We start from the raw sequence: 112212 nt of genomic DNA, 5'->3' as shown, positions 1-112212 counted from the left end.
GTTGCCAAGACGGCTGAAATGGGCCAAAAAAGGCCCCGCCGGGCGCGAAACGACGGCAGGAGGAGATTTCCGGCATGACCCATGAGGTGAAAAAGACCGTCGCCGAAATCAATCGGCGCATTGAGCAAGGCAAGGCCGTGGTGCTGACCGCCGCCGAAATGGTCGAGACCGTGCGGCGTCTCGGCAAGGTCAAGGCGGCCAAGGAAGTGGATGTGGTGACCACGGGCACCTTCTCGCCCATGTGCTCCTCGGGAATGCTTTTTAATTTCGGCCAGGAGCCGCCCACCCTCAAGGCCCAGAAGGTGCGGCTCAACAACGTCCCGGCCCACGCCGGCCTGGCCGCCGTGGACGCCTATATCGGGGCGACCGAACTGCCCAAGGAAGATCCCCTCAACAAGATCCACCCCGGCCGCTTCAAGTACGGCGGGGCCCATGTCATCGAGGATCTGCTGCGGGGCAAGGCCGTGCGTCTTTTCTGCGAATCCTACGGCACGGACTGCTATCCGCGCCGGGAACTGGAAAAGGACGTGACCCTGGCCGACCTCAAGTACGCCCAGCTTTTAAATCCCCGCAACTGCTACCAGAACTACAATGTGGCCGTGAACCTCACCAGCCGCATCATCTATACCTACATGGGGCCGCTTAAGCCCAACGCCCGAAACGCCAATTTCGCCACCGCCGGCGAGTTGTCGCCGCTTTTCAACGACCCGTATTTGAAGACCATAGGCCTTGGCACGCGTATCTTCATGGGCGGCGGGGTCGGCTACGTCATCGGGGCCGGCACCCAGCACGATCCCAAGCCCAAGCGCAACGAGCGCGGCATCCCCATTTCCGCCTCGGGCACGCTCATGGTCAAGGGCGACCTCAAGGGCATGAGCCCCCGCTACGTGCGGGCCGTGTCCATCCTCGGGTACGGCGTGTCCCTGGCCATGGGCATCGGCATTCCCATTCCCATTCTCAATGAAGACATGGCCTTTTTCACGGGCGTGTCCGACGCGGACATCGAAATGCCGGTGAAGGACTATGGCCACGACTATCCCAACGGCGTGGGCCGGTCGCTGGGGCTTGTGACCTACGCCGAGTGCCGCACGGGCGAGATTATGGTCAACGGCAAAAAGACCCAGGCCGTGCCCCTGACCAGCCTGTCCATGTCATTGGAAGTGGCCGAAAAATTGAAAGAAAAAATCGAGCAGGGCAAGTTCCTGCTGACCGAGCCGGTGGAGCCGATTCCCTCGGAATAGCGCTCTGGCCCTGCCGCCGACCGCCACGGGCCTGAGGGTTGGCCAGGCTCTTGGCGGCCGGCGACCCTCTGGTCCGGCCCATCGGCCGCGGCATGGGTCGGGCCGGGATTTTCGCAGCTCCGGCCCGGCAACCGGACGAAGGCGTCTTTACAAACGCCCGGCCTTGATATACCGCATCGGGTTCTTTCACCCGATAGGAGGAATTCCCATGTCCAAGCATAAGAAGCATGAGCGCCACAAGGAACTGGATCGTCGCCGCAAGCGCCGCAAGGAACGCCTCAAGGAGCGCGTCCGTCAGGCCATTGCCGCCAAAAAGGCCTAGTTCCGGCCGGCCGATTCTTTCGATTACCGGGTGTCGCCGGCTGCCTGCTTGGTTGGCCCGCCGGCCGACGCCATCCGCGACTGCCGCCGCCCTGCGCCATGGCCGTCAGGCCTTTCAGGCCCTGGCCTGATGTTTTCTGATAATCGCGCGTATTATTGGAAATGATGGAAACGCCGGGCGGCCTTGCGGCGTCGCGGCCTGTTTGCGCGACGTAACGACGCAGCAAAGCGCGCAAAAACCGGGTCGGGCCAATCCCTGCCCGGCTTTTTGCACGACTTCCGGAGGGGCACATGCCCTTGTATGAGTTCGAGTGTCCCGCCTGCGGCCGGGTGTTCGAGGAACTGTGCCGCACCGTGGACACGGGACAGGCTCCCTGCCCCGCCTGCGGCCGCAGCGCGCCGCGCATCGTCTCCCTGTCCGCCTTCGCCCTCAAGGGCAGCGGCTTTCACGCCACCGACTACGTCCAAAGACGCCCCGGCACGTTCAAGCGTGACGGCAACGACACCGTCAAGGGAACGCCCGTGGACGTGCCCCAGCTCGCCCGGGACCCGTCCGTGCCGCTGTCCGCCGAAGAACACCCCGAGGATGATGACCAGGCCCAAACGCCCAAGGAGCACGCATGATCGAGCGCTATACCCGCAAAGCCATGGGCGACCTGTGGTCCCTGGAAAACCGTTTCGCCGCCTGGCTCGAAGTCGAGCTGGCCGTGTGCGAGGCCTGGACCAGGCTTGGCCGCGTTCCCGAGGCCGACATGGCCGTCATCCGGGAAAAAGCCGGCTTCGACGTGGCCCGCATCCTCGAAATCGAGGAAACCACCCGCCACGACGTCATCGCCTTTTTGACCGCCGTGGAAGAGCGCGTCGGCCCTTCGGCCCGGTTCATTCACCTGGGCTGCACCTCCTCGGACATCGTGGACACGGCCAACGCCTTGCTGCTTGGCCGGGCCGGCGACCTGATCCTGGCCGACCTCGACGGGTTGCTTACCGCCATCAAGGACCTGGCCATGCGCTTCAAGGGCCAGCTGATGATCGGCCGTACCCACGGCATCCATGCCGAACCCTTGAGCTTCGGCATGAAGATGGCGTCTTTCTACGCCGAATTTTCCCGTCACCGCGAGCGCTTCGTCGCGGCGCTAACCGGCGTGCGCGTGGGCAAGATTTCCGGGGCCGTGGGCGGCTACGCCCACCTCGATCCCCGGGTTGAAGCCATCGCCATGGACATCATGGGGCTGGCGGTCGATCCCATCTCCACCCAGATCATCCAGCGCGACCGGCACGCCGCCTTTTTCACCGCCCTGGCGCTCATTGCCGGCGGCGTGGAGCGCCTGTCCACCGAACTGCGCCACCTCCAGCGCACCGAAGTCCTCGAAGCCGAGGAAGGCTTTGCCAAGGGCCAGAAAGGCTCCTCGGCCATGCCCCACAAGAAGAACCCGATTTCCGCCGAAAACCTCTGCGGCCTCTCGCGCCTGATTCGCACCAACGCCCTGGCCTCGCTGGAAAACATGCCGCTGTGGCACGAGCGCGACATCTCGCATTCCTCGGTGGAGCGCGTCATCATGCCCGATTCCACCATCCTGGCCGACTACACCCTGGCCCGGTTGACCAATATCCTGAAGAACCTCAAGGTCAACCCGGACAACATGGCCCGCAACCTCATGGGTTCCTTTGGCCTGTTCTACTCCCAGCGGGTGCTGTTGGCGCTCATCGAGGCCGGCATGGACCGCCAGGAAGCCTACGTGCTGGTGCAGCGGGTGGCCATGGCCTGCTGGGAAGGCCGCAAGTCCTTCCCCGACGCCGTCCGGGCCGATCCGGCCATCACCGCCAAGCTCGCGCCGGCCGTCCTCGACGCCCTGTTCGACCCGACCTACTACCTCGCCCACGAAGACCTTATTTATTCCAGGGTTTTCGGGTAGGATCGAGAAGAAGAGAAGATGCCTCCGGCGGCCGGGGGCCTTAGGCCCCCGGACCCCCAACATGGGGGAAGCGCGCGATGGCCGTTTACGATGAACCGCTTTTCAAAAAGGCCGGGCTTTTGTATGCCAAAAGCAAAGGGCCGCAATGAGGATAACCATGTCCTGTCCGCAAAATCTTGACGCCGCCGCCATGCGGGGCCGCCTGGCCGCCCTGCTCATGGAAAAATCCTACCGCGCCGGGGAAATCACCCTGACCTCCGGGCGCAAGAGCGACTACTATTTCGACTGCAAACAGACCGCCCTGCACCCCGAAGGGGCCTGGCTCATCGGCAATCTGCTTTTCGACCTGCTGCCGGCCGACATCGTCGGCGTCGGCGGCATGACCCTGGGGGCTGATCCCCTCGTCACGGCCGTGTCCGTGGCCTCGTTTCTGCGCCATCGCCCCATGCCGGCCTTTATCGTGCGCAAGGCCTCCAAGGGCCACGGCACAAATCAGTTTTTGGAAGGGCTGTCCAATTTCCAGCCCGGCGACAAGGTCGCGCTGCTGGAAGACGTGGTGACCACCGGCGGTACGCTTGTCACCGTCATCGACCGGGTCCAGGACGCCGGACTGACCATCGGCGCCGTGGTGACCGTGCTGGACCGCAACGAAGGCGGCAGCCAGCGTCTGGCCGAGCGGGGCTTTCCGCTTTTGTCCATCTTCACCCGTGAGGCCCTGGTCGCCGCCGCCAAAGAGCAACCGGCCTCCTGACGCGAGCACGCATGAAACGATTCGGCCACGCCCTTGTCCTCGCCGTCCTGCTGCTGCTGCCGTACCGTCCGGCGGCGGCGGAATGGACGGCGGACGTGGTGGACACGCAGTGGTTTCCCAAGCTGTCCGTGGCCGTGGACAAGAAGTCCCAGGCCTTTTTCCTGCTCTCGCGCCAAAGCCCGGTGCGGGTGGCCGAGTTTTTGCCCTGCGCCACCGGCCAGCTCCTTGGCGACAAGTTCAAGGAAGGCGACCTGCGCACCCCCGAGGGCGTCTACTTCATCGTCCGGCGCAAGGCTTCGGGACTCAATTACGAACTCTACGGCGACTTGGCCTTTCCGCTCAATTTCCCCAATCCGGCCGACGTGGTGCGCAAAAAGACCGGCCATGGCATCTGGATCCACGGCCGGGGCAATTCCATCGTCCCCTACGTGACCCAGGGCTGCGTGGCGCTGAATACCCCGGATCTCCATCGCCTGGATAACGATCTGGCCCTGGGCACGCCGGTCATCATCGCCGACGAGGTGCGCCTTGCCGCCGACGCCCCGCGCCTTAGGGCCGAGGCCAAGGAAGTGGTGGAAGCCACCCAAGCCTGGGGCAAGGCCTGGGCTGAGCGCTCCGAAGCCTTTTTCGGCTTCCACGACGCCGAAAAATTCGCCATCTCCGAAGGCCAGCCCTTCGCCGCTTTCCGGTCCCAAAAGGAACGGTTGTTCAAATCCCTGCCCTGGATTCAGGTCACACTGTCCGACATCCGGGCGCTTCCCGGACCGGATTACTGGGTGACCTACTTCGTCCAGGTCTACCGCTCGCCGACCCTGGTTTCCCAGGGCGTCAAACGCCTGTACTGGCAGCGCGGCACTGACGACCGTTTCCGCATCATCGGCATGGAGTACGAGGAATCGCCCACGCTGCTGGCCGCCAACGCCAAGACCGGCAAGGCCCTGGCCAACGAAGCCGAAACCGTCACCACGCCGCCCGACGCCCCCAGCGAAGAGGAAACGCAAGCCAAGCAACTCATGGACAGCCATCAGGCGGCCATGGAGAAGGTGGCCCAGAAAGCCTTCCATTCCCTGCCGCTCAAGGTTCCGCCCACCCCCGAGGACCATGCCATCCTCGACGTGGCCCAGACCGGACCGGTCAAGCCCGGGGTGTCGCCTTTCGCCACCGACGCCGCCAAGGTCGTGCCGCCGCCGCCGGCCGCTCCTGCCGTTCCCGCTGCCCCGGCAGCGCCGATTCAGGTGGCCCAGGCTCCGGAAAAATCGGCTGTTCCGCCGGCCCCCGTGGCCCAGCCCGTCGAGACACCAGCTCCGGCGGCCAAGGCCCCGGAACCGGCCGCGCCGCCGGTTCCCGCCGCCAAGGCGGTCGCGCCCGAACAGGCCGCCGCCATCCGCGCCGCCGTGGAAAGCTGGCGCGCCGCCTGGGAACGCGGCCGCATCGAGGACTATCTGGCCCATTACGCCGACAACGCCGTCCAGGGGAGCCTCAAGGGCAAGGAGGCCATCCGCCGCCAGAAGGCCGGGCTGTGGCAGGGCCATCCGCCAAGCCGCGTGACCATGGAAGTGCTGTCTGCCGCGTCCGAAGGCGACGGTTTCACCGTGGTCTGCGCCATGGACTACCAGGGCAAGGCCGGCGGCCGTGAAAGCGCCGGGTTCAAAACCCTGTCCCTGGTCCCTGCCGGCGGCAAACTGGTCATCGCCAAGGAACGCTGGTCCAAGCAGCGCCCCGCCGTCGGCCTGGCCCTGGGGCCCGCGCCGTCTGCGGTGGCCGTGGCCACCGCCACGCCCAAGGCCGAATCGGCCAAGCCGGCCCCAGCCGTCGAAATTCCTGCGCCGGCCGTTTCCACGGCGGCCGCCGGCCAGCCCGTTGCGCCTGTAGCTGCCCAGGCCCCGGCCAAGCCCGACAAGGCCGATAAGGCCGGCAAGGAAGCCGCCGCCGCAGCCATGGTGGAAGCCTGGCGGGCCGCCTGGGAACGCGGCCGGGTGGGCGAATACGCCTCTTTCTACGCCGACAGCGCCGTCCAGGGCGACAGCAAGGGCCGTGAGGCCATCCGCTCCCGCAAGGCCGACCTCTGGAAGGACAAGGCCCCGAAGAAAGTCACGTTTTCCGACGTGAAGATCACTCCGCGCCGAGACGGCTACGTGGTGACCTTCGTCCAGGACTACGAAAGCCGCGACGGCGGGTCGGACCGGGGCAAAAAGACACTCTATCTGGCTCCCTCGGGCAACGGATTCGCCATCGTCGAAGAAAAATGGAGCAGGATGTAAATGGCGGGCAGCGGCCGGATCGACATTCTCATTTTGCGCGATGCGGCCGGGGTAGGGCGTTACCGCCTGCCGGTCTGGCTTGTCAGAACCCTTGTGCTCACGCCCCTGGCCTTGCTGCTGGTTCTGGGCGCGGCCGTGGCCGTGGCCTACCATCTCTACCAGGCCAACCGCGACGACGCGGCCCGGACCGCCGTCCTGCGCCAGGAGATCGACGCGGCCGGCGAAAGCCTTATGCGCCTGGAGAATATTGAGCGCACCCTGCGCTCCAAGGACGCCACCGAACTCGAAACCTTGCTCGGTTCCTACAATCCTGACAAGCCCGACTGGTTCAAGGTCCGGCCCGAGGACCGCAAGGAACCGGCCCAGCCGGCCGCCGAAGCCGCCAAGGACCGGGTCGATCTGTCGAAGATTTTGGCCCGCGTCGATGCCAGCCAGGCCGGCGTGGACAATCTCAAGCTCAAGATCGACAACAAACGCCTGAACCTCGGTTTCGACCTCAGCAACGTCACGCCCCAGACCGGGCTGGTGGGCAAGGCCGAGGCGTTTGTTGTCACCAACGACGGCACGCTGTGGCCGCTGAAACCCGAAAAGGACGAGCTGTCGTTTCAGATCCAGCGCTTCAAGCAGATAGCCGCCAGCCTGCCGCTGCCGGCCAAGCTTGAGGCTCGCGACATCTACGGCCTGCGCCTGGTCATCCTCGATCCCTCGGGCAAGCCCATTTTCGCCCAGGTCTACCCCCTGCCCAAGGAATGAGCGGATCCATGTCGCGCTATTTCGTGAACTGCAATCTGCGGGTGGCCCGGCGCGAGCCCAGGCTCCTGCACCGTCATCTGCTCGATGGCGTGCCGGCCGAGTTGGGCCTGGACCCCCTGCTTCTCGACGCCACCGACGCCGCCTTTCACCGCGAACTGGCCCGGCTTTTCGCCGACGCCGGCGTGCCCGTCACCGTGCATCTGCCGTTTTTCGATCTCCAGCCCGGCAGCGCCGACGCCCGTATCCGGGCCGCCAGCCGCGATCGGCTGCTGGGGGCCATGGAAACGGCCGCCATCTACGGCCCGCGCCGCATGGTCGGCCACGCCGCCTACGACCGGTTCCTCTACATCCGCTCGTTCCCCGACTGGGCCCAGCGCAGCGCCGACACCTGGGCGGCCGTGCTGGCCGCCTGGCCCGGCCATCCGCCCCTTTGCCTGGAAAACACCCACGAGACCGATCCCCAGACCGTTTCCGGGACCATCGTCGCCCTGCGTGAGCGCCTGCCGGCCGAGGAAGCCGAAACCGTCGGGGCCTGTTTTGACGTCGGCCACTGGTACAGCTTCGCCGAAGGCAAAAAACGCGGCAATTTAGACGCCTGGCTCGACGCCCTGGCTCCCTTCCTCCTGCATCTGCACCTCCACGACAACGACGGCTCCTTCGACCAGCACCTCGGCCCCGGCCAGGGCGAAATCCCCTTCGAAGCGATTTTCGCCGGCCTGAGCGCCCGCCAGCTGACCCCCACCGCCACCTTCGAACCCCACACCCCCGAAGCCTTCGAGGCCGCCTTGACGTTTGTGAAAGCGAAGGGGGAGTTTTTCGGCAAGTAGGGTGGACGAGGAGAAGAGGGAATGCCTCCGGCGGCCGGGGGCCTGAGGCCCCCGGACCCCCCGACTGAAGAAAGGGGTAAAGGGGGTGAGGGCCGCGGGCGTGGATTTAGCGGATGGATGCGGGGCACATCCCGGAAAAGCAAAAGAAAAAGGCCGCAAGGAACCGAGAGGCGTCCATTTCTTTCTGGAGTGGATAACATCTCCACATGCGGCCATTTCGGGGATTACGGCGTAGACGGGGGACAGTCAATCGCGCCGGACAGCGCGACGCCCTGAAGAAAACCCGCGTCAGCGCAAATACGTCGGGATATTCATGAAAAGCTCCCGCGTGAAATTGAGCATCTTGTCCATCATCCAGGGGAAGGCCAAGAGCAGCGCGATGAACATGGACAGGATCTTCGGCACGAAAGTAAGCGTCATTTCCTGAATCTGGGTGGCCGCCTGGAGCACCGAGACGAACACGCCGACGACAAGACTCACCGCCAGCATGGGCATGGCCAGGAACAGCGCCAGCTCGATGGCCTGGCGCGACAGGGCGACAACCATATCCGTGGTCATGGCGTATGCTCCTTATGGCTTGCGCGGCGTGTTTGAGCGCGCCGCACTATCTCGTTTCAAGTAATGCCGCCAAACGCGGCGGCAATGGCCTTTCTTCACGTGGGGTTTCCAAAGGGGCTCAGCCCCTTTGGCCGCCGGAGGCCTCTTCTCTTATCGTCTCTTCACGCTCTTCGCTTCCCTGCTCACGTCGTCGTAAACGAGTTGACCAGCGAGGCGACGATGAGCCCCCAACCATCCACGAGCACGAACAACAGCAGTTTGAACGGCATGGCGATGGTGGCCGGCGGCAGCATCATCATGCCCATGGCCAGCAGGATGGACGAGATGACCATGTCGAGGATGAGAAACGGGATGTAGATCAAAAAGCCGATGGTAAACGCGGTTTTGAGTTCGCTGATCATGAACCCGGCGGCCAGCATGATGGTCGGCACTTCGCCCTTGTCCTTGGGGCGTTCCATCTTGGTGATGGTGTAGAAGACGGACAGGTCTTTTTCGCGGGTGTGTTTGAAGAGAAATTCGCGAAGAGGGGCTTCGGCTTTTTTCAGGGCTTCGGTGAAGCCGATTTCCTCGTTCAGGTAGGGTTGCAGGGCGTTGTCGTTTATGGCCTTGCCGGTGGGGTACATGATGACGGCCGTCAGAAAAATGGCGAGGCTGGCCAGGATTTGCGTCGGCGGCACCTGCTGCACGCCCATGGCCTGGCGCAGGAAGGAAAACACCACGATGATGCGGGTAAACGAGGTGACGGTCAGCACGAACGACGGGGCCAGGGACAGGATGGTCAGGGCGAACAGGATTTCGAGCAAGGTGGAGACGCGTTCGGGCGAGGTCTGTCCGGCGGCCAGGGAGAGGGTCAGCGACGGCGCGTCCTGGGCCAGGGCCAAGGCCGGGACGGCCAGCAGCGCCGTGAAGAAAGCCAGGGCCAAAAGGCGGCTAGGGCGCGTCATCGGGCTGGACCGTCTTGGCGGCCAGGGCGTCGGCGAAATCGGCGTTTGCGGCATGATCGACCTCGGCAAGGCGGGTGATGGTATGGTCGGTGACTCCGAGCACCAGATCTTTATTCAAGAACCGCACCACTACTACGGATTTCTTGGGTCCGACCGGCAGATGGTCCATGAGGCGCAGGCTTCCGCCCCGACCGCCCGGTCCCAGGCCGATCTTGGGGCCGTAGCGTTTCAGCAGCCAGAAGGCGGCGAAGATGACCCCGAGCAGCACGGCCAGGGTCAGGCCCATCTTGAGGGCCACGCCGGTGAGGCCGTACTCGACGGCGGGCAGGGGGGCGGCGGCTGGATCAGGCAAGCTGTTTCACCCGTTCGATGGGGCTGATGATGTCGGTGAGGCGCACACCGAATTTTTCGTTGATGACCACGGCTTCGCCCCGGGCCACGAGTTTGCCGTTGACGTAGATTTCCAGCGGTTCGCCGGCCAGCTTGTTGAGTTCGATGACCGAGCCCTGGCCGAGTTGCAGGAGTTCGTTGATTAAAAGTTTGGTGCGCCCCAGTTCGGCCGAGACGTCCAGCGGAATGTCCAGGATGAAGTCGAGGTCGCGGCGGATGTTTTCCGGCCGCTGGGCCTTGGCTTCGGGGGTCATGTCCTTGAACTTGGCCTTGGCGCTTTGGCGCGACATGGCTTCCTGGTCGCGTTCGCGCTTGATGGAGGTTTCCTCCTCGTCGGCCAGGGCGGCGGCCCATTCGGCGGCCAGGGCGTCATCGCCGCCGCCGCCGCCGCCGCCGGAAGGCTGGTCAAAAAGCGCGTCGATGTCGTTTTGGGAGGCCGGTTTGTCGTCCTGGTCATCCAGGGCGGCGGCCCATTCGGCGGCGAGTTTATCCTGGTCGATGTCGTCGGGAGTCATGGTGCTACCTCGCGGCGGCGCGGCGTTTATTGGATGACGAAATCCGTGAAATAGACCCGGGAGACCTTGGGCTGGCCGATGGCCTGGTTGAGGCGGTCCACGATTTCCTTGCGCAGCAGGATCTTGCCTTCCAGGGTGCTCAAGTCCTGGGAGGTCTTGGAGGACAGGAGCATGAGCAGGGCGTCGCGGATCTTGGCCTTGTTGTCTTCGAGCAGTTCCGGGTTGCTGGTCACTTCCACTTCGAGCACCACCTTGAGGTAGCGCCGGGCGTTGGGGTCGGCCAGATTGACCACGAAGGGGGGCAGGGCCACGTTGTTGGAGGCGGCCTTGTCCTTGCCGCCGCCGTGTCCGCCGCCCTTGGCGTCGCTTTTGGCTTCGCCGTGTCCGCCCTCGGCCTTTTTCTCGGCGGGTTTGGCCTCGGCGTGGGCGTCGGCCTTGGGCGCTTCGGCTGGGGCGGCCCCGTCGGCCGGCGGCGCGGCCGCCGGCGGCTTGGCGGCGAAAAACGTCAGATAGGCGAAGTAGCCGCCGCCGCCCAGGACCAGCAGCAACACCACCAGGATGATATACTTGATGAGGCCGGATTTTTTCTTTTTCGGTTGTTCTTCGGGCGCTGGATCAGCCATGGCTCCCTCCGCTTATCAGATTCTCGGGCCGAACAGGTCGGTGCCCACCCGCACGTGGGTGGCGCCTTCCGTGATGGCCGCTTCCAGGTCGCCGCTCATACCCATGGAAAGCACCGGCAGCGGCTGGCCAAGGCGGGACGCCAACGCGTCGCGCAGCGCCCGCAGCCGGGCAAAGGCCGGCCGCGCCCCTTCGGGGTCGTCGAAGACCGGCGCAATGACCATGAGGCCGTCGAGGCGCAGGTTCGGGCACGCGGCCACGGCCTCGGCCAGGGCGTCCAGGCCGCCCGGCGCCACGCCGGACTTTTGCGCCTCCCCGGCCACGTTGACCTGCAGGCACACGGCCTGGATCAGATGCTGGGCTGCCGCTCTTTTTTGCAATATATGCGCCAGCTCGACGTTGTCCACCGTGTGGATCAGATCGAAGCGCCCCACGGCCAGCTTGGCCTTGTTGCGCTGGAGATGGCCGATGAAATGCCAGCACAGCCCGGCCGGCGCGGCCTCGATCTTGGGCAGGGCCTCCTGGATGTAGGATTCCCCGAAAATGGTCTGACCGCAGGCGGCCAACTCGGCCACGGCCGAGGCGTCGTGGAATTTCGACACCGCCACCAGCGTCACCGCCGACGGGTCGCGGCCGCAAGCCCGGCAGGCCGCGCCTATACGCTCCAAAACGCCCGTCAGGCGCGTTTTCGCCGTTTGCCCGCCCACAAGTCCCGCTCCTGGCAAAAAGCTACTGGCCAAGGCCCAGGTCGCGCAAAAAGGCCCGGTCGTCGGTCCAGTCCGGCCGCACCTTGACCCACAGTTCCAAAAAGACTTGCCCGCCCAGCATCTCCTCGATGTCGGCCCGGGCTTTCTGGCCAACGTCCTTTAAGCGTTCGCCGCCCTTGCCGATGACCATGGGCTTGTGGCTTTCCCTCGCCACATGGATGGCGGCGCGGATTTTCGTCAGCCCGGGCTTGGACTGCTCGTCCCAATCCTCGATGGTGACGGCGGTGGAATAGGGCAGTTCCTCGCCAAGGGCCAAAAAGAGCTTCTCGCGCACGATTTCGGCGGCCAGAAACCGCACCGGGGCCGTGGACACCTCGTCCGGGTCGAACTGGTGCGCGCCCTGGGGCAGCCGGGACAGCAGCGCGGTCAGGAGGTCGTCCACGCCAAGGCCGGTGAGCGCGCTTATGGGAAAGATCTCGGCCGCCGGCAAGGCTTCGGACACGGCGGCCAACACCGGCAGCAGCCGGGCCTTTTCGCGCACCACGTCGGCCTTGTTGAGGGCAATGAGCACCGGCAGCCGGCCGTCGCCCACGGCCTTGACGATGGGGCGCAGGTCCGGGGCCAGGCCGTCCAGGCGGCGGGCGTACTGGGCCGCGTCGAGAATGAGCAGCACCACGTCGGCCTGGCCCAGGGCAGCGTAGGCCGAACGCAACAACAACGGGGCGATGCCGCGCTTTTGGCGGTGCAGGCCCGGGGTGTCCAGGAACACGGCCTGAAGGTCGCCCTGGGTGATGATGCCGCTAATCGAGTTGCGGGTGGTCTGCGGCTTGGGCGAGACGATGGAAATTTTCTGGCCGATGAGGCGGTTAAGCAAGGTGGATTTGCCGGCGTTGGTGGGGCCGAGCATGACCACATGGCCGAAGCGGGAAACGTTTTCCAAGGAAGGCTCCGAGGCGGACGTGCATTTCGTCGCCGTGCATCATTATTAAAAAGTCATACGCGAAAACCTCATAGGCAAGTATCGCGGCCCGAGGCAAACGGCAACCCTTGCCTTGCCCCCTCGGGCTGGCTATAGCACGCCTGCCATGGGAAAGGACCTTATCATCGTCGAGTCGCCGGCCAAGGTAAAGACCATCAAGAAGTTTCTCGGCAACGCCTATGCCGTGGAAGCTTCCGTCGGTCATGTGCGTGATCTTCCCTCCAAGAAACTGGGTGTGGATGAAAAAGACGATTTCGCGCCGCAATATCAAATCATTCCGGGCAAGCAGAAGGTGGTTTCCAAACTCAAGGAAGCCGCCGCCTCGGCTTCGACCATCTATCTCGCCCCCGACCCCGACCGCGAAGGCGAAGCCATTGCCTGGCACGTGGCCCAGATCGTCCAGGACGCCGGCGTGCCCGTGCACCGCATCCAGTTCAACGAGATCACGGCCAAAGCCGTGCGCGAGGCGCTTTCCCATCCCCGCGACATCAACGAAAAGCTGTTTCTCTCCCAGCAGGCCCGGCGCATCCTGGACCGGCTGGTGGGCTACAAGGTTTCGCCCATCCTGTGGCAGAAGGTCAAAAGCGGCATCTCGGCCGGCCGCGTCCAGTCCGTGGCCTTGCGCCTGGTCGTGGACCGCGAAAAGGAACGCCGGGCCTTCGTGCCGGTGGAGTACTGGAATTTCAAGGCCCGGCTCGCCGCCGGCACGCCCCCGGAGTTCGAGGCCGAGCTGGCCAAGTACCAGGGCAAGAAGCTCGAAATCGGCAGCGCCGAGGCGGCATTGGCCGCCGAGGCGGCCATCACGGGCCAGCCCTTCGTGGTCACGGCCGTGACGGAAAAGGAACGCAAGAAGTCCCCGCCGCCGCCCTTTATCACCTCGACCCTGCAGCAGGCCGCCAACCAGCGCCTGGGCTATTCGGCCAAGCGCACCATGGGCGCGGCCCAGAAGCTCTACGAGGGCCTGGAACTCGGCGACAGCGGCACGGTGGCCCTGATCACCTACATGCGTACCGACTCCACGCGCATCGCCGACGAGGCCCGCGACGCCGCCCGGGAATACATCACCGAGGCCCTGGGGCCGGACTACTACCCGGAAAAGGCCCGCCATTTCCGCTCCAAGGCCGGCGCTCAGGACGCCCACGAAGCCATCCGGCCCATCGATGTCCGCATCACCCCGGCCGACGTCAAAACGCTTCTGCCCAAGGACCTCTTTTCCCTGTACAAGCTCATCTGGGAACGCTTCGTCGCCTCCCAGATGGCCGAGGCGAGGTTCTGGGACACGGCCGTGGACGTCACGGCCGGGCCGGGACTGTTCAAGGCCAAGGGCCAGCGCCTGATTTTCCCCGGCTACCTCAAGGTCTACGGCCAGGAGGCCGGCGACGAGGCCAAGTCCTTGCCCAAGCTCGACACGGGCCAGGAACTCACGCTGCTCGAACTCAAGAAGGAACAGAAGTTCACCCAGCCGCCGCCGCGCTACACCGAAGCGTCGCTGGTGCGCGAGCTGGAAGAAAAAGGCATCGGCCGGCCCTCCACCTACGCCGCCATCATTTCCACGCTCATCGACCGCGACTACGCCCGGCTGGAGGAAAAGCACTTCGTGCCCTCCGAACTCGGCGAAACCGTCTCGGATCTGCTCGCCGAACACTTCGTCAAGATCATGGACGTCGGGTTCACCGCCGGCATGGAAGAGGCCCTCGACGCCGTGGCCGACGGCCGCACCGACTGGGTCCATCTGCTCCGGGACTTCACCGAGGACTTCAATCCGACCCTGGCCAAGGCGGCCAAGGACATGGCCAAGGTCAAGGCCGGCAAGGAGACCGACGTCAAGTGCGAGCTGTGCGGCAAGCCCATGGTCATCCGCTTCGGCAAGGCCGGCGAATTCCTGGGCTGCTCGGGCTACCCCGACTGCAAGAACACCAAGGAATTCGACCGCGCCGCCGATGGCGCGGTGATCCCCCGCGAGCGCAAGGCCGAGGAAGTCGCCTCGGTGGGGGCCTGCCCCACCTGCGGCAAGGATCTGGTGGTCAAGAAATCCCGCACCGGCAGCCGGTTCATCGCCTGCACCGGCTGGCCCGACTGCAAATACACCAAGCCGCTGTCCACCGGCGTCCCCTGCCCCAAGGAGGGCTGTTCCGGCACGCTGGTCGAAAAAAGCTCCAAGCGCGGCAAGGTGTTCTACGCCTGCGACGCCTACCCCCAGTGCGATTTCGCCGTCTGGGACTGGCCCATGAACGAACCCTGCCCCCAATGCGACTCCAAGATCCTCGTGCGCAAAAAGACCCGCGACGGCGAACTCATCACCTGCCCCAGCAAAAGCTGCCGCTACAAACGCGCCGTGGGCGGCAAGAAAGACGAGGGAGAGGGCGAGGAATAGCGGGTGGAGTGAGAGGGAAACGAAGAGAGTAAGAGGGTAAGATGCCTCCGGCGGCCGGGGGCCTGAGGCCCCCGGACCCCCCGAAAGGGGGTTAACTGGGGACGCTGGTGACGAACGTAGGCGACGAAGCGAATGTTCGTTCGGCAGAAAAGGGCTATGCGCCGTTCTTCCGACGGCTTTTCTGTCGAGTGGAAAGAAAAAAGTTGGTTCTGGATTTTTAAGAGGTTATGTCCGGCGTCCGGGGTCGTTGTCGGCAAAGCAAACACCGACCACGGCAACGCCCGGCTTCAGCAATGAGGCCGCCGGCCGCTCTTCCGACTCCCTCTTCTGGCTGGCGATATAATAAAATTTGGTTCTGGTTTTTTCAGGGGTTGCCTCGGCAACCCCTTTTTGCGTCCAACGCCATCGCGCTGCAACTTACGGCTTTCCCGCGTCCGCCGCCGTGGCCCCGATCACCAGCGGGTTGTCGGCGTCCAGCCACAGTTGGCCCCCCCCGGTGGCCGTAAACCGCACGGAAAACCCCTCGCCGCCGACCGGGAACGTCAGCCGCGTCCGGTTGTCGAAGCCTTCCCCGCGCTCGGGGAAATCGCCTTGCTTATGCACGGCCCGGCCAAGCTCACGGCCGTCGGCCGCCACCGCCGTCACCGTCAGCGTCTGGTCCGGCCCGGTCAGGCGCGGACAATACGACACCGATCCGTCCACCGCCGCCGGACCGGTCACGCCGTAAGTCAGGGTCATGCCCAGGGCCGGGTCCTCGGCCTGGATGTAGCTCCCCCATTGTCGCACGCCCCGGGCTTCGGTCACGGCCGCCGTGTAGCCGCCGTCGGTCCGCTCCACCCGGTCGGCCGCCGGCATGGCGATAAGCCCGGTTTCGGGCCGGGGGCGGTAGAACGTGTACAGCCCGGCGGACTCGGCCGGTTCGTAATACAGCGCGACGAGACCCAGCAGCTTGCGGCTGACAAAGGCCCGGGAATCCACGAACCGGGCGGCCAGCCGGCCGCGCACCGCCGCCGCCATGGGCGAATCGGCCATGGGCGCAAGCCCCAGCCTGTCATACATATCGGTTTCGAAAGCGTCATACAGCCACAACTTGCCGTAGGCCGGCGTCCCGGCAAAAAGGAACGCCCCTTCGGCGTCGGCCAGCAGCGGGCCCTGGATGTCGGAGACGATGGTCCGGGCTGCGGCGGCTTCGGCCACGGCCTGCTGGCGCGGGACGAGCGGGAGGGCGGATGGGGCGTGCAGGGTGATGAGGGACGGCACGCAGCCGGCCAGGGCTAGGGCGGCCAGTCCTCGGGCCACCGGGCCGCGCCCGGCCAGATAGCCGGCCAGCCGGGCCGCGCCCAGGGCGCACAGGGTCGCGGGCAGCAGCAGGTGGTTGGTGTCTGCCCCGCCCCACATGAGCGTGCGCCACAAAAAAGGGACAAAGGCCAGCAGCAGGGCGTCGGGCAGCGGCAGGCGACGCCGCACGGCGCACAGGGCCAGCCAGCCGGCGTAGGCGGCCAGCAGCGGTCCGTGGCCGGCGGCGAAGTCGCGCAGACGGGTCAAGGCCACGCCGTGGCTGTTGTCGGCGGCCAGGCCGGTCATGGCCTTGGGGAACAGCACGGTCTGCGCCCATATCCCCGGGCCGAACCAGGCCAGGCAGGCCAGTCCCAGGACCGCGCCGCCGCCGGCCAGCCCGGCCAGGGCGGAGAGCCGCTCCCGGCGTGAAAGGCGAAAGACGAACAGCAAGGCGGCGTATGCCCCGGCGAGAGGCCACATTTGCTGCTTGCCCAGGCAGGCCAGGGCCATGAGCAGGCCGCTTGCCGCGAAAAGCCGCGTGTTGCCGCGCCGACGGGCGGCCTCGAACACGGCTACGGCGGCCAGCAGGCTGCCCACGGCCAGGGTGTCGGGCTTGCAGACAAAGGCGTTGCCCATTTCCGGCTGGGCAAAGGCGGCAAGGGCCGCCAAAAGGCCGGTCAACGCGCCGCCAAGGGGGCCCAAGGTCTTGCCGTCCAGCCGGCGGCCCAGGAAAAAGAGCGCGAGCAGGATGGCCGCTCCGCCGGCCAGGGCGGCCAGTTTGCCGGCCAAAAGCGGCGCTGCGGCAAAAGGGGCCATCGCCGCCGCCGCGAGGTAGAAAAGCGGCGGGTAGAGCGTGACGAGGCGCGGCCAGGGCGGGCTGGCCCCGGGGTAGATGTCGGCTCCCCGGGCCACAAGCCAGCCCTTGAGGGCTTCGCGGCCTTCCAGGGCGTTGGCGGCAAGCGGTGAGAGAAGTTCGGGCAGCCGCGTCTGGATGAGCACATCCCAACCGGCCAGGGCGGCGGCCAGTACGGCGTAGACGAGGCAGCCCCGGATAAATGGCGCGTCCGGGCCGGGGCTCGGGGCCGGGCGGCGACGGAAGAGCAGCATGGTCAGCATGGGCAGGGCGGCGGCCGCCACAAGCGGTTCACGCCAGTGGCCCAGAGCCACGGCAGCGGCCAGCAGACAGCCGGCCACGGCCAGGGAGACGAGAGTGTTTCGGGTCATGTTGGGCGCAGTATCGCCCTGCCGCTGCCGTCTGGCAAGGGCGGACAAAGGCGGCGTTACATATAGCCCAGGGCGCGCAGCTGCTCCATGGCGTCTTCCTTGTCCTGGTCGCGCCCGGCCCGTTCGCCGCTGCGGTCGTCCAGGTCCTGTTCCCAGGCCGGCAGATCGCTTTTGCGGACGGTTCCGCTAAGGGTCCCGAGGCTGCGGTAGCCCTTGGCGTAGAGGGAGCAGTGGGGCAGGCCCTGGCCGCGCGTAATGGCCCAGACGTCGGCCTCGCGCATGTGCAGGATGGGGTGGACGCGCAGATGCGGCGGCTCTTCGCGCGGGCTTTCGTAGAGTTCGCCTTCCCGGGCCGGATGCTCGTCCCAGCGGATGGCCGTGGCCAGGGCGGCCACGCCGTTTTCGCGCAAAAAGGTGTTCATGGGCAGCACCTTCATGAGTTGGTTGCCGAGCGGCGATTCCGGGTCAAAGGGGAACCCGGGGCCGGTGAATCCGGTGCGGGCCGCTTCGTCGCGCACGGCCTGGGACAGGCCGGACAGGTCGATGTAGTCGCCGATGGCCGGCTTGCGGTCAAGAATCTCGTGGTTGGCGGCCAGATGGACGTCCAGGCCCCATTCGGCGGTCAGGCGCTTTTGGAAATCGAGGATTTCCGGGAACGGGTCGCCTTCGTCGATGGTGAGCACCCGCGGCATGGTCCGGCCGGTCTCGCGGCACAGTTCCCGGGCCAGCCACAGGGTCAGCGTGCTGTCCTTGGCCCCGGTCCAGGCGATCCAGAAGGCGTGGCCGAAGCGGTCCATGGCACCGGCCAGCACGCGCTTGGACAGGGCGATTTTGTCATCAAGGGGCAGATCGAGCAGGGCGTGGTCCATGGGTGTCGGTCCTTGGCGGTGGGATGGGCCGCCGGAGGTTGTCCGGCGGCAAGGCCGTCATAACCCGGCTCCGGCGTTTTATTCCAGGAAAAAAGGCTCGTGCCCGGCTGCGGCCATGTGTTGGCGAAAGGCCAGGAAGTAGAGGTAATGGCTGGGCTGGGCGATAACGGCGGCGCTTAAGCGAGCGGCAAAGGCGGCGGTGTTGGCCCGGGCCGCGTCCTCGGCCAACGCGCCGTTATCGCCGGGGGCGACCAGTGGGAGCGCGTCCTCGATGCGCAGGGTGAGGCTGCCGGACGGGGCGCGCTCCATGAAGCAGGGCAGCACGGCGCAGCCGGTCTTGGCGGCGAGCAGCATCGGCCCCAGGGAAAAAAGAGCCTGGCGGCCCAGAAACGGCACGGCTGCGCGTTTCTCGCCGCCGCCGCCGTCCATGGCCACGCCCAGGACATGGCCGCCGCGCAGGCAGGTGAACGCGCCCTTGAGGCTGCCGAACACGTCGATATGGGTCACGGGCAGGGTCTGTTCGTGGGCCCAGCGCAGTTCCCGGGTGCGGCGCACGGCGGCGCTTCGGGCCTCGGGCAGTTTTTCATTGAGCTTCGTGGCCGGGGCCGAGAGCTGGCACATGCGGTAGCCGGCGTGGCCCACGGCGGGCATGACCATCTGATTGGCCCCGTAGTGGCCAAAGGCGAGCATGACGCCGCGTCCCTGGGTCAAGGCGGCGTCCAGGCGCTGGCGGCCTTCTATGCGCACGTGGGCGGCCGTTATGGCCGGGGTGAGTCTGGGGAAGTAGAGCACTTCGAGGTCGGTCTGGCAGAACTGGCGCAAGGCCTCCCGGGCCAGGGCCAGGCGGGCGGCCGGATCGGCCGGAACGCCGGGAACGAGACGGGCCGCCTCGGCCATGCCGTGCAGCCGGGCGTTGGGCACGCGGCCAAGCAGGCTCCCCAGCCCCCGGGCCAGGGCCAGGGCGCGCGGCAGGGGCAGGGCCTGGATCAGTCGCTTGAAGGGATGCCAGTAGCACCACACCAGGGCGTCGCGGACGGCTCGCATGGGACCTCGAAGGGGGGTCGATTTCGCCGTGTTGGCTATCATGGCCGGACCCGGGGCGCAAACGCCATGGCTGGTCCTGGAGCGCAGCGTCCTGGCCTTGCCTGGGCCTTATTCCAAGTCCATTTCTTAAGCAAAAGGACATGGCAAACAACATATTGAGTAAATTGTATATGTTAAAATATTCCAGTGGTTTGTCTTGTCATAGGTCCTAGGCGTCGGCCGATGGCCTTTTCGTCAGCTTTGAAGCGTTTGGCCGCCCCGTCCGAGGCCTGTCCGAGAGCCTTTCCAGCTGTCCATAAGCCGGCTACTCTCCGAGCCGGAAAGCGGGCCCTCTCTTTCGACTAAAGGATTTGTCCACATTCCAGAGAGCGGGCGGCTCTCGCCGCCTCGCCGCGCGCTTCCTTCTCGAACTCCCCAGAAAAACCGTGTTTGGCGAAAGCTATCACGAAGCAGGCTGCGCCATGAAAAGCGAATGTTCCAAAATCGTGCCGGCGGGATACGCCATCATCCCGGCCGAGTCGCGGCATCTGCCCTTGTTGAACGCCATCGAGCTCGCGGCGGCGAAGCTTTTTCCTGACGATTACCTGCCGGAACATATTCTTTCGGACAAGGTGCCCATGGACGTTTTGCTAGATGCGCAAGCGCAGGACATGCTGTGGGTGGCTGTCGATGCTGGCGGATCGCCTGTTGGGTATATCCTTGTGCAAGCGGTCGACGGCCTGGCCCTGCTAGCCCAGGTGGACGTGCATCCTGACCACGGCCGGCAAGGCCTGGGAACGGCGTTGATCCGCCACGCCATGCAGGCAATGCACGAGCGCGGATTTGCGGAATGCTATCTGACGACCTTCTCGGATATTGCCTGGAATGCCCCGTTCTACGCCAAACTGGGTTTTGGCGTTGTCGGCGAGGCGGACATGCCGCAGGCGATTGCGGAGATACTGCGCGAAGAGCAGGAGCGGGGGTTGCGAAATCGGGTGGCGATGCGGCTGAAGATTTCGGAATAGGGGAAATGAGGCGCGTTGAGCGGCAGCGCAGCGGACGCGGGGAGGCGGGCCGACAGGGCACGGAGCTGTCCCGGCGCGGGGGGTGTTACGGCGCGGCGATGGCGCGCAGGATTTCGGGATGGGGATGGGGGATGGACTGCCCGGGCGTGACGATGTCCTCGGCCAGGACGCTGCCGTCGCCGGCCAGGACGCGGCGCAGGAAAGAGCCGTCCTCGCGGGGCGTCAAGGTCGTGCACCGGATGGGTTTCGGTGCGATGCCGGCGTCGAGGTCGGCGATGAGTTGGGAGAGGGCTTGTTGGGCTTTACTCATGGTCGAAAGCCTCCTTGATGCGGCGCAACGCATCTTAATAAGTATTCGATGTAATGTACTGATATTTGAGCAATATATGACTGGGTATAAATGATCTTGATTTTTGATGTTTGAAGATATAGACTGTAGTTATGCGAGATTGCATTCATCTTGTTGAAAATCCTTTGCCAACAAACTGGCGAGATCTGCAACTAGGTGTTAGAAATATATTCCGAGAAATCGGCTATTTTGCAGAACAAGAGTATACCATAGAGACCCCCCGTGGGAAAGTGTGCGTTGATGTATTTGCTGTTGATAAAGTTGGTGACCATCCCATAAAAATTATTTCGGAATGCAAAAATTGGAGCGAAAGGGTCGATCAGAGTGTAGTCCATTCGTTTATGACGGTTATGTCTGAAACAGGTGCTAATATTGGGTTTATAATTTCAAAGAATGGATTTCAAGCTGGAGCTTTAGAGTATACAAAAAATACAAATATTGTGTGTTTGACGTTTGAAGATTTACAGGAAAAGTACATCGACATTTGGTTTGAGCGGTATTTTTGCAAAGAAATTGGAATACAAGCTTACTATTTGCATAAATACACAGATTATATGTCTAGCGTTGTCAAGTTCATGGATGAAGAACATTGGAAATTAGTTCCATATGAAAGCAAATGCATCAATCGCTTGTGGACTGTATGGAATGCGAGAAAAGGCTTTGATGAGCATGGATTTGTCAATCAAGACACTGTTATAGAAAGTCTGTATCAATTTAGCCCTGAAATATTTGGAGATAATAATTTATACCTTCGCGAAGTTTTGAAAAATGCGCTTCTTTTGATTCAGCCTATAGTAGATAACCTAAATCAACAGTTCGGAGATAATATGGTTGTAAAGATGTACGGGAAAGAACTTGTTGGACTGAAATAACGATCTAAAAAACGGGCCGCCTCTTCCGAGGCGGCCCGTCCATTTTCCAATTACTTCGCCCCTCCCGGGGCCGGGGGCATTCCCCCGCACCGCTACGTCGTCAGCGGCGTATTCTCCACGATGCTCCAGACGCCGCAGGGGCAGGCGTTGGCGCAGAAACCGCAGCCGATGCACTTGTCCGGGTCCGAAACCATGGCGAATTCCTTGCCTTCCTTCTGCTGGCGGGTAATCGCCCCCACCGGGCACAAGGTCTCGCACAGGCCGCAGTCGCGGCAAGCGCCGCAGGACGAACACTGGCTGGCGCAGGAGTCGAGATCGTTGAACTCCAGCACGCGCGGATCGAAGTACTCAAGCTTGGCCCGCTTGTAGTCGATCATCTTGCGCGTGTCCTCGCAGGGACGCTTGCCGGTTAATATCTCGTCGATGGCCCGGGCCGCGTCGCGGCCCATGCCGATGGCCTGGGTTAAAAGGCCCGGCTTCACGATGTCGCCGATGGCGAACACCTTGGGGTTGGTCGTCTGGAAGATGCTGTTGACCTTCACATGGCCGCGTTCCGTGGCGATGGTGTCGCCCAGGAACTCGATGTCCGGCACGTCGCCCACGGACAGCAGCACCGTGTCGGCCGGGATCAGCTCGCCCGACTGCAGCAGCACGCCCTCGGGCGTGATCTCCTTGGTGAAGCAGGGCCACTTGAAGACCGCGCCGACTTCTTCGGCGTCGTGCTTTTCCTTGCCAAAGGCGGCGGGCTTTTGGATGTCGATGAGCGTAATGGACTCGGCCCCCAGGCGTGCGGCTTCGGTGGCCACGTCGCAGCCCACGTTGCCCGCGCCGATAATGACCACGCGCTTGCCGACCTTGCCTTCGCTCTTCTTGGCGGCCTTTAAGAAGGTCAGCGCCGGGGTGGCCAGTTCCTTGCCCGGAACCGGCAACATGCGGGGCTTGTTCGCGCCAACGGCCAGCACCACGTAGTCGTAGTCCGTGACGATCTGGGCGAACTCGTCGGCCGAAAGGGCCTTTTGGGTCTGGATGTGGGGCAGGATTTCCCGGGCCCGGGCGATCTCGGCGTCGAGCACGTCGGCCGGGATGCGGCTGGAGGGAATCGACGAGCTGATCTTGCCGCCGAGCTTCTCGGCCGGATCGTAGATCACGGCCTCATGGCCGGCCAGCCGCAGCTGCCAGGCCACGGACATGCCGGCCGGACCGCCGCCGATGACGGCCACGCGCTTGCCGGACAGCTCCGGGAGCTTGGGCATCTTGCCGGCCTTGACGTTGGCCTTGCCGAGCATGGCCGTGTCCAGGGGCTTTAAGGTGCCGACGTTGCGGGTGCAGCCCTGCATGCACAGGTTGGGGCACAGGTAGCCGCAGACCGTGGCCGGGAAGGGCGTGTAGGCGAGCGCCAGGTCCATGGCTTCGTCCATGAGCCCGTCGCGCACGAGCTGCCAGCGCTCCTGCACCGGGATGCCGGTGGGGCAGCTGGCCTGACAGGGGGCGAGGTATTTCTTGTTTTCCCAGACCGGCACGAACCGGCGCAGCTCGCCGGTGACGATAAGGCCGATGGTGCTGCGGTCGGAGTCGTCGAGGTCGCCGATAAGGCCGCCCCGGCCGAGTTCCGCGTCCCAGACCTGGGCGCGGAATTCGCCCATGGGACGGCGGCTCTTGCCGGTCTTTTCGTAGGGCGACCGGGCGGCGATGAGCTGCCAGTCGTCGCGGTTGGCCAGGGCGTCGAACAGTTCCGGCCGACCGATGGCGTCGAGGAACTTCCCCAGGTTCTCGGTCAGCCAGCCAAACGTGGCGTCGTCGATGGCCACGAGCTTGGCGTCGGCCAGGGAAAAGCCTTTGTGGGGGCCGCGGAAGAAGATGCGCCCGCCCACCATGCCGACGCAGGGGCGGTAGCCGAGCACGTTGTCCGGGTTTTGCGGCTCGAAGCCGCAGACCACGGCCGTGCCGCCGGCCATGAATTCGGCGAAGTAGTCGCCGACGCTGCCCAGGACAAAGAGTTCCGGCGCGGCGTACTTGGGGTTCTGCTTGGTCATGGTCATGCCGCGCGAACCGATGTTGCCGGCGATCATGACCTTGCCCTGGGCCATGGCGTTGCAGGCGCCGTTGCCGGCGTTGCCGCGCACGACAATGTCGGCTCCGGCGTTGAGCCAGCCGATGTCGTCGGAGACCGAGCCGTCGATGTCGATGCGGGTGCCGGGGAAGCCCATGGAGCCGGTGCGCTGGCCGGGCGAGCCGGTGATGCGCACGCGAATTGGTTCCTCGCGGGAGACCCACAGCCGGCCGCCGATGCCGTGCTGGCCGAAGGCTTCAACGATAAGGTCGCGCGCGCCCTGGGTGACGGCGCGCTGGATGCGCTCCTCCAGGATGCGGGACTGGACGCGTTGTCCGTTTTCTATGCCGTGTATGGTGACGGTTTGCTGTGCCATGTTCGTGCCGCCTTGGTGCGTGTAAAAGGACGCCCGGGTTAAACCACGTACTTGATCTTCAGGCGCTCGGCCACGTGGTAGTCGCTGATGCCCAGGCCGTCGGACATGCCGATGGGCAGGGACGTGGACCGGCCAAGGGGCGCGACGATCTTGCGCAGTTCGGTGTCGAAGGACAGGAAGACGTCGACCAGCCGTTCGGCCACTTTTTCGGGATCAAGCCGGCGGTACACGCGCGGGTCCTGGGAGGTGATGCCCTTGGGGCACACGCCGATGTTGCAGACGTTGCAGCGGTCGGCTTCGGAGCCGACGCAGCCGGCGGCGGCCTGCATGATGTATTTGCCGGACTGCACGGCGCTGGCTCCGAGCATGATCAGCGCGGCGGCGTTGGCGGCCAGATTGCCGTTCTTGCCGATGCCGCCGCCGGCGATGAGCGGAATCTCGTTTTGTTTGCCGGAGATGACCAGGTTGTCGTAGCAGTCGCGCAGGTTGGTGGCGATGGGGTGGCCCATGTGGTTCATGGACACGTTGTAGGCCGCGCCGGTGCCGCCGTCCTCGCCGTCGATGGCCAGCCCGGCGGCGTAGGGGTTGCGCACGAGGTTATTAAGCACCGCCGTGGAGGTCGTGGTGCCGGAGATCTTGGGATAGACCGGCACGCGGAAGCCCCAGGCCATGGACATGGACTGGATCATCTTGGCCACGGACTCTTCGATGGAGTACTGGGTCTGGTGGGTCGGGGGGCTTGGCAGGGACACGCCCTGGGGCACGCCGCGAATGGCGGCGATGAGCTTGTTGACCTTGTACCACATGAGCAGGCCGCCGTCGCCGGGCTTGGCTCCCTGGCCATACTTGATCTCAATGGCGCAGGGGTCTTCCTTCATGTCCGGCAGGGCTTTTATGATCTCGTCCCAGCCGAAGTAGCCCGAGGCGATCTGCAGGACCATGTACTTGAGGAACCGCGAGCGCAAAAGGCGCGGCGGGCAGCCGCCCTCGCCGGTGCACATGCGCACCGGCATGTTGAGCTCCTCGTTCAAGTAGGTCACGCCCATGACCAGGCCTTCCCACATGTTGGGGGAGAGCGCGCCAAAGGACATGGAGCCGATCATGAGCGGGTAGATTTCCCGCACGGCCGGCACCCAGCCGTTACCCGCCAGGGCGGCGAGGCCCTCTTCGGGCGGCTGGATGCGCCCTAAAAGCGTGCGCAGTTCGAACTCGTGGCGGCCGGCGTCCAGGGCCGGGTCGGTGAGCATGGAGATGCGGATGAATTTGATCTGATCGAGCAGGCTGCCGCCGTCGTTGCGCCGTCCGCCACGGGTGCGGGCCGCGCCGCCCCGGTTGTTGTGGAACTTCAGCGTCGTGGCTTCGGGACGCAGGCGCGGGGCGATGGCGTTATTGGGACAGACCATGTTGCACATGGCGCAGCCGATGCAGCGATAAGCCGGATCGGTGCGCTGGCGGATGCCATGGTAGATGGAATAGCTGTTGGTGGGCTTTTTGGGCAGGCCCGGCAAAGCCTCGACGGTGCGTTTGCGGTGGACGCCAAGCTCAATGGCGTTGACCGGGCAAACGGACGTGCAGCGCCCGCACAGGGTGCAGGTGTTCTTGTCCCACTCGATCTGCCAGGGCAGGTCGTTGACGCTTAGTGTGGACGGGGTAATGACTGCAGTTGATTGCATATGGTGACCTCTTGGCATTCGGGGCGCACGATGGCCGTATCCAGGTGCATGGGTTGAAAATCGGCGTGCTGGTCGCGGTCGGGGATGGCCGCGTCGAGGCCGCAGATTTCCGAGGAGAAGGCGAAGATGCCGGGCTTGCCGCCGACCACGCCGGGCCGCAGCTTCTTGCGGTCCTGGACCATGAACATGGTCTTGTCGGGCAGGCAGCCGATGACGCAGTTGGGGCCGTCGATGATGAGCTTGCGGCAGGTCTGCTTGATGCGGGCCAGAAGGGCCTGGTCGGGGTGCTCGGCCATCTCGGCGTCGGACAGTGGCGTGATGACGTGCTTGTAGTATTCGATGCCAAACTGGAGGCGGTTGAGCGTAAAGTGCATGATGTGGGCAAAGACTTCCGAATCGGACTGGTAGCCCATGTAGCCGGGGAAGCCGCGCGAGAGCAGGTATTCGCGGATGGGCACGAAGGCCGTGTTCTCGCCGTTGGTCATGGTGCACACGCCCTGCAGGAAAAACGGATGGCAGGCGTAGAGATTGATGGCGTAGTTGGTGTTCTGGCGGCCCTGGGCCAGGATGCGGCGGCAGGCCAGTTCGGGGCGGTCCAGGCCCAGGTATTCGCCGACCTCCATGGGGTCGCCGACTTCCTTGACCATGATGGTGTCGGGCCAGAACGAGAAGACGCGGATGTCTTCCTTTTCCTCGCCCATGTGGCGCAGTTCCACGCGCATGAGCATGTAGGCCAGCTCGCGTTCGGCCTGGCTTTTGGCCTTGAGGTCGGCCGGGGCCTCGTAGGCCCGGGCGATATAGGAGCCTCGCACCGGGGTGCCCAGCGGCGGTTTGGTGCGCGGATCGAGTTCGAGAGTCTTGCGGGTGACGAACCCGCGTTCTCCCATGTAGGCGTCGAGGCGTTTTAAGCCTTCGTCGGTAAAGATTCCGGAGAGGATGGGCGCATCCTTCATTTCACCGAAGGGGCCGCCGAGGTCGGAGAGGAAAAGACCGACGCCCGAGCCGTCGTGCCCTTCCTTCATGACGTTGAGCGCCTCGATGGCGCGCATGGGGGACACGGGGTCCCGGCTGCTGAGGGCGAATAAGCGGCACATGGTCTACTCCGAATAATCGAATTCTCATTAAGGGGGGTTTTTTCATAGTGACAAAATGGGCTATCGTAAAGTGAAAAATAAAATTCGGTGCTTAGGAGACATAATAATCAGCAAATACGGGCGGTAGCGCCATTGTGGAGACGGCCTTTTCAGAAGGCTTTTCGCCGGTTTTGGCAACTCGGCCGGGTAGGGTCCGGCCGGGCGTTCGGAATTGGGGCGTTTGGACGTCGTTTCGTCGGCGGTTCTTTCCAGGAAGCCGACGAACAATGTTCGTTTGGCCGGGCCGTAGCTGTGGAAAACGTCTTGCGGCCACGGATTTACCGGGCTGGATGGCGGCGTTGTAAGAGGGGAAAGCGGCGAAGAATATTCGGGTCACTGGCGCGGAGGGAAGCGTGACGACGCAGCATCGACGCCCCGGGCGCGGGCCGTGGGCCGCGTCCGGGGCGTCTGACGACAAGGGGCTGGCTGCCGACGAGGCGGCGCGAAGCGTGCGGCCTACTGGGCCGGCGCGTCCAGGATCTCGGCCGCCGGGAAGGGCTTGGCCAGAAGCCCGAACCGGGCCGACACGTCGATGACGCCGGAAAGCGCCTTGGGGTCAAGGCGCTGGGGAAAGCGCGGCAGCACGATTTTGGCGGCCAGCTCCGGGGCGAGCTTGGTGCGCTGACTTAAAATCTGCCGGGCCTTTTCCGGGTTGGCGTCGATAAAGGCCGCCGCCTTGGCCACGGCCCGGGCAAAGGCCGTCGCCTGGGCCGGATGGTCCTTGATCCAGGCCTTTTTGGCGAACCAGCCGCCGATGAGATAGGGGCTGCCGAAGGCGGCATGGGGCGAGGGATCGAGGACCTTGGCCGCGCCGCGCGAAACGGCGTCGGTGACAAAAGGCTCCAGGGTCAGCGCCGCCTGGACCGAGCCCTTGGCCATGGCTCCGGCCATGTCCGGGAAGGGGACCTCCACCAGCCGGATGGCGTCCGGGGCGATGCCGGCCTTCTGGGCCAGGGCGCGCATGGCCGCCTCGTTGATGTTGCCCAGGGTGTTTATGGCCACGGTCTTGCCGGCCAGCCCGGCCACGGACGTGAGGGGGGAGTCCGCCGGCACGAGCAGGGCATGGACGTCGTTGGCGCCGGCCACGCCCTCGGCTCCGGGGGCCAGGAAGGCGAAGTCGAAGCCCTTGGCGTGGGCCAGGATGATGGACACGGTGTTGGACCAGCCGATGGCCAGCTCGCCGCCCTCCACGGCCGGGGCGATGACCGCGCCGCCCTTCATGGCCGCGCCGGCCACGGCCAGCCCTTCGGCCGCGAAATAGCCTTCTTCCTCGGCCACGTAGTATTGCAGGCAGTCGCCGACAGGGATGTAGCCGACCTTAAGGGGGGTAGGATCGGCGGCCAGGGCCGGGACGGCGAGGAAAAGCGACAGGACGAAGGCGGCAAGGGCAGCGATGGGCATGGCGTCCTCCTGGGGTTGCTCAACGCCCCATACCATTTTTCCAGCCCTCGTGCCAGCCCAGCAAGCGCGAAAGCCCCCGCTCCACGGCCAAGTTGCAGCCCAGGCCCAAAATGCCCAGCCAAGCCACGCCGGCGTACATCTCCGGGATGGCGAAGGTGCGCTGCATCCGCAGGATGTAATGCCCGATGCCGCTGGACGCGCCCACCATCTCGGACAGCACGGCCACAATAAGCGCCATGGGCACGGCCGTGCGAAACCCGGCCGCCAGACTCGGCCCGGCCGCCGGCAAGATGACGCCGAAAAGCAGTTGCCACCGGCGCAGGCCATAGGCCGCCGCCGTCAGGCGAAAGCCCGGCTCCACATGGCGCGCGCCGTCCACCGCGCCAACCAGGATGGGGAAAAAGCAGGCAAAGACGATGACCGAAAGCTTCATGCCCGTGCCGATGCCCAAAAGCAGCATGGCCGCCGGAATGACGGCCGGCGGCGGCACGGGGCGCACCAGCTCCACGGCCGGGGTCAGCAGCGCCGACAACCGGCGCGACGTGCCCATGGCCAGCCCCAACGGCCCGGCCAGGACCAGGGCGGCCAAGAGCCCGGCCACGGCCCGGGCAAACGTCTCCCCGGCCTGGGCCGGCAGCGTCCCCGAAACCGTCAGCTCCCAAAACACGGCGGCAATGGTCGAGACCGGCGGAAAATAGAGCTTCGAGACCAGTCCGGCCCGGGACACGCACTCCCAGACGCCGGCCAGGGCGCACAACACGACGATGCCCGACAACCGCTTCATGGCCGCCCCGTCCCCGGCAGCCAGACAAGCGCCCGCCGCCGCAAGGCCAGAAACAGGGCGTTAAGCGCCGCGCCAAGCGCACCCACGGCCACGATGCCGGCGTACATCCGCTCCGGCCGGCCGGCCATGGAAGCCTCCAGGATAAACGAGCCCAGGCCGTTTGGCGCGGCCGCCATCTCCGTGGTCACGGCCACGGCCACGGCCACGGCCAACCCCGTGCGCAGCCCGGCGAAAATCTGCGGCAACGCGGCCGGAGCCAGGACGAACACAATGCTCTCGGCGCGCCCCAGGCCGTAAGCCCGGGCCGTGTCGCGCAACTCCGGTCCGGCCGCGCCAGCCCCGGCCCGGGCCGCCACATAAGCCGGCCAACAGCAGGCAAAGGCGGCCACGGCCACGCACAGCCCAAACCCCAGCCCGAGAAACAAAATGCCGATGGGAATAAGCGCCACCGACGGCATGGGGCGCAAAAATTCCGCCGTGGTCCCCACCGCCCGGCCAAAGCCCGGAAACACGCCGCAGCCAAAGCCCAACACCACGCCCGCCAATCCGCCCAAGGCGAACCCGGCCAAGGCCCGGCCGGCCGTGCGGCCGATCTCGGCGAAAATCTCGCCGCTTGCCCCCAGCTCCCACAACGCCGCCGCCACCCGCGAAGCCGGTGGCACGGCCCCGGCCGGCAACACCTCCGCCCGGGCCAGGCACTCCCAAAGCACGAGGAGAAACAGGACGAACAAGAGGCCGGAGAGTTCATAAGCAGGGCTCCGCCCTGCACCCGCCGGGGGGGATGATCCCCCCCGGACCCCCTCAATAGGGGGGGTGGGGTTAGGCGCGGCCATGGATATGGACGCCGCAAGGGCTTGCGGTCTTGTTGGAGACTTGCGGATGCCGCCGCCCCCCATTTCGGGGGTCCGGGGGGATGATCCCCCCGGCGAGGAGGGTTCGGGAGGGGCAGCGCCCCTCCTGACTCTTTTCCCTATTCACGTCGCAGCAACGCATGGATGGCCTTGCGGGCGTCGAGGAAGTCGCGGCGTTCACGGCTGGCGATCTGGTCGCGGGGCCGGGGCAGGTCGATGGGCAGCACGGCCGCGACCCGGGCCGGCGGCGGGGTCAGGGCCACCACGGCGTCGGAGAGATACACGGCCTCGTCGATGTCGTGGGTGACGAACAACACGGTCTTGCCCTGGGCCAGGGCCACGCCGGCCAGCAGGTCTTCCAGCTCTTCCCGGGTCTGGGCGTCCACCGAGGCAAAGGGTTCGTCGAGGAGCAAAATTTCGGCCCCGTAGGCCAGCCCCCGGGCCAGGGCGGCGCGCTGCTGCATGCCGCCGGAAAGCTGCCAGGGATAGTGGCCGGCGAAATCGGCCAGCCCCACCGAGCGCAGGGCTTCCATGGCCTTGTCGGTTTTTTCGGCCTTGGTCCCGGCCGCCCGGCGCAGGATGAAGCGGATGTTGCCGCAGATGGTGAACCACGGAAAGAGCGACGCGGCGGCGTTCTGGAAAATAAGGGCCATCTCCGGCGGCGGCGAAACGATCTCCCGGCCGTCCAGGGTCACCCGGCCGCTCGTCGGGCGCATAAGCCCGCACACGCACTGCAACAGCGTGGATTTGCCGCAGCCAGACGGCCCGACCAGCGACACGAACGACCCCCTGGGCACGTCAAAGCTCACGCCGCCCAGGGCGCACATCCCCGGCGTCCCGTTCACGCCGTACGTCTTGGTCAAGCCTTCAATACGCAGCATCATTTTCTCGGAATACGTCATAATATCGAGAAGAGGGAAGAGGGGGAATGCCTCCGGCGGCCGGGAGGGGGTTACCCCCTCCCGGCCCCTCCCAGTCTGGGGAGCGCTTTTTCCCGGGGATTTTCAGGCGGAGCCTGAAAATCCCCGGGAAAAAGCGCTCCCCAAACAGGAAGGCTTCGCGAAGAGAAAGCAAGCCACGTCCATGCGGCGAAGCCGCCCCCTTTTCTTCATTCGGGGGGTCCGGGGGCCTCAGGCCCCCGGCCGCCGGAGGCATCTTCCTCCTCTCTTCTTCTATGCCCACTCTACGGGCAATCTCACGATCTTCCCCGCCTTATTGCTGAATAGCAAGTAGCCGTTGTCGCGGCCGAAGGTGTAGAGGTCGCGGGTGACGAGCACGTCCTTTTTGCAGTAGGCGGCGATTTCGTCGATGCGGCCTTCCTTCCACCAGGCCAGGGCTTCCAGACCGCTGGCCGATTTTTGCGTGCCGAGCGTCGCCTTGGCCAGGCCGTCCAGGGACAGGCGGTAGCCCAGTCGGGCGTGGACGCGCTCCAGGATGTCCAGGGTGGGCAGCTTGCGGTGGTCGAAGGGCGACGCGCCGGCCAGCACCTTGTAGTCGAAGCGCAGGATATTGAAGCCCACGACGAGGTCGAGACGGGCCAGGGCTTCGTAGAGCGCCGGCAGTTCCTCCTGGGCGTAGGTGATGCAGTCGTCCAGGCCCGAGTCGTAGAGCACGGCCACGGACACGCCCATCTTGTGGGCGTTGCCCCAGCCGCCGACGTCGGCGGCGGCCCGGCGGGTTTCGACGTCCAGCACGCCGTAGCGGCCCGGGGATTTTTTCGTCATGGCGGCCTTGGGATTGGCGGCGGTCTGGAGTTCGCCGGGTTGCGGCGGTTCGTTGGAGATCAGGCCTTCGGGGCGGCAGGGATCGGTTTCAGGGAGTTTGCCGGACATGAGCAGCTCCAGGAGATAGCGGGCGGCCACCTTGTCGATGGGACGGTTGCCGGAGCCGCATTTGGGGGAGTGGACGCAGGACGGACAGCCGGTTTCGCAGGGACAGCCGGCCACGGCGGCCAGCGTTCGGGACAGGGCCTCATCGGCCTTGGCAAAGGCCAGGCGGGTCAGCCCCACGCCGCCGGGCGCGCCGTCGTAGACAAACACGCAGGCCCGGCCGACTTGGGGATGCAGGGGCGTGGAGATGCCGCCGAGGTCGTTGCGGTCGGTGAGGACCAGAAGCGGCAGGATGCCGATCATGGCGTGTTCCATGGCGTGGATGGCCCCCATGAAGTGGAACAGCCGCTTGTCGAGTTCGGCCTGGACGTCCTGGGGGATGACCCACCACAGGCCCTCGGTCTCGAAGACCATGGGCGGCAGGTCCAGGGGCACGATGGACAGGAGCTGGCCGCCCCTGGCCCGGCGGCGTTCGTAGCCGGTGACGGTCTCGGTGACCTTGAGCCGGCCGAGGAAGACCGGCACGCCGTTGACCGTTTTTTCGCCCAGCACGTCGAGAATTTCGGTGGTCTTTTGGCCGCGCGCCCGGGTGTAGTAGTCCACTGTTCCGGGCGAAACCACCACCCGGCGTTCGGGGATGTCCAGGGATTCCACGAGATAGGAGACGCCCCGGTGGATGTAGACCGCGCCGGGATGGGTTTCGCGGTAGGCGCGCATCTCGTCGATCTGGCCGATGACCGCGCCGCCGGCCTCGATGGTGAACTGGCCGCCCGAGCCGCGCAGGTTGACGTCGCGGTGGGGGCGTTTGCGGGCGGCGAAGTAGCGCGTGCCTTCGCGGTCGCGCAGCAGCAGGCCCTTGTCTTCCAGGCGTTCGGCCTCGGCCCGGACGGCGGGGTCGGCCAGCAGCGGATCGGTCAGTTCGATGGGCAGCTCGGCGGCGGCGCATTCCAGGTGTTTGGCGGCGATGGCCGGATTGGCCGGATTGATGACGGCCGATTCCGGCGGGCGGTCGAAGAATTCGGCCGGATGGCGCATGAAATACTGGTCCAGGGCGTCCTCGCCGGCGATGAGCACCACGGCGGATTCGCGCCCGGCCCGGCCCACCCGGCCGCCGCGCTGCCAGGCCGACATGACCGAGCCCGGGTAGCCGCACAGGATGCACAGGTCCAGGCCGCCAATGTCGATGCCCAGTTCCAGGGCCGAGGTGGAGACCACGCCAAGGAGCCGGCCCGAGGCCATGGCCGCCTCGATGTCGCGGCGCTCCTCGGGCAGAAATCCCGAGCGGTAGGCCGACACCCGGGAGGCGTAGGGGCCGGCTTTCTCCTTGATCCATAAGCTGATCAGTTCCGTCATCTTGCGCGACTGGGTGTAGACGATGGTGCGCAGGCCGCGTTTGAGGGCGGCGGCCAGGAGCATGACGGCGGTGGTGGCGGCGGACTGTTCGGGATTGAGAAACAGGAAATGGCGGGCGGCGGTGGGCGCGCCGGATTCGGTGACCGTGGTCACGGGCAGGCCCGTCAGGTCCTCGGCCAGCTGCCCGGGATTGCCGATGGTGGCCGAGGAGAAGACGTAGGCCGGGTCGGTCCCGAAGCGGCGGCACACGCGGGTCAGCCGGCGGAACACGTGGGCCATGTGCGACCCCATCACGCCCCGGTAGGTGTGCATTTCGTCCACCACGACATGGGACAGGCCGGCGAAAAGGGCGCCCCAGTTCTCGTGGTTGGGCAGAAGCGACAGGTGGAGCATTTCCGGGTTGGTGATGAGGATGTGCGGCGGATTGTCGCGGATCTTGCGGCGGAAATGCGGGCTGGTGTCGCCATCGTAGATGGCCGTGGTCGGCCGGGCCGAGTCGGGCAGGCTGGCGGCCAGTTCGCGGATGGCCTTTTGCTGGTCCTGGGCCAGGGCTTTTAAGGGATAGAGGAAAATGGCCCGGGAATCGGGGTTGCGGATGACTTCCTCCAGCACGGGCAGCAGGTAGGTCATGGTCTTGCCGCTGGCCGTGGGGGTGGCCACGGCCACGTGGCGGCCGGCCCGGGCCAGATCGGTGGCCTTGGCCTGGTGGCTGTAGAGGGCGGGGATGGCCTTGGCGGCCAGAAGGCCGGCGACGGCCCGGGAAAAGGGCCGGGCCGGTTCGGCGAAAACGGCCGGTGTGGCCGGCAGCACGCGGTGGTGGACGACCAGATGCCCCAGACGCTCGGAAGCGATAAGCGCGGCCACGTAGGCGGCCACGTCGCGGCCGTCTTGGTCGTCGTCGGGTATCGGGGGGGGAGGGGTCTCGGACTGCATGGCCTTGCCTGCAACGGTCATGGTCGAAAATCCGGGTTTGCGCAAGGCGGGCGCATTGCCGGACCGGCCGGTTTGGGCTAGACTAGCCGGATTGATTCACTTCATTGGGCCACGACGCTCCTTGTGGGATACAGCGTCGTCCGGCAGGAGTCATGCGACTGAAACGTTGGCTTGGTCTCGACACCCTTCGCGGACTGCTGCGTTTTTATACGCTGCTGTGCGTTTCGTTGCCGCTGCTTTTGGCGGCCGGTTTCTTTTATTTCTTTCAGCGCGGTCAAATCATTGACGATACGCTGTCCGGCATGGCCGAGACGTTGGCCACGGAGCGCAGCGTCTTGCGCTCCTGGATCGACGAGCGGTTCGACGATGCGCGGTTTCTGGCCCTGCTCGACGGGACGCGCACGGGCAACACGGACCTGATGCGCCAGGCTTTCGCCAAGTACGTGCGGACCCATCCCTCGGTTTCGGCCGTGGTTGCCGTGAACCAGGACGGGCACACCCAGGTCGATTCGTCTGGATCGCCCAGCGTCTATGTCGGCGACCGATCCTATTTTCTGGAAGCGCGTCAAGGTCGCGACTCCTTGGTGGCCGGCATCATCGGCCGCGCTTCGGGCAAGCCGATCTGCCTGTTCGCCACGCCTGTGGCGCGCCTGGACGGCACGTTCGGCGGTCTTGTCTTTGCTTCGGTGCAGCTCGACGCCTTGGACGTCTGGCTGCGGCAAACCACGATCCTGGGCCAGGGCAAGGCCGTGCTGTGCGACGCCGAGGGGCGCATCCTGGCCCCCAGCGCGGCGGTGCGCGTCGCCAGCGGCCAGTTGACCGGCCGGATCGCGCCCCAGGCCCTGGGGGCCGGGGAGCGGGGGGCGGTCTACCGCGATGCGGACGGCCGGGAAATGCTGGCCGTGTCGGTGGCCGTGGACCGTGGGGGCCTCAAGCTTGTGCGCCAGGAACCGGCCGCCGTCGCCCTGGTCGGCTACCGCAGCCAGGCCTTATGGGTCGCGGCCGGCGCCCTGGCCGCCATCATCCTCATTTCCCCGCTGGTGCTGCGGTTTTGCCGTAAGCTGGAACAGCCCCTGGAAGCCCTGTCGCGCCATGCCCGGGAGCTGCGTTCCAAGGAGTACGACGAGACATGCCCTCTGGCCGCGCCGCCGGATCTGCCCCGGGAGGTGGAGGAACTGTTCGTCGCCTTTTCGGCAATGGCCTGCGACGTGCGCGGCCACATCGACGCCATCGAACAGTTAAGCGTCCAGGACGAGCTGACCGGCCTGTACAACCGACGATTCTTGTTCTCCAGCGGCCTCAAGCTCGTGGCCGCCGCCCTGCGGGCCGGCCAGCCCTGCTGCTGCCTCATGTTCGACGTGGACCATTTCAAGCGGGTCAACGACACCTTCGGCCATCAGGCCGGGGACCACGTGCTGGCCCACATTGGGACTTTGCTGACCGGGGCCGTACGGCGTTCCGATCTGGCGGCCCGCTACGGCGGCGAGGAATTCGCCGTGCTGCTCGTGGGCGCTGACCTAGCCCAGGGCCTGGAACAGGCCGAGCGCATCCGCCGGGCCATGGCCGAAAAACCGTGTGAAGCGGCCGGCCGCAGCCTGTCGGTGACGGTAAGCGTGGGCGTGGCGGCCGTGCCCGATAGCCAGGAATTCGGCGAAGCCGCCTTCGACGACCTGCTGGCCCGGGCCGACGCCGCGCTGTATGCGGCCAAGGCGGCCGGCCGCAACCGAGTGATGGCGGAGTGACGGGATAAAAAGAAAAGATGCCGGCGGCCGGGGGCCTGAGGCCCCCGGACCCCCCAATGGGGTGTGGGGCTAGTGGCCGGTGAGTTTGTACTTCTTGAGCTTGTATTGCAGCAGGCTCTTGGAAATTTCCAGCATCTCCGCCGCCTTGACCTGGACGAAGTTGGAGCGGGCCAAGGCCCGGCGAATGAGCGCCACTTCGATTTTTTCCAGCGTGTCGTTTAAATTGATGGTCACCGGCAGCAGATCAACGGCGGATTTGTACTGGCTCTCCTCGTCGCGGATTTCCGTGGGCAAATCCTCCACCTGCACCACGTCCGAGGCGGCCAGCACCACGCAGCGCTCCACGACATTCTGCAATTGCCGCACGTTGCCCGGCCATTCATAGGCCGTCAGGTACTCCATGGCTTCGGGGGAAAAACCCTTGAAGACCTTGTTGTTTTCCCCGGAGTAGCGGGTGAGGAAATGGGCGGCCAGGATGGGGATGTCCTCGCGGCGTTCGCGCAAGGGCGGCGTTTCGATGTGGACGACGTTGAGGCGGTAATACAGGTCCTCGCGGAAGGTTCCGGCGGCCACGGCCTCGGCCAGGTTGCGGTTGGTGGCGGCCAGGATGCGGATGTCCACCTCGATGGGGTCCGAGCCGCCTACCCGCTCGAACTTGCGCTCCTGGAGCACGCGCAGGAGCTTGACCTGGAGTTCGGGCGAGAGTTCGCCGATCTCGTCGAGAAAAATGGTGCCCTGATGGGCCATTTCAAAACGGCCGCGCTTGCGGGCCACCGCGCCGGTGAACGACCCCTTCTCGTGGCCAAACAGCTCCGACTCCAGCACTCCCGAGGCCAGGGCCATGCAGTTGACCGAGATAAAGGCCGCGTCCTTGCGGGGCGAGGCGTAGTGGATGGCCTTGGCGAAAAGCTCCTTGCCGGTGCCGGATTCGCCGGTGATGAGCACGGTGGATTTGGTGGGCGCGGCCTTGGCGATCATTTCCAGCACCCGCTGCATGGCCTTGCCCCGGCCGATGATGTTCTCCGAGGAGAACTTGTCTTCCAGGGACTGGCGCAGCAGCATGTTTTCGCGCTGGGCGGCGGCGAAACGGCTGGCCTTTTCCACGGTCAGCAGCAGCTCGTCGTTGGCGAAGGGCTTGGCGATGTAGTCAAAGGCTCCGATGCGCATGGCCTCCACCGCGCCTTCGATGCTGCCGAAGGCGGTCATGATGATGACCGGGATGTAGGGGTAGTTGCGCTTGACGTGCTCCAGCACCTGCTGCCCCGTGACCTTGGGCATCTTCATGTCCGTGATGACCACGTCCACTTCGGATTCGTCCAGGAAGGCCAGGCCGGTCTCCGGGTCGTCCAGGGCGGTGACGGCATAGCCGGCGTCGCCGAGCATGGTCTCCAGGATGAGGAGATAGTTCTTCTCGTCGTCTAAAATCAAAATCTGGCTGGGCATGGTGGCTCTTCTCGTTGGATGGGGGGTCTGGGGGCCTCAGGCCCCCAGCCGCCGGAGGCATCTTCTCTTCAAAACCTAAGCCGCCGTAAACGTCATCGTCACCCGGGCGCCGCCTTCGGGGGCATTGTCCAGGGCCAGGGCGGCATTGTGGCTTTCCACGATGGTGCGCACGATGGCCAGTCCCAGGCCTGTGCCGGCGTCCTTGGTGGTGAAAAACGGGTCCAGCACGCGGTCCTTGTTGTCCGGGCAAAAGCCGGGGCCGGTGTCGGCGATGGTCAGCGTCAGCTCGTCGCCGTCGCGGGTCGCGGCCACGGCCAGGGCCGGTTCGCGGAGCTTTTCCTTGTCCTCGGCCATGGCGTCCAGGGCGTTGGAGAGCACGTTGTAGACGGCCCGGTAGAGGAGATCCTTGTCGCCGCGCACGGTGAGCCCCGGGGCGTAGTCGCGGCTGACGGCGATGCCGAGCTCCTCGCATTTGGCTTCGAGGAAGGTCAGGGCCTGGTCGCAGGTAAGGGCCAGATCGACCTCGTCCTGGCGGGGGTTTCTGGGCCGGGCATAGTCCAGGAAGTCGCCCACGGTCTTGGACAGGCGCTTGGATTCGTCGAAGATGGCTGAGAGCAGCCTGGCGTTGGCCGGGTCGGCGTCCTTGGCCCGTTTGAGGAGCAGTTCGGCCGTGGAGCGGATGATGCCCAGGGGATTGCGGATCTCGTGGGCGATGCCGGCCACCATGCGGCCCATGCCGGCGAGCTTTTCCTGCTGCTGGAGTTCGCGTTCCAGGCGTTCGCGGTCGGCGATGCGCTGGGCGTTGATGCGCCCGGCCCGGCTGATGATGATGCGCAGCATGACGAAGAGCAGCAACGAGGACATAAGCGAGGTGGCGATGATGATGCGCTGGAAATCGACGACTTTTTGGTAGTCGTCGGTGATGTCCTGGGTGAATTCCAGCACGCCCATGATGAATCCCTGGGGATTGCCGGGCACCAGCGACCGTTCGGTGCGCAGGGGATAGATGGTTTTGAGCGTCACCGTGTCGGGCTTGGGCGAAAAATCGAAGATGCCGCCGAACATGCCGGCCCGGGTCACCACCTGGAAGCTCGACGTGCCCTGTTCCAGGGCCTCGATGATGGCCGCGCCGGCAAAGCCGGATTGGCCGACCAGCTCCTTGTCGGTGGAATACGACACGCGTTTGTCGTGGTCGTAGATGCGCACTTCGCTGACGTGGAAGCTGTGGATGGTGGACAGCACCGTCTTGTCCAGGCGGTCGTACTGGGCCGGCTGGGACAGTTCCACCCGGCCAAAGCCGATGACCGTGGGCAGGGTGAAGCGCTGATAGATCTGGTGGTTGAGGTTTTCGGCCAGAAGCAGGGCGAATTCCTTCTGCTTGGCCAGCACGTCCTGGCGGGCGTAGTTGGAAAGAAAGATGGACAGGAACAAATTGACGAGCAGGATCAGCGCCAGGGAGCTCCAGGACAGGAACTTGACGAACCCCAGGGATTGATCATCGTCTTTTCGCAGCTTTGTGGTCACGCCTTGCTCGCGGCGGCCGGTCGCGGGACCGGCCGCCGTCGGGGTTTCGGGCTTGGGGCCCGGCTAACCGAGTTTTTTGAGGAAATCGCCCATCTGGGTCAGGGCTTTTTCCAGGGTTTCGTCGCTGGTGGCGTAGGACAGGCGCACGCAGCGGTCCTCGCCAAAGGCCACACCCGGGACGGTGGCGATGCCGGCTTCGGTCAAAAGCGCTTCGGACAGGGCCGTGGAATTGGGCACGGCCTCGTTGTAGTAGGCCGAAAGGCTCGGGAACAGGTAGAACGCGCCGGCCGGAACGGGGCAAAAGGCCTTGTCCCAGGTCTTGATGATGGCCAGGCACAGGTCGCGGCGGCGGGCAAAGGCCTGGCGCATTTCTTCCACGCAGTCCAGGGGGCCGGTCAGGGCCGCGATGGCCGCTTTTTGCACGATGGAGCAGATGTTGGAGGTGGACTGGCTTTGCAGGGTGGACATGGCCCGGATGACGTCGGGATGGGCAATGCAGTAGCCCATGCGCCAGCCGGTCATGGCGAAGCTCTTGGCCAGGCCGCCAACCACGGCCACGTTGTCCGGGTACATGGCGAAGCAGCCGGCCATGGAGGCGGGCTTGGCCGGCTCGTAGACAAGGCGGTCGTAGATCTCGTCGGAGACGATGTAGATGCCTCGGGAAACGGCCCACGCCATGATGGCGTCGAGCTGTTCGGCGGTGTAATGGGCCCCGGTGGGATTGGAGGGCGAGTTGAGGACCATGGCCCTGGTGGCCGGGGTGGCCGCCCGGTCAAGGTCTTCCACGGTGACGAGGAAGCCGTTTTCCGGGCTGCTCGGCACGGCCACGGGTTCGCCGCCGGCCAGACGGATCATGTCCGGGTAGCTGACCCAGTAGGGGGCCGGCACCAGCACTTCGTCGCCGGGGTTGAGCACGGCCAGGAAGAGATTATACAGGGCCTGCTTGCCGCCGTTGGTGGCGATGACCGCCTCCTTGGGCACGGGCACGCCGTAGATTTTCTTGTAATAGCCGGTGACCGCCTCGCGTAGGGTGGGGATGCCCGGCACCGGCGTGTAGCGGGTGAAATTGTCGTCAATGGCCTTTTTGGCGGCGTCCTTGATGTGCTGGGGCGTGTTGAAGTCGGGTTCGCCAGCCGAGAGGTCGAGGATGGCCTTGCCCTGACGGCGCAGATCGGCGGCCTTGGCGGCCATGCCGAGGGTGGCGGACGGGGCGACGAGACGCATACGGAGCGCGGTGCGCATGGCCCGAAATCCTTGGCTTGGGGGTTGATGGCGGGGACCGCGTCGGACGCGGCCGGGTTGGAACTCTAAAGCATAATGCCTGGAAGGTAAATCATGGAGCGAGAACCGAGCCGAGTCGTTTTGTCCCACCCCGGCCCCATCCTCGAAGCCCGATTCGTGCGGCGCTACAAGCGGTTCCTCGTGGATGCCGAAGGCCCGGACGGCCCCGTCACCGCCCACGCCAACAACACCGGCTCCATGCTGGGCCTGCTGCGCCCGGGCGCGACCATCGGCCTGTCCACGTCCGACAATCCCAAACGGCGGCTGCCCTATACCCTGGAAATGACGAAAGTGCCGGATTTCGCAGGCGATTTCTGGGTCGGGGTCAATACGCTGACCCCAAACCGGCTGCTGCGCCGGGCCGTGGCCGCCCGAGCCATCCCGGAACTGGCCGGCTACGACGCGGCCCGCCCCGAACCGCCCTTTGCCGAGGGCCGGCTCGATTTCCTGCTCACCGGCCCGGCCGGACGCTGCTTCGTGGAATGCAAAAACGTGACGATGGTCGAGGACGACGCGGCCATGTTCCCGGACGCCGCCACCGAACGCGGCCGCAAACACCTCATTGAACTCACCCGGCTGGCCCGGGAAGGCGTGGACAAGGCCGCCATCTTCTACTGCGTCCAGCGCCCGGACGGCCACTGTTTCGCCCCGGCCGCCGTCATTGATCCCGAATACGCCGATCTGCTGACCACCGCCGCCGCTGCCGGCGTCCTCGTCCTGCCCTACCGCGCCGCCGTCAGCGCCGCCGGCGTGGCGCTTGGCGAGCGGTTGCCGCTGGCGCCCTGGTAGGGGGCCTCGACGACAGGGCCGGCGACACGGCCGTTTTCGGGGTCCAAGCCTGCCGGTGCGGGCGGCGGCAACCGCAATCGGCGGTGCGCAAGGCAACACCCCCCGCGGCATTGCCGCAGGGGGGTGCGGTGGATCGACAAATCTTTCGCCGAAGCAGGGCGTTGTCGCTCCTTGCGGTCCGCCGAAACTAGTTGGCGGGGGTGGCGGTCTTTTTGGCCTTCTTCTTGTCCTTCATGATCTCGACCACGGAATAGCTGCCGTCCTTGGTGGCCTTCTTGGTCTTTTTCTTGGTGCCGGCGAAAGCCATGGAGGTGGCGAGCAGGCAGGACACGACGGTGAAGATGACGATCTTTTTCATGGTATGGACTCCTTGTAAAAAGGGTAAGCGGTTTCTGGCATCCCCCAACCGACCGGGACGATTCCCTCGGCGCGGGCCCTCCCGTATCGACCGGGGCCGCAGCCGCCGTGTCGATGGCAACGGTCTAGGCCCGTCTTCCTTTCCCGGTGCTTACCCGTTCATTACAGGAGTGAAATTTTAAGTACGATTTCAGTATGTTACATGATCCTTACTGGGCGATTACAGATCTGAAAAAAGCTGGAAAACCGTAGCCCGGCCGGACGCTGGTCATTATGGGGAGTTCTATGTATACCCCGATGCATCCAGAGCGGCGGCCGGGCAGCCTCGCCCAGGCCGCCAACACCGCAAAGGACGTTCCTGTCATGCGCATCCTCCTCGTCGAGGACGACGAGAAAATCGCCTCGTTTATCCTTGGCGGCCTGCGCCAGAGCGGGTTTGCCGTGGACCATGCGGCAAACGGTCCCGACGGTCTGCATCTGGCCGCCACCGAACCCTACTGCGTGGCCATCATCGACGTCATGCTGCCCGGCCTGGACGGATTGCAGGTCATTGAGGAACTGCGCCGCCGCAAGATCATGACCCCCATCATCATCCTCTCGGCCAAGCGGTCGGTGGAGGACCGGGTGCGGGGGCTTGAAACCGGCGGCGACGACTATCTGTCCAAGCCCTTTTCCTTTGCCGAACTCCTGGCCCGGGTCCAGGCGCTCATCCGCCGTTCCACCAGCGCTTCGGAGCCCACCCGCCTGACCGTGGGCCAGCTGTCCATGAACCTGCTCACCCGGGAGGTGTCCCGGGGCGAGACGGCCGTGCAGCTCCAGCCCAGGGAGTTCGCCCTGCTGGAATACTTCATGCGCAATCCCGGCAAGGTGCTGTCCAAGACCATGATCATGGAGCACGTCTGGGACTACCACTTCGATCCCCAGACCAACCTCGTGGACGTCCTCGTCTGCCGACTGCGCAACAAGATCGACCGGGACTACGACCGGAAGATGCTCCATACCCTGCGCGGGGTCGGCTATGTTCTCAAGGAATAGCCGGCCGCTGTTGCGCTCCACCACCCTGCGCCTGACGGCGCTGTACTCCTGCATCTTCATCTGCAGCGCCCTGACACTGTTCGTCCTGGCCTACTCCCTGCTCTCGGGAGCCGTGCGCGAGGGCGACCGGGTGGCCATGGCCCAGAAACTGCGGGAATACGTGTCCGTGAGCCAGAAAAAAGGCCTGGCCGGGCTGCTCGATTTCCTGCGCCTGGAGCGGGAAAACATTGATGTCGAAGAGTATCTGCTGCGGGTGACCGGCCCGGACGGGGCCACCCTGTTCAGCCAGTCGCCCGAGGACTCCGCGCCCCTGCCGGAGGCCCTGCCCCTGGTCCCGGGACCGTCGGTGCAGTGGGCCTTCGTGCCGGGTTCCGATCCCGAAGGGGGACTGACGGAAATCGGCAGCCGGGCGCTTCCCGGCGGCGGTTCGGTGACCATCGGCAAGGACGCCAGCGAACGCGAGGGCTTGCTGGCCCGGTTTCGGGTGATTTTTGCCGGCATCATGCTGCCGGTGGCGCTTTTCGGCCTGGCCGCCGGCTTCGTCCTGGCCCGGCGGGTGCTCACGCCCCTAAAAGACCTCATCGACACGGTGCGGGCCATCGACACCGGCCGCATGGACGCCAGGGTGCCGGAAGTCGGCGCGGGCGACGAACTCAGCGAACTGGCCAGGCTCTTTAACGCCATGCTCGACAAGATCCGCACGCTCATCACCGGCATGCGCGAGGCCCTGGACAACGTGGCCCACGATCTGCGCACCCCGGCCACGCGGACCCTGGCCGCCGTGGAAATGGCCGTGGCCTCAAAAAACGATCCGGCCGAGCTGCGCGAGGCTCTGCTCGACTGCGCCGAGGAAACCCGGCGCATGGTCGCCATGCTCGGGGCGCTCATGGACATCTCCGAGGCCGAGACCGGAGCCATGCGCCTGCGTCTGGAAGTGGCCGACATGGCCCGGCTGGCGGCCGAGGCGGCCGAACTCTACGAATACGTGGCCGAGGAAAAAGGCGTGGCCCTTTCCGTGGCCGCCGTCGGCCCCCTGCCGGTCCTGGCCGACCCCAACCGTCTGCGCCAGGTGCTGGCCAACCTCATCGACAACGCCGTCAAGTACACCCCGCCCGGCGGACGGGTGACGGTGGCCGCCGCCCGGGAAGACCGCTTCGTGGCCGTGCGGGTGGCCGACACCGGCCAGGGCATCGCCGCCGAAGACCAGCCCCGCATTTTCGACCGCCTCTACCGGGCCGACCGCAGCCGCTCCGAACGGGGCCTGGGCCTGGGGTTGTCCCTGGTGCGGGCCGTGCTTTTCGCCCATGGCGTGGCCGTCGAGGTGAAAAGCGAGCCGGGACGGGGCTCGGCCTTCGCCTTCCGCCTGCCCCTGGTCATGGACGCGTAAGGCGCGCCCGGCGACCTCGCGCTCGTTCCAGGCCCCTGTCGCGCCCAGCCGGCGGCCAAATCGCCCTCGTGTCGCGTCCACGAAAAGCGCATAGGGCATTTGGTGGACAACGTCGTAAAGCAAGAGGTTTTTCTTAAAAATACCAGGGTATTTTCAAGGGACTCCACGCCAGGTCCGGCCAATCCGGCAAACGACGCGAAAGCCGTTGTCAAACCACGCCGCCTGGGGCATGTTTGCCGGAAGTCTCGCCATGTCTTGCCGCCCTCCAACCGACTAATCGTCACGGGGTCGATCATGAGCGACAACGGCCAGTCCGGCGCAAGCCCGTTTTTTTTCACCAAACAGGCGCTGTTCGACGTCAAGCGCAAGCTGTGGGGCTACGAGATCCAGGGCGGCGCGGACGCCTGCTCGGCCCTGGCCTGCTTCGCCGACCAGGAGCATCTGGCCGGCTCCCTGGCCTCCACCTCCTATATGGGCGTGCAAAGCGCCGTGGAGCGCGGCAAGAAAGTGGCCGTGCCCTTTGATGAGGTCGGCTTCCTGGCCCAGGCCCCCTATGCCCTGCCGCCGGCCCACGGCGTGGTGAAATTCGTGGGCCAGGCCTCGCGGCCCAGGGAGGTCGTCGAGCTGGCCGCCCGGCTTCGAGCCGACGGCTACAGCCTGGCCGTGGACGTGGGCGCCGGCCAGCCCGAGCTGGCCGAACTGGCCGCCCTGGCCGACGTGTGGTGCTTCGATGCCGGCGGTGCCGACGACCCGACCCCCATCGCCGCCCGCAATAAGGGCGGCAAGGCCCTGCTATGGGCCTCCCGGGTGGGCAGCCTCGATACCTTTGAAAAACTCAAGGCCGCCGGATTCGCCGTGTTCCAGGGCCGTTTTTTCAAGGAACCGGAGCTGGTGTCCGAGCGCAAGCTCACCTCCCACCAAATGAGCCGCTTCCAGCTTTTGCGACTCATCGAATCCGAGGACCCGGACGTGGACGCCCTGGCCGAGGCCATTTCCGCCGACGTGTCCGTGAGCTTTCGGCTGCTTTCCTACCTCAACAGCGCCGCCTTCGGCCTGCCGCAAAAAATCCAGTCCATCAAGCAAGCCATCATGATCCTGGGCAGCATCAAAATCCGCAACTGGCTGCGGGCGGTGCTTCTGGCCGACATGGCCCAGGGCGGCGACATGCCGCGCGAGCTGGCCGAGCTGTCCTTGCAGCGGGCCAGACTCCTGGAGCTTGTCACCACCCGCTACGATTTCTGGGACTTCAACCCGGGAACGCTCTTTCTGCTCGGGCTTTTTTCCCTGCTTGACGCCATCCTGGGCCTGCCCATGCGCCAGGTGGCCGAGCATCTGCCGCTGGATGAAAAGCTCAAATCGGCCCTGCGCCACGACGCCCAGAACGAATACCAGCCCCTGCTCGATCTGGCCGAATGCATCGAGGACGCGGACTGGCCGCGCTTGGCCGACATGACCCGGCAACTTGGGCTGGAACTCGACGCGGTCAAGGTCTGCGCCAGCGAGGCCATGGCCTACAGCAGCGGCTTTTTCGCCACCCAGGCCGACGCGCCGACGCCGTCGGCCGGCAAGAAGGCCCGGCAGTAGGCCCAGGCCTCACGCTACGGGGCCGGCCCAGGTGAGGCGTCCGGGAGCCTCAGGCCCAGGACGCGAAGCCGGCCCGTCCCCTCCACGCCCGCTTTGGCCGTCCGGCCGACAGCGCGCCACTCCCTGCCAAGCACAATGCCATGCGGACGTCCGGGGGGCCTTAGGCCCCCGGACGCTGCGGCCGCTTCGCCATTACCCAACGCGCGGCGGGATGTTCGATACAGCGCGCGACGGCCAGGCCGACGCATAGGGTGGCGGCGAGGCCGGCGGCCAGGCGGAGCAGGGCTTCAGGCCAGCCGGTTTCCGGCGGGCCGGTGAAGACGCCCAGCGTCCAAGTCTGGACGAGATAGACCGACAGGCTCGCGGCGCTTATCGCGCCCAGGCGGCGGGCGGAGAGAAAGGCCCGGGGCCGGGCGGCGAAGGCCAGGAGCAGGGCGGTCAGCAGCGGGGCGTAGAGCACGTTTTGGGCAATCACCTGGAGATAGAAGTTGTCCTTGGGCAGGGGGGCGACCAGCAGGCCGGCCAGCCCAAGGGCGGCGACGATGTCAAGGTTGTGGGGCATCCGGGGCTTGAGGACAAACAAACGGGCCGCCGCCGCGCCCATGAGCCACTCGAAAATCCGCAGGTAGGGGCTTGAATAGAAGAGCCACTGGAAGAGCAGGGCGGCCAGTTCGCCGGACGTGCCGGCCCATTCGGGGTGGCGGGCGGCGTAGGCCGTGAAGAGCCGGGGCCACAGGCGCGCGCCGAGCCCGTCCAGGGCCAGGGCCAGGGCCAGGGGGGCCAGGATGAGCCAAAGGGCCGCCCGGGGCGTGCGCGCCCGGGCCAGCAGCCAGGCCGTGGCCGGAAAGGCAAGATAGAAAAAGACCTCCACGCTCACGGCCCAGGCCAGGGGAAAGATTTGCGGCCAGCCCGGCACGAGAAACCAGGTCTGGGTGAGGCTGGCGAAGGCCAGCAGATGGCCCGGACCGCCAAAGGAGCCTGGGCCGTGTTTGAGCAGGGCCAGCCCGGCCGCCAGCCCCAGGGTCAGCAGATAGACCGGATAGAGCCGGGCCAGCCGGGCCAGGGCGAAGCGCCCAAAGGGCAGCTCCCCGGCGGCCATGGCCGCGCCGTGGTTGTAGGCCAGCACAAATCCCGACAGCACGAAAAAGGCCGACAGCCCGCACCGGGTGAGCCGGGCGAAGGGCTCGTAGAGGTCCGGAGTCTGCGGCAGCGGCGTAAGCCAGGCCAGGCCGTGGCCGAGAAGCACGGCCAGGGCGGCCAGCCCGCGCAGTCCGCCAAGGCCCGGGAGAAAGGGCGGTCGTTGTCCGGTGTTCGCCATGGCGGCAGCCATTACCATGGCCGGGCCGGCCGGAAAAGGGCGCGTCGCCGCGCCAAGGATGACAAACGGCTCGGAAGGCCGTATCTCTCCAGATGGCCGGCGCGCGCCGGCCCTATCCCCTAACGCCCTTCCCAGACGGATTCCATGACCAGAAATCTGACGCCCACGGACCTTCGCGCCTGCTGCGATCCCGCTTCACTGCCCTTTGCCGACAGCCGGGACATTCCCGACGATCCCGGAGCCCTGGCCCGCACCCAGCCCCGGGCCATGGCCGCCCTGGACCTGGCTTTGGCCATCGGCGGCCGGGAATATAACGTCTATCTTGCCGGCGAGCCGGCCATGGGGCGCACCCATTTCGCCCGGGCCTTCCTCGATCCGGCCGCCAAGGCCGGGGCCACGCCGCCGGACTGGCTCTATGTCCACAATTTCGACGACCCGGACCGGCCCAGGGTCGTGTCGCTGCCGGCCGGCCAGGGGCGCGGCTTCAAGACCGCCCTGGCCAAGGCCGTCACCGACATGCGCGAGGAGATTCCGGCCCGGTTCGAGCGCGAGGCCTATCTGGCCCAGAAGCAGACCCTCATGCGCGGCTACAACGCCGACCGCGAGACCATGCTCGACGAGATGGAGGAGCGGGCCAAGACCGAGGGCTACAACCTCCTGGTCGATGACCAGGGGGCCTTTACCCTCTATCCGCTGCTCGAAGGCAAGGTGGTCAGCGACGAGGAGTTCGAGCGCCTGGAGCCGGAGCTCAAGAAATCCCTCAAGGCCAAGGGCGACCTGCTCCTGGAGGAAATGAGCTCGGCGCTTCGCAAGCTCTCCAAGGAAGAGCGCGGCTACCGCGACCGCGAAAAGGACCTGGAGCGCGATGCCGCCGGCGAGGTCTGCGACGCCGCCCTGGCTCCCTTTGCCGATCTGCGGGCCGCCTCCCCGGCCATCGACCAGTTCCTCACGGCCATGCGGGCCGACATCCTGGACAACATCGACGCCTTCATGCCCCAGGTCCAGCCGGCTCCGCCCTCGCCCCACGGCGACCTGAATCTCCCCGAGGACATCTTCTACCGCTACGAGGCCAACCTCTTCGTGGATAACGGCCAGCTCTCGGGCGCGCCGGTGGTGGCCGAGGACCATCCGACCTATTTCAACCTCATGGGCTGCATTGAGCGCGAATCCGAGATGGGCGCGCTCTACACCGATTTTACGCTCATCAAGTCCGGCTCCCTGCACCGGGCCAACGGCGGTTTCCTCATCATCCGGGTGGACGATCTGGCCGCCAATCCCGGGGCCTGGGAGAGCTTGCTTCGCGCCTTGCGCTCGGGCCAGGCCCGGGTGGAGGATCCGGCCGAGGGCGGCGAGCATGTGCGCACCCGCACCATCGAGCCCGAACCCATTCCGCTGGACCTCAAGATCGTGCTGGTCGGGCCGGACGAGGCCTACGAGGCCCTGCTCTACAGCGACGAGCGTTTCGGCAAGCTGTTCAAGCTCAAGGCCCATCTCCAGGAGAACATGGCCCGCAACCCGGACAACGTCGGCCTCTACCTGACCCTGGCCGGCCAGGCCATCCGTCAGGCGAATTTGCTGCCCTTTGACCGGGCCGCCCTGGCTGCTCTTGTGGACTACGCCTCGGTGCTGGCCGAGGACCAGACCCGGTTGTCGCTGAAAATTCCCTTTGCCCGGGAACTCATGATCGAGGCCGATGCCCTGGCCCGCCGCCAGGGGGCCGAGGCCGTCACCGCCGCCCACCTGGCCCTGGCCCGCAAGGCCCGGGAATTTCGCGTCAATCTCTACGAGGAGGAATACCTCGAAGAGTACGACCGCGAGATGATCAAGGTGGCCACCTCCGGCGAGGCCGTGGGCAAGGCCAACGGGCTGTCCGTGCGCATGTTCGGCGACTACGCCTTCGGCCTGCCCCATCAGATCTCCTGCACCGTGGGCGTGGGCCACGGCGGCATCCTGGACCTCGAACGTGAAGCCGAGCTGGGCGGCCCCATCCACACCAAGGGCATGATGATCTTAAAAAGCTATCTGGTCAGCCGCTTCGCCCAGGACAAGGGGCTGGTCATGACCGGATCGCTGTGTTTCGAGCAGAACTACGCCGGCGTCGAGGGCGATTCGGCCTCGGGCGCGGAGCTGGCGGCCCTGCTTTCGGCCTTGGCCGAGACGCCCATCCGGCTGCGCTACGCCATGACCGGGGCGGTGTCCCAGTCCGGCGAGATCATGGCTGTGGGCGGGGTCAACGAGAAGATTCGCGGCTTTTTCGCGGTCTGCCGCCGCCGGGGCCTGTCCGGCGACCAGGGCGTGATCCTGCCGGCCGACAACGTGGTCAACCTCATGCTCGACGACGAGGTCATCGACGCCGTGGCCCAGGGCCGTTTCCACATCCATCCCGTGGCCACCGTCGAGGAGGCCATGGAAATTCTGACCGGCCTGCCGGCGGGCGGGCGCGGGCCGGACGGGACGTTCCCCGAGGGCAGCCTCTACGCCCGGGTCGATGCGCGTCTGGCCCGGCTGGCCCAGCTTGCCCCCCAGGGCGGCTGGCAGGGCTGCGGACGGGGATAACGCCATGTCGCACACCTGGTTCGAGGAAAAGCGCGACGAATTCTGCCGCGATCTGCTGCGGGACTATTGCCTGTCCGTGGAGACCCTGGAGCGGCTGTTTCAGGACTTCGACCGCTCGGGCAAGGTGGTGTTCGAGGAATTGCGCGACCTGCTCGGCGAAGAGATGAACAAGGGCCTGCTGTGGCGCTTAAAGGACACGGCCCACCATCTGTTCCGCGAAGGCGGGACCACCAGCCCGGTGGGGCAGTTTCTCGACTGGTGCATCGGCTACATCTTCCACGAGTCCATGAAGCTCAAGGAAGACGCCTACCAGCAGCAAAACTACGCCCCGTGGTTTCGCTCCATGCAGGAGCGCGAATTGCCCGAGCAGGACCTCATCATCAGCCGGGAGCTGTTTCAGCTGCTCATGCAGACCGCCGAGAGCATGCAGCGCGAGATAAGGCGCATCCGGTTTTTATTTGGCGAATGCCGCAAGCTGTTTCCCATGTATCTGTCCGACCAGGCCGACAACCATTGGCTGGCCCGGTTTTTGTTCAAGCGCAACGAACTCGTGCGCGAGGTCTTCGGCCAGGGCTACCGGGAGCTGTTGCGCGGCATCTACGGGGCCGCGCCGGAATCCATGTACGTCATGGCCTCGCGCAGCCTGCGCGAAGGCGGCTGGATGCAGCAGGCCGCCGAAGCGGCGGCCAAGGCCTGCGACCTGAACCCGGACAGCGAACCGGCCCGCCGCGAAAAAGAGATCGTCGACACCTGGCGCACGCGGCTGCGGGCGTAAGGGGGAATAAGGCGAGAGAAGATGGGGGATGCCTCCGGCGGCTGGGGGCCTGAGGCCCCCACTTGGAGAATGGTGAAAAGGGGGGGCGGCGAGGATTGGCTTTTTGGCGGCCGAAAGCCAGAAAGCCGTCATGACGTTTGACGGGAAACACCGTTGTTCCGGCGGCTTGGAGAGGTGCAACCCCTGCCTTGCCGGGCCGCAGGCTCCTTGCCCCCGCTCGTCGCAGACCCCTGGCAGAGGCCTGCGACGAGGGTTTTGCTCAGGCTACTGCGTCGGGCGTTTTCCTTCCCGCAGTTCCCGGATGTCCATTTCCAGGGACAGCTCTTCTTTTTGCTGCTTGAGTTGATTGATCTTGTTGTTGCTTGCGGCGATGGCCGAGACCAGGGCCACGCCGGAGTTGCCGAGCTTTTCGACCTGCTGCATGTCAATGGCCTTCGTCTCGACCCCAAGCGACTTCAGGCCGCCGGTATCGGTAAAAAACTCCATGGAAAAAGCCGCGTCCGTGGTCTTCATCTTGGAAGGCAGGGCCAGGACGGGGCCGAGTTGGGCGACGGGCACCTTGAAGGTCTCGCCGACGACCTTGTCGATCTTGCCGTCCTTTGTCTGCACGAGGGTAATCGATACCTCGCCGGGCATGCGATAATAGAGGCCCCGTTCCCCCTTTGGCTCGGGGACAAGCCCTTTGACCTTCTGCGAGGGGTGCTCGTGGTTGACCTTGACGATGACTTCCAGGGATTCCAGCTTGGCAATCCCTGCGGCTCCGACTTTTTCACGCACGGTGGCCTGAAGTTGCGCCAGGCGTTGCTGGGCAATGGCGTCGGTGAAAAGCGGCAAGAGTTTGTGCTGGCCGTCGTGCAGAAGAAGGCTGTCGTCAAGGGGGCATATGAGGGTGATGTTCGTGACATCCTTGCCAAGAAGACGGTCTTTTAAGTCTGCCATCCTGGCGTCTATGGCGGCGAGTCTTGCTTTGAAGACGTCAAGTGAAGGATCAATCCCCGCCGGGTTTTTTCCGAAAAGCCAGTTGTCTCTGTCGAGAGTAAGGCTAACATAGGTTTCAATAGCCTTTTTGTCTTCCTCCGTGCAGGGAGATGGGGGTGGGGAGTCAGTATCTGTGGTCGAATACCCTCCTGTTAACAGTGTGCTTCCGATTTTTGCGAGCGATTCTATGACTTGGACGGTGAATTCCAACGTTTTATCTTTTGCTGAATAATCAGCAGATACCAACATGCCGTTTTCATTGAAGACGAGCTTTTTCTTGGTGTCTTTTAAAAACGTAGTGCTTAAATCCATGTTGTAAATATGATCAGCGTCTGGGACGGCAGATATTGTTATTTGGGCGTCGCCAGTTTCGAATCGTGGAGAACTTGTGCCTTCACGGAAAAGTGCTGCAATTTCCTTTTCGCATGCGTTTGCTCTTGATTTTTCTAATGATTTAAGCTTTCTTTGGTTTTTTAAGGCTTGGCGCTTTTGAATTTGTAACTGCATTTGCTCGTCTTTTTTTGAAATGTAATATGCTTTTGCATGTTCATATTTATTCAGGGCGATTTCCCATTTTGTCCTCGACTCAGATAGTTTTTGTATTACATCTTTATTGTCTGGTGATGAATTTGCTTCAGCGGTGAGCTTTTCAAACTCTCTTTGTGCGGCATTCGCTTCGCCCTGGGCAGCCTTTTGGGCTTCTTCCGCAATCCTCGTCTGGGAAGAGGCATTGTGTAATAAATATGCAGTTTCTGCGGCCTCTTTCATGAGTTGTAAGTCAAATTCCTTATCTGCTCTGTTGTAAGTTGTGATTTTTATCGGAATATTGAGCGCGACCGCAGTCTTTGGCAGAATATAAATCGCCCCTGGGTTGCTTTTGTCCGGCAGCTCCGCCAATGGGGTGACTTTGTTCGTCGTTGTGGAACAGGCAAGCAAGTTCACGAAGGCAATTATTCCAACGACACACATAAAGATCCTGTGAATTCGCATGGGAGCCTCCTGGCGATTTTATACGGGAACGTATTTAATAATGACTTTTTCATCAATTTAAAAATATCATTTATAGCGTAAACATTCCCCCAGATTTCAGAAATGCGAACGGTATCCACCGGAAATCTCGGAATCAACAGGCCTCTGGGTTTTTTTACATGAGGCGCAGCCGCCGCTTCTCCAAGGCCACGCCTGGCGGAGGCTGCGATCAATTTGACCGAGACTGGGCCATGGCCTCGCTGCCGGACAGCGGCAGGCCGCACGCAACGATGCCGGTAGCCTGGGATTTCGCGGGGAAACCCTGGCTGCCTGCAACGGGCGTTGGATTCGACGGCGTTGGGGGAGCGGCCGGCGAGAAGGGCGGGTCAGCCCATGCGCCTGGCGTAGAGCAGGATGTCGGGCTGGGTGAGCACGCCGGCCAGGCGGCCGTCGGCTTCGGTGACGGCCAGACGGCGCACGCCCTTTTGGCGCATGTACAAAATGACCTTGTAAACCATGGCCTCGGCCGGCACGCTGACCACCGGCCGGCTCATGTAGGCCGAGACGGGATCGTCGAGCCGTTCGGGCTGGCCCATGATGGCCCGCAGGGCGTCGCGTTCGGTGAAGATGCCGGCGGCCTTGCCGTCCACAACCACCAGCACCGAGCCGACGCCGGCCTGACGCATCCGGTCCAGGGCCGCCTGCACGGGCGCTTCCGGGGGCAGGCAGATCGGCTCGGGCCGCATGACGGCCCGGCAATCGACATTTTCCACCATGAAGTCCACGGCCAGGGCGTCCACGAGCTCCTTGTCCGTGACCACGCCAATGAGCGAGCCGCCCACGTCGATGACCGGCAGATGGCGCTCCTTGCGCTCCAGCATGGTCTTGATGGCTTCGTTGGCCGACAGGTCCTTGAGGATGCCGCCGCCCACGGTGCGCGACAGGGTTTCGCGCACGGGCGAGGCCGGGTCGAGATCGACGTCCAGGCGACGCACCAACTCGCGCTCGGTGACGAACCCCACGACCTTGGCCCCGGTGACGGCGGCCAGGCAACTGACGTCGGCGCGCACCATAAGATCGGCCGCCTGGGTCACGGTGGCGTCCGCCGGCACGATAAGGGGCCTTTTGGCCAGTTCGCCGACCCTGCGTTTGAACATGAAGATTCCTGGTGAGGATGCTCTACAACAATTTATGGTCCGCCGGGGCATGAAAGTCAAGGCTCGCACGTCCGCGTCGCCCGGCCGGCTTGCCGCCGCCAGATGATTGCGCTAGACCGGGGATGAATCCGTTTCCGGGAGCAACCGGCATGACCGTCGACAGCGCCTTTATCCCCACCGGCGACGCGCCGCTGTTCGTGACGCGGCTGCTTGAGCTTGGCGCTTCCCGGCGCGAGGCTCTGCCCGCGCCGTCGCCGGGAGCTGCTCCGGCCGCGTCCCTGTCCCCGGGCAAACGTCGGTCCCTGGCCGACATCAATCCGCCGCCCCTGCCCGAAGCCTACCTGGCCCTGCGCCGTACGGCCGAGAACCCCCTAAGCGGAGTGGCCGACGTGGCCAAGGCCGTGTCCCTGGACCCGAGCCTGGCCGCCTACGTGCTGCGCCTGGCCAACAGCCCCATCTATGCCCCAAGGGTCCGGGTGGAGACCGTCAGCCGGGCCGTGGGCCTTATCGGCCTCACCGAAATCGTCAATCTGGCCGCCGGCGCGGTGCTGTCCCGGCTGTTCGACAAGCCGCCCCGGGCCGATCTGCTGTCCATGCCCGATTTCTGGCGTCACGCCGTGGCCGTGGGCATGCTGGCCCGGGGGCTGGCCCGGCGACGCGACGAGGCCGCGTCGGAGCGCTTTTTCGTGGCCGGCCTGCTCCACGACATGGGCCGGCTGGTCCTGGCCGTGGCCGAACCCGATCTGGCCCAGGCGGTGCTGGCCCGGGTGGCCGAGGGGCGCATCCCGTCCGACGCGGCCGAGCGGTTGGAGCTTGGCTTCGACCATGCCGCCCTGGGCGGGCGCATCGGCGATAAATGGCGGCTGGCCGACACGCTGATCGAAGGCGTGGCCGCCCATCACGATCCGGCTCAGTGCCCGGAATCGGTGGTGGCCGCCGCCGTGCATGTGGCCGATTTCATGGCCAATGCCCTGGGGTACCGCGTAACACCCTGCGGGGCGCTGCCCCGGCTCGACCTGCGCGCCCTGGCCATGTTCCGCCTGGCCGAGGCCGACCCGGCGGAATTTGACGAACTCCTGGGCGAGGGCCTGGCCGCCCTGGCCGCCCTGTTCACGCCATGAACGCCGTCGCCGCTTGCCATTCCCCCGTCGCGGCGCTACAGCTCGGAAAAAGGGAGCATCACGCCATGGGCGGTCCGACCATCACCCTCACGCCGCTGACAGGATCGGCCATCAACGACATGGTCCTGGATTACATGGCCCTGTCCGGCGACCGTCGCCGGGCCGAGCTGGCCCATTTCCTGGAAAGCGGCCGCTCCGTGCAAAGCGACATCATGGCCGTGACCCTGCGCGGCATGATTCTGCGCACCTCGGCCTAAAACCTTCTCCCCCCCTTTCCCCGCATGAAAAAAACGCTGTCTCTGCTGCTGGTCTGTTGCCTTGCCCTGGCCGCCACGCCCGCCCTGGCCAAAAAGGCCCCGCCCGAAAAACACGAAACCCAAAAGGCCGCCGCGCCCCACGAGCCGTCCGGCCCGGCCGAGACCGTGGACGCGCCGGGCAAGGTCATCAAGGAGCCCAATGCCTTCAACGGCATCAAATGGGGCACGGCCATGGCCGCCATCCCGGACCTGACCGTGGCCGAACGCGACGGCCAGGCCGCCTACGCCACGGCCGAAGGCGTGGTCTACCGCATCGGCGAGGCCTTCCTTTCCGGCGTGGTCTACGGCTTTTGCCAGGACAAGTTCGCGGCCGTGATGGTGGAATACAAGGGCAAAAAAACCACGAGAGCATCAAGAACTTCCTGGCCGGCAAGTACAGCAAGCCCATCGACCTCGAAGGCAAGGGCGTGGACCTGGGCTGGCCCGTGGGCAACGTGCTCATCCGGATGCAGTATTCGCCCGAACGCGACATGGGGACGCTAAGCTATTTCTATGAGCCGCTCTACGCCCCGTGCGGCCAGGCCAAGGCGGCCCAGTGACCCCGGCCCGGCGAGTGCTTTGGCTGGCGGCCCTGGCCGCGTTTTGCCTGTGGCCGGCCCTGGACGCCGTGGCCGCCGAGGGCGGCCGCAGTCTGGCGTTTAACAAACAAAACGTGTTTATGTATTTCAAGCAGGTGGAAGACGCCAAGAACAAGCTGCCCGAGGATCTGCACCCCCAGGAGCTGCATGACCGGGAATGCATGGTCTACGCCACGGTGCTCAAGCAGGGCGGCTACGACTTCGAAGCCACGGTGTTAAGCGCCTTGAGCTTTGCGGAAAAGGGCGGCAACCGCCTGGACGACCCGCGTTTCATGTTCCTGGCCGGCGTGTTCCAGTTCCATCCCGACGAGTTCGTTCGCTTAAAACTCATCTCCAAGACCACCCGCGACGCCGTGGTGCGCTACTTCGGCGGTTAAGGCAAATCGTCGTAGAGGGAAGATGCTCCGGCGGCCGGGGGCCTGAGGCCCCCGGCCCCCCCGCATGGGGGAAAAGGGGCTCGGCATGGGCTGATGCCCGTGCGCAGGGGAGTGGGGGATGCGGGCGTCAGCCCGTAAAGCTCAGGTAGTTCTTGCCCACCCGGTCCAGGAGCGCCAGATGGCGGTATTCGCCCTTGATCTGGCCGGCCTCGTAGATGCGGTAGGCTTCATCCACGCAGCGTTCGCAGGCCCCGATGGGCGCTTCAACGCCCAGGCACAGCGGGTTTCGCGTGGATTCCGTCTCATACTTCACCACGCCCCGGCAGTGGTCGCACAGGCGCACCGACTCGGTCTGGTATTCCGTGATGGCGTCGGTGTCGTAGTAGAGCGTCTTGCGCCGCGAAAACCAGCCGTTCGCCACATCGCCCTTGCCCGGACCGCGCGGGTTACGCACTTCCTTGACGATGTCGCGGCAGACTTCCTCGATGTAGCCCGTCACCTTGTCGCTTTGGCGCACGGCCGCCGGGTCGAAACCCGGTTCCCGCACGTGGCTGTAATCCAGCCCCGCCATGGACAGCACCAGCCCCAGATTGACGTAGGGCAGCGCGCCCTGGATGGCGTAGCCGCCTTCCAGCACGGCGATGTCCGCCCCGAGCAGTTCGGTGAGCTGGGCGTAGCCCTGGGCCGAGAAGGCCATGTCCGTGATGGGGTCGGAGAAATGGTTGTCCTGGCCGGCGGAGTTGATGATCAGATCGGGCTTGAAGTCCTCAATAAGCGGCATGACCACTTCGCGCATGGCGAAAAGGAAGCCCTGGTCCGAGGTTCCGGGCGGCAGGGGCACGTTGACCGTGGTCCCCAAGGCTCTTGGGCCGCCGAGTTCCAGGGGAAAGCCCGTGCCGGGATACAGCGTGCGGCCGTCCTGGTGCAGGGAAATAAAGAGCGTATCGGGGTCGTTCCAGTAGACGTCCTGGGTGCCGTCGCCATGATGGCAGTCGGTGTCCACGATGGCCACGCGCAAGGGGCCGTAGCGCTCCCGCAGCCATTCCACCATCACCGCTTCGATGTTGATGTTGCAAAACCCGCGCGAGCCGTGGACCACCTTCATGGCGTGGTGGCCGGGCGGCCGCACCAGGGCAAAGGCGCGCTCGGCTTCCTTTTCCATGACCGTGCGGGCGGCCCGGATGGCCCCGCCGGCGGAAATGAGGTGGGAGGTGGTGGTGACGGCCGCCACGTCGGGAAAGCAGAAATGCACCCGGGCCACGTCTTCGTGGCTGGCCAGGTCGGGCTTGAGTTCGGTTACGCCCGGGATGTCGAAGACGCCTTCCTCGCGCAGCTGGTCCTGGGTGTAGAGCAGGCGTTCCTGGCGCTCGGGGTGGGTGGGCGAGATGGCCCAGTCGTAGGCCGGGAAAAAGACGATCCCCAGGGGATGGCGGGCTTTCAGCATTGCTTGGACACCGCCTGTTTGTAGGCCCCGGAGACGCCAGGCCGCACCTGGCAGGCCACGCGGATGTTGTAGCCGGCCAGCTCCTGGCCCTCGACCATGGGAAACGACGACAGCTCCACGGTTTCGATGGGCGCGTCGTCGACGTCGGCCCCGATGGAGGCGAGATAGTCGCGCAGGCTGGCCCCGGCCTCGCCCTCGGCGGCCGCCTGGCTGTAGTTGCCGGACACGGACCGGGCCACGCCCAGGGAGGGAATGGTCAGGCGGCCGGCAGCGGTGTCGGCGAAAAGCTCCACGGAAAAGGTCGGCCTGGCCAGGGCCGCGCCGATGGCGTTGGCCACGGCAAAGCTCTCGGGCACGATGACTTCCTCGGAAAAGGCGTCCTGGAGCAGGGCGGAAAGGGCCAGCGCCGGTCCGCCCATGACGTAGACCCGGGTGGGGCGCACGTGCTTGCCTTCCAGCAGCTCGAAGATGGTGTAGACCGGGCGGTCGTTTATTTCGCGCACAACGGCCGCCACTTCCGAGCGGATCTGGTTGACGGCATTGAGGATGGCGGCCTCGGCCACCTCTTCGGGCTCGAAGCCGTGGGGCGCGGCGGCGGCAAGCAGGCCCTGATACGAGGCCCGGGGATCGCCCACGGCGATGACGTTTTGGACGTTGAGCGCGTCAATAAGCGTCGGAACCTTGCCGCCCAGGGCCATGGGCGGGCCGAAGCGGCGCGGGCCGACCTCGATGGCCTGCCGGCTGACCGTGACGGCCGAATCGCCGCCCACGCCGATGGAGCGGGTGCGCAGCGCCCGCACGAGCGTCGGGCGGCCGTCGATAGCGATGCCTTCGTTTTCAATAAGCGGCGCGCCGGCGGCAAAAACGGCGATGTCGGTGGTGGTGCCGCCGATGTCGAGGATGACCGAATCCTCGGCGATGTCGCACACGGCGATGATGCCCATGACCGAGGCGGCCGGGCCGGACAGGATGGACTGCACGGGCTGGGCGCGGGAAACCGACAACGGCATGGTGCCGCCGTCGGCCTTGAGCACGTTTATGGCGGCGGTCATGCCCAGGTCGGCCACGGATTGTTCCACGGCGTCGCAAAAGCGGTTGTAGACGCGCCACACGGCGCTGTTGAGGCAGGCCGTGGCGATGCGCCGTCCAAAGCCCAGGCGGCCGGAAAATTCGTGCCCCAGCGACACGCAGTCGGCCCGGCCGGCGAGCAAGCCGCGCAGGGCCAGCTCCTGGTCCGGGCAGCGGGTGGAAAATTTGGTGACCGCGGCAAAGGCGCGCAGCCCCTCGGCCAGCCAGGCGTCGACAACGGCCTTGGCCGCGTCGAGGTCGATGGCGGCGGTTTCGCGGCCCCGGTGGTCGATGGCCCCGGCCAGGACATGGTAATGCCCGCCCTGTCTATACGCCTCGGGGTCGATGCCCGGGCCGCCGGACACGAGGACGCCCACGGCGTCGGCCGTGCCTTCGATGATGGCGTTGGTGGTGAGCGTGGTGGACAGGGTCAGGCGATGGATGGCGGCCGGCCCGGCCACGGCCACGATGCTGGAAAGCGCCTCGCGTATGGAGGCGAGGAGATCGTCATGGTTGGTGGGCAGCTTGGCGCAAGCAACGACCCCTTCCGGGCCGATGAGGACCGCGTCCGTGTGCGTGCCGCCGACGTCGATGCCGCAAAGCATTGGATAGCCTTAGCAGCTACGACGCCGGCCGTCGAGCCGGGAGTGGGGGGCGCAGGTGGGAGGGGGCGAGGCTAGCACAAGGCGTCGACGCCTTTGCGGTCCACCACGTCGAGCAGCCGCAGGGACGGGCCGCTGGGTTTTTTGAGGCCCCGTTCCCAGTGCTCGACCGTGGACGGGCCGACGTTGAGCAACGCGGCGAACACGCTGCGGCTCATGCGGGTCTTTTCGCGTATTGCCTTGATTTGTTCCGGGCTAAGCGCCCTGGCCTTGGGCAGGCACAGCGCTTCGAGCTGTCGCAGGGTCGTCTTGTCCATGCCGCCGGCGTCATGAAGCCCCCGGGCCATCTCCTGGACGGCGTCAAGAATGTCGCTCATCGTCTGTCTCCTTGATGACCTCGACGAGTTCTCCGGCGCGCAGGAGGTTGTCGATCACGACTGGCGTGGCGTCGAGAAAATGCTTGGCGACGAGGGCCAAGCCGTGCCGTTCCGTTTCGGTGATGTTGGCCTGCTGTTTTTTTGCAAACCCGTAGACGAAAAACACCCGGTCTCCGCTGGCGTTTTTGAACGCGATAATGGTTCGCAATCCCGAGCGTTTGCCTTCCCCCGGCCGGGCCAGACGTTTTTTATAGAGGCATTGCCCCAGGCTGGCCTCGACATTGCCCGCCGCCACTTCCAGCGCGGCTTGCCACAAGGCCTTGTCGGCGAGGCCTTCCTTGCCGGCCCATCGGTCAAGCCGCTTGGTTTTGAACACGCGCACGGCAGAACTGTCTTACTCGGTAGGCCTGTTGTCAAGAGACGCTTGGCATCAGCGGGGCGGGTCTTCAGGATTTGATGTCCAGGGCGAGCAGGTTGGCCACGGCCTCGGGCGTGCCGGCCTTGAGCAGTTCCATGAAGGAGACGGGAGCGGTCGGGTTGGCGGAAATGGTGAGCTGGCGCGGGTTTTCCACAAACTGCTTGAGAGCGTTGATAAAGGCCTGGGGCAGGGACTTCGGCGAATGCTGCAATGCCGCGTCGAGTTGGCCGACGAGTTGCTTCTTATAGGCCGGCAGGTCCAGGCCTTGTTTCGCGGCGTTTTGCTTGAAAATGCGCTCAACGAGGGAAGCGTCGACATAGGCCATTTCCGCCTGCTTCAAGGCGCAGTTGAACAGGCTGGCCATGACCGCCTCGGGCTTGACGGTGGTATAGTCCAGATTGCCGAGCACGAAGTCGAGGCGCAAGGAACCGATGTCCTTGGCCGCATAGACCATGTGGGCCTTGAGTTCCCGCTTCTCGGCCAGGCTGTCCATGTCAACGGTCACATCGCACGACCACGGCCCGGCGTAGCCCAGGGCGGCCAGCTCGGCGGCGGCTTCCTTGCCCAGGGAGGACGGCTCCAGCTCGATGCCCAGCACGTCGATGGAAACATACGTCGGCTTGGGCGAATCCAGGTCCAGGCGGCGAATGATGACTTCCTTGGCGAAAACCGGAGTGGCCATGCCCGGTCCCCGCAGGGAGACGGCCTTGATGACAGTATGTTGCGTGAAGAGGTTGTAGGATATTTTTCCGTAATGAATCTGTACGAACGGCCCCTGCTTGGCGATGGCGTCGTCAAGACGCGTCTTGGCGACGTGGGAGGCGTATTGCGTCAGGCCGAAGTAGGCAATGGCGAGAACAACGATGATGCCGACGGCGATGCCCTGTTTCTTGCTCATGATGGATCGATTGTCCTTTGCATTATTGGCGATGCAGCGCTCATTCGGGGCAATGGCGCGATTGCCGGGCGTTGTCCTGCGAAAGCGCGGCGGAACGCAGGACTATCGGTTGTCCTGTAGCTGATCTGTTCGGGCGGCGTCAACAGACCGAAATGCTAGACAATGCCCGCCGCCAACAGCCCGGCCAGGGTCAGCAGCATCCAGCCGACCAGCCTGCTCACGCCGTCGAGGGTCATCTTGCCGAGAATCCGCGCCCCGGCGAAGGCGCCGGCAAAGGCGCAGGCCGAGGCGGCCAGGAGCAGGGGCAGGTTGTCGGCCACGCCCGGCGCGGACAGATGGCCGGCGTAGACGGCCAGCCGGGCGGCGTCCACCAGACAGGCCACGACCACGCCGGTGGCGATAAACGTCTCCTTGGGCAGGCCCAGGCGCAGGAGAAAGGCGCTGCGAAACGCGCCCTGATGGCCGGACAGGCCGCCGAAAAAGCCGGAAACCAGCCCGCCCAGGGGGAGCAGGGCCGGCGGCAGGCCGCGCTTTTTGATGCGCTTGGTGATCTCGGGCAGGGAGAACAGTCCGATGAGCAGCCCCACCACGAGCTTGACCGGCGTGACGGCGTGGGGCGCGCCAAAAAGCGTGTAGGTCGCCAGCGGCGGCAGATCGGCCAGGGCCACCAGCAGGGCCGCGCCGCCGAAACTGGCCAACAGGGCCGGCAGCCCGAACACGGCCGCGACCTTCCAGTCGGCCTTGCGGGCAAAAAGCGCCAGCTTGAAGAGGTTGTTGGCGAAGTGCACCAGGGCGGTCATGGCCACGGCCGCCTCGATGGGAAAGTAGATCGCCATGATGGGCGTGAGGAGCGTGCCCAGGCCGAAGCCGGAATAAAGCGTCAGCAGCGAGGCGACAAGGGCGGTGGCGCAGACGGCGACAAGGGCGGGCATGGTGTGCTCCTTGGCGGGGGATGGGGCCGCATAGCCGGGCGCGGCAACAGGGGCGTGACGGCGCGGGCACAGGGCGCAAAACGGGCCGCCCCTCCCGGAGCGGCCCGCCTTTTTCGCAGTCGTTTTCTTTCCCCGCCCCCTACGCCCCCTGGGCCCAGCGAATCAGCCCCAGGCTGTGGGAGTCGAGCAGCAGCGGATGGTGCGGCAACACCCGCACCGTGAAGCCGAAACGTCCGGCTTCGGAGGGCTGCACCTCGCCCATGTACATGTGCCAGCCGTCGGCCGTCGTCTCCACCGGCCGCATGTCCACGGTCTCGCGCTGGGCGAACTTGCCTTCCACGTCCAGCCGGCCGGCGTAAATCTGCACCGACACGTCCTGGGGGCGGATGCCGTTTAAATGCACCTCGCAGGTCACCCGCACCGGGTCGCCCACGTGCAGCTGCTCGGGGTCGCCGGCCCGCACGTTGCGGACATCAAGGCCGCCCCACTTGGTCATGATGTCCATGCGCCAGGAGGCCAGGTCCTTGGCCGGGGCGCATTCCTCGCGCGTCAGGCGGGTGTAGTTCTCCAGGGCCGGGATGTAGGCGATGCGGGCGTAGTCCTCCACCATGCGGTGGGAGTTGTAGACCGGCGTGAGCTCGCAAATGGAGTCCTTCATCTTGCGGATCCAGTTGCGCGGCAGATTGCCGTGGCCCCGCTCGTAGAAGGTCGGGATGATCTCGTTTTCCAGGATGTTGTAGAGCGTTTGGCTCTCCACGAAATCCTGGTACCCGGCGTCTTCATATTCCTCGCCCATGCCCACGGCCCAGCCCACGCTGTTGTCGGGCTTCCAGGCCTCGGCCCACCAGCCGTCCAGGGTCGAGAAATTGAGCACGCCGTTGCACATGGCCTTCATGCCGCTGGTGCCGCAGGCTTCCAGGGGCCGGCGCGGCGTGTTGAGCCACACGTCCACGCCCTGGACGAGGTAGCTGGCGATCTCCATGTCGTAGTCTTCGAGAAACACCAGATTGTAGCGGCAGGCCGTGCTGGTGCACAGCTGCACCAGCTCCTGAATGAGCCGCTTGCCCTCGTTGTCGTGGGGATGGGCCTTGCCGGCGAAAATGAACTGCACCGGGCGCTGGGCGTCGGAGATGATGCGAATGAGCCGCTCCTTGTCCTGGAGCAGCATGCTGGCCCGTTTGTAGGTGGCGAACCGCCGGGCGAAGCCGATGGTCAGCGCCTGGGGATCAAGAACCTCATCGGCGGTCTGCAGTTCCTTGCGCTTGGCCCCGCGCGCCAGCAGCTGGTCGCGCAAGCGCTCGCGCACGTAGCCGACGAGCCGTTCGCGCAGCCGCTCGTGGGTGCGCCACAGTTCGGCGTCGGAAATCAGATGGGCCTGGGAAAAGACACGCGAGGTGTCCGGGTCCTCGCGCCAGTTGGCCCCGAGGTAGCGGTCGTAGAGGGCGGCCAGATCCTGGGCCACCCAGGTCGGCACGTGCACGCCGTTGGTGATGGCCCCGATGGGCACGTCCTCCATGGGATACTGGGTCCAGACCCGGTTCCACATCTTGCGCGAGACCTCGCCGTGGAGCTGGGAAACGCCGTTATTAAAGCGCGAGAGCTTGAGCGCCAGCACGGTCATGCAGAAATGTTCGGTGTCGTTTCGCGGGTCTTCGCGGCCAAGGGCCAAGAGCACCTTGAAGGCCAGACCCAGGCGCTTGGCGTAGTCCTCGAAATAGGCCTGGATGAGTTCCGGCGGAAACCGGTCGTTGCCGGCCGGCACCGGGGTGTGGGTGGTGAAGATGGAGCTGGAGGCCACAAGCTCCATGGCCGCCTCGAAGGACAGCTGGTGCTTGTCCATGAAGTTGGCGATGCGCTCAAGGCCCGCGAATGCCGAATGGCCCTCGTTCATGTGGATGACCTTGGGCTTGAGGCCCAGGACCTCCAGGGCGCGGATGCCGCCGATGCCGAGCAGGTATTCCTGGCGCACCCGGGTTTCCAGGTCGCCGCCGTAGAGGCGGTTGGTGAGCTGGCGCGTGCCGGGCTGGTTTTCCGGCACGTTGGTGTCCATGAGATAGAGCGAAACGCGCCCGACCTGCGCCTTCCACAGCTGGGCCGCCACCCGCTCACCCTTGAGGTCCACATGGACGAGCAGGGGATTGCCGGCCTCGTCCTTGCACAAGGTCAGCGGCATCTGCTCGAAGTCGTAAATGGGGTAGCGTTCCTGCTGCCAGCCGTCCGGGGTGAGGTACTGGCGGAAATAGCCCTGCTGGTAGCACAGGCCGATGCCGACCAGGGGCACGCACAGGTCGCTGGCCGATTTGAGATGGTCGCCGGCCAGAATCCCCAGGCCGCCGGAATAGACCGGCAGGCACTGGCTGATGCCGTACTCCAGGCTGAAATAGGCGATGACCGGCGTGCCGTCGCGGTCCGGGAAGGGAATGGACGAGTTCTTGCGGGCCAGATAAGTGGCCAGGCTCTGGCGCAGATCGGCCACGCGCTCCACGAAGAAGTCGTCCTCGGCCAGGGCTTCCAGGGTCTTTTGCGGCAGGCGGTTGAGGAAACAGACCGGATTGCCGTAGCACTCCCGCCAGATCTTGCGATCAACCTGGGCGAAAAGCGACACGATGTCGTCGTTCCAGGAAAAGAGCAGATTGTACGCCAGATCCCAAAGCGGCCGCAGCTTCTCCGGAAGTTTCGGCACCACGCTGTAGACACGTAACGGCTGCATAGGTTCCCCTTGAGTAAGTCCTTGCGCTCGCACGGCGTCGCCGCTGTGCGTCGTCATGCCGGCATCTATCCATAAGGTTCCGCAAAAGGCAAGGCCGCCCCGAAAACGTCGCCGAGATGACGCCTGACGCCGACCGGACCGGAGCACGCCCCCCGTCCGGGCCGGGCGGAAACGGCCCGGACGGGATTGTGCTTGCCCGTCGCCGTCCTTTCGGCGCATACCCGGGAACGCGCGGCCCGGGCCGCCGCCAAGGCGGCCTGGCCTTGGCCGGGGAGAGCGCTCATGAGCAAGCTGCATCTGAAATTCACCGACCGCGTCGGCATCGTGGCCGACATTTCCGCGCTGCTGGCCAGCCGGGGCCATAACATCCTGTCCATGGAAGTGGCCCAGGAACACGGCTGCGCCCATATCTTCCTGGAGATCGACCACGAGCGCGGCGACTGTCCGCGCAAGGACTTGATGTCCATGCTGGCCGCCTGCCCGGGGCTGCTGCGCATCAGCTGCATCGAGGCCATGCCCCACGAAAAGCAGGCCAACCTGCTGCGCACGGTCCTGGACAACGTGGACGAGTCCGTGGTCGCCATCGACGCCAGCGGCTGCGTGACGCTGATAAACAACGTGGCCCGCGAGAACTTCAAATGCGGCCGGGCCGAGCTGGTCGGCCGCCACGTGCGGGAGCTGCCCCTGCCCGACCACGCCATCCTGGGCTGCCTGGAAGGCCGGCGCTACAACAACGTCCGCAAGAACGTGACGGTTGGGCGCAAGCGCCTGCAATACTTCGCCACCGGCCGGCCCATTCTCGACGCCGAGGGCGGCGTGACCGGGGCCGTGGAGATCGCCAAGGACGCCCAGGAGATCCGCGATCTGGCCAAGTCGATTTACGAGCCGGCCGACGTGGGCTTTAGCGACATCATCGGGGCCAGCGCGGCCATGCGGCAGGTGGTGGCCATGGCCGAAAAAATCGCCTCCTCCGAGGCCATCGTGACCATCCGGGGCGAATCCGGCACCGGCAAGGACATGCTGGCCCAGGCCATGCACGCCGCCAGCGGGCTGCCCGGCCAGTTCGTGGCCATCAACTGCGCGGCCGTGCCCGAGACGCTCATGGAAAGCGAACTCTTCGGCTACGTGGGCGGCGCGTTTTCCGGGGCCAGGCGCGAGGGCAAGCCCGGGCTTTTTGAGCTGGCCAAGGACGGCACCGTGTTTTTCGACGAAATCGCCGAAATGCCCCTGGCCGCCCAGGCCAAGATCCTGCGCCTGATCCAGAACGGCCGCCTGCGCCGCCTGGGCGACAGCCGGGAAACCCAGGCCAACGCCCGCATCATCACGGCCACCAACCGCAATCTGGAACAGTTCGTGGAAAAGGGGCTTTTCCGCGAGGATCTCTACTACCGCATAAACGTCCTGCCCCTGCACATCCCGCCCCTGCGCGAGCGTCCCGAGGACATTGGCGCCCTGGCCGACCATTTCCTGTTCCAGCTCTCGGCCCGGCTGGGCAAGGAGCTCACGGGCTTCGACCCGGCCGCCCGGGACAAGCTCATGCGCCATGGCTGGCCCGGCAACGTGCGGGAACTTAAAAACGTGGTCGAACGCGCCGCCATCCTGTGCGACCAGCCCGTCATCGGCGAGCGCCATGTGCTGCTGGTCCACGAGCTTGGGCGCGATCCCCTGGCCGGCGGGAGCGTGGCGGCCGGCGACGGCGGCCGGCTGTCCCTGCGGGCGGCCATGGAGCGCTACGAGCGCGACCTGCTCGAAAACGCGCTCAAAGGGCGCAAGAGCCTGCGCCAGGCCGCCCGGGAACTCGGCCTGTCCCATACGGCCTTGCTGGCCAAGGTCAAAAAACATCGTCTGGCATGAAAACGGACCAGTGGTCCGTTTTCATGCCATTTATTTATCTGCACAATTTCGAGTGCTTAACGCTTTGAATTGGTTTTTTGGAAGCTTTTCGTTCCAAAGTGCGCCGTCCAATCCCGCCGGCCTCGGTTTGGCCGGCCGGTTTGCCGTCCGGCGCGCCCCAATAGGGCAGGGCAGGTGCCGCCTCACCGTTTTCTAATGTGCCGCTATTTTACATTTTTTGCATATTTCGCAAAACAGCCGCCGCCAGACGGCGTTATTTTCGGCTTCCCGGTGAACCCTGGCAAGGGACTTGCTAACCGAGGGGGACGGCAAGAGAAATTCCCCGACGGCAACCCGTAAACCGGAGTTTGAAATGATCGTTGGCATCCTCAAAGAGATCAAGTCCGAAGAGAATCGCGTGTGCATGACCCCGGCCGGCGTGGAAGTGATGCGCCAAAATGGTCATACCATGCTGGTCGAGAAAAACGCCGGCGCGGGTAGCGGGTTTGACGACGACGCCTACATCGCCGCCGGCGCGGAGATGGTGGCCACCCCCAAAGAGATCTTTGAGCGCGCCGACATGGTCATGCACGTCAAGGAACCACTGCCGGCCGAGTACGACCTTATCCGCGAAGGCCAGATCGTCTTCACCTACCTGCACCTGGCCGCCGACGAGCGCCAGACCCATGCGCTGATCAAGAGCAAGTGCGTCGGCATCGCCTACGAAACCATCCAGAAGGCCGACGGCTCCCTGCCCCTGCTCACCCCCATGAGCGAAGTGGCCGGCCGCATGGCCATCCAGCAGGGCGCGAAGTACCTCGAAATGGAACACGGGGGCCTTGGCGTGCTGCTCGGCGGCGTCACCGGCGTCGATCCGGCCACGGTGGTGGTCATCGGCGGCGGCGAAGTCGGCGCCAACGCGGCCAAGATGGCCTGCGGCCTGGGCGCCAAGGTCTACATCCTCGACCTCAACCTGGACCGGCTGCGTTACTTAAGCGACATCATGCCCAAAAACTGCTTCCCGCTCATGTCCAGCCCGGCCCTGTTGCGCGACCTGCTCACCCGGGCCGACGTGGTCGTGGGCGCGGTGCTCATCCCCGGCGCCAAGGCCCCCAAGCTCATCACCCGGGAAATGCTCGCCACCATGAAAAAGGGCGCGGTCCTCGTGGACGTGGCCATCGACCAGGGCGGCTGCTTTGAAACCTCCCGCCCCACCACCCACGGCGACCCCATCTACACCGTGGACGGCGTGATCCACTACTGCGTGGCCAACATGCCCGGCGCGGTGGCCAAGACCTCCACCATGGCCCTGACCAACGCCACCTTGCCCTACGCCCTGCAGATCGCCGGCAAGGGCTGGAAACAGGCCATGCTGGACTCCGCTGAAATCAAGGCCGGAGCCAACGTCGTCCACGGCAAGGTCACCTACAAGGGCGTCTCCGACGCCTTTGGCCTGGAATACACCCCGGTGGACACCCTGCTGTAGGACCCACGACAGCGGGACGGCCAGACACAGGCCGTCCCGCGCCCGCCGCAGGCTCCCCGCGCGCCATGCCGACGGACGCGGCCGCTGCCGGAAAACCCCTCCCGCCAGCGGCCGTCTCCGGGCGCGCCGCCGTCTGTTTGTTCCCCGCCGCATCCCCGCAGCTGCCTCCGTCGCCCTGTCGTCTTACGGCCTTGCCCGTGCCCCTGCGCGGACGCCCTTTCCAGGTTCGCGCCGCCGATCCCGTCGTCCCTCCGCGTCTGTCCGCCGTCCCCCGTCCTCTCCCCGTTTCCCCTTTCTCCCCGACCGCCTGGCCCGCGCCGCGCCGAAACGCCCTCAAGCGCCGTCTAAAAATTGTAGTATTTCAGTAAATTAAAAAGCGTTTACAAATCCCCTCAAAGGGGTACTTTTACGCCCCTGATTTCCCGACCCGGAGGCGACCATCATGACCGGCCCGACATCCATTCTGCGCGTCAAATTCCTGCGCGACTCCAGCCGCGACAATCCGCCCAGCGTCGGCACCGCCGGCTCGGCCGGCCTGGACCTGCGCGCCGACATCGAGGCCGCGTCGCTGACCATCGCCCCGGGCCAGCGCGCCGCCGTGCCCACCGGCATCGCCATCGCCATCGACGCACCCGGCGTGGCCGGCTTCATCTATTCCCGCTCGGGCCTGGGGGCCAAGCACGGCCTCACCGTGGCCCAGGGCGTGGGCGTCATCGATCCGGACTACCGGGGCGAAATCATCGTCTGGCTGCTCAACACGTCCACCGAGCCCCTGACCATCAATCGCCACGACCGCATCGCCCAACTCGTCCTGGCCCCCTTTGTCCGGCCCATTATCACGCCCGTCGACGACCTCGACGCCACCGCCCGCGGCGCGGGCGGGTTTGGGCATACGGGAAGAGAGTAATAGAAGAATAAGAAGAATAAGAGGAAGATGCCTCCGGCGGCCGGGGGGATGATCCCCCCGGACCCCCTCATCTTGGGTGCGGCGAATCGCCCGGTTTTCGGCCGGGGCGCGCCCCGGTCCAAAACCGGGCGATTCGCTGCCCCCAATAAGGGGACCAGAAGGCAGGGTTTACGGTGATCGCAACCCGTTGAAAGTTTTTGGGGGAGGGTGGGGGTCCGGGGGAGGGAACCCCCTTTTTGCAAAAAGGGGGTTCCCTCCCCCGGGAATTCACGTCCCGTAAGGAGGATCGCGATGAGTGAAGCGTTTGACGCGCTGAAGGCGCGGGAGCAGGCGTCCGTCATGAGCACCTATGGCCGGTATCCGTTGGCCGTGGCCTCGGCCGACGGTTGCCGTATGCGCGATCTCGACGGCCGCGAGTATGTGGACTTGCTGGCCGGCATCGCGGTGTGCAACCTGGGGCATTGTCATCCCGAGGTGGCCGACGTGGTGGCGCAAAAGGCCAGGGAACTCGTGCATGTGAGCAACGTGTTTTACCAGCGCGAGCAGGTCGAGCTGGCCGAGGCCCTCAAGGCCACCTGCCACATGGGCAAGGTGTTTTTCTGCAATTCCGGAGCCGAGGCCAACGAAGGGGCCATCAAGCTGGCCCGGCGTTATATGCGCACAGTCAAAAACCGCGACGCCTACGAGATCATCACCCTGACCAAGTCCTTCCACGGCCGTACGCTGGCGACCCTGACCGCCACCGGCCAGGACAAGATCAAGTTCGGTTTTGATCCCCTGCCCGAGGGCTTCACCACCGTGGAGGCCGGCGACATCGAGGCCTTGGGCGCGGCCGTCAGCGACAAGACGGCGGCGGTGCTGCTGGAGTGCATCCAGGGCGAGGGCGGCGTGAAGCCGTTCCCCGAGGCCTATCTGGAGGCGGTCCAGGCTCTTTGCCGCCAGCGCGACATCCTGTTCATGATCGACGAGGTGCAGACCGGCATGTGCCGCACCGGCAAGTTCTGGGCCTTCCAGAATTACGGTCTGACGCCTGACGTCTTCACCTGCTCCAAGGCCCTGGCCAACGGCCTGCCCATGGGCGCGGTGTTGGCCACGGACGAAGTGGCGGCCGGGTTCGCTCCGGGTTCCCACGCCACGACCTTTGGCGGCGGGGCGCTGGTGGCGGCGGCGGCGTCCAAGACCATTGAGATCATGAACCGCGACAAGCTGGCCGAGCGAGCGCGGCGCCTGGGCGATTTCGCCAAGGCCCTTTTTGCCGAGGTGGCCGAGCGCCGGCCGGGCAAGATCGCCGAGATTCGGGGCCTGGGGCTGATGCTTGGCATCGAGCTGACCTTCCCGGGCGCGGACGTCTGGAAGGCGCTTATGGACAAGGGCTTCGTGTGCAACCTGACCCAGGACACGGTGCTGCGCCTGCTGCCGCCGCTGGTGGTCGAGCAGGACGATCTGAAGGCCTTTGCCGAGGCCCTGGAGGCCATCCTGGCCTGAAACGGGCAGGGAACGGACAGATGATTGTTTTGCGAAATTAGCAAAAAACCAAATATCGGCCGGCGGCGAAGCATTTTTTTCGTCGCCTGATCCGCCGTCCGTCCAGGGGGCAAACGCCTCCCGGGCGGGCGGCGGATTGTTGTTTTTAGACTTTTTTGTTAAGGATTTCCGAACGCTTTTTGTTCTTGGCCACGGCTTGGGGGTGTTGCCGGCGGCAGCGGTAACCCAACGGACTCCCTGAAAATTTCCCCTTTTTTTTCTTGTGATTTTTTCGTATAGAGTCAATCCCATGGCCCACCTGTGTCTAACCGATGTCAGTGTCCACTTCGGCGGGCTCCAAGCCCTCACGGAAGTGTCCTTCGATCTGCGTCCCGGCGAGATCGTGAGCCTCATTGGCCCCAACGGTGCCGGCAAGACGACGATATTTAACGTCATAACAGGCATTTACAAGATTTCCGGCGGGTCCGTGGCCTACGACGGCCAGACCATTTCCGGTCTGCGCCCCCACCATATCCTGGCCCGGGGCATTGCCCGCACGTTTCAGAATATTCGGCTGTTTACCGCCATGACCGCCCTGGAAAACGTCATGGTGGCGCGCCACTGCCGCACCCGCTCCGGGGTGATCGGCTCGGTGCTGCGCACCCGGCGTCAGCGGGCCGAGGAACGGGTCGTGCGCGAACGGGCCATGGCCGCCCTGGATTTCGTGGGTCTGGCCGCCCATGCCGACGCCGTGGCCAAGAATCTGCCCTACGGCCTCCAGCGCCGCCTGGAGATCGCCCGGGCCCTGGGCTCCGATCCTACGACCATTTTGCTTGATGAGCCGGCCGCCGGACTCAATCCGTCCGAAAGCCGCGACCTCATGGAAATGATCCAGCGCATCGCCGCCACCGGCGTCAATGTGCTGCTGGTCGAGCACGACATGAGCGTGGTCATGAACGTGAGCCATCGGGTGGTGGTCCTGGACCACGGAGTGTGCATCTGCCAGGGCGCGCCGGCCGAGGTCCGGTCCAATCCGGCCGTCATTGAGGCCTACCTCGGCTCCGAGACCGATTAACGACGTATTTTGGGAAACGATTACGGAATAGTGTTAGAGAATGTCTGTCACGCTTGAGGCTTTTTGGGCCGTGTCGCGGCAGGTCCGCGCGACAGGGCAAGCAGGCCGCGAAACGCCCGGGGAGGCCGCACGTCGCGGCCGTTAGGGCGACACCATGAGCAAGGAGGTTTGCGGAACATGAGTGCGAAACGTGTCATCCTGACCCTGGTTGCGATGTGTCTGATGGCCGGCACGGCCACGGCCGCCACCCTGAAGATCGGCAGCTTAAGCCCGCTGACCGGCTCCTACGCCGCCGACGGCAACGACATCGCCAACGGCACCCGCGCCGCCATCGCGGCCATCGAAAAAGAAGGCGGCATCCCCGGCTTCGACAAGATCGAGCTTTTCGCCGAGGACAGCGCCTGCGATCCGCGCCAGGCCGTGGCCGCCGCCAACAAGCTGGTCAACGAGAAGGTCGTCGGCGTGATCGGCGCCTACTGCTCCTCGGCCACCATCCCGGCCTCCGAAACCCTGGCCGAAGCCGACATCCCCATGCTGACCCCGGCCTCCACCTCGGAGAAAGTCACCGAGCGCGGCCTGCCCTACATGTTCCGCGTCTGCGGCCGCGATGACGACCAGTCCATCGCCGCCATGAAGTTCATCAAGGACGTGCTGCAGGCCAAGACCGTCTTTATCGTCGACGACAAGACCACCTATTCCCAGGGTCTGGCCGACAACGTCGAGAAGCTGGCCAACAAGGAAGGCCTCAAGGTCATCGCCCATGACCACGTCAACCAGGGCGACAAGGACTTCTCGGCCGTGCTCACCAAGATCAAGGACGCCAAGCCCGACGTTCTCTACATGAGCCTGCAGAACTCCGCCTCCGGCGCGCTCATGCTCATCCAGGCCAAGCGTGCCGGCGTCACCGCCGCCATCATCGGCCAGGACGCCGTCTACCATCCCCAGCTCATGGAAATCGCCAAGGACGCCGCCGAGGGCATGTACCTGACCTTTGGCTACATCGACGAGGAAACCCCCTCCTACAAGAAGTTCCTGGCCGCCTACGAGAAGTTCGGCAAGCCCGGCGCGTATTCCGCGTATTCCTACGACGCCGCCTACTCGCTGCTTTCCGCCATCAAGGCCGCCAAGAGCACCGATCCGGCCAAGATCAAGGCCGAGCTGATCAAGGGCGAGATGCAGGGCGCTTCCAAGAAGATCAAGTTCCAGCAAAACGGCGAGTCCGGCTCCAACTACATCATCCGTGTGGTCAAGGACGGCAAGTTCGCCAACTTCTGGGACCCCCAGACCGGCAAAAAGTACTAGGACACGATCCTCAAGCAGCAGGGGGGAGGGCCGTCCCTCCCCCCAATGGCGGCCCCGACGCATGGACTATTTTTTCCAGCAGCTCATAAACGGACTGACCCTTGGCGGGGTCTACGCCCTGGTGGCCCTGGGCTACACCATGGTCTACGGCATCATCCAGCTCATCAATTTCGCCCACGGCGAGATCTTCGCCGCCGGCGGCTATCTCGGCGTCATCCTGTTAAGCTACATGGCCTCCCAGGGCCTCATGGACAGCCATCCCTGGTTCGGGCTGGCCTTTGCCCTGATCCTGGCCATGGGCTACTGCGCCATGCTGGCCATGGCCGTGGAAAAGGTCGCCTACAAGCCGCTGCGCCAATCCTCGCGCCTGTCCGTGCTGCTCTCGGCCCTGGGCATGTCGATCTTTCTGCAAAACGGCCTCATGCTCACCCAGGGCGTCTACGACAAGGCCTACCCCACGGAGTTCACCCACGGCGGCTTCGAGTGGCTGGGCGTGCGGGTGAGCTTCATGCAGATCGGCATCCTGCTCGTCACGACCCTGCTTCTGGTGCTGCTCAACACGCTGGTTTTCAAAACCCGCATCGGCAAGGCCATGCGGGCCACGGCCCAGGACAAGGTCATGTCCGCCCTGGTCGGCATCCACTCCGACAAGGTCATCAGCACCACCTTCGCCATCGGCGCGGCCCTGGCCGCCGCCGCCGGCATCATGGTCGGCCTCTACTACGGCTCGGTGCGCTACGACATGGGCTTCGTCCCCGGCATCAAGGCCTTCGCCGCCGCCGTGCTCGGCGGCATTGGCAACATCACCGGAGCCATGATCGGCGGGCTCATCATCGGCATGGTGGAGATCCTGGCCGCCGCCTACATCCCGGCCGGCGGCGAGTACAAGGACGTCTTCGCCTTCGTCATCCTCATCGGGGTGCTCTATTTCATGCCCACGGGCATCATGGGAGAGAATGTCGATGACACGCGGGTCTAGGAAATCCTGGCAGTATTTCGGCCTGGGCCTGGCCTGGTTCTACCTGCTCCTGTGGCCGCTTCTGGGCATCCGCGACGGCGAGCTGCATTTCGCCGACGCCTTTGCCGTCTGGCTGCGGGTGGCCGTGGGCGCGACCATCTGTTTCGTGCTCTACCGCCTGGGCAAGGCCGGCCGGCTCGACGGGGTGTTAAATCCCCTGGCCGCCGCCCGGGACGCCCTGGGCGACAGCCTGTCCCGCGCGCCGCGCTGGATGCTGTTGACCCCGGTCATCGTCTTCGCCCTGGTCTTCCCCATGCTCACCAACCGCTATGCCCAGGACGTGGCGATAAACGTCCTGGTCTACATCTGCCTGGGCTTGGGGCTTAACGTGGTCGTGGGCCTGTGCGGCCTGCTCGACCTTGGCTACATCGCCTTTTACGGCGTCGGAGCCTACACCTACGCGCTGCTCTCGGTGCACTATGCCGTGCCGTTTTGGGTCTGCCTGCCCATCTGCGCCGTGTTCGCCGCCGTGGCCGGCTGTTTCATCGGCTACCCGACCCTGCGGATGCGCGGCGACTATCTGGCCATCGTGACCCTGGGGTTCGGCGAAATCGTGCGCATCGTCATCAACAACTGGATGGCCTTGACCGGCGGCCCCAACGGCATTTTGGGCATCAAGTCCCCGGGCGTCTACATCCCGCATTTCGTGGACGGCTCCTTTTCCTTTGAATATCTGCTGCTGCGAAAGCTCGAATACCTCTATTACGTCATCCTGGCCCTGGCCGCCTTTACCATCGTGGCCGTGCACCGCATCAACTTCTCGCGCATCGGCCGGGCCTTCGAGGCCATCCGCGAGGACGAGACCGCGGCCGAACTCATGGGCGTGGACACGTTTCGGTTCAAGCTTCTGGCCTACGCCCTGGGCGCGGTCTTCGGCGGCCTGGCCGGAGCCTTTTTCGCCGCCCGGATGCGCTTTGTCAGCCCGGAGAGCTTCACCTTCATCGAGTCGGCCATGGTGCTGGCCATGGTGGTGCTCGGCGGCATGGGCTCCATTCCCGGGGTCATCCTCGGCGCGCTGGCCCTGGTCGCCCTGCCCGAGGCTTTCCGCGAATTTGAACTCTACCGGATGCTGGCCTTTGGCGGCGCCATGGCCGTCATGATGCTGGTGCGCCCGGCCGGACTCTGGCCGGCGGCGCGCATGGGCAAACGTTCCGACGATACGGAGTAGTCGTGGCCGCTATTTTGGAGCTTGAGGGCGTGTGCGCCCACTACGGCCGCATCCAGGCCCTGCGCGACGTGTCGCTGCGGGTGGAGGAAGGCGAGGTCGTCACCATCATCGGGGCCAACGGCGCGGGCAAGTCCACCACGCTCATGACCATCTGCGGCATCGTGCGGGCCACGGCCGGCGAGGTGCGCTACGCCGGGGAGTCCATCCGCGACAAGCGCCCGGACCAGCTGCCGGCCCTGGGCCTGTGCCAGGTGCCCGAGGGACGCCGCATCTTTCCGCGGCTTACCGTCCAGGAAAACCTCGACATGGGCGCGTTCTTGCGCCGCGACGCCGACGAGATCGAGGCCGACCTGGGCATGGTGTTTCGGCTGTTCCCGGTGCTCCACGAGCGGCGCAAGCAGCACGGCGGGACGCTCTCTGGCGGCGAGCAGCAGATGCTGGCCATCGCCCGGGCGCTCATGGGGAGGCCGCGCATGTTGCTTTTGGACGAGCCGTCCCTTGGGCTGTCGCCCATGATCTCCCAGCACATCTTCCGCATCATCCGCAACGTCAACGAGGAGCGCGGCATGACCGTGCTGCTCGTCGAGCAAAACGCCAACATGGCGCTCAAATTGGCCGACCGGGCCTACGTCATGGAGACCGGCGCGGTGGTCATGGAAGACGACGCGGCGGCGCTGCGGGAAAACGCCGACATCAGAAAGGCCTACCTGGGGCAATAGCCCCGTCGTCGGGCAGAAGCCCGAAGCGCAGACTGAACTGGAACACGCTGCCCTTGCCGGGCTGGCTCTCCACGGTCAGCTCCCCGCCCATGGCTTCCACCAGCCCCCGGCTGATGGCCAGCCCCAGCCCCGTGCCGCCGAAACGTCGGGTGGACGAGGCGTCCACCTGGGTGAAACGCTCGAAAATCCGCTCCTGATCGTCCTTGGCGATGCCGATGCCGGTGTCGCGCACGGCAAAGCCCACTTCCACCGTCTCGCCTTCCGGTCCGGACAGCACGCACGGCTTGGCGCAGTAGGCCTCGATGGTCACCGACCCCGACGACGTGAACTTCACGGCGTTGCCGCCAATGTTCTGGAGCACCTGGCGCAGTTTGCCGCCGTCGCCACACAAGAGTTCCGGAACATCCCCGGCGATGGTCGCCGACAGTTGCAGGCCTTTTTCCTGGGCCACGGGGGCCAGGGTCGCCTCGATGCCTTGAAGAATGGACGACAGGACAAAGGGATGCGTGTCGAGGGCGAGCTTGTTCGACTCCAGGTGCGACAAATCGAGGAGGTTTTCGACGAGCTGCAGCAGCGCGCCGGCGGCTTGTTCGATGTCGGCCAGGCATTGCCGCTGGTCCGGGTCGAGGTTCGAGGCGGCCAGGACCTGTCCCATGCCGATGATGCCGTTTAAGGGCGTGCGCAGCTCGTGGCTGACGTTGGCCAGAAAGTCGCTTTTGGCCTGGCTGGCCGCTTCGGCCGCCTGTCTGGCCCGGATCATGGCCGTGACGTCGCGGGCGAAGAGGGCCGCCCGGGGAGGGAAGCCGGGCGGAGTGGGCAGGGGGGCGGCGATGATGTCGAAGAGGATGCCGGCCCGCTCGTCGGTAAACCGCACCCGCCGGCCGAGCTTCACGGCCCGGTGCAGCTGGGCCAGCCGCAGTTCGCCGACCCTGCCCGGAAAGATCTCGGCGAAGGTCCTCCCCGCCAGGGCCTCGTTGGGCTGGCCGATGCCGGCGGCCGCGGCGGCGTTGACGGCCAGGATACGGCCCGAGGTGTCGGCCACGATCACCCGGTCCGAGGCGGCGTCGAGGAGTTCGCGCACGGCGGCGGCGTTGTCCCGGGCGGCGGCCTCGGCCATCTTGCGGTCGGTGATCTCCGCGATGACGCTGATGAAATAGAGCGGCTCGCCGTCGTCGTCGCGCACCAGGGACACGGTCAGGGTGATCCAGACCAGGGAGCCGTCCTTGCGCACGTAGCGCTTGTCCATGGAGTAGGTGGCCAACCGGCCGGACAGCAGGTCTCGCACACGTTCCAAGTCGGCGTCCAGGTCGTCGGGGTGGGTGATGGCCGCGAAATCGAGGCGATCGAATTCGGCCGCGTCGTAGCCGGTGATCTCCTGGAACCGGGCGTTGACTCGCAGGAACCGGCCGTCCAGCCCCACATGGGCGATGCCCACGGCGGCCAGCTCGAAGGTGCCCCGAAAGCGCCGTTCCGAGGCGGCCAGCTCGGAGCGGGCCTCGTCGTTGGCCCGGGAAACGCGGGCCGCCCGGCGCAGCAGCAGCAGGCTCCCCAGGGCCAGGGTGGGCGTGGCCACGGCGATGGCCGCCAGGCCCGCCGCAGCGTGGCGGGCCTGGGCGTCGAGCAGCGCGTCCAGGCCGGCCTTGACCGAGGCGTGGCAGGTGGTCAGGCAAAGATGGAGCTCGGCCAGAAGGCTTTCGTAGTCCCTCCCGTGGAGCATGGCCCAGGCCTCGTCGGTGCGCCTTTGGCGGGCCAAGTCCAGGGCCTGGGCCTGGATGGCCATGAGCTTGGACAGATGCTTCTCAATGGCGGCTATGTCGGCCAACCCCGGCGAGGCATCGACCAGTCGGCGCAATTCCCGAAGGCTTTGGGCGGCGATATCGGCTTGTTGGCGGTAGACCACGGCAGCGTCGTCGTCGCCCCGCGCCGCCACGACCAGGGCCAGGGCGCGCATCTCCCCGGCCGCGGCTCCAATGGACGACAAGGCGTTGTCGGCTTCCAGCACCACGTCGCGGATGGCGGCGGCGTTACGGTTGGCGGCCACCACCAGCCAGCCCAGGACGAGGTACAGGGCCAGGGCCAGGGAGACCAGGGCCAGACCGCGTCCGACGGGAAAGGGGCGAAAGGGTTGCTTGGCCGTGAGCATGACGGTTTGGGCGGGTCGAGAGCACCGGTGGTTTGGCGACGCCGCGAAAGCCGTCAGGGTTGGGGAAGCGTGGCGCTGCGGCACACGTGTCGGGCTCTTGGAAACTGTTTATAAGGTAAATTATTCGAAGGATTTGCCATCTCTTGGGGGCACCCGGGACAGTAGCCAAGCCCGCCGGAAAGGGCAAGCTGGTCATTGGGCTGAGATCCTAGGCCCTGGGTTGGGTGAGGCGTCCCTGGTGTCGCGTCCCCGAAAAACGCTTGGGGCGTTTCGTAGGCAACAGACTAAAACCATGCGGATTCGAAAAAATCGTCCGTATAAGGGACACGCCCTAGACCGATTTGTCCAGGATGGCTTCGGCGGCAAAGGCTCGCAGTTTGACCACCAGGCGCAGCCATTCTTCGTCAGGCAGTTCCCGCAGGAGCTTGCCCGTGGCGTCGTCGCGCACAAGGGTCTGGACGATCTGGGTGGCCTCGTCGATGCGCAGGGCGATGCTGCGGTTGGGGAAGGCGGCCTGGATGTCGCGCACCGTGGACTGGGCGTCGTGCTCCTCGATCTTCTGGCGCTCGGCCACAGGAGCCGAGGCCGTCCGTTGCGGGGCGGTTTGGGCCGGGGCAGTCGCCCCAAGAAGGGGAGTGTTCGCGCTGTCGCTCATGGCTGCCTTCGCCGCGCGGACGCGACGGTCCTCCACGCCCTTCCTATCGGTTTTCGGGCCGGCCGTCTTTAGTTTCCGCTCCCCTGGGGCAGGGGGGCGCGCAGCCGCTCGCGCGCGCCGTCCCAGATAGTGGCCAGCACCGAGGCGATGATGAGCGCCGAACCAAGATAGCCGATAAAGCCGAAGCGCTCGCCGAAAAGGGCGTAGGCCAAAATGGCGGCCATGACCGGCTCCAGGGTGGCCACCACGGCCGCCCGGGTGGCTTCCAGGCGTTTTAAGCCGGCGTAATAGAGCGAATAGGCTCCGTAGGTGGAGCACAGGGCCAGGACGATGCAGGGCACGGCCCCGGCCAGGGTCGGCCGGGTGAAGTGGACAAAGGGCAAAAGGGTCAGCGACCCCACGGGCAGGGCGTAGAGAAAGAGCGTGGGCGTCTTGTAGCGGCCCAGGTAGTATTTGCCGAAGATGTAGTACAAGGCATAGGTGACGCCCGAGAGCAGGCCGAAAAAGATGGCCCGGCCGTTGACGGCGGCGGACCCGTCGCCGCAGCTCACCCCGGCCACGCCGACGATGGTGGCGGCCACGGCCGCGATCTTGTAGCCGCCCATGGGTTCCTTGAGAAACAGCCACGACATCACGGCCACCCAGGCCGGGGCGGTGTAGAGCAGCACCGAGGCCAGGGCCGCGCCGCCGGCTTCCACGGCCACGACATAGGCGCCGAAAAGCCCGGCGATGCCGGCCACGCCGAATCCGGCCACGGCCGGCAGGTCCCGGGGCGCGATGCGCGTTTCCCGGGCGCGCAGGGCCTGGGCGGCGAAAAAAAACCAGGCCAGGGTGGTGCGCCAGAAGGCCACTTCCACCGTGTCCATGCCGGCGGCGAACGACAGCTTGGACAGCGGCCCGATCAGCCCCCACAAGGCGGCGGCTCCCAGAACGTAGAGATAGCCCGACATGTCTTAAGCCTCCAGGCCGCGGCGGCGGCGAGGCTAGGGGCTATCAGAATACGCCCCGGCGCGAAAGGGAAAACCCCCAGTGCAGGCGGGGAATTGCAGCCGGGCGTGTTGATTGTTTCGCTCGGCCGTACTATGCCTTGGACGGTTTCGCCTCTGTTTACGGACCCAAGGAGCCTGCCATGCTTTCGCGCCGACTTTTCTGCGTCGCCGACCCGACCCACGCCGATTTCGGCTGGGCGGCCGAGAGTCGCTTTCTGCACATCCGCAAGTACGACGCCTGCGGCAATACGGTCAACGACTGGACCTTCCCGGTGGCCGACACCGCCGCCGGCGAGATCACCTGCGCCGTGTGCGGCGCGCCGGCCTATCTGGCCGGCGTTCAGCCCAAGGCCGGGGCGCAGGTCGTGGCCTGCGACTTCCTGGGCCGCTGCCAGGCCGGGCCGGCCGACGCCAACCTGGCCCGCCTGGACGCCTTGTGCCGCCGGCTGGCCGACATTCCCTATCCGGTGGAGCGCGCCCGCATCGCTTCGGCCGTGGCCGCGCTGATGGCAGCCGTGGCCAACGATCCGGCCGCCGCCGCCGTCCTGGCCGCCCACAAAATCGCGGACATCTACGCTGCCGGCTGAGCCGGCCGCGACCCACGCCATTTCGGGCCAAGCGCCCCGCCACGACAAGGAGGACTCGATGACCAAGACGGATATGACCGCCTTCAACCAGGCCCTGGCCGTTGGCCGCCCGCCCAACGTCAAGACCCTTTTCCCCCATTCCCGGGCGCTTCTCGTCAGCGGCAAGGCCGTGGACCGGGCCATGCTCAAAAAGGGCCAGGCCATGACCATCGCCGCCAACTCCCGCAGCAACGCCGTGCTGCGCGGGGCGCTTATCGCCGCCCAGAAGGCCGACGCCGCCGTCATCCTGGAGATCGCCCGGTCGGAGTCCACCTACTGCAACGTCACCATGTGGAACATTGCCCGGCAGGCCGACCAGGCCATGAACGAACTGGGCATCACCGTGCCCGTGGCCATCCATGCCGACCACTACGGCATCAAAAAGCCCGGCGACGTGGCCGAGGCCCTGGCCGAAATCCCGACGCTGTTCGAGGCCGGCATCACCTCCATCGCCATCGACGCCTCCCACCTCCCCGACGAGGACAACCTCCTGGCCAATATCGCCCTGGCCCCCGTGGTCCCGGGCTGGGCCGGCTACGAGACGGAAGTGGGCGAGATCAAGGGCAAGTCCGGCCTGTCCACCCCGGACGAGGCCCTGTTCCTCATCCGGGGGCTCAACGCCAACGGCATCCACCCGGACTGGATTGCGCTCAATAACGGCACCACCCACGGCATCGAGGCCTCGGCCACGGGCATCCAGGTGGAGCTGACCGCCGAGATCCATCAGGCCCTGGCCCCCTACGGCATTTCCGGGGCCCAGCACGGCACCTCGGGCAATTCCTCGGACAAGCTCAAGCAGATCGCCAGCCTGACCCGCACCACCAAGGCCAACGTGGCCACGGCCCTGCAGATGATCGCCTGGGGCGTGGCCGTCAACGACTATGGCAACGCCGTGCTCGACGCGGCCGGGGCCTTCACCAAGGAGCCGGGCAAGGGCCTGGACGAGGCCCTGTGGGCCGAGATGGTGGCCTATGCCGGAGCCAAGGGCATCAAGGCCGGCGACTACAAAAAGCTCAACGCCGTGTTTGAAAACAAGATCCTGGGCCAGCCCAAGGCCATCCGCGACCGCATGGCCGGGGCCGTGGCCGAGTTCGTGGCCTGGCTGCTCACCGACGTCTTCAATGCCGCCGGCACCGCGCCCCTGGCCGTGGAAGCCCTGGTGGCCGCTGGTTCCCATGACCTTGGCCCCAAGGCCGGCGTCATCGAGAATCCGGCCGAATGGACCCGGGAGAAGATCCTGGAGCGGGCCAAGTCCCTGTCCCGCGACAAGGGCCCCGAAGGCGACTTCGACGATTAAACGTGCTTTTTGCGGCGGCCGGCCGGGTGAGTGCCCGGCCGGCCGCCTTGGCATGCCGCGTCTTTGGCCTCTCAAAAAATAGAGGCGTAGTCTTCGGGAAAACGTGCTAACAAGGTGTTGCTTGTGAAGCATGAGAGACTTCTCGGGGACGCGCCAGACGCGTCCAAGGAGCGCCGATGCCCCAGACGCTGACGCTCGCCTCGCCGGCCTTTGTCCATATGGGCCGGATTCCCGACCGTTACGCCGCCGCCGGGGCGGACCTGTCGCCGCCGCTGCTGTTTGCCGGCGTCCCGGCCGGCGCGGCCAGCCTGGCGCTGGTGTGCGACGATCCCGACGCCGTCTCCGGCGTGTTCGACCACTTCGTGCTCTACAATCTTTCCCCGGCCACCCCGGGCCTGCCCGAGGGCCTGCCGGCCGTGCCCCGCCACGCCGACGGCAGCCTGTCCGGGCTCAACGGCTGGGGACGCCTCGGCTACGCCGGACCCCGTCCGCCGTCGGGCATCCACCGCTACGTTTTCACCCTCTACGCCCTGGACGCCGTCCTGGATCTGCCGCCCGGGGCCGCCAAGAAAGATCTCCTGCGCGCCGCCAAGGGCCACATCCTGGCCTCGGCCACCCTCATTGGCCGCTACGGCCGGGAGTAAGGTCCGGGCCAAGCGATCTTGGCCCATGGCCCGCTTGTCCGTCCCCGTCGCGGCATCCGCCTCCGATTTCATTGCAGCGAGCAGGCCCGGGCGCAGCGCTCGCGCACGTCGGCTTTGTCCAGCCCCAGGTGGGCGGCCACGCAGGCCTGGCACAGGCTGGGCGGTTGGGACAGGGGTACGCCTTCCTCGCCGGCCCGGGCCAGCACCATGGAAAAGACCGCCTCGGCCAGATCGGCCCGGGCCGGCGCGGCGACCCCTCGTGGGGCGGGAGCGGCCGGCCCCGCCGAGGGCCGATCCAGGACAAACAGCGCGAAAAGCGCGGCGGCGGCCAGGCTGGCGACGACGATTTTCTTGACATTGGACATTGTTTTTTCCTCCATCCGTAACGCCCGGCCCGGCCTTTACGACAGGGGCGGGCTGTGCCATAGGCCCCAGTGGGGCTTCGGTCGGACCGTAGCCCGCCGCGCCGGTCGCGATCCAATCGCAATGTCCGAAGCGGTGCTTCGGCTTGGCCGAAGACGCGCGACGCCGGGAGGGGCGTTGTGGAATACTATCACCTGCGCACCTTCGTGGCCGTGGCCGAGGAGGAGCATCTCACCCGGGCGGCCGAGCGGTTAAACGCCAGCCTGCCGGCGGTCAGCGCCCATATCCGGGGTCTGGAAGAGGAGCTCGGGGTGGCGCTTTTTTCGCGCACGCCCAAGGGCATGCGCCTGACGGCCGAGGGCCGGGCGCTTCTGGAAGAGGCCCGGGAGGCCCTGCGCGGCCTGGACGCCGTGCGGCGGCGGGCCGGAGCCTTGCGCCAGGACGTGACGGGCGTGGTGCGGCTGGGGCTTAATAACGAAGCCGCGCGCCTGCATGTGCCGGAAATCCTGGCCGTCATGACCCGGCGGCATCCCGGGGTGGAGCTGCATCTGGTCAATTCCAGTTCGCCGCGCATCCTGGACAACGTGCGCCTGGGCCGGCTCGACATCGGTTTCGTCTACGACAACATCATCGAGGCCGGGCACGAGGTGGCGGTGACCCCTCTGGAAGAGGTGCCCATGGCCGTGGTGGGGCCGACCTCCTGGTCCGAGCGGGTGCGCCGGGCCGATTGGGACGAACTGGCCGGTCTGCCCTGGGTGTGGTTTTCCGAGCGCTGTCCGTTTCAGTATCTGCTCGAATCCTCGTTTTCACGCCGGGGACTGCCCATCAACAAGGTGATGGTGGGCGACAACGACGCCACGCTGCGCACGTTGGTCGCGGCCGGCGTCGGACTGACCTTGCTGCGCCGCGACGACGCCCTGGAGGCGGCGGCGGCCGGCGAGGCCTGCGTGTGGCCATGGGAAGGCATGGCCTTGGGACTGGCCCTGGTCCACCGCCGGGAACGGGCGGCGGACCGGTGCATCGAAGCGGTGGCCCAAGCCGTGGCCGAGGTCTGGGGACTGCCGGCCCGGAAACGTTAAGGCTCAGCCCCTTACAAAATACGAACGTATTTTGTAAGAAAATCAATGGTTTTGTTGGCAGCCCACGAGACGCCCAGGCGTTTTCGGGGACGAGACCCTCGGCCTAGAGTTGTGAACAAGCGCGGGAGAATTATTGCATGAGCGAGTCGGCGAAGCCTGACCGGGAATTGCCCTGGCGGGCCGCGTGCGGCGTTACGGTGTTGGTGTTGCTCTTGTCCATGATGGCCCTTGCCCAGGCCAACTACCGGGAAGACGACCCGGGAGCCAACCAGGTGCTTTCGGGCAGCGCCTTCGGCTTTGCCGACCAGCCGGGCCGGCAGGTGCTCGTTCCGGTGGAGCCGGGCCTGGCCCGGGGCATGAAGGGCTTTCGCAAGGCCGTGGCCGCCCCGGGGCGGGTGGTCGATCTGGCCTATGCCGGTTCCCAGCGCAGCGAGCTGGACTCCGGGGCGTCGTCCCAGCGTTTCGCCGAAGAGTCGGGCGCGGTCTTCGCGGCCAGCCAGGCCTTTGGCCCGGGCGACCACGTGCTGGTGGCCACCGAGGATTTCCTGGCCGAGCGGCAGGTCCTGGCCGTGACCCCGGCCGCCGGGGAGGTCCCCTGTTCCCCGGCCGTGCGGCGCGAAATGGCTGACCGGACCGGGCGCGAGGTGGCCTGGTGCCGGGAGATCGGCACGCTTTCCGACGGCGGCCGGCTGTCCCTGGCCCGGTTTGCGCCCCATGGCCGCGACGAGCTGGTGACCCTGAGTTGGTCCATGCCCGGCGCGCCCACGGTCTACCTGGACCATGCCGGGACGGCCGAGGCCGGCGGCACGTGGCAGGCTGGCGATGGCGGCGAGTTTTCGCCCGAGAGCTACCGACCGCTTTTCGCCTTTGTGAGCGCATCCGGGCGGGAGCTGGCCGTGCGCTGGTCGGGTCCCGAGGGCGACGCCCTGGATCTCTACCGTCAGGACGGCGACACACTGGCTCCCTTCGTGGCGGCGGCCTGGGCCAGGCCGGAGTAGCCGAAGGCACGCGAACGTTTTGGGCCGTCCGCGACGCGGGCGGCTTTTTTTGTGCTGCGTCGCGCCCTGGGCGGCGGGCAGGAGGAGACATGATGGCGGACAACGACACGACGGAAAACGATGCCGCTGACGGCCCCAAGCCTTTGCCGCGCGAAGTGGCCTGGCTGGTGGAGGAAGGCTATTCGCCCATCCGGGCCTGGCGGGAGCACCTGGGCGTGACCCGGGAGGAACTTGGCCGCCGGCTGGCCATTTCCCCGGCCGCCGTGACCCAGATGGAGGCCAAAAAAAGCCGGCCGCGCGGGGCGACGCTTAAAAAGATCGCGGCGGTGCTGGCCATAGACTGGGAGCTGCTGCGGGCCAAATAGCCGTCTTCGCCGCCGGCGGCGGCGGCTGCCCGGAGAACGGCCGCGCCTGGCCGGCCGGCTGACTCGACGCTCCCGGCCAGCCTCCCCCTTGGATTTTTGGATGCGGCCGGAGCAGGGCCTTGCCCGCGCCGTCGCCACCCTTGGGGCGCAACGTTGGGTTGCGTCGCGTCCCTTGTCCGCATTCCCCGTCCACATTCCCCAATCTCCCGGCCGTGTCGGCGTTTCCAGCCAAAAGGAACAACCAGACACGGCTGAGGAACATAAACCGTCCCAAAACGAACCGTTCGGGGCCGGTTAGGCACAGCCGCGCCCGGGATAGGCACAGGCCAAGCCCGGCAAGGAACCGGCGCGCACACGCAACGAACAAGTTGTGTTCGTTTTTTTGAAAATGATTTCAAGTAAGTAATGTTGATAAGCACAGTTGGGCGGCGCTGTCGTCGTTTCCGGCGGCTTGCCGTATTGGCTCAAGCCGCCCTCGGGCCGGCTTGGAACCGAAGGATTGGTCGCCCGGAACGGCCGGATGTCGCGCCCGGGCACGCCGAAAAGGCACAGCAAGGCACGGCGAAGAAACGTCCAAGGAACAGCGAGACCTCGATATACGAACACCGTACGAACAGCGAAAGGAAACGTAAGAACGGCCAAAGAACAAGAAGAGAACAGCCGGCGAACAAACGATGGTCGTTATTTTCTGCTGTGATTTTAGTTGGTAAGGCAATATTTGCACAAAATGATGCTCGCCCGTCTCGCCTTGGGCCGGATGCAGGGCCGCACGGTCCCAGGCCTGAGGCGCAATGGATTGGCCGTGGGTTTCCTCGGACGCCACCTGGGCGGTACGCATCTGCCGGCCGGGAGGCGTCGCATGAAGATCGGGGGAGGCGTGCCCAAGCGATTCTGGGGCGGCATGAGACGCAGGCGTCGCTGCGGCTGCTTTGGAGCGAAGACAGGGCTTTATTCAGCCGGAGTGGGGTGTGGCCGCTGCGTCGCTGTCCCAGCGCGCGCCGCCACCCTGCTCAGGGTCTGCCCCGGACAGGGTGGCGGCAGTAGTGCGGGAGCATGACCAGCAAACCGGAAGCAGCTTTTCACCAAGCCGCCAGGCTGCCCCCAAAAAGACGCCCGCTGTTGTTGTTAAACGGGCCAACCGGCCAAGATGCCGCTGCTTGTCGAGCCGCTGGGCATCCCTGCCCAGCTTAACGTCCAACTCAACGTCACCTGCGCCGCTAACGCAAACACCACTTCGACAGAGGGGACCCCAGACCCCGGCATGCCCTGGTTGCAGAGTTTCGCGCTGGCATTGGCAGCATCAAGCGTCGCTGCTCCTTGCAAGACTCCCCCGACGGTCGCCGCAACGACAACGCTTTTGCCGTCAACGGAAATGTACGACAGCGTGGCCCCGCCCTCGATTGTCATTGTGCCGGCATAGGAGTGTCCCATGGTAACCATCCTTTTTGTTACAGGTTGATTATTGACACTCCTATTCTATATCTGGATATCGATTGGCTGGCAAGGGTTCGCCACAAGCACGCCAATAAAAAAGCGCCCGGGACAGGCCTTGTCCCGGGCGCTGACAACAGCGAAAAAATGTGCCCTAGGGCTGGGGATTGAAGACCTGGAAGGTCTTTTTCACCTGGCTGCCGTCCTCGGCGATGGCCGTCAGCGTCCAGTCGCCGCTGGCCATCTCCCATTCCTTCTGGAAGGTGAAGGTGCAGTGGTATTCCTTGCCCGTGGCGATGGTCTCCACGGACTCGGTGGTGAAGACCACGGCGTTTTTGGCCGGATCGATGATGCCCGGCGTGGTGGTGATGATCTTCACCTTGGAGACGCCGCCCTCGGGCTTGAGGGTCTTGAAACGCATGCCGAAGGTGGCTCCGAGCTGGCGCGGCACGCTGGTGGTGGCCAGGGACAACGCGCCGTTTTGATAGATGCCGTAATCCACCATGACGATGGTGGGTTCCTGCGGTTTGTCCTCCTTGCCGCCAAAGCCGAAGAAATTCATGGTGGAAGAACAGGACGCCAGAAGCAGGCACAGAAGCGGCAACAGGACAAGCAGACGTTTCACGATATCCCTCCATGGCCGGCGGCCATCTGTAGTCGATGTTGCCCACATGCCTCTCAACGGCCATTTGTGTCAAGGCAAGGGGCTGTTGTTCAACTTTGCCAGGGCGCGGCGAAAGCCAGGGCGGCCAGTTCGGTCTTGCCGGCAAAAAGCCGGGCCAGCGTCTCGCGTTGCCCCTCGGCCAGACGCAGCCCGGAGACCGGCAACGGCCCGGCCTCGCCGCCGTACATGGTCACGGCCCGGTCGATCCACTCGGCCGGCACGAAATCGGCCGGCAGCTTGAGCACCGTGCGCGTGCCGTCCTCGAAGACGCTGATCGGCTTGTCGTAACGCGCCTTGCCCGGCCCGAGCACGATGTTGCCCGTGCGCAGGAGCGTCTCTTCAACCCGCGACGGCGGCACGGCCGCCCATTTGCCCAACAGCTCGAAAAAGGCCGGCCGCAGGGCCAGATAGTAAAACGGGTCGATTTTCAGGGCCACGGACACGCCCGGCACGTTTAAAATCGACGGCGAGTCGGCGAAGTGGCGGCCCAGGGCCTTTTCCAGCCGGTCCAGGGTGTCGGCGTAGTCTACGAGCATGGCCGCGTTCCTCCGGGGTTGTGGGCGCGCGACAGCAGATGGGCGGCCAGCCCCCCAAGGTCCCGGGGAGCCTGGCCCAAGGCGGCGCGCCAGACCTCGTCCGACTCCATACAGCAATAAAGCCCCTGCGAAAAGCCGTGTCCGGCCAGCCGACGGGCCATGAAACGCAATTGCCGCACCCGAAGGGGCCGCAACAGCCGCGTCTTGCCGTCCGGGCCGATGGTGAACTCGCCAAGCATGTAGCGCGGCAGCTCCCGGCCCTCGGCCATAAGCCGCCCGGGCAGCTCGGGCAGGCAGCGAAACGACCCCAGGCTGATGTAGGCGATGTCGTCCGGGGCGAGATAATCGAAAATCATGTCCACGGTTGTGGCGTACTCCCGCTCCCAGCCCTCGAACCAGCAGATGGGGTCGAAGTGCAGGCAGACCCGGTAGCCGGCCCCCACGCAGGCCCTGGCCGCCGCAAGCCGGGCTTCGAGCGAGGCCGTGTCGCGCTCCTGGGCGGCCACGATCACCGGGGCGTTAAGCGACCAGGACGGTAGCACCGTTTTCGGGTCCGGGTCGGCCTCCATCCAGCTGAGATCGGCGGTCTTGGACTTGAGTTCCAGCACGACGTTGGGATGGCCGGCCAGAAAGCCCAGGAGTTCGCGGGTGTGGCCGGTGATGGGTTCCAGGGCCAGGGCGTCGGCGAACTGGCCGGTGCCGACGCGAAACAGCCGGCTGGGGTCGCGGCCAAACACCCGGCCCAACTCGGCGAACATGGCCTCGGTGTTGGCAAAGGCGGTCAGCGTGCGGTCGCGGAAATAGGCCCGCAGGATGCAGTACGAGCAGTCCATGGGGCAGTTCTCGCCGATGTGGATGATCTGGTAGCCGCAGCAGCGGTAATGGCGGGTGGCCGGGCAGGGGCGCAGGAACCGGCCGGGGTGGGCTTTGACGTGCAGCGCCCGGCCGCCGTTCGGGGCCTGGGGCAGGGGATCGCCCGGGGCCAGCACGGTCACGGCCGCCTCGGGCAGGGCGGCCCTGGCCCGGGCGGCCATGGGCGTTTGGGCCACGGCCGCGTCCAAGGCCAGGGCCGTGATGTCCCACAGCGGCGCGCTCACGTTTTTTCTCCCGGCTCTTCGGACATTTCCTCCTGGGCCACGGAAAGGAGCCTGGGCAGGGCCGGGGCGACGGCCATGGCGGCCAGGTCGGCGGCGGCCTTGGACAGCTCCTGGCGGTTTTTCACCGTGACCTCGAAGGTGGCGCTGTCGGACTCGAAGCCCTGGCTGGGGCGGATTTTCACCCGGCTGCCCCGCGAGAGTTCCCGGGAAAGCGCCGTGAACCGGGCCTCCAGGGTGGTGACGGCCGGATAGCGCAGCCGGCGCAGGCCGGCCAGCAGTCCGGCGGTCAGGTCATTGGGCGACAGCCCCCGGCCGGGCAGGTCGAGCAGGCCCGAGCGGGTGAGCGTCGCGGCCGGCGTCTCGCCGGCCAGCCGGGCGGCTTCGGTCAAAAAGGTCAACGCCGCCGAAAGGCTGCCGCGCGACCAGCGCACGGCCCCCAGAAGCGGCATAAAGGCATTGAGATCGTCCGGGTCCAGGGCGGCGAGCCGTTCGCCGGCCCCCAGCGGCACATGGCCCGAGGCAAGCCACGCATCCAGGGCCGGCGGCAGGGTGAGCCAGCGGGCAAGCAGCCGGCCGCGCCGGTCGTCCGGGGCGAAAAGCAGGGGGCCGGCCAGAGCCAGGAAGCCGTCCACGCCGGCCAGGGGGGCGAAATAGCGCCCGGCGGCCACGGCCATGGCGTCGGTGACGGCCCGGCCGAGGTTGGTGGCGAGATAGATAAGCCCCAGGCGCAGGGCCAGGGGCAGCGGGCCGCCGTCCGGGGCCTGGGGATGGGTCTCGGGGTCAGCCTCGGGCAGGGCCAGGGCGCACAGGGTGCGGCCTTTGATCTCCCGCAGGGCGGCGGCGCGCCTGCTGCCGGCGGCCAGGATGGGCCGGCCGTCGGTTTCAATGACCAGGGCCGGGGTGACCTGTCCCAGGGCGGCCAGGGAATCGGTCAGCGCCGCGTCGGGCGGGGCGGCCCAGAACAGGTGCGGGGCGGACAGGTCGATGTCGCGAGGGTGAAGAAAGAGTGGCTGCACGGTGTCGGTATTCTTGGCTTTTTGCCGTAGAGTTTGTGATTTCAGGAAGTTGTCGTCTTGACAAGGGGTGACGCCTCATCCAATATGCCCAAACTCGCGGAAAAGCCAAGGGCCTGAAAATGCCCGGATTTCCGCCCGATCTCTCTCTCGATTCGCTTCGTCACAAAGCCGGCCCGCCGGCTTTCGATATGGGACAGGAAAAACGCCCCCAGGCGTTTGGACCACGGTGACAACGCCTAGCACAAGGGAGAAGGGAATGTCGGAAAACCTCGCCAGCCAACGCACCTACGCCCTGATCGGCCACGGCGGATGCGGCAAGACCTCTGTGGCCGAAATGCTCCTTTTTACCGCCGGCGCCATCCCGCGACTGGGCAAGATCGAGGAAGGGGCCACCACCCTGGACTACGAGCCCGAGGAAATAAAGCGCCGGGGCAGCACCCAGCCCGGTCTGGCCGCCTTCCAGTTCCAGAAAAACCGTCATTTTCTCCTGGACATCCCGGGCGACGGCAGCTTCAACGGCGATCTGCCCTATCTGCTGCGCGCCGTGGACGGCGTGGTCTTTGTGGTCGACGCCGTGGACGGCGTCAAGCCGCTGACCAAAAAGCTCTGGGGCGAAGTCGCCAAGCTTGGTCTGCCCACGCTCTTTTTCATCAACAAAATGGACCGCGACCGAGCCGATTTCGAGATGGCGCTCAACGGCATCAAGGAAAAGCTGGGCGTTAAGACCTACATCCAAAATCTCCCCATCGGCGAGAAAGAGGCGTTTAGGGGCGTGGTCAACGTCCTTGAGGGCAAGGCCTACTTTTTCGACGACAAAGGCGGGTCCACCGAAGGCCCCATCCCTGCCGACATGGCCGACGATGTCGAGACCCTTCGTGAGACCATGATCGAGGAAGTGGCCGTGTCCGACGAGCAGCTCATGGAGCGCTACCTCGAAGGCGAGGAGATCGCCGTGGAGGAACTGCTGGCCGCCGTGCACAAGGCCACGCTGTCCGGGGCGCTGTGCCCGGTGTGCTGCGGCGCGGCGCTGAAGGCCATGGGCGGCGCGCGCCTTTTGGCCGCCGTCCAGAACTACCTGCCCGGCCCGCTGGAGGCCGCCGGCGGCGACAAGGTCATCGCCACCGAGACCGGCGAGATCACGGCCAGCGAGTCCGGCCCGGCCGTCGCCTTTGTGGTGAAGACGCTGTTCGATCCCTTCGCCGGCCAGCTCTCCATCGTGCGCGTGCTGACCGGAACCATCGCCACCAACCAGGAACTGCACAATCCGGCCACCGACACCCTGGAGCGCGCCGGCCAGATCCTGTTGCCCCTGGGCAAGGAAACCGTCATCTCCAAGGAGCCGGCCGGCCCGGGGTCGGTCATCGCCCTGGCCAAGCTCAAGGACACGGCCACCGGCCATACCCTGTGCGACCCCAAAAAGCCCGTGGTCATTCCCGCCCCGGTCCTGGCCCCGCCCATGATTTCCTACGCCCTGGCTCCGGCCGAGAAGGGCGACGAGGACAAGGTCTTCGCGGCCATGTCCAAGCTCCTGGACGAAGACATCACGCTGTCCATCACCCGCGACGAGGAGACCGGCGACATCCTCATCGCCGGCATGGGCCAGACCCATCTGGAAACGGCCGTGGAAAAGGCCAAGCGGCGCTATAAGGTCACGCCGGTGCTCAAGGCCCCGAAAATTCCCTACCGCGAGACGGTCAAGGGCAAGGTCGAGGTCCAGGGCCGCCACAAGAAGCAGACCGGCGGACGCGGCCAGTTCGGCGACTGCTGGATTCGCATGGAAGGCCAGCCGCGCGGCGGCGGCTACGCCTTTGTGGACGCCATCGTCGGCGGCGCCATTCCCCGGCAGTACATCCCGGCCGTGGACAAGGGCGTGCAGGAATCGGCCGCGCGCGGCTACCTGGCCGGCTATCCCATGGTCGACTTCAAGGTGACGCTTTTCGACGGCACCTTCCACACCGTGGACTCCTCGGAAATGGCCTTTAAGATCGCCGGCTCCATCGCCTTCAAGGCGGCCTGCGAAAAGCTCAAGATCTCCTTGCTTGAACCCATCGTCTTGGTGTCGGTGAGCTGCCCGGACGAATACATGGGCGACATCATCGGCGACCTGTCCAGCCGGCGCGGCAAGGTGCTGGGGTCCGACTCAACCGGTGGCATCACGGAAATCCAGGCCCATGTGCCCATGGCCGAGATGCAGGAATACGCCAAGACCTTGAGCTCCACCACCGGCGGCCAGGGCGCGTTCACCCTCGCCTTCGACCACTACGAGGAATGCCCGCCGCCCATCGCCGAGAAGGTGGTGGCCGAGAGCAAGAAGAAGGAAGAATAGCGGCAGGGGAGCTTGGGAAGCGGGGCGCTGCCCCGCGCCCCGCCGGGGGCCTAAGGCCCCCGGACCCCCATCTTGTGGGGCCGGTGTCCGGCCTTCGTCACGGCAATGCGCCTTGACGGGGGCCGGGTGTCGGCCCCACAATGCGTTAGTCCGATTATTCGGAAATGGAATCAGACCCATGGCCCACATTCTCCTCGTCGACGACGACCCCATCCTGCGCGAAACCTTTGGCGCGCTCATGCGCCGCCTGGGCCATACCCTCCATTGGGCCGGCTCCATCGAGCAGGGCCGCCTCACCCTGGCCCGGGAGCGCCTGGACGTGGTGCTGCTCGATTTGCGCCTGCCCGACGGCTACGGCCTGGACCTGCTCCCCGACGTCAAGACCGCCGCCGGCGCGCCCGAGGTCATCATCGTCACCGGCCAGGAAGACCCCGAAGGCGCGGCCATCGCCATCAAATCCGGGGCCTGGGACTACATCCAAAAGCCGCTGACCCCCAACCGCGTCACCTTGCCCCTGACCCGGGCCTTGGAATACCGGGCCCAGAAGGCCGCCCGCCGCCCGCCGTCGGTGCTCAAGCGCGAGGCCATCATCGGCGCGGCCCCGGCCATGGAAGCCTGCCTGGACCTCGTGGCCCAGGCCGCCGATTCCGACGCCGCCGTCCTGGTCACCGGCGAGACCGGCACCGGCAAGGAACTCTTCGCCCGGGCCATCCACGCCAACTCCGCACGGGCCGTCAGCAATTTCGTGGTGGTGGACTGCGCCGCCCTGCCCGAAAGCCTGGTCGAAAGCGTGCTTTTCGGCCACGTCAAGGGAGCCTTTACCGGCGCGGACCGCGACCGCGACGGACTGTTCAAGCTGGCCGACGGGGGCACGCTGTTTCTCGATGAAATCGGCGAACTCTCCCCGGCCATCCAAAAGACCTTCCTGCGCGTGCTCCAGGACGGCCGGTTCCGGCCGGTGGGCTCCAAACGCGAACTGTCGAGCGATTTCCGGCTGGTGGCCGCCACCAACCGCGACCTGTCCGCCATGGCCGCGGCCGGAGCCTTCCGCGACGACCTGCTCTACCGCCTGCGCACCATCGTCATCACCCTGCCCCCCCTGCGGCAGCGCCCGGAAGACATCCGCCAGCTCACCATCCACCACATGAACCGGCTGTGCAGCCGCTACGGCCTGCCCACCAAGGGCTTTGCCGAGGAGTTCTTCCAGGTGCTGTGCGCCTACTCCTGGCCCGGCAACGTCCGCGACCTGTTCGGCACTTTGGAGCGCGTGCTGCTCCAGCATCGCGGCGAACCCGTGCTCTATCCCAAGCATCTGCCCGACGAGATCCGCCTGCAAATGCTGCGGGTGACCGGCCTGTGCGAGCCGGGCGAGGCCCTGCGCCCCGATGCGGCCGAGCCGGCCCGTGGGGCGGTCATGCCCTGGAAGGACTACCGCCGCCAGGCCCTGGAAGACGTGGAACGGCGCTACCTGCGCGACCTGCTCGAAGCCAGCCGGGGCAACGTGGTCCGGGCCGCCCAGGCCAGCGGCCTGTCGCCGTCGCGGCTGTATGACCTGTTTCGCAAGTACGGCCTGTCGACGCGGCCCTAGGCTGCGTCGGAAGAGGAAAAGAGGCCGGCGGCCGGGGGCCTGAGGCCCCCGGACCCCCCAAATGGGAAAAGGGGTAAAGGGGGTTCGGCGGGGAGCGGTTGTCTTGACGGCTGGGGAGCCGGGAGGACAGGCGTTTTGTTGGCGCGCGCCCGTCTGGTCCCGGGTGGAAGCCGGAGGGCGCGCGGGGAAGAGCGGGGCGGTCAGGAAGTTTTAACGCCCAGGCGCTTGGAGGCCGCCTCCAAGAGCTGGCGGGCGTCGGGCGCGACCTGCTCCAGATAGGCCAGATAGCCGGCCTTGGCCTTGGCGGTCAGTTCGGCCGGGGCCGATTTGGGCGAGCCGCAGGCAAAGGGCGGCTCCGGGTCGTACTCCAGGGTAAGCTGGATGGTCTTGGCCACGTCGTCGCCGCACAGCTTGGCCAAAAGCGTCAGCCCGAAGTCGATGCCCGAGGTCACCCCGGCCCCGGTCAGGCGGTTGCGGTCGGCCACCACCCGCTCCCGGGTCGGGATGGCCCCAAAGGCAGCCAGTTCGTCCACCAGGGTCCAGTGGGAGGTGGCCTTGTAGCCGCGCAGCAACCCGGCCGCCCCCAGGATGAACGAGCCGGTGCACACGCTGGTTACCCACGTCGCCGTGGCCCCGACCCGGGCCACCCAGTCGAGGATATCGGGCTGGCGCAACTGGGCGAACACGTTGCTCGTGCCCGGCACGCACAGGATGTCGGCGCTGGTGGTCTCGGCGAAGGTGGCCGTGGGCACGATGCGCAGCTCGGCCGGGGAGCGGCTTTCGGCCCGCACCGGATTCGTGTCGCGCCAGACATAGTCCATGGTGAACCGGCCCGAAGCGCCGAGCACCGTGGCCGGGCCGATCATGTCCTGGGCCGTTATGCCGTCAAACAGCAGAAAGGCGATATGGGGCTTGCCGGGCTCGCGTTTGGCCGGACCGGATGCTCCCGTCGGGGCGGCGGCCAGGGCCGGGGCCACGCCCGCGCTGGCGGCGGCGGCCAGGCCCAGGCAGGCCAGGGAGAAATGGCGGCGATTCATAAAAACTCCTAGGGTGATCGTTTTCCCCTGGTCTACGCCGCCGCCGTTTTCCCGAAAGGGGCTTGCCGGCCAATTGCCGCCGGAATATGGTCAAACGCCTGCTGCCCGTGTCCCGACGGAATCCACCATGCCCATATTCCCCACGCCCCATCGGCTGGCCATCCTGGCCCTGCCCGGATTCGTGGCCTTTGATCTGGCCATCCCCCAGGCGCTTTTCGCCCAAATCCGTCTCCCGGACGGGAGCAAGCCTTACGAGGTGTTCCTGTGCGGCCCGGGCGATCCGATCCGCAGCGGCGCGCATGCCCTTGGCGGGGTTGCGCCCCTGGAGAGGCTGCCCGAGGCCGACACCGTGGTCATCCCCGGTATCATGGAGCCGGAGGCCTTTGCCGACGCGGCGGTGGCCCAGGCCTTGCGCCGGGCGGCGACAGGGGGAGCGCGCCTGGCCTCCATCTGCACCGGAGCCTTCGTTATGGCTGCCGCCGGACTGCTCGACGGCTTGCCGGCCACCACCCATTGGGCCAAGACGGCCGACCTGGCCCGGCTGTACCCGGCGGTTGCCGTGGCGGATGATGTCCTGTTCGTCGATAACGGCGCGGTGCTGACTTCGGCCGGCCTGGCTTCCGGCATCGACTTGTGTCTGCATCTGGTGCGTAAGGACTGCGGCGCGGCCGTGGCCGAAGGGTGCGCCGAGTTTTTCGTGCTGCCCCTGGAGCGCCATGGCGGCTGCGCCCAGCGCCTGCGCCGCGTGGCCCCGGGCGCGGACGACAGCCTGGCCGCCTTGCAGGTCTGGCTGCTGGAAAACCTCCATGTCGAGCTCTCCCTGGAAACCATGGCCGCCCAGGCCCGCCTGAGTCCGCGCACGCTGCACCGCCGCTTCCGGGAGCAGCTCGGGGCGGCCCCCATGGACTGGCTGGCCCGGGCCAGGGTGCGCCGGGCCCAGGCGCTGCTGGAAACCACGAACCTGGGCGTGGAGGCGGTGGCGGCTGCCGTGGGCTTTGGTTCGGCCGCCGCGTTTCGGGAGCGTTTTCGTCGGCTGGTGGGCGTCTCGCCCACGGCTTGGCGCGAGACCTATGGGGCCGGCACGGGACGGGGCCGGTGATAAGGCGCTGGCTTAGCCGTTGGGCAGGTCGTGCCGCCTGTCGCGGCGAACAGGATTTTCCCGGAAACGGACTTGAAATGGCGTTGCTGGGCCGATAGGGTAAAGCGCGGGGTGTTGCGGGCCGGAGAATTGTCGGCGGCGTTCTGGCGAAATGATTTGTGACGATGTCATTGCAACAAGAGAGCAATTGTCGTTCCAAGGGGCGCAACTAGAAATTCTTCAGCATTTTTTCAATGCTCCAAGGTGTTGTTGCCAGGATTAAGGTCCTTGAGAGAGGCTTGCCGATGCGTTCCAGTCTTCATGTCGTGTTCGCCGGTATCGCGCTGAGTTGCGTGCTGGCCGTGGGCTGCGGCGGCGTGCTGTATCTCTTGCGCTCCAGCCAGATCGAGGAAGTCGGCAAGGATCTGGACCGGCTGTCCTTTGTCCTGGCCAATCAGACCGCCCTGGCCTTTCAGGAGATCAACACCAAGCTTTCCGACGCGAAAATGCAGCTGGAAAGCGACTGGACGACCTGGCCGGCCGACGAGGAAAAAATCCACGACATCCTGCGGGCCAATTTTCGCGGCCTGCTCCAGGGGCAGGCGCTGCTCGCCTTTGACGCCGACGGCAAGATGCGCGGCCATTCCCGGGAATGGCCCACGCCCCGGGTCATGGTGGCCGACCGCGAGTACTTCACGGCCCAGAAGGCCGCGGACGGCGACTTCCTGTTTATCTCCGAACCGCTGCGCAACCGGGTCAACAACGCCTGGATGATCAGCCTGTCGCGCCGCATCGACACCCCTTCGGGCGTTTTTGCCGGCGTGCTCATGGCGGCCATCGACGTGCAGTATTTTCTCGACATCTACACCGCCCTCAAGTTGCCCCATGACGCCACCATCGTCCTGCGCCGGGGGGACGGCCTGCCCCTGGCCGCCTATCCCGTCCCCGGGCGGCTGGACGGCCAGGGCGTGCCGTGTCCCATTCCGGGCGAAAGCATCAGCCGGGCCCGGGACGTGCCGGGATTTTCCATGTCGGTGTGCCTGTCCTTGCCCCTGGACAGCCTGCTGGCGGGGTGGCGGCGGGTGGCCTGGCTGCTGGGGTTGGGCACGGCGGCGGCCGTGGCCGCCATCCTGGCGCTTTCCGCCGCCCTGGCGGCTAGGCTTCGCCGCGAGTGGGAAACGGCCCGGCGGCAACAGGCCGAACTGGAAGACCTCGTGGCCGCCCGGACCGCAGCCCTGCAAGAACTGCTGGAACTCAACACGGCCATCCTGGAAGCCTCGCCCCTGGGGATTGGCGTCTACCGCCGGGACGGACAATGTCTTTCGGTCAACGCCAGCTTCGCCCGCATCGTCGGCGGCGACCGGGAGGCGTTGCAAAGCCAGAATTTCAACGAGCTTGAGTCCTGGCGCGCCTGCGGTCTGCTGTCCGAGATCCTGGAAACCCTGGACAACGGCCGGACGTTTCACAGCGAAGCCCGGGTGGTGTCCACCTTCGGCAAGCCGATCTGGCTGGAATGGCGGCTGGTCCGGTTCGTGCGGGGAGGTCAAAACCATGCCCTGCTGCTGATCAATGACGCCACCGTTCGCAAACAGGCCGAGGACGAGCTGCGCCAGGCCAAGCATCAGGCCGAGGCGGCCAGCCGGGCCAAATCCGCCTTCCTGGCCAACATGAGCCACGAACTGCGCACACCCCTTGGCGGCGTGGCCGGCATGCTGGAGCTGCTGCTGACCACCACACTGGACGGCGAGCAGCACGAGTATGTGACGGCGGCCCTCAAATCGACCCGGCGCTTAAGCGACCTGCTCTCCGACATCCTCGACCTGTCGCGCATCGAGGCCGGCAGGCTGGACCTGCGCCTGGCCCCCTTCGAGACAGCCAACCTGCGCGCCGCCATCCTGGAAGTCTTTGCCCTGGCGGCCCGGGAGAAAGGGCTGATCCTGGAATTCTCGCTGCATCCCGGTCTGCCGGCCCGCATGGAGAGCGACGAGGTCAGGCTGCTCCAAATCCTGTTTAATCTCGTGGGCAATGCCGTGAAATTCACGGGTCTGGGCTTTGTCCGGGTGGATATGTGGAGCCTGCCCGCCCGGCCGGACGGCCGTACGCCCCTGGTGTTTTCCGTGGCCGACTCCGGTGTGGGCATCCCGGACGCCCGGCTGCGGGAGATTTTCGAGCCTTTTGCCCAGGGCGACCATCCCGGGCAGCAATCCCGCTTCGGCGTCGGGCTTGGGCTGTCCATCGTCAGCCGCTTGATCGCCCTGCTTGGCGGCGAGCTGGCCGTGGACAACGCCCCGGGTGGCACCACGGTCTACGGCTGCCTGCCGGTGGTCGTCCCGGCCGGCACGGCTGTTCTCGCCGCAGCGTCCGAGGCCGAGGCCGCGCCGCCGGCGCAAATCGGCCAAACCGCCCCTCCGGCAGGCCTCTTGCCGGAGGGCAGAGCGGTGGTGCTGCTGGTGGAAGACGACGCCATCAACCGGCTGGCTGCTCGGCAGTATCTGGAAAAGCAGGGTCTTGCCGTTCTGGCGGCCACCACCGGCCTGGAAGCCCTGGACATCCTGGCCCGCGAGGCCGTGGACGTGGTGCTCATGGACGTCCACATGCCCGAGCTCGACGGGGTGGCGGCCACGCGCCGCATCCGGACCGCGCCGGAGTTCGCCCGGCTCTCCGGGGTGCCCATCGTGGCCATGACCGCTTACGCCATGGCCGGCGACAAGGAAAAGTTCCTGGCGGCGGGCATGGACGGCTACATCGAAAAGCCCTTGGACCTGGCCCGGCTGGCCCGACTGGTGGAAGAGCTGGCGGCGTCGGGCCGGCCGGTCTAGGTTACGTCCCTTAAAAATACGATAGTATTTTTTATAAAAAATAGGATTTTAGCTTGTTGCCTGCAAAACACCATATGCGCTTTTCGCGGACGTGACACGAGCCCGGAGATCGCCGTTGCGCCGGGGTCCGCTCCTTGGCGTGTTCGACTGGAGTTGGCGTCAACGTGGGGGCGGGTACTTTTCTGTTGGAAGAGGGGCGACAGAAATCCTGTTTTTCAGCAATTATTGCTATTTTGCCGTAAAACAGGAGATGTTCCCTGAGCCATGTTTTCGGAGCATTCGATTAGCTTGGGCGTAGTGACCTAAATCGATGGAGAATTTTTGAAAACCGACAGGGTTTGAGGGCTGGCACGGAATTTGGAATGTTAAAGCGACAAGAGCAAAGTGATACCTCCCTATCATTTTGACCTCTCCTTCATCTCCTGCGCGGGGGCTCATCCGAGCCCCCCTTTTTTTTGGGGCAACGCCGAGGGGCAAGGTGGACTGGCGTTTCGGCCTCGGACTTTTTGAACCTCCCGGATCGCGTGGTGCCCAAGTCCACGCTGTCGCAACATTTTCGGGTGTTGCGCGAAGTGGGTCTGATTCGCAGCGAGCGAAAGGGCGTGGAATGCACAACACCCCGCGTTGCGAGGAGTTAAAGCCCCGTTTCGGCCAGATGAGCGGGGCGATTTTGGCGGCCTATGCCGGGGAATACGCCCATGGCAAGAGCGACAGACTGTGCGCCGTGGGGGAAGGGGCGACGGGGGGCTGTGAGGCTGGCAAGGGTTTTGGGCAGGGGCACTCTGCCGGGGCATGCAACGAGGCAGGACGCCAAGAAGCCTCAGCAGGAAGGACGGTCCTGATTTTCCCGAAGGATGGTCAGCGCGTCAGGCAAGGCGTCCAGCACCTTCAACAGGTTGGTCACGGCCCGGCTGGTCAGGGCGTCCCCCTTTTCATACTTGGTGAACGCCTTCGGTCCGCCGCCGATGAGGTCGCCGGCCGCCGCCTGGGTCAGCCCGAGCTTTTTGCGGATGCGCTTGACCTGCGGGCCGTCCAACAGCCCCTCGCACCTCGCCTTCATGGCGTTTAGTGCCCGGTCGGAGACCTTCATGTCCGCACGGGTATAGAGGCCTTCCCCGCATTTCGGGCAATACCATCCGGGCATGGCGACAGTCATGGTCTGGCCCTTGTAGGAAAATTCCACCGGCCTCACGTCACGGACCATTTCGGTTCCGTCCTCGTGGCACAGGGGATGTGTTTCCATGCTATTTCTCCTTGAAAGAGAGCAGGTCAAAGGCCGAAATCCTTCCAGCCATGAATTTCACGTACAAAATCCCGGCGGATGTCGGCACATGGTACACGTCTTGCCAGGCCGCGTTGTCGGCGTAGGCGGTCATGGATTTGTAAAAGTGCCTGCGGTTCATGCTCTCAATGACCGCCATCATGCCATCGTAATCGAAGCCGAGGCGTTGGGCAGCCTGGGCGGCGGTTCTCGTCACGGCGACTTCGCCCCTTCTCGCCGCATCCTGGAAAGAGCCCAGGTCATACGTCGGCTTTCGTTTTTCCATGAAAAAAGTTACCATAAAGGTACTTTCTGTCAAGGCCATCAGCCTCGGCCAGGGCAGGGGGCTTGTCGCCGCAGCCCGCCGTGCCCGCCCCCAAGCGTCTTCTTAATCCCCCCTGGAAGCCGCGAAGTCTGAAGCTCTCCCGAGCGTGCCCAGAGCACTCGCCCGGCGGCAAGCGCCGTAAAGGAAGTCGGGGGAGCCGCATCGGCTTGTTCAAGAAAGGGGGAATGTCCGCGTCAATGGATCAGGTTGACAAGTACCGGGAAGACTTGGTTAACAGCGAGAAAAAGGATACGGATTCCTTCGAACTTTCCTACATGCCGAAAAAAAGCTAAAGGGCACAATACCATGTTCTTGGCGTCGTGGTTGGTGGCTGCGGCCTGCGGCGGCTGCGGCGTAGATGGGACTGCTGACGGGCTGGCAAAAGCCCGAAACTGCGCTTGAGCGATGAGAATGGCGCTGGGGAGCGAGAGGCTCTGGCCCGGCTGGGGCAACAGATAGCACTTGCGCTACAGAGTTAACTGGCGCGCCCGGAGAGATTCGAACTCCCGGCCTGCGGATTCGAAGTCCGACGCTCTATCCGGCTGAGCTACGGGCGCGCGGGTCATTCCTAAATGGACAGCGCCGGATGCGTCAAGATGGCCAAGCACGGAGACGGCATGAACGCGACATTTTCCAGGCTGCCGACGACCGTCCGCGTCAGCCAGACCCTTAAGCCCCTTTATCTGCGGTTTCTCGAAACCCAGATGCGGCATCTGGCCGGCATCGCGCCCGCCCTGGCCGCCGGCGACACGGACGAGGCCCGCCGACTGGCTCATAACGTCAAAGGCGCCGCCGGCACCTACGAACTCCCGGACGCCGCCGCCCTGGCCGCCGCCGCCGAAGCCGCCATCCACGACGGACGCCAGGAGGAAGCCCTGGCCATGGCCGCCACTCTGGGCGGCTACTTCGCAGCCCTCAACGTCATTTTCGTCGGGCCGCAACCCCGGAACGACGCCCTTGCCGGGCAGCCCGAAACATCGTAGCTAGCTTCATGTCGTTCGTCTCACCGACATCAGCCGTGCCGTCTCTTGCTCCCATGCGGTTTCTCATCGTTGATGACGACGAGAGCATCATCCTTTTTTTGCGTACGTTCCTGTCGGCTTACGCCGAGTGCATCACCGCCTCCACCGGGCTTGAGGCCGTGGCCGCCTATGAGGCCGCCCTGGACGAGGACCGCCCCTTTACCGCCGTGTTCATGGACATCCTGCTGCCCGGCATGGACGGCAACATGGTGGTGCAGGAGCTGCGGCGCATTGAGGAGGAACGGCCGGGTCGCCGCGAGCCCTTCAAGCTCATCATGATTTCCGTGCTGACCGACACCCGCCACGTCAGCGAGTCGTTTTTCCACGGCCGCGCCGACGTCTATCTGCCCAAGCCCCTGCGCCGCGAAACGCTCATCGCCGAACTCGTCAAACTCGGCCTCATCGAACTCCAGCCCGCCCCCGCCTGACCCGTCTCTCCAAGTGGGGGGGGCGGGGGCCTGAGGCCCCCGGCAGCCGGAGGCCTCTTCCTCTTCTCTACATTCTCGCCTTTGGCCGGCAGGCTCCCTGGCAGCAGCCGCCGGAGAGGAATTCGCTGTAGGCGAATAAGATGCGGCGTTCCCGGGTGAGCACGTCGCCCGGCAGCGGTTCCATGGGCGCGGCCAGGGCGGCCAGTTCCTCGTAGCGCGGGATGGCCCGCATCCCCCGGCCGATCTCCCGGCCGGTCGCGACGTTAAGCAGTATGGCCTCGCGGGTGTCGGTAACCAGCACCAGCGGCACGGGGCCTTTGTCGTAGACCCGGGCGGCGGCCAGGGATTCGCGGACGTAGCTGCCGGGCTCGCCGGAGCAGAAGATGACGAAAAGCAGCGTGCGCCCGGCTTCGTCGGATGCGGCCAGATCGATCATGCGGGTGTAGTCCTGGCCGTCGGCCGGGAAGCAGACGCCGATTTTCGGGATCAGGCGGGCCTTGGGAAAGCCGCGCTCTTCCACGAGCAGCCTGGCCAGGGCCTGGCGGAACTCCTCGTAGGAGGTCTCGACGACTTCCTCGCCGGTTACGTAATCGCGGATGACGTTGCCAAGGGATTCCTCATGCATGGGGGCCTCCTGGCCGCGCGGGCAGCCGGACGTAGCCTAACCGCCCAGGGCCGGTGGGGGCAACCGTTGCCGCGCGGTTTGCGCCCGGGCGAGGTTTTTTCGGGCGGCCGGGGATTTTCACGCCGCTTTGGCCCTGCCGCCTCGACGAATCCCGAATCATTTGATACGGAAGGCCACGTTGATTATCGCCGGGGGGGGTGGCATGGAAGACGGCCGGCTGCATGACAGGCTCAACAGCCTGAAGGAACATTTGCAACTGGAGAATCCGCTGCTTGTCGAGGCGGTGGGCAGTTTTCGCAAACTCGACAAGGTCTGCCGGGGGCTGGGGCTCATCGGCAACGACCAGTCCACCATCTCCCAGATCGCCTGGTGGCCGCTTATTTCCATCCTGGGGCCGTTTTCGGCCGGCAAGTCCACCTTCATCAACAACTATCTTGACATTCCGGTGCAGCAGACCGGCTCCCACGCCGTGGACGACAAGTTCACGGTCATCTGCTACAACGCCGCCGGCGAATCCCGGGTGCTGCCCGGCACGGCGCTCAACGCCGACCTGCGCTTCCCGTTTTACAAGATGAGCGAGGAGCTGGAAAAGGTCGAGCCGGGCGAGGGCGGCCGCATCGACTCCTACATCCGGCTCAAGACCTGCCCCAGCGACAAGCTGCGGGGGCTTATCCTCATCGATTCGCCGGGCTTCGACGCCGACGCCCAGCGCACCTCGACCTTGCGCATCACCAACCACATCATGGACCTGTCCGATCTGGTGCTGGTGCTTTTCGACGCGCGCCGCCCCGAGCCAGGGGCCATGCGCGACACGCTCACCCATCTCGTGGCGGCCACGATCAACCGCCGCGATTCCAACAAGTTCATCTTCATCCTCAACCAAATGGACATTGCCGCCCGTGAGGACAACCCTGAAGAGGTCGTGGGCGCGTGGCAGCGCGCCCTGGCCCAACAGGGCCTCACGGCCGGCAAGTTTTATCGTATCTATTCGCCCACCTCGGCCGTGCCCATCGACGACCCGGCCCTGCGCCAGCGGTTCGAGGCCAAGCGCGACGCGGACATGGCCAGCATCCACACCCGCATGAACCAGGTGCGGGTGGAGCGGGCCTACCGCATTGTCGGCGAGCTGGAAAAGCTCGCCCGCGAGGTGGAGGACGTGCGGGTGCCGGAGCTGCGCGGCATGATGCAGCGCTGGCGTTCGGGCACGTTGTCGCGCGATTGCGGCATTTTCGGCGCGCTGGGCGTGGTGCTGGCGGCGCTGTATGTGCTGACGGGCCATCCCTTCACCAACGGCGTGGTGCCTGGGTGGCTTGGCTGGGTGTTCGGCGAGGCCTGGAGCACGATTTTATTCTTGCTGATGAGCCTTGGTGTGGCGGGCTGGCTGCATATGCTGGCCCGCAAGTGGTCGGCGGCCTCGGTGGCCCGGCTGGTGTCCAAGACGTATCCGCACGGCCCGCTTCGCGAGGGGCTGTTGCGGGCGTTTTACAAGAACACCGCGCCGTGGCGTTCGATTTTCCGTTCCGAGCCGGCCGGCTGGGGGGTCAAATACCGCAAGATGCTGGTGTCGGTGATCGCCGACAGCGAGCGGTTCATCCAGACGCTCAATGATCGTTACGCCCATCCCTCGGGCGTGACGGCGGCGGCGGTGGTCCCGCCGCCCCCCGACCCCGAGCCCCAAGGCGAGGGGGAGGCCCAGCCTGCCTAGCAGGGGGGCGATAGAGGTGTTGCGACGGCGTAGGCGGCTTCCCTCGCCAACCGACTCGGGCCGCGTGCGCCTGGGTGACCTGCTGTCCGAAACCAAGGAACGTGTCTCCATCCGCCTGGACCGCGACGTGCTGGCCTGGTTTCGCTCCCGGCGGAAAAAGGGCTACCAAACGGCTATAAAAGCCGTGCCGCGAGCCTTCATGGAAAGCCAGGAGCGCGGCAAACGGCCATAAGCCTCCTGCCACCGCCGCCCCGGCCCAGGCTTGACAAGCTTGTCGTGCCGCCAGTAGGGATACGCCCATGGCTCAAGACCAGTCTCTTGTCGTTGTTGTTCCTTTCTTCAATGAAGAAGAGAACATCGACAACTTTTTCAATCGCCTGGTCGACGGCCTCGGCCATCGTTTGAAAGGGATCGTGGCCGTGGACGACGGCTCCACCGACCAGACCGTCACCCTCGTCCAAAAGCATATCAACATCTTGTCCGTGCCCATCCGCCTCGTGCGCCTTTCCCGCAATTTCGGCCATCAATCCGCCTTGCTCGCCGGCTGCGAACAGGGCTGCCGCCTGGCCGAAGAGGTGGGGGCGGACTGGATCGGGACCATCGACGGCGATCTGCAGGATCGGCCCGAAGACTTTGTTTCGCTGCTGGATGTCAGCGACGACCAGGACGTCGTCTACGCCGTGCGGGCCGAACGCCACGACGGCTGGGTCATGCGCGTGTTCGCCCCGAAATTCTACCGGCTGCTCTCCCGCACGTCCCATTTTCCCATTCCGCAAAACGCCGGCACCTTCAGCGTCATACGGACCCCCGTGGCCCGACAGATCGTCGATTGCGCCGACGCGGACCCCTATTTCCCGGGACTGCGGGCCTGGGTGGGCTACCGCCAAAAGGGCCTGCTCCTGGATCGCCAGGCCCGGGGCGGCGGCACCTCCAAAGTGGCCATCCCCGGGCTGATCCGCCTGTCGCTTCGGGCGCTGATCCTGTATTCGGACCTCCCGTCCCGGGTGGTGGTCGGCGCGGCGGGCGTGCTGTTCGCGGTTTTGGCTGTTCTGGCCGCCGTGGTCCTGGCCTTGCGCCTGGCCGGAGTCATCTTGCCCACCGGGGTGACGAGCATCCTGCTGCTGGAAGTGTTCTCCCTGGGCCTGTGCGCGGCCTTTTTCTCCATCCTCACCCTCATGCTGGGGCGCATCAAAACCAATTCCTCCCGACAAAAGCACTGGGTCGTCATGAGCGTCGAACAGGCTGATGCGGGCGCCCGGAAACCATGACCAACGCCGCAAAGACGCCAAAAAAGCCGCTGCAGTCCCGATTTCCCCGCCTTTGGCTGACGGCCCAGTATCTGCTGGCCGGATTCTTTTACCGCGGCCGGGCCATCGTCAAACACCTGGACGGCCGTCGGCGCGTCCTGGAAGTGGGCTGTTCCGTGGGCATCGACAGCGTCCATTTCTCCAAACGCCCCTGCGACTACCTGGGCGTGGACATCGACGCCGACGCCATCGCCCTGGCCGCCCAACGCTACCGCGACAAGGGGCACATGCGCTTTCTCCTTCAGGACGTGCGCACCCTGTCCCCGGCCGACCACGCCTTTGATTTCATCCTCTTTTGCGGCTCCCTGCACCACATGCCCGACGCCGACGCCGTCTCCATCCTCAACCACACGGCCGGGCTGCTGGCCCCGGACGGGATCATGGTGGTCATCGACTACGCCCTGCACGACAACCCGGGCTGGATGGAACGCTTCATCCTGGCCCTGGAAGAAGGCCGCCATGTCCGGGAGCAGGACGCCTTCCTGGCCCTTTTGACCCAAATCCCGGACATGGAGATCGCGGAGCAGGAAATCTTCCGCAACCCGGCCTTCCTGCTGCCCTGGCCCATCATGGCCCACAAGTTCTGCCTCAAGCTGCGTAAACGCCAACCGGCCGGCGGACAGCCGGCGCCATAGCAAGAGCCCATGCGCCACGACGTTTTTCGCATTTCCTACCGTCTGCCCCGGTCGGTCCTGGCCGCCCTGCTGGTCTTTGTCGCCGTCCACACCGTCGCCATCTGCAACATGCGCGGCGTGGCCGATCCCCAGGGCTACAACTTCAATTCCAACAAGCCGCTGCCGGTCAACAGCTACGAAGACGACGCCCAGGTCTCCCTCATGCACGCCCTGGGCTACTACGGGCCCACCACCAACACCTTTGACGTGGCCACCAATTTCGGCGGGCCGCTGCTCCACGGCGCACGGCCGGTCATCTGGGCCGCGGCCAAGCTCGGTTTTGTCCAGCGTTTCGAGGACCGCAGCCTGTATGTGCTGTACCCGGCCGAGATGCTGCGCATCTTCAAGATCTTCTCGTTTTACAAGCTGGCCTTCCTGCTCGCCATTCCCCTGGGCGTGTTCTGGCTGCTGCGCAACCACGTCAGCGAACGGGCCGGGGTGCTGGGGGCCTGGCTCATGGTTTCCGTGCCGTTTCTGACTGGCTTCGAGCTGCGGCTCAAGCCCGACGGCGTGGTCTTCGGCCTGACCATGCTGTCCATGCTCTACCAGCTGGCCTTTGCCCGGGACGGCCGTGCGCGCCACCTGTACGCGGCCGTGGCCTTGCTCGCCGTCTCCTTTGCCATGAAATTCACCATGGCCACGGTGGTCTTTCCCTTCGCGGCCTGTTTGTGGGCCGGCTTGGCCGGACGGGGGCTGCGGCCGTTTCGGGGGCCGGGCCTGGCGCTTGTCGCCAAGGCCGCCGGCCTGGGCCTGGGCCTTTTTGTCCTGGCCAACCCCCGCATCATCCCCGGGGCCTGGATCTTTTACGACTTCATCGTCCGCTACTCCAGCCTCAACAAGAAAACGGCGGTCAAGGGCGATTTCTGGGCCACCATCGTCTTTCGCCTGACCCATTTCGAAGCCTTGCTCGGCAAGGCCCTGGGCCTGGTCGCCATCCCGGCCTTCCTGGCCGCCGTCTGGCGCTCGGTCCGGGAAGGCCGGCGGGTCACGGCCGTCAACTGCCTGACCGCCCTGTACGTGCTCCAGCTCCTGTTCTTGTGGTTCGTGGCCAACGACCACGTGGTCGGCAACATCACCTACTATTATTACGGCCAGTCCTTGTTGACGGCGGTGCTCGCCGCCTTGCTGTTCGACTGGCTGGCCACGCTCGGGGCCGGCTCGCGCCGGGCCGTCCTGGGCCTGGACGTCCTGGCGGCGGGCCTGGTCGTCGCCACCATGGCCGCCAACCTCGACGTGCTGCGTTTTTCCTGCGGCCAGAGCACCCGGCAGATGGCCCAGGGCTGGTTCGAGGCCAACGTTGCGGCCGGAGCCTCGGTCGGCATCCCGCTGGCCCCTTCGGCCCATCTGGTTTTCAGCGACCGCTATCTGCTCGACCCCTTCCGCCACCGCATCCTGCTTTTGGGCCAGGACGGCGGGGAAACCGAAACCCTGCGGCCCGACTACGTGTTCTGGGTGCGCTCCAATCCGCTCATGCCGCTTTTCGCCAGCCCCGGCTACGAGCAGGTGGCCCTGTTTGACGCCGGCCGCGACCTGCCTCGCGAGCCCTACACGTTTTTCCAGGACGACATCTACGCCGTCTACAAGCGCCTTGAAGCGCCGGTGACGCCGCCCGCCGCCGGCCCCGCCGACCCGGACGCGGCTCTGGGCGCGGCCCTGGCCGGCGAAGGCGATTGCAACATCGTTGAATACCACGCCTCGGGCATCTTCCCCGTGCAGATGACGGTCTTTCTGCGCGCCCGGGGCCAGTATCTGCCCTTGGGGCCGGGATTGTTCTTCGCCGCCCTGCGCGCCCCGGTCTCGCCGCCGGCCTATCCCCACCAGCTCACGCCCGAGCTGCTGACCCTGTGGGGCGTCAAATACCTCTACGCCCGCCAGGACGAGGCCGTGGAGCGCCAGACCCTGGCCGATCCCCGGTTCGCCCTGACCCCGGCCGAGCTGCCCCCCGGCAAGAGCCTGCCCGAGGGCCTTGGGCTTTTCCGCTACGGCGGCTACCAGGGCATGGCCCATTTCCTGCCCGACGCCCCGGCCGGCGAAAAGCTTGCCGTCGTGCCGCGCTGGCAGGGCCTTTTGGCCCGCCACAAGCTTTTGCCCTACGGCCGGCTCTATCCGGCCGGGGCCGCGCCCGGAGAGCGCAACCTCCTGCGGGTGCGGATGCGGGTGGCCTGCACCGGCCGCATGGACCTGCTGCTCAAGGGCGCGGGCCAGCCGCTCAGCCTGCTGCTTGGTCCGGGAGACAACGACATCGACGTGCCGCTGCCCGTTTCCGGCGTGGCCGAGCCGGGCTACGAGCTCAACGCCGCCGAGCCCGGAGCCCAGGGCGAGGTGCGCTCCATTGCCACCGAACCCATGGCCATCCTGCCGGCGACCTGTTTTTCCGCCGATCCCTACAACGCCTTTGCCGCGGTCACGGCCGAGGCGGCCGGCCAGGTGGCCTTTTCCCTGCCCTACCATCCGGCCTGGCGGGCCATGGTGGACGGCGTGCCGGCCCGGCCCGAGCGGGGTCCGGGCAACGTCGTGACCGTCCCTGTCGGTCCGGGACGCCATTTCGTCGCCCTGGAGTTCGACGGCACGCGCAACTGAGGTGGTTGTTCCTGGGCCGCCGCCGGAACGGCGCGCCTTGCGCTGCAGCATCGACGCCATAAAAAAGCCCCGGTTTCCCGGGGCTTTCGCTTTTCTCGGCGCTCGGCCGACTCTTCCAAATCAAACCATCCATTCGCTCCCGCTACTGCGACAGCTCCTGGATGGCCTGGGCCACGGGCTTGTTGCCGGGCAGCACGGCTTGCGGGTTTTTGGCGGCCAGGGCCTTCAGCGCCGCCACCGCGCCGGCGCGGTCGTTCTTGTCGTGCTCCAGCACGATGCTCTTGTTGTAGCTGGCGATGACGTGGGCGGCGTTGATGGCCAGGGCCTTGTTGAAGCACTCCAGCGCTTTGTCGAACTTGTTCACGTGGCGGTACATGACGCCCAGATCGGTGAGCACATCGGGGTTGCCCGGCTCCAGGGTCAGCGACTTCTCATAGGCCGGGATGGCCTTTTCGGGCTGGTCGGTGTCGAAATAGAGATTGCCCAGCTCCGTCCAGGCGGCCACGTTGGCCGGTTCGAGCTGGGTCTGTTTTTCCAGGGCCTTGATGCGGTCGAGCAGGGCCGGAGCAACCGGCTGCGCCTGCTGCTGGGCTTGGGGCGGCGGCATCTGCTGCTGGGCGGCGGGCGCGCTGCCCTTGGACGGGCTGTCCATCATGCCGCGAATGGTGAATCCCAGAAAGATGCCGGCCAGAAGGGCCAGCCCGGCCCCGAGGAGGGCGGCGCTGCGACCTACCGTCGCCTCGCCGGATGTTTTGGTGCCCATGGGCGCTCCTTTGTGCTGCGTGGTGTTGTGGGGCCGGAACGGTAGCAACGTCGCCGGCAAAAGTCATCGGTTCAAAAGGCCCGAAGCGGCCACGGGGCCGCTTCGGGTTGGGGAAGGAGACAGAGGTTTGTCAACACGGGGGTACGTCTATGGAATCAACAGGAACTGCCTATCTGTTCCCGTCGGTTGCCGGGGCGGCGACGATTTTGCGCAGCCGGTCGTAGTCTTCAGGGCTTATCGCCCCCTCGGCCAATCGCCGTCGCAGGATGTCCAGGGCGTCGTCGCGGTCGGCGGCCGCGCCGCGTCGCACCGCTTGCCGCCGTTTGTCGTTTCGGGTCCGGGCCAGACCCGAAACGATCAGGGCGGCGAGGACGAGCAGGAGCAGCATGGTCAGCCATCCGCCCGGGAAGAAGGGGAAACCGGGGATCGCGCACATGGCTGCCTCAATGGGGTCGGCTGCGGGGCCGGACGGAGGACTCGTCTGGCCCCGAAGCGTTCGTCGTTACTGGCAGCCGCCGCCGTGGTAGCCGCCCATGCCGCCGCCCATGCCGGGACAGCCGCCGCCGGCCACGCCCGGGCCGACTTCCTTGGACACCTGGATACGGAACTGGGTGCGCTCGGAGAGCAGCTTGGCCTGCAAGTCGCCGATCTGCTTGGTCACGGCGTCGATCTTGGCCTGGTCCGGGGTGGCAGCCACGGACAGGGCGTTGAGTTCGGCCATCTTGACGCCGAGGTCGGCGCGCAGCTGGGCGGTCTTGGCCGCGAAGGCGTCATGGAGCTTCTGGAAGGCCGCCTGCTTTTCCGGGCTGAGCTGTCCCCAGCCGCCGCCCATGCCGGGGCAGCCGCCCTGGCCGCCGCCCATGCCGCCGCGGGCCAGAGCCAGGGAAGAAGTCAGGGCCAGGATGGCCAGAGCCGAGAAAACGATGTGAAGCGACTTGACGCGCATGAAAATTACCTCCGTAGGGTTGCCGGACGGTGCCGGCGTGGTCGGGTTCCGCTGGGCCGTTGCCCCGTGGATGATTTTTCCTATTGCAGTAGCCGTGCCAGCGCTGTTGTGTCCATAAAATCAGTATATTATCGATATCCGGCGAGGAAGGGCAGGCCTCGGCGGTTGTATGCAATGTGTCCAGGCGGCAGCCGTCCAGGCCTTGGGGCGTATAGTTTTTATGCAGGGTTGTTCGACGTGAAAGAATGATAATTCAATGTGTTATCCTGGTTCATGGCGTTTCCTGATCGGCATTGAACGGCCGCCGGGACGTGAGTGTCTCGAAAATATCCACTATGGCCGGCCGGCGATCCAGGGGCGTGGCGGTGATGGACGACGCGGACCAGGGATCGGCCTCTTCCAGGGGCGCGTCGGCCTCCGGGCGGGCCGGCCGGGTCGGCCAGCTCGGCCAGGTCGGATAGTCGAACATGGGCCGGCCGGCGCTCTCCCGGCCAAGCCGCCAGCCGAGCAGCACAAATCCCGCCGCCCCGGCCAGATGCAGAGCCGCATCAAAGGCCACCAACAACATGACGGAATCGCTCATGGAACCTCCTCGTCGTTTGGGGGCGGGGCCAGCACCGCGTCGATGAGCCGGGCCGCCGGACGCTTGCCGGCCTCGTCCAGACTGGTGGCCAGGGGCCGGGCCATGCAGGCGTGGCAGGACTCGTCGTAGATGTGGTCCTCACCGGTGGTGTCGATGTCCTCGACGTTGCGCCGGTCGGCGGTGAGCAGCGGGATGGTGCGGATGAAATCGCGGCAGGTGTCGTAGACCTGCAGCATGGGCGGCCCGTCGTCCCGGGGGCGCAGGCGTTCGTGGAACTGCCGGATCTTGTTTTTACGCGAGGGGTCGCCCGGCGAGAGGTGAACGCCCGCCCCGGCGAACACCTCGGCCGTGCTCGGCCCCTGGCCGCCGCCCCTGTAGTCGGGCTTTTTGGCGAAACAGTCCGGGCCGCAAAGCCGGGTGATCCGCCGGCCGCTAAGGCCAAGGGCCTGCTCGCGCTCCAGGATGCCGGCGGCGATCTGCGGATCGGTCAGCCGCAGGCCCTGATTGGCCGCGCCGTTTGAACCGTACCATTCACCCAGGCGGTAAAGCCGCCCGTCGGCGTCCACCCACCACCAGCCCACGGAAAACGGCGCGCCGTAGCCCCAGTCGAAGGTCATGAAAAGCGGCGCGTCGCCCGGGACAGGGCGCGGCGGGATCACGTGGAGCCGGCGCTGGAAGGCAAAGGCCTGGCCCATAAACACGTCCCAGTCGCCGTCGCGGTAGGCGGTGCGGTAGGGTTCGGGCAAGGCGTCGAGGCGGGCGGCGTAGCCCGGGTCGCGGGCCATGAGGATGGCGTTGTCGCTAAGCCGGCCCGGGATGTGGCAGCGCAGCATCCCGCCCTCGGCCGCCGGGGCGCGGCGGCACACGCCCGGCGGCGCGAAATCGACGAACCGGGCCTTGGCGAAGCCGTGGCCCACGCCGCCGGGGTTGGAGGCGCAGACAATGCCTGGGATCTTGTGGCGAAGCTGCGGCGGCACGTCGAGGGCGCAGCGCAGCCGGCTACGCAGATAGTCGTACTGGAGTTCGGTGAAGCTCGTCAGTTCGTCGATGCACAGCAGATGGATCTCCACGCCCTGGTAGCGAAACACATCGCTCTCGCGCTGGCAGCTGCAAAAAAGGAGCATGGAGCCGTTGACGAATTCGAAGCGCTGCTTGGCCGCCCGAAACGTGCCGAGCTGCCGGGGAAACTGGGCCAGGGCCGGCAGGATGTGGTTGCGCTCCAGTTCGGCCATGGTGCGCCGGAAGAGGTAGGCCCGAAGGCCTGGCAGGCGCAGGCAGGCGAGAAGCGCCTCGAAGCGCAGGGCATGGCTTTTGCCCGGGCCGGCCGCGCCGCCAAAAAGAATCTCGTTGGCCGGGCAGGCATGGAGCCGGGCCTGGAGCGGCTGGGGCCGGTAGTCGATGGCCACCGCGCCGGAGGGAAGTGCCGAAATGCCGTCAATTGTCCGCAATGCCGGTTTCCTCATGCCGCCTGGGGTCGCGGCAAAGCCGTAATGATTGGAATTATTTTTGGCATGATTCAGGCTTGGCTCGTGGCGGACGCGCCATTCGCGTTCGGAGGAGTCCGCCATGCTGGTCTTGCCGCGCAAACGTCGTCTGGCTATCGCCCTGTTCGCCCTGGCGCTTCTGGCGCTGGCCGTATACGCCGTGCCGTCGTTGTCCCAGCCGGCCGCTACGGGCTATGCCCGGTTGCTGCGTCGCCACGCCGCGCCGCCGCCCACGGCCGTGGCCGATTGCGCCGTGGCGTCGCTGGCGCTGCACGCCGGCAGTCCGGACGCGGCCATCCCCGACGCGGCCTTCGAAGCGCTGTCCGGCCGCTGCCGCCAGGCCGCGCGACCGTCTGCCCGTCAGGCCACGCCCGGCCCGCGGGAAGCCGACGACTGCGAACTCGGCGCGGTCGGCGTGGGGCATTCCGGGGACAAGGAGAAGTATTATTTGTCCTGGCGGTCGCCGTCAGGAGTGTGAGGGCTTGCGGGGCGCTGGCGGCTGGTTGGTCCCGCCGGAACTTGCAAACGCATGGGTTCCAATAGAGGATCGTTGTCAGTGCCCTGGGTGAGTCTGCCCTGGGCGGCACTCCGTGCTGCGTAAGGAGGAACCCTGGACATGGCGAAACTGCCGCTTTGGCTCACCCGCCTGCCCGGCGTCCGCCGGGGGCCGCCGCCTGCGCCGCTGACCGAAGCCGAGAAAAAGGCCTGGGCCATCCGGCATTGCCGCCGCGTGTTGCTGTTCGTCCTGGCGCTTTGTCTGGCGGAAATCCCGCTTCGCTATTACGAGTTTACCGTTTTGGCCTTTCTTCCGGAGTCCTTGGCCGGTTGGACGCCGCCGCTGTTCACGATTGTGCTGGTCGCGACGTTTCTC

Annotated in this window: 100 protein-coding genes and 1 tRNA gene (1 of these 101 cut by a window edge); 49 read left to right on the top strand and 52 right to left on the bottom strand. The window is 65.7% G+C overall.

What is annotated here, in order from left to right; all coding sequences use genetic code 11:
* Window positions 1-74 precede the first annotated feature (74 nt).
* From C3Y92_RS20230 to C3Y92_RS20200, 7 genes are all read left to right on the top strand, one after another.
* A complete protein-coding gene (locus tag C3Y92_RS20230; RefSeq protein ID WP_129355722.1) occupies window positions 75-1241 on the top strand; it encodes a homocysteine biosynthesis protein in 1167 nt (388 codons plus the stop codon).
* A 612-nt stretch (window positions 1242-1853) separates the two neighbouring features.
* Window positions 1854-2186, top strand: a complete 333-nt coding sequence (locus C3Y92_RS20225; RefSeq protein ID WP_129355720.1) for an FmdB family zinc ribbon protein — start codon at window positions 1854-1856, stop codon at window positions 2184-2186.
* Entirely contained in the window at window positions 2183-3475 is a 1293-nt protein-coding gene (gene purB, locus C3Y92_RS20220) for an adenylosuccinate lyase (protein ID WP_129355718.1), read from the top strand. Before C3Y92_RS20225 ends, purB begins: the two co-directional genes overlap by 4 nt.
* Window positions 3476-3632: 157 nt before the next feature.
* Window positions 3633-4226: an orotate phosphoribosyltransferase gene (gene pyrE / locus C3Y92_RS20215; RefSeq protein ID WP_129355716.1), complete on the top strand. Its 594-nt coding sequence runs from the start codon at window positions 3633-3635 to the stop codon at window positions 4224-4226.
* 11 nt (window positions 4227-4237) lie between these two features.
* A complete protein-coding gene (locus tag C3Y92_RS20210; protein ID WP_129355714.1) occupies window positions 4238-6487 on the top strand; it encodes a L,D-transpeptidase Cds6 family protein in 2250 nt (749 codons plus the stop codon).
* Entirely contained in the window at window positions 6488-7240 is a 753-nt protein-coding gene (locus C3Y92_RS20205) for a hypothetical protein (protein ID WP_129355712.1), read from the top strand.
* Window positions 7241-7248: 8 nt separating this feature from the next.
* A complete protein-coding gene (locus C3Y92_RS20200; protein ID WP_129355710.1) occupies window positions 7249-8067 on the top strand; it encodes a sugar phosphate isomerase/epimerase family protein in 819 nt (272 codons plus the stop codon).
* Between the two features lie 288 nt (window positions 8068-8355).
* On the opposite strand, the gene fliQ is transcribed toward C3Y92_RS20200, so the two are convergent.
* The 7 genes from fliQ to era form a co-directional block, all read right to left on the bottom strand.
* Entirely contained in the window at window positions 8356-8625 is a 270-nt protein-coding gene (gene fliQ, locus C3Y92_RS20195; protein ID WP_129355708.1) for a flagellar biosynthesis protein FliQ, read from the bottom strand.
* Window positions 8626-8807: 182 nt separating this feature from the next.
* On the bottom strand, window positions 8808-9569 hold the full coding sequence (gene fliP / locus C3Y92_RS20190; protein ID WP_207214014.1) for a flagellar type III secretion system pore protein FliP: 762 nt from the start codon (window positions 9567-9569) through the stop codon (window positions 8808-8810).
* The gene (gene fliO / locus C3Y92_RS20185; RefSeq protein ID WP_129355706.1) at window positions 9556-9921 is read right to left on the bottom strand and encodes a flagellar biosynthetic protein FliO; all 366 of its coding nucleotides are present in this window, start codon (window positions 9919-9921) and stop codon (window positions 9556-9558) included. The genes fliP and fliO overlap by 14 nt, the downstream gene beginning before the upstream one ends.
* The gene (gene fliN, locus C3Y92_RS20180; protein WP_129355704.1) at window positions 9914-10474 is read right to left on the bottom strand and encodes a flagellar motor switch protein FliN; all 561 of its coding nucleotides are present in this window, start codon (window positions 10472-10474) and stop codon (window positions 9914-9916) included. The genes fliO and fliN overlap by 8 nt, the downstream gene beginning before the upstream one ends.
* Before the next feature lie 26 nt (window positions 10475-10500).
* Window positions 10501-11097 carry a flagellar basal body-associated FliL family protein gene (locus tag C3Y92_RS20175; protein WP_129355702.1) on the bottom strand — a complete coding sequence of 199 codons (597 nt, stop codon included), beginning with the start codon at window positions 11095-11097 and terminating at the stop codon, window positions 10501-10503.
* A gap of 15 nt (window positions 11098-11112) precedes the next feature.
* Window positions 11113-11802 carry a YggS family pyridoxal phosphate-dependent enzyme gene (locus C3Y92_RS20170; RefSeq protein WP_129355700.1) on the bottom strand — a complete coding sequence of 230 codons (690 nt, stop codon included), beginning with the start codon at window positions 11800-11802 and terminating at the stop codon, window positions 11113-11115.
* Between the two features lie 22 nt (window positions 11803-11824).
* The gene (gene era / locus C3Y92_RS20165) at window positions 11825-12742 is read right to left on the bottom strand and encodes a GTPase Era (protein ID WP_129355698.1); all 918 of its coding nucleotides are present in this window, start codon (window positions 12740-12742) and stop codon (window positions 11825-11827) included.
* Window positions 12743-12887: 145 nt separating this feature from the next.
* Here era and topA point away from each other — a divergent pair, with 145 nt between their 5' ends.
* Window positions 12888-15155 carry a type I DNA topoisomerase gene (topA, locus tag C3Y92_RS20160; RefSeq protein WP_129355696.1) on the top strand — a complete coding sequence of 756 codons (2268 nt, stop codon included), beginning with the start codon at window positions 12888-12890 and terminating at the stop codon, window positions 15153-15155.
* 417 nt (window positions 15156-15572) lie between these two features.
* Here topA and C3Y92_RS20155 read toward each other — a convergent pair whose 3' ends face one another.
* The 3 genes from C3Y92_RS20155 to C3Y92_RS20145 all read right to left on the bottom strand — a co-directional run bounded on the left by C3Y92_RS20155 (window position 15573) and on the right by C3Y92_RS20145 (window position 19570).
* Window positions 15573-17657 carry a hypothetical protein gene (locus tag C3Y92_RS20155; RefSeq protein ID WP_129355694.1) on the bottom strand — a complete coding sequence of 695 codons (2085 nt, stop codon included), beginning with the start codon at window positions 17655-17657 and terminating at the stop codon, window positions 15573-15575.
* Window positions 17658-17713: 56 nt separating this feature from the next.
* A complete protein-coding gene (locus C3Y92_RS20150) occupies window positions 17714-18526 on the bottom strand; it encodes a phosphoadenosine phosphosulfate reductase family protein (RefSeq protein WP_129355692.1) in 813 nt (270 codons plus the stop codon).
* Window positions 18527-18604: 78 nt separating this feature from the next.
* Window positions 18605-19570: a lysophospholipid acyltransferase family protein gene (locus tag C3Y92_RS20145; protein WP_129355690.1), complete on the bottom strand. Its 966-nt coding sequence runs from the start codon at window positions 19568-19570 to the stop codon at window positions 18605-18607.
* A gap of 350 nt (window positions 19571-19920) precedes the next feature.
* Between C3Y92_RS20145 and C3Y92_RS20140 the strand changes: the two genes are divergently transcribed.
* Window positions 19921-20574 carry a GNAT family N-acetyltransferase gene (locus C3Y92_RS20140; RefSeq protein WP_235669559.1) on the top strand — a complete coding sequence of 218 codons (654 nt, stop codon included), beginning with the start codon at window positions 19921-19923 and terminating at the stop codon, window positions 20572-20574.
* Between the two features lie 85 nt (window positions 20575-20659).
* Here C3Y92_RS20140 and C3Y92_RS20135 read toward each other — a convergent pair whose 3' ends face one another.
* Window positions 20660-20884 (bottom strand): hypothetical protein, encoded by a 225-nt coding sequence (locus C3Y92_RS20135; protein WP_129355688.1) that lies wholly within the window; start codon window positions 20882-20884, stop codon window positions 20660-20662.
* Between the two features lie 131 nt (window positions 20885-21015).
* Between C3Y92_RS20135 and C3Y92_RS20130 the strand changes: the two genes are divergently transcribed.
* Window positions 21016-21795: a restriction endonuclease gene (locus tag C3Y92_RS20130; protein ID WP_129355686.1), complete on the top strand. Its 780-nt coding sequence runs from the start codon at window positions 21016-21018 to the stop codon at window positions 21793-21795.
* Between the two features lie 92 nt (window positions 21796-21887).
* Here the strand turns inward: C3Y92_RS20130 and C3Y92_RS20125 are convergent, their stop codons facing one another.
* The 8 genes from C3Y92_RS20125 to C3Y92_RS20090 form a co-directional block, all read right to left on the bottom strand.
* Window positions 21888-24221 (bottom strand): FAD-dependent oxidoreductase, encoded by a 2334-nt coding sequence (locus C3Y92_RS20125; protein WP_129355684.1) that lies wholly within the window; start codon window positions 24219-24221, stop codon window positions 21888-21890.
* Between the two features lie 38 nt (window positions 24222-24259).
* Window positions 24260-25894 carry a glutamate synthase-related protein gene (locus C3Y92_RS20120; protein WP_129355682.1) on the bottom strand — a complete coding sequence of 545 codons (1635 nt, stop codon included), beginning with the start codon at window positions 25892-25894 and terminating at the stop codon, window positions 24260-24262.
* Entirely contained in the window at window positions 25858-26988 is a 1131-nt protein-coding gene (locus C3Y92_RS20115) for a class II glutamine amidotransferase domain-containing protein (protein WP_129355680.1), read from the bottom strand. Before C3Y92_RS20115 ends, C3Y92_RS20120 begins: the two co-directional genes overlap by 37 nt.
* 495 nt (window positions 26989-27483) lie before the next feature.
* Entirely contained in the window at window positions 27484-28428 is a 945-nt protein-coding gene (locus C3Y92_RS20110; RefSeq protein ID WP_129355678.1) for an ABC transporter substrate-binding protein, read from the bottom strand.
* A gap of 19 nt (window positions 28429-28447) precedes the next feature.
* Window positions 28448-29212, bottom strand: coding sequence for an ABC transporter permease (locus C3Y92_RS20105; RefSeq protein ID WP_129355676.1), 765 nt, complete (start codon window positions 29210-29212; stop codon window positions 28448-28450).
* Window positions 29209-29943, bottom strand: a complete 735-nt coding sequence (locus tag C3Y92_RS20100) for an ABC transporter permease (RefSeq protein ID WP_235669558.1) — start codon at window positions 29941-29943, stop codon at window positions 29209-29211. Before C3Y92_RS20100 ends, C3Y92_RS20105 begins: the two co-directional genes overlap by 4 nt.
* Window positions 29944-30182: 239 nt before the next feature.
* The gene (locus C3Y92_RS20095; RefSeq protein ID WP_235669557.1) at window positions 30183-30947 is read right to left on the bottom strand and encodes an ABC transporter ATP-binding protein; all 765 of its coding nucleotides are present in this window, start codon (window positions 30945-30947) and stop codon (window positions 30183-30185) included.
* Window positions 30948-31235: 288 nt separating this feature from the next.
* The gene (locus C3Y92_RS20090; RefSeq protein WP_129355672.1) at window positions 31236-34199 is read right to left on the bottom strand and encodes a DEAD/DEAH box helicase; all 2964 of its coding nucleotides are present in this window, start codon (window positions 34197-34199) and stop codon (window positions 31236-31238) included.
* A 131-nt stretch (window positions 34200-34330) separates the two neighbouring features.
* On the opposite strand from C3Y92_RS20090, the gene C3Y92_RS20085 reads away from it, so the two are divergent.
* On the top strand, window positions 34331-35920 hold the full coding sequence (locus tag C3Y92_RS20085; RefSeq protein ID WP_129355670.1) for a sensor domain-containing diguanylate cyclase: 1590 nt from the start codon (window positions 34331-34333) through the stop codon (window positions 35918-35920).
* A gap of 69 nt (window positions 35921-35989) precedes the next feature.
* Here C3Y92_RS20085 and C3Y92_RS20080 read toward each other — a convergent pair whose 3' ends face one another.
* From C3Y92_RS20080 to C3Y92_RS20070, 3 genes are all read right to left on the bottom strand, one after another.
* A complete protein-coding gene (locus tag C3Y92_RS20080) occupies window positions 35990-37363 on the bottom strand; it encodes a sigma-54-dependent transcriptional regulator (RefSeq protein WP_015863200.1) in 1374 nt (457 codons plus the stop codon).
* A 75-nt stretch (window positions 37364-37438) separates the two neighbouring features.
* Window positions 37439-38887, bottom strand: a complete 1449-nt coding sequence (locus C3Y92_RS20075; RefSeq protein WP_129355668.1) for an ATP-binding protein — start codon at window positions 38885-38887, stop codon at window positions 37439-37441.
* 63 nt (window positions 38888-38950) lie between these two features.
* Complete coding sequence (locus C3Y92_RS20070) at window positions 38951-40129, bottom strand: pyridoxal phosphate-dependent aminotransferase (RefSeq protein WP_129355666.1); 1179 nt, start codon at window positions 40127-40129, stop codon at window positions 38951-38953.
* A gap of 93 nt (window positions 40130-40222) precedes the next feature.
* On the opposite strand from C3Y92_RS20070, the gene sfsA reads away from it, so the two are divergent.
* Window positions 40223-40957 carry a DNA/RNA nuclease SfsA gene (sfsA, locus tag C3Y92_RS20065; protein WP_129355664.1) on the top strand — a complete coding sequence of 245 codons (735 nt, stop codon included), beginning with the start codon at window positions 40223-40225 and terminating at the stop codon, window positions 40955-40957.
* A 187-nt stretch (window positions 40958-41144) separates the two neighbouring features.
* On the opposite strand, the gene C3Y92_RS21215 is transcribed toward sfsA, so the two are convergent.
* Window positions 41145-41315, bottom strand: a complete 171-nt coding sequence (locus C3Y92_RS21215; RefSeq protein ID WP_165352147.1) for a hypothetical protein — start codon at window positions 41313-41315, stop codon at window positions 41145-41147.
* Window positions 41316-41677: 362 nt separating this feature from the next.
* On the opposite strand from C3Y92_RS21215, the gene C3Y92_RS20060 reads away from it, so the two are divergent.
* The 3 genes from C3Y92_RS20060 to C3Y92_RS20050 all read left to right on the top strand — a co-directional run bounded on the left by C3Y92_RS20060 (window position 41678) and on the right by C3Y92_RS20050 (window position 45320).
* On the top strand, window positions 41678-42349 hold the full coding sequence (locus C3Y92_RS20060) for a winged helix-turn-helix domain-containing protein (RefSeq protein WP_129355662.1): 672 nt from the start codon (window positions 41678-41680) through the stop codon (window positions 42347-42349).
* Window positions 42333-43736 carry a sensor histidine kinase gene (locus C3Y92_RS20055; RefSeq protein WP_129355660.1) on the top strand — a complete coding sequence of 468 codons (1404 nt, stop codon included), beginning with the start codon at window positions 42333-42335 and terminating at the stop codon, window positions 43734-43736. Before C3Y92_RS20060 ends, C3Y92_RS20055 begins: the two co-directional genes overlap by 17 nt.
* Before the next feature lie 294 nt (window positions 43737-44030).
* Complete coding sequence (locus tag C3Y92_RS20050; RefSeq protein ID WP_129355658.1) at window positions 44031-45320, top strand: EAL and HDOD domain-containing protein; 1290 nt, start codon at window positions 44031-44033, stop codon at window positions 45318-45320.
* A gap of 160 nt (window positions 45321-45480) precedes the next feature.
* Here the strand turns inward: C3Y92_RS20050 and C3Y92_RS20045 are convergent, their stop codons facing one another.
* A complete protein-coding gene (locus tag C3Y92_RS20045) occupies window positions 45481-46638 on the bottom strand; it encodes an acyltransferase family protein (RefSeq protein WP_235669556.1) in 1158 nt (385 codons plus the stop codon).
* A gap of 144 nt (window positions 46639-46782) precedes the next feature.
* On the opposite strand from C3Y92_RS20045, the gene C3Y92_RS20040 reads away from it, so the two are divergent.
* A complete protein-coding gene (locus tag C3Y92_RS20040) occupies window positions 46783-49194 on the top strand; it encodes a Lon protease family protein (RefSeq protein ID WP_129355654.1) in 2412 nt (803 codons plus the stop codon).
* A gap of 4 nt (window positions 49195-49198) precedes the next feature.
* Window positions 49199-49969, top strand: coding sequence for a hypothetical protein (locus tag C3Y92_RS20035; RefSeq protein ID WP_129355652.1), 771 nt, complete (start codon window positions 49199-49201; stop codon window positions 49967-49969).
* Window positions 49970-50233: 264 nt separating this feature from the next.
* Here C3Y92_RS20035 and C3Y92_RS20030 read toward each other — a convergent pair whose 3' ends face one another.
* On the bottom strand, window positions 50234-51937 hold the full coding sequence (locus C3Y92_RS20030) for a DUF4831 family protein (RefSeq protein WP_129355650.1): 1704 nt from the start codon (window positions 51935-51937) through the stop codon (window positions 50234-50236).
* A 365-nt stretch (window positions 51938-52302) separates the two neighbouring features.
* Complete coding sequence (locus tag C3Y92_RS20025) at window positions 52303-53073, bottom strand: CBS domain-containing protein (protein WP_129355648.1); 771 nt, start codon at window positions 53071-53073, stop codon at window positions 52303-52305.
* Window positions 53074-53222: 149 nt separating this feature from the next.
* On the opposite strand from C3Y92_RS20025, the gene C3Y92_RS20020 reads away from it, so the two are divergent.
* From C3Y92_RS20020 to C3Y92_RS20005, 4 genes are all read left to right on the top strand, one after another.
* A complete protein-coding gene (locus C3Y92_RS20020) occupies window positions 53223-54194 on the top strand; it encodes an HDOD domain-containing protein (protein ID WP_129355646.1) in 972 nt (323 codons plus the stop codon).
* Between the two features lie 65 nt (window positions 54195-54259).
* Window positions 54260-54451 carry a hypothetical protein gene (locus C3Y92_RS20015; RefSeq protein ID WP_015863184.1) on the top strand — a complete coding sequence of 64 codons (192 nt, stop codon included), beginning with the start codon at window positions 54260-54262 and terminating at the stop codon, window positions 54449-54451.
* A 24-nt stretch (window positions 54452-54475) separates the two neighbouring features.
* Window positions 54476-54994 carry a hypothetical protein gene (locus C3Y92_RS20010; RefSeq protein WP_235669555.1) on the top strand — a complete coding sequence of 173 codons (519 nt, stop codon included), beginning with the start codon at window positions 54476-54478 and terminating at the stop codon, window positions 54992-54994.
* A 52-nt stretch (window positions 54995-55046) separates the two neighbouring features.
* Window positions 55047-55466 carry a hypothetical protein gene (locus tag C3Y92_RS20005; RefSeq protein ID WP_129355644.1) on the top strand — a complete coding sequence of 140 codons (420 nt, stop codon included), beginning with the start codon at window positions 55047-55049 and terminating at the stop codon, window positions 55464-55466.
* A 127-nt stretch (window positions 55467-55593) separates the two neighbouring features.
* Here C3Y92_RS20005 and C3Y92_RS20000 read toward each other — a convergent pair whose 3' ends face one another.
* The 7 genes from C3Y92_RS20000 to glgP all read right to left on the bottom strand — a co-directional run bounded on the left by C3Y92_RS20000 (window position 55594) and on the right by glgP (window position 63915).
* The gene (locus C3Y92_RS20000) at window positions 55594-56910 is read right to left on the bottom strand and encodes a histone deacetylase family protein (protein ID WP_129355642.1); all 1317 of its coding nucleotides are present in this window, start codon (window positions 56908-56910) and stop codon (window positions 55594-55596) included.
* Complete coding sequence (locus tag C3Y92_RS19995; RefSeq protein WP_129355640.1) at window positions 56904-58583, bottom strand: hydantoinase/oxoprolinase family protein; 1680 nt, start codon at window positions 58581-58583, stop codon at window positions 56904-56906. The genes C3Y92_RS20000 and C3Y92_RS19995 overlap by 7 nt, the downstream gene beginning before the upstream one ends.
* A gap of 71 nt (window positions 58584-58654) precedes the next feature.
* On the bottom strand, window positions 58655-58957 hold the full coding sequence (locus C3Y92_RS19990; RefSeq protein WP_129355638.1) for a helix-turn-helix domain-containing protein: 303 nt from the start codon (window positions 58955-58957) through the stop codon (window positions 58655-58657).
* Window positions 58941-59339: a type II toxin-antitoxin system RelE/ParE family toxin gene (locus tag C3Y92_RS19985; RefSeq protein WP_129355636.1), complete on the bottom strand. Its 399-nt coding sequence runs from the start codon at window positions 59337-59339 to the stop codon at window positions 58941-58943. The genes C3Y92_RS19990 and C3Y92_RS19985 overlap by 17 nt, the downstream gene beginning before the upstream one ends.
* Before the next feature lie 64 nt (window positions 59340-59403).
* Entirely contained in the window at window positions 59404-60273 is an 870-nt protein-coding gene (locus tag C3Y92_RS19980; RefSeq protein WP_129355634.1) for a hypothetical protein, read from the bottom strand.
* Between the two features lie 155 nt (window positions 60274-60428).
* On the bottom strand, window positions 60429-61205 hold the full coding sequence (locus tag C3Y92_RS19975; RefSeq protein WP_129355632.1) for a sulfite exporter TauE/SafE family protein: 777 nt from the start codon (window positions 61203-61205) through the stop codon (window positions 60429-60431).
* A 139-nt stretch (window positions 61206-61344) separates the two neighbouring features.
* Window positions 61345-63915 (bottom strand): alpha-glucan family phosphorylase, encoded by a 2571-nt coding sequence (glgP, locus tag C3Y92_RS19970; RefSeq protein ID WP_129355630.1) that lies wholly within the window; start codon window positions 63913-63915, stop codon window positions 61345-61347.
* Window positions 63916-64197: 282 nt separating this feature from the next.
* On the opposite strand from glgP, the gene C3Y92_RS19965 reads away from it, so the two are divergent.
* From C3Y92_RS19965 to C3Y92_RS19925, 9 genes are all read left to right on the top strand, one after another.
* Window positions 64198-65769, top strand: coding sequence for a sigma 54-interacting transcriptional regulator (locus tag C3Y92_RS19965; RefSeq protein ID WP_129355628.1), 1572 nt, complete (start codon window positions 64198-64200; stop codon window positions 65767-65769).
* A gap of 352 nt (window positions 65770-66121) precedes the next feature.
* Window positions 66122-67234: an alanine dehydrogenase gene (gene ald / locus C3Y92_RS19960; protein ID WP_129355626.1), complete on the top strand. Its 1113-nt coding sequence runs from the start codon at window positions 66122-66124 to the stop codon at window positions 67232-67234.
* Window positions 67235-67676: 442 nt separating this feature from the next.
* On the top strand, window positions 67677-68141 hold the full coding sequence (gene dut, locus C3Y92_RS19955; RefSeq protein ID WP_129355624.1) for a dUTP diphosphatase: 465 nt from the start codon (window positions 67677-67679) through the stop codon (window positions 68139-68141).
* Window positions 68142-68432: 291 nt separating this feature from the next.
* Entirely contained in the window at window positions 68433-69626 is a 1194-nt protein-coding gene (locus C3Y92_RS19950; protein WP_129355622.1) for an aspartate aminotransferase family protein, read from the top strand.
* Between the two features lie 289 nt (window positions 69627-69915).
* The gene (locus C3Y92_RS19945) at window positions 69916-70680 is read left to right on the top strand and encodes an ABC transporter ATP-binding protein (protein WP_129355620.1); all 765 of its coding nucleotides are present in this window, start codon (window positions 69916-69918) and stop codon (window positions 70678-70680) included.
* A 177-nt stretch (window positions 70681-70857) separates the two neighbouring features.
* The gene (locus C3Y92_RS19940; protein WP_129355618.1) at window positions 70858-71982 is read left to right on the top strand and encodes a branched-chain amino acid ABC transporter substrate-binding protein; all 1125 of its coding nucleotides are present in this window, start codon (window positions 70858-70860) and stop codon (window positions 71980-71982) included.
* 61 nt (window positions 71983-72043) lie between these two features.
* Window positions 72044-72961, top strand: a complete 918-nt coding sequence (locus tag C3Y92_RS19935; protein ID WP_129355616.1) for a branched-chain amino acid ABC transporter permease — start codon at window positions 72044-72046, stop codon at window positions 72959-72961.
* A complete protein-coding gene (locus C3Y92_RS19930; RefSeq protein ID WP_129355957.1) occupies window positions 72945-74168 on the top strand; it encodes an ABC transporter permease subunit in 1224 nt (407 codons plus the stop codon). Before C3Y92_RS19935 ends, C3Y92_RS19930 begins: the two co-directional genes overlap by 17 nt.
* Window positions 74169-74170: 2 nt before the next feature.
* Window positions 74171-74887, top strand: coding sequence for an ABC transporter ATP-binding protein (locus C3Y92_RS19925; RefSeq protein WP_015863163.1), 717 nt, complete (start codon window positions 74171-74173; stop codon window positions 74885-74887).
* Here C3Y92_RS19925 and C3Y92_RS19920 read toward each other — a convergent pair.
* The 3 genes from C3Y92_RS19920 to C3Y92_RS19910 all read right to left on the bottom strand — a co-directional run bounded on the left by C3Y92_RS19920 (window position 74862) and on the right by C3Y92_RS19910 (window position 78635).
* A complete protein-coding gene (locus C3Y92_RS19920) occupies window positions 74862-77030 on the bottom strand; it encodes a sensor histidine kinase (protein WP_129355614.1) in 2169 nt (722 codons plus the stop codon). The genes C3Y92_RS19925 and C3Y92_RS19920 overlap by 26 nt on opposite strands.
* Before the next feature lie 331 nt (window positions 77031-77361).
* Entirely contained in the window at window positions 77362-77685 is a 324-nt protein-coding gene (locus tag C3Y92_RS19915; RefSeq protein WP_235669554.1) for a flagellar protein FlaG, read from the bottom strand.
* Between the two features lie 68 nt (window positions 77686-77753).
* Entirely contained in the window at window positions 77754-78635 is an 882-nt protein-coding gene (locus C3Y92_RS19910; protein WP_129355610.1) for a DMT family transporter, read from the bottom strand.
* A 179-nt stretch (window positions 78636-78814) separates the two neighbouring features.
* Here C3Y92_RS19910 and C3Y92_RS19905 point away from each other — a divergent pair, with 179 nt between their 5' ends.
* The 3 genes from C3Y92_RS19905 to C3Y92_RS19895 all read left to right on the top strand — a co-directional run bounded on the left by C3Y92_RS19905 (window position 78815) and on the right by C3Y92_RS19895 (window position 81241).
* On the top strand, window positions 78815-79261 hold the full coding sequence (locus tag C3Y92_RS19905) for a hypothetical protein (RefSeq protein WP_129355608.1): 447 nt from the start codon (window positions 78815-78817) through the stop codon (window positions 79259-79261).
* A gap of 58 nt (window positions 79262-79319) precedes the next feature.
* On the top strand, window positions 79320-80597 hold the full coding sequence (locus tag C3Y92_RS19900; protein ID WP_129355606.1) for a class II fructose-bisphosphate aldolase: 1278 nt from the start codon (window positions 79320-79322) through the stop codon (window positions 80595-80597).
* Window positions 80598-80773: 176 nt separating this feature from the next.
* Window positions 80774-81241: a YbhB/YbcL family Raf kinase inhibitor-like protein gene (locus C3Y92_RS19895; protein WP_129355604.1), complete on the top strand. Its 468-nt coding sequence runs from the start codon at window positions 80774-80776 to the stop codon at window positions 81239-81241.
* Between the two features lie 68 nt (window positions 81242-81309).
* On the opposite strand, the gene C3Y92_RS19890 is transcribed toward C3Y92_RS19895, so the two are convergent.
* The gene (locus C3Y92_RS19890; RefSeq protein WP_129355602.1) at window positions 81310-81606 is read right to left on the bottom strand and encodes a hypothetical protein; all 297 of its coding nucleotides are present in this window, start codon (window positions 81604-81606) and stop codon (window positions 81310-81312) included.
* 177 nt (window positions 81607-81783) lie between these two features.
* On the opposite strand from C3Y92_RS19890, the gene C3Y92_RS19885 reads away from it, so the two are divergent.
* The 3 genes from C3Y92_RS19885 (at window position 81784) to C3Y92_RS19875 (ending at window position 84046) form a co-directional block, all read left to right on the top strand.
* Complete coding sequence (locus C3Y92_RS19885) at window positions 81784-82683, top strand: LysR family transcriptional regulator (RefSeq protein WP_129355600.1); 900 nt, start codon at window positions 81784-81786, stop codon at window positions 82681-82683.
* Between the two features lie 137 nt (window positions 82684-82820).
* Window positions 82821-83681, top strand: a complete 861-nt coding sequence (locus tag C3Y92_RS19880) for a hypothetical protein (RefSeq protein ID WP_129355598.1) — start codon at window positions 82821-82823, stop codon at window positions 83679-83681.
* 89 nt (window positions 83682-83770) lie between these two features.
* Window positions 83771-84046: a helix-turn-helix domain-containing protein gene (locus tag C3Y92_RS19875; RefSeq protein WP_207214013.1), complete on the top strand. Its 276-nt coding sequence runs from the start codon at window positions 83771-83773 to the stop codon at window positions 84044-84046.
* A 1125-nt stretch (window positions 84047-85171) separates the two neighbouring features.
* On the opposite strand, the gene C3Y92_RS19870 is transcribed toward C3Y92_RS19875, so the two are convergent.
* The 5 genes from C3Y92_RS19870 to C3Y92_RS19850 all read right to left on the bottom strand — a co-directional run bounded on the left by C3Y92_RS19870 (window position 85172) and on the right by C3Y92_RS19850 (window position 88790).
* Window positions 85172-85477: a hypothetical protein gene (locus C3Y92_RS19870; protein ID WP_129355596.1), complete on the bottom strand. Its 306-nt coding sequence runs from the start codon at window positions 85475-85477 to the stop codon at window positions 85172-85174.
* 154 nt (window positions 85478-85631) lie between these two features.
* Entirely contained in the window at window positions 85632-86102 is a 471-nt protein-coding gene (locus C3Y92_RS19865) for a DUF3859 domain-containing protein (RefSeq protein WP_129355594.1), read from the bottom strand.
* Window positions 86103-86191: 89 nt separating this feature from the next.
* Entirely contained in the window at window positions 86192-86677 is a 486-nt protein-coding gene (locus C3Y92_RS19860; RefSeq protein ID WP_129355592.1) for a hypothetical protein, read from the bottom strand.
* Window positions 86668-87774 carry a spore photoproduct lyase family protein gene (locus tag C3Y92_RS19855; RefSeq protein WP_129355590.1) on the bottom strand — a complete coding sequence of 369 codons (1107 nt, stop codon included), beginning with the start codon at window positions 87772-87774 and terminating at the stop codon, window positions 86668-86670. The genes C3Y92_RS19860 and C3Y92_RS19855 overlap by 10 nt, the downstream gene beginning before the upstream one ends.
* Window positions 87771-88790 carry a ParB N-terminal domain-containing protein gene (locus C3Y92_RS19850; protein WP_129355588.1) on the bottom strand — a complete coding sequence of 340 codons (1020 nt, stop codon included), beginning with the start codon at window positions 88788-88790 and terminating at the stop codon, window positions 87771-87773. The genes C3Y92_RS19855 and C3Y92_RS19850 overlap by 4 nt, the downstream gene beginning before the upstream one ends.
* A 256-nt stretch (window positions 88791-89046) precedes the next feature.
* Between C3Y92_RS19850 and C3Y92_RS19845 the strand changes: the two genes are divergently transcribed.
* Window positions 89047-91116, top strand: coding sequence for an elongation factor G (locus C3Y92_RS19845; protein WP_129355586.1), 2070 nt, complete (start codon window positions 89047-89049; stop codon window positions 91114-91116).
* A gap of 178 nt (window positions 91117-91294) precedes the next feature.
* Window positions 91295-92704 carry a sigma-54-dependent transcriptional regulator gene (locus C3Y92_RS19840; protein WP_129355584.1) on the top strand — a complete coding sequence of 470 codons (1410 nt, stop codon included), beginning with the start codon at window positions 91295-91297 and terminating at the stop codon, window positions 92702-92704.
* 200 nt (window positions 92705-92904) lie between these two features.
* On the opposite strand, the gene C3Y92_RS19835 is transcribed toward C3Y92_RS19840, so the two are convergent.
* Window positions 92905-93741: a DJ-1/PfpI family protein gene (locus C3Y92_RS19835; protein WP_129355582.1), complete on the bottom strand. Its 837-nt coding sequence runs from the start codon at window positions 93739-93741 to the stop codon at window positions 92905-92907.
* A 127-nt stretch (window positions 93742-93868) separates the two neighbouring features.
* Here C3Y92_RS19835 and C3Y92_RS19830 point away from each other — a divergent pair, with 127 nt between their 5' ends.
* Both C3Y92_RS19830 and C3Y92_RS19825 read left to right on the top strand, forming a co-directional pair.
* The gene (locus tag C3Y92_RS19830) at window positions 93869-94840 is read left to right on the top strand and encodes a GlxA family transcriptional regulator (RefSeq protein WP_129355580.1); all 972 of its coding nucleotides are present in this window, start codon (window positions 93869-93871) and stop codon (window positions 94838-94840) included.
* A gap of 284 nt (window positions 94841-95124) precedes the next feature.
* Entirely contained in the window at window positions 95125-97638 is a 2514-nt protein-coding gene (locus tag C3Y92_RS19825) for a response regulator (RefSeq protein ID WP_129355578.1), read from the top strand.
* An 820-nt stretch (window positions 97639-98458) separates the two neighbouring features.
* Here the strand turns inward: C3Y92_RS19825 and C3Y92_RS19815 are convergent.
* The 3 genes from C3Y92_RS19815 to C3Y92_RS19805 all read right to left on the bottom strand — a co-directional run bounded on the left by C3Y92_RS19815 (window position 98459) and on the right by C3Y92_RS19805 (window position 99781).
* Entirely contained in the window at window positions 98459-98881 is a 423-nt protein-coding gene (locus C3Y92_RS19815; protein ID WP_129355576.1) for a type II toxin-antitoxin system MqsA family antitoxin, read from the bottom strand.
* 1 nt (window position 98882) lies between these two features.
* A complete protein-coding gene (locus C3Y92_RS19810; RefSeq protein WP_009181706.1) occupies window positions 98883-99185 on the bottom strand; it encodes a type II toxin-antitoxin system MqsR family toxin in 303 nt (100 codons plus the stop codon).
* A gap of 519 nt (window positions 99186-99704) precedes the next feature.
* Window positions 99705-99781: transfer RNA gene (locus C3Y92_RS19805), tRNA-Arg, on the bottom strand.
* Window positions 99782-99841: 60 nt separating this feature from the next.
* Between C3Y92_RS19805 and C3Y92_RS19800 the strand changes: the two genes are divergently transcribed.
* Together C3Y92_RS19800 and C3Y92_RS19795 are read left to right on the top strand one after the other, a co-directional pair.
* Window positions 99842-100207, top strand: coding sequence for an Hpt domain-containing protein (locus C3Y92_RS19800; RefSeq protein WP_129355574.1), 366 nt, complete (start codon window positions 99842-99844; stop codon window positions 100205-100207).
* A gap of 35 nt (window positions 100208-100242) precedes the next feature.
* A complete protein-coding gene (locus C3Y92_RS19795) occupies window positions 100243-100674 on the top strand; it encodes a response regulator (protein WP_235669552.1) in 432 nt (143 codons plus the stop codon).
* 67 nt (window positions 100675-100741) lie between these two features.
* Here the strand turns inward: C3Y92_RS19795 and C3Y92_RS19790 are convergent, their stop codons facing one another.
* Entirely contained in the window at window positions 100742-101299 is a 558-nt protein-coding gene (locus C3Y92_RS19790; protein WP_129355572.1) for a type I restriction enzyme HsdR N-terminal domain-containing protein, read from the bottom strand.
* A gap of 202 nt (window positions 101300-101501) precedes the next feature.
* Here C3Y92_RS19790 and C3Y92_RS19785 point away from each other — a divergent pair, with 202 nt between their 5' ends.
* The 5 genes from C3Y92_RS19785 to C3Y92_RS19765 all read left to right on the top strand — a co-directional run bounded on the left by C3Y92_RS19785 (window position 101502) and on the right by C3Y92_RS19765 (window position 107565).
* Window positions 101502-103004 (top strand): dynamin family protein, encoded by a 1503-nt coding sequence (locus C3Y92_RS19785; RefSeq protein WP_129355570.1) that lies wholly within the window; start codon window positions 101502-101504, stop codon window positions 103002-103004.
* Window positions 103005-103020: 16 nt separating this feature from the next.
* The gene (locus C3Y92_RS19780; protein WP_207214012.1) at window positions 103021-103236 is read left to right on the top strand and encodes a BrnA antitoxin family protein; all 216 of its coding nucleotides are present in this window, start codon (window positions 103021-103023) and stop codon (window positions 103234-103236) included.
* 67 nt (window positions 103237-103303) lie between these two features.
* Complete coding sequence (locus C3Y92_RS19775) at window positions 103304-104272, top strand: glycosyltransferase family 2 protein (protein ID WP_129355566.1); 969 nt, start codon at window positions 103304-103306, stop codon at window positions 104270-104272.
* The gene (locus C3Y92_RS19770; protein ID WP_129355564.1) at window positions 104269-104946 is read left to right on the top strand and encodes a class I SAM-dependent methyltransferase; all 678 of its coding nucleotides are present in this window, start codon (window positions 104269-104271) and stop codon (window positions 104944-104946) included. Before C3Y92_RS19775 ends, C3Y92_RS19770 begins: the two co-directional genes overlap by 4 nt.
* Window positions 104947-104955: 9 nt before the next feature.
* A complete protein-coding gene (locus C3Y92_RS19765; RefSeq protein WP_129355562.1) occupies window positions 104956-107565 on the top strand; it encodes an ArnT family glycosyltransferase in 2610 nt (869 codons plus the stop codon).
* A 142-nt stretch (window positions 107566-107707) separates the two neighbouring features.
* Here C3Y92_RS19765 and C3Y92_RS19760 read toward each other — a convergent pair whose 3' ends face one another.
* From C3Y92_RS19760 to C3Y92_RS19740, 5 genes are all read right to left on the bottom strand, one after another.
* Window positions 107708-108328 (bottom strand): tetratricopeptide repeat protein, encoded by a 621-nt coding sequence (locus C3Y92_RS19760; RefSeq protein ID WP_129355560.1) that lies wholly within the window; start codon window positions 108326-108328, stop codon window positions 107708-107710.
* 169 nt (window positions 108329-108497) lie between these two features.
* Window positions 108498-108764: an SHOCT domain-containing protein gene (locus C3Y92_RS19755; protein WP_129355558.1), complete on the bottom strand. Its 267-nt coding sequence runs from the start codon at window positions 108762-108764 to the stop codon at window positions 108498-108500.
* A gap of 66 nt (window positions 108765-108830) precedes the next feature.
* Window positions 108831-109274 (bottom strand): periplasmic heavy metal sensor, encoded by a 444-nt coding sequence (locus tag C3Y92_RS19750; protein ID WP_129355556.1) that lies wholly within the window; start codon window positions 109272-109274, stop codon window positions 108831-108833.
* A gap of 271 nt (window positions 109275-109545) precedes the next feature.
* On the bottom strand, window positions 109546-109857 hold the full coding sequence (locus C3Y92_RS19745) for a hypothetical protein (RefSeq protein ID WP_129355554.1): 312 nt from the start codon (window positions 109855-109857) through the stop codon (window positions 109546-109548).
* Window positions 109854-111305: a terminase family protein gene (locus tag C3Y92_RS19740; protein WP_235669550.1), complete on the bottom strand. Its 1452-nt coding sequence runs from the start codon at window positions 111303-111305 to the stop codon at window positions 109854-109856. Before C3Y92_RS19740 ends, C3Y92_RS19745 begins: the two co-directional genes overlap by 4 nt.
* 118 nt (window positions 111306-111423) lie before the next feature.
* Here C3Y92_RS19740 and C3Y92_RS19735 point away from each other — a divergent pair, with 118 nt between their 5' ends.
* Window positions 111424-111819 carry a hypothetical protein gene (locus tag C3Y92_RS19735; protein ID WP_129355552.1) on the top strand — a complete coding sequence of 132 codons (396 nt, stop codon included), beginning with the start codon at window positions 111424-111426 and terminating at the stop codon, window positions 111817-111819.
* Between the two features lie 138 nt (window positions 111820-111957).
* Window positions 111958-112212 carry the beginning of a hypothetical protein gene (locus C3Y92_RS19730; protein WP_129355550.1) on the top strand. Its footprint extends 450 nt past the window's final position, so the window shows 255 of its 705 coding nt (coding positions 1-255); the start codon lies at window positions 111958-111960; its stop codon lies off the right edge, out of view.

Origin of the sequence: Solidesulfovibrio carbinolicus (genome assembly GCF_004135975.1) — a bacterium.
Lineage (GTDB): Bacteria > Desulfobacterota > Desulfovibrionia > Desulfovibrionales > Desulfovibrionaceae > Solidesulfovibrio > Solidesulfovibrio carbinolicus.
This window is presented reverse-complemented; position numbering and strand designations above follow the sequence as displayed.

Bases quoted from the DNA above. Each gene is read 5' to 3' on its own strand.
- C3Y92_RS20230 (WP_129355722.1), top strand. From the start codon at position 75: ATGACCCATGAGGTGAAAAAGACCGTCGCCGAAATCAATCGGCGCATT.
- C3Y92_RS20225 (WP_129355720.1), top strand. From the start codon at position 1,854: ATGCCCTTGTATGAGTTCGAGTGTCCCGCCTGCGGCCGGGTGTTCGAG.
- purB (WP_129355718.1), top strand. From the start codon at position 2,183: ATGATCGAGCGCTATACCCGCAAAGCCATGGGCGACCTGTGGTCCCTG.
- pyrE (WP_129355716.1), top strand. From the start codon at position 3,633: ATGTCCTGTCCGCAAAATCTTGACGCCGCCGCCATGCGGGGCCGCCTG.
- C3Y92_RS20210 (WP_129355714.1), top strand. From the start codon at position 4,238: ATGAAACGATTCGGCCACGCCCTTGTCCTCGCCGTCCTGCTGCTGCTG.
- C3Y92_RS20205 (WP_129355712.1), top strand. From the start codon at position 6,488: ATGGCGGGCAGCGGCCGGATCGACATTCTCATTTTGCGCGATGCGGCC.
- C3Y92_RS20200 (WP_129355710.1), top strand. From the start codon at position 7,249: ATGTCGCGCTATTTCGTGAACTGCAATCTGCGGGTGGCCCGGCGCGAG.
- fliQ (WP_129355708.1), bottom strand. From the start codon at position 8,625: ATGACCACGGATATGGTTGTCGCCCTGTCGCGCCAGGCCATCGAGCTG.
- fliP (WP_207214014.1), bottom strand. From the start codon at position 9,569: ATGACGCGCCCTAGCCGCCTTTTGGCCCTGGCTTTCTTCACGGCGCTG.
- fliN (WP_129355704.1), bottom strand. From the start codon at position 10,474: ATGACTCCCGACGACATCGACCAGGATAAACTCGCCGCCGAATGGGCC.
- C3Y92_RS20175 (WP_129355702.1), bottom strand. From the start codon at position 11,097: ATGGCTGATCCAGCGCCCGAAGAACAACCGAAAAAGAAAAAATCCGGC.
- topA (WP_129355696.1), top strand. From the start codon at position 12,888: ATGGGAAAGGACCTTATCATCGTCGAGTCGCCGGCCAAGGTAAAGACC.
- C3Y92_RS20155 (WP_129355694.1), bottom strand. From the start codon at position 17,657: ATGACCCGAAACACTCTCGTCTCCCTGGCCGTGGCCGGCTGTCTGCTG.
- C3Y92_RS20150 (WP_129355692.1), bottom strand. From the start codon at position 18,526: ATGGACCACGCCCTGCTCGATCTGCCCCTTGATGACAAAATCGCCCTG.
- C3Y92_RS20145 (WP_129355690.1), bottom strand. From the start codon at position 19,570: ATGCGAGCCGTCCGCGACGCCCTGGTGTGGTGCTACTGGCATCCCTTC.
- C3Y92_RS20135 (WP_129355688.1), bottom strand. From the start codon at position 20,884: ATGAGTAAAGCCCAACAAGCCCTCTCCCAACTCATCGCCGACCTCGAC.
- C3Y92_RS20130 (WP_129355686.1), top strand. From the start codon at position 21,016: ATGCGAGATTGCATTCATCTTGTTGAAAATCCTTTGCCAACAAACTGG.
- C3Y92_RS20125 (WP_129355684.1), bottom strand. From the start codon at position 24,221: ATGGCACAGCAAACCGTCACCATACACGGCATAGAAAACGGACAACGC.
- C3Y92_RS20120 (WP_129355682.1), bottom strand. From the start codon at position 25,894: ATGCAATCAACTGCAGTCATTACCCCGTCCACACTAAGCGTCAACGAC.
- C3Y92_RS20115 (WP_129355680.1), bottom strand. From the start codon at position 26,988: ATGTGCCGCTTATTCGCCCTCAGCAGCCGGGACCCCGTGTCCCCCATG.
- C3Y92_RS20110 (WP_129355678.1), bottom strand. From the start codon at position 28,428: ATGCCCATCGCTGCCCTTGCCGCCTTCGTCCTGTCGCTTTTCCTCGCC.
- C3Y92_RS20105 (WP_129355676.1), bottom strand. From the start codon at position 29,212: ATGAAGCGGTTGTCGGGCATCGTCGTGTTGTGCGCCCTGGCCGGCGTC.
- C3Y92_RS20095 (WP_235669557.1), bottom strand. From the start codon at position 30,947: ATGATGCTGCGTATTGAAGGCTTGACCAAGACGTACGGCGTGAACGGG.
- C3Y92_RS20090 (WP_129355672.1), bottom strand. From the start codon at position 34,199: ATGACCGTTGCAGGCAAGGCCATGCAGTCCGAGACCCCTCCCCCCCCG.
- C3Y92_RS20085 (WP_129355670.1), top strand. From the start codon at position 34,331: ATGCGACTGAAACGTTGGCTTGGTCTCGACACCCTTCGCGGACTGCTG.
- C3Y92_RS20080 (WP_015863200.1), bottom strand. From the start codon at position 37,363: ATGCCCAGCCAGATTTTGATTTTAGACGACGAGAAGAACTATCTCCTC.
- C3Y92_RS20070 (WP_129355666.1), bottom strand. From the start codon at position 40,129: ATGCGCACCGCGCTCCGTATGCGTCTCGTCGCCCCGTCCGCCACCCTC.
- sfsA (WP_129355664.1), top strand. From the start codon at position 40,223: ATGGAGCGAGAACCGAGCCGAGTCGTTTTGTCCCACCCCGGCCCCATC.
- C3Y92_RS21215 (WP_165352147.1), bottom strand. From the start codon at position 41,315: ATGAAAAAGATCGTCATCTTCACCGTCGTGTCCTGCCTGCTCGCCACC.
- C3Y92_RS20060 (WP_129355662.1), top strand. From the start codon at position 41,678: ATGCGCATCCTCCTCGTCGAGGACGACGAGAAAATCGCCTCGTTTATC.
- C3Y92_RS20055 (WP_129355660.1), top strand. From the start codon at position 42,333: ATGTTCTCAAGGAATAGCCGGCCGCTGTTGCGCTCCACCACCCTGCGC.
- C3Y92_RS20050 (WP_129355658.1), top strand. From the start codon at position 44,031: ATGAGCGACAACGGCCAGTCCGGCGCAAGCCCGTTTTTTTTCACCAAA.
- C3Y92_RS20045 (WP_235669556.1), bottom strand. From the start codon at position 46,638: ATGGCGAACACCGGACAACGACCGCCCTTTCTCCCGGGCCTTGGCGGA.
- C3Y92_RS20040 (WP_129355654.1), top strand. From the start codon at position 46,783: ATGACCAGAAATCTGACGCCCACGGACCTTCGCGCCTGCTGCGATCCC.
- C3Y92_RS20035 (WP_129355652.1), top strand. From the start codon at position 49,199: ATGTCGCACACCTGGTTCGAGGAAAAGCGCGACGAATTCTGCCGCGAT.
- C3Y92_RS20030 (WP_129355650.1), bottom strand. From the start codon at position 51,937: ATGCGAATTCACAGGATCTTTATGTGTGTCGTTGGAATAATTGCCTTC.
- C3Y92_RS20025 (WP_129355648.1), bottom strand. From the start codon at position 53,073: ATGTTCAAACGCAGGGTCGGCGAACTGGCCAAAAGGCCCCTTATCGTG.
- C3Y92_RS20020 (WP_129355646.1), top strand. From the start codon at position 53,223: ATGACCGTCGACAGCGCCTTTATCCCCACCGGCGACGCGCCGCTGTTC.
- C3Y92_RS20015 (WP_015863184.1), top strand. From the start codon at position 54,260: ATGGGCGGTCCGACCATCACCCTCACGCCGCTGACAGGATCGGCCATC.
- C3Y92_RS20010 (WP_235669555.1), top strand. From the start codon at position 54,476: ATGAAAAAAACGCTGTCTCTGCTGCTGGTCTGTTGCCTTGCCCTGGCC.
- C3Y92_RS20000 (WP_129355642.1), bottom strand. From the start codon at position 56,910: ATGCTGAAAGCCCGCCATCCCCTGGGGATCGTCTTTTTCCCGGCCTAC.
- C3Y92_RS19995 (WP_129355640.1), bottom strand. From the start codon at position 58,583: ATGCTTTGCGGCATCGACGTCGGCGGCACGCACACGGACGCGGTCCTC.
- C3Y92_RS19990 (WP_129355638.1), bottom strand. From the start codon at position 58,957: ATGAGCGACATTCTTGACGCCGTCCAGGAGATGGCCCGGGGGCTTCAT.
- C3Y92_RS19980 (WP_129355634.1), bottom strand. From the start codon at position 60,273: ATGAGCAAGAAACAGGGCATCGCCGTCGGCATCATCGTTGTTCTCGCC.
- C3Y92_RS19975 (WP_129355632.1), bottom strand. From the start codon at position 61,205: ATGCCCGCCCTTGTCGCCGTCTGCGCCACCGCCCTTGTCGCCTCGCTG.
- glgP (WP_129355630.1), bottom strand. From the start codon at position 63,915: ATGCAGCCGTTACGTGTCTACAGCGTGGTGCCGAAACTTCCGGAGAAG.
- C3Y92_RS19965 (WP_129355628.1), top strand. From the start codon at position 64,198: ATGAGCAAGCTGCATCTGAAATTCACCGACCGCGTCGGCATCGTGGCC.
- ald (WP_129355626.1), top strand. From the start codon at position 66,122: ATGATCGTTGGCATCCTCAAAGAGATCAAGTCCGAAGAGAATCGCGTG.
- dut (WP_129355624.1), top strand. From the start codon at position 67,677: ATGACCGGCCCGACATCCATTCTGCGCGTCAAATTCCTGCGCGACTCC.
- C3Y92_RS19950 (WP_129355622.1), top strand. From the start codon at position 68,433: ATGAGTGAAGCGTTTGACGCGCTGAAGGCGCGGGAGCAGGCGTCCGTC.
- C3Y92_RS19945 (WP_129355620.1), top strand. From the start codon at position 69,916: ATGGCCCACCTGTGTCTAACCGATGTCAGTGTCCACTTCGGCGGGCTC.
- C3Y92_RS19940 (WP_129355618.1), top strand. From the start codon at position 70,858: ATGAGTGCGAAACGTGTCATCCTGACCCTGGTTGCGATGTGTCTGATG.
- C3Y92_RS19935 (WP_129355616.1), top strand. From the start codon at position 72,044: ATGGACTATTTTTTCCAGCAGCTCATAAACGGACTGACCCTTGGCGGG.
- C3Y92_RS19930 (WP_129355957.1), top strand. From the start codon at position 72,945: ATGACACGCGGGTCTAGGAAATCCTGGCAGTATTTCGGCCTGGGCCTG.
- C3Y92_RS19920 (WP_129355614.1), bottom strand. From the start codon at position 77,030: ATGCTCACGGCCAAGCAACCCTTTCGCCCCTTTCCCGTCGGACGCGGT.
- C3Y92_RS19915 (WP_235669554.1), bottom strand. From the start codon at position 77,685: ATGAGCGACAGCGCGAACACTCCCCTTCTTGGGGCGACTGCCCCGGCC.
- C3Y92_RS19910 (WP_129355610.1), bottom strand. From the start codon at position 78,635: ATGTCGGGCTATCTCTACGTTCTGGGAGCCGCCGCCTTGTGGGGGCTG.
- C3Y92_RS19905 (WP_129355608.1), top strand. From the start codon at position 78,815: ATGCTTTCGCGCCGACTTTTCTGCGTCGCCGACCCGACCCACGCCGAT.
- C3Y92_RS19900 (WP_129355606.1), top strand. From the start codon at position 79,320: ATGACCAAGACGGATATGACCGCCTTCAACCAGGCCCTGGCCGTTGGC.
- C3Y92_RS19895 (WP_129355604.1), top strand. From the start codon at position 80,774: ATGCCCCAGACGCTGACGCTCGCCTCGCCGGCCTTTGTCCATATGGGC.
- C3Y92_RS19890 (WP_129355602.1), bottom strand. From the start codon at position 81,606: ATGTCCAATGTCAAGAAAATCGTCGTCGCCAGCCTGGCCGCCGCCGCG.
- C3Y92_RS19880 (WP_129355598.1), top strand. From the start codon at position 82,821: ATGAGCGAGTCGGCGAAGCCTGACCGGGAATTGCCCTGGCGGGCCGCG.
- C3Y92_RS19875 (WP_207214013.1), top strand. From the start codon at position 83,771: ATGATGGCGGACAACGACACGACGGAAAACGATGCCGCTGACGGCCCC.
- C3Y92_RS19870 (WP_129355596.1), bottom strand. From the start codon at position 85,477: ATGGGACACTCCTATGCCGGCACAATGACAATCGAGGGCGGGGCCACG.
- C3Y92_RS19860 (WP_129355592.1), bottom strand. From the start codon at position 86,677: ATGCTCGTAGACTACGCCGACACCCTGGACCGGCTGGAAAAGGCCCTG.
- C3Y92_RS19845 (WP_129355586.1), top strand. From the start codon at position 89,047: ATGTCGGAAAACCTCGCCAGCCAACGCACCTACGCCCTGATCGGCCAC.
- C3Y92_RS19840 (WP_129355584.1), top strand. From the start codon at position 91,295: ATGGCCCACATTCTCCTCGTCGACGACGACCCCATCCTGCGCGAAACC.
- C3Y92_RS19835 (WP_129355582.1), bottom strand. From the start codon at position 93,741: ATGAATCGCCGCCATTTCTCCCTGGCCTGCCTGGGCCTGGCCGCCGCC.
- C3Y92_RS19830 (WP_129355580.1), top strand. From the start codon at position 93,869: ATGCCCATATTCCCCACGCCCCATCGGCTGGCCATCCTGGCCCTGCCC.
- C3Y92_RS19825 (WP_129355578.1), top strand. From the start codon at position 95,125: ATGCGTTCCAGTCTTCATGTCGTGTTCGCCGGTATCGCGCTGAGTTGC.
- C3Y92_RS19815 (WP_129355576.1), bottom strand. From the start codon at position 98,881: ATGGAAACACATCCCCTGTGCCACGAGGACGGAACCGAAATGGTCCGT.
- C3Y92_RS19810 (WP_009181706.1), bottom strand. From the start codon at position 99,185: ATGGAAAAACGAAAGCCGACGTATGACCTGGGCTCTTTCCAGGATGCG.
- C3Y92_RS19800 (WP_129355574.1), top strand. From the start codon at position 99,842: ATGAACGCGACATTTTCCAGGCTGCCGACGACCGTCCGCGTCAGCCAG.
- C3Y92_RS19790 (WP_129355572.1), bottom strand. From the start codon at position 101,299: ATGCATGAGGAATCCCTTGGCAACGTCATCCGCGATTACGTAACCGGC.
- C3Y92_RS19785 (WP_129355570.1), top strand. From the start codon at position 101,502: ATGGAAGACGGCCGGCTGCATGACAGGCTCAACAGCCTGAAGGAACAT.
- C3Y92_RS19775 (WP_129355566.1), top strand. From the start codon at position 103,304: ATGGCTCAAGACCAGTCTCTTGTCGTTGTTGTTCCTTTCTTCAATGAA.
- C3Y92_RS19770 (WP_129355564.1), top strand. From the start codon at position 104,269: ATGACCAACGCCGCAAAGACGCCAAAAAAGCCGCTGCAGTCCCGATTT.
- C3Y92_RS19765 (WP_129355562.1), top strand. From the start codon at position 104,956: ATGCGCCACGACGTTTTTCGCATTTCCTACCGTCTGCCCCGGTCGGTC.
- C3Y92_RS19760 (WP_129355560.1), bottom strand. From the start codon at position 108,328: ATGGGCACCAAAACATCCGGCGAGGCGACGGTAGGTCGCAGCGCCGCC.
- C3Y92_RS19755 (WP_129355558.1), bottom strand. From the start codon at position 108,764: ATGTGCGCGATCCCCGGTTTCCCCTTCTTCCCGGGCGGATGGCTGACC.
- C3Y92_RS19750 (WP_129355556.1), bottom strand. From the start codon at position 109,274: ATGCGCGTCAAGTCGCTTCACATCGTTTTCTCGGCTCTGGCCATCCTG.
- C3Y92_RS19745 (WP_129355554.1), bottom strand. From the start codon at position 109,857: ATGAGCGATTCCGTCATGTTGTTGGTGGCCTTTGATGCGGCTCTGCAT.
- C3Y92_RS19735 (WP_129355552.1), top strand. From the start codon at position 111,424: ATGCTGGTCTTGCCGCGCAAACGTCGTCTGGCTATCGCCCTGTTCGCC.